This is a genomic window from Silvibacterium dinghuense, from assembly GCF_004123295.1.
Taxonomy (GTDB): Bacteria; Acidobacteriota; Terriglobia; order Terriglobales; family Acidobacteriaceae; genus Silvibacterium; species Silvibacterium dinghuense.
Map to the genome: position 1 here is coordinate 229214 of NZ_SDMK01000005.1, position 115343 is coordinate 344556.

At 60.3% G+C, this 115343-nt stretch carries 82 protein-coding genes, 2 tRNA genes and 1 pseudogene (2 of these 85 running past the window's edge); 39 read left to right on the forward strand and 46 right to left on the reverse strand.

The window, feature by feature from the left end:
- Together ESZ00_RS18805 and ESZ00_RS18810 are read right to left on the reverse strand one after the other, a co-directional pair.
- On the reverse strand, positions 1–3069 hold the 5' portion of the coding sequence (locus tag ESZ00_RS18805) for a CHAT domain-containing protein (protein WP_129209943.1). 465 nt of this gene lie to the left of the window's left edge; the window shows 3069 of its 3534 coding nt (coding positions 1–3069); the start codon lies at positions 3067–3069; the stop codon falls past the left edge of the window.
- Positions 3066–3755 carry an RNA polymerase sigma factor gene (locus tag ESZ00_RS18810; RefSeq protein WP_164981625.1) on the reverse strand — a complete coding sequence of 230 codons (690 nt, stop codon included), beginning with the start codon at positions 3753–3755 and terminating at the stop codon, positions 3066–3068. Before ESZ00_RS18810 ends, ESZ00_RS18805 begins: the two co-directional genes overlap by 4 nt.
- Positions 3756–3989: 234 nt before the next feature.
- Here ESZ00_RS18810 and ESZ00_RS18815 point away from each other — a divergent pair, with 234 nt between their 5' ends.
- On the forward strand, positions 3990–4727 hold the full coding sequence (locus tag ESZ00_RS18815; RefSeq protein WP_129209945.1) for a proteasome-type protease: 738 nt from the start codon (positions 3990–3992) through the stop codon (positions 4725–4727).
- 84 nt (positions 4728–4811) lie between these two features.
- Here the strand turns inward: ESZ00_RS18815 and ESZ00_RS18820 are convergent, their stop codons facing one another.
- The gene (locus ESZ00_RS18820) at positions 4812–5888 is read right to left on the reverse strand and encodes a VWA domain-containing protein (protein WP_129209946.1); all 1077 of its coding nucleotides are present in this window, start codon (positions 5886–5888) and stop codon (positions 4812–4814) included.
- A gap of 338 nt (positions 5889–6226) precedes the next feature.
- On the opposite strand from ESZ00_RS18820, the gene ESZ00_RS18825 reads away from it, so the two are divergent.
- From ESZ00_RS18825 to eutC, 5 genes are all read left to right on the forward strand, one after another.
- Positions 6227–7516: a VWA domain-containing protein gene (locus ESZ00_RS18825; RefSeq protein ID WP_129209947.1), complete on the forward strand. Its 1290-nt coding sequence runs from the start codon at positions 6227–6229 to the stop codon at positions 7514–7516.
- The gene (locus ESZ00_RS18830) at positions 7516–8379 is read left to right on the forward strand and encodes a DMT family transporter (protein ID WP_129209948.1); all 864 of its coding nucleotides are present in this window, start codon (positions 7516–7518) and stop codon (positions 8377–8379) included. Before ESZ00_RS18825 ends, ESZ00_RS18830 begins: the two co-directional genes overlap by 1 nt.
- A 288-nt stretch (positions 8380–8667) precedes the next feature.
- Positions 8668–11421, forward strand: coding sequence for a hypothetical protein (locus tag ESZ00_RS18835; protein WP_129209949.1), 2754 nt, complete (start codon positions 8668–8670; stop codon positions 11419–11421).
- A gap of 63 nt (positions 11422–11484) precedes the next feature.
- The gene (locus ESZ00_RS18840; protein ID WP_129209950.1) at positions 11485–12825 is read left to right on the forward strand and encodes an ethanolamine ammonia-lyase subunit EutB; all 1341 of its coding nucleotides are present in this window, start codon (positions 11485–11487) and stop codon (positions 12823–12825) included.
- Complete coding sequence (eutC, locus tag ESZ00_RS18845) at positions 12822–13697, forward strand: ethanolamine ammonia-lyase subunit EutC (protein ID WP_229741115.1); 876 nt, start codon at positions 12822–12824, stop codon at positions 13695–13697. The genes ESZ00_RS18840 and eutC overlap by 4 nt, the downstream gene beginning before the upstream one ends.
- 108 nt (positions 13698–13805) lie before the next feature.
- On the opposite strand, the gene ESZ00_RS18850 is transcribed toward eutC, so the two are convergent.
- The 4 genes from ESZ00_RS18850 to ESZ00_RS18865 all read right to left on the reverse strand — a co-directional run bounded on the left by ESZ00_RS18850 (position 13806) and on the right by ESZ00_RS18865 (position 21926).
- Positions 13806–15209, reverse strand: a complete 1404-nt coding sequence (locus ESZ00_RS18850) for a glycoside hydrolase family 30 protein (protein WP_229741116.1) — start codon at positions 15207–15209, stop codon at positions 13806–13808.
- Between the two features lie 150 nt (positions 15210–15359).
- Entirely contained in the window at positions 15360–17159 is a 1800-nt protein-coding gene (locus ESZ00_RS18855) for a CRTAC1 family protein (protein ID WP_229741117.1), read from the reverse strand.
- Positions 17137–18360 (reverse strand): tetratricopeptide repeat protein, encoded by a 1224-nt coding sequence (locus tag ESZ00_RS18860; protein ID WP_164981626.1) that lies wholly within the window; start codon positions 18358–18360, stop codon positions 17137–17139. The genes ESZ00_RS18855 and ESZ00_RS18860 overlap by 23 nt, the downstream gene beginning before the upstream one ends.
- A 95-nt stretch (positions 18361–18455) precedes the next feature.
- Positions 18456–21926 (reverse strand): TonB-dependent receptor, encoded by a 3471-nt coding sequence (locus ESZ00_RS18865; RefSeq protein WP_129209952.1) that lies wholly within the window; start codon positions 21924–21926, stop codon positions 18456–18458.
- Between the two features lie 381 nt (positions 21927–22307).
- Between ESZ00_RS18865 and ESZ00_RS18870 the strand changes: the two genes are divergently transcribed.
- A complete protein-coding gene (locus ESZ00_RS18870) occupies positions 22308–23363 on the forward strand; it encodes a LacI family DNA-binding transcriptional regulator (protein ID WP_129209953.1) in 1056 nt (351 codons plus the stop codon).
- Positions 23364–23448: 85 nt separating this feature from the next.
- Here the strand turns inward: ESZ00_RS18870 and ESZ00_RS18875 are convergent, their stop codons facing one another.
- The 5 genes and pseudogenes from ESZ00_RS18875 to ESZ00_RS18890 all read right to left on the reverse strand — a co-directional run bounded on the left by ESZ00_RS18875 (position 23449) and on the right by ESZ00_RS18890 (position 32724).
- Positions 23449–24963: an efflux transporter outer membrane subunit gene (locus ESZ00_RS18875; RefSeq protein ID WP_129209954.1), complete on the reverse strand. Its 1515-nt coding sequence runs from the start codon at positions 24961–24963 to the stop codon at positions 23449–23451.
- The gene (locus tag ESZ00_RS18880; RefSeq protein WP_129209955.1) at positions 24960–28064 is read right to left on the reverse strand and encodes an efflux RND transporter permease subunit; all 3105 of its coding nucleotides are present in this window, start codon (positions 28062–28064) and stop codon (positions 24960–24962) included. Before ESZ00_RS18880 ends, ESZ00_RS18875 begins: the two co-directional genes overlap by 4 nt.
- Complete coding sequence (locus ESZ00_RS20540; protein ID WP_373283915.1) at positions 28061–28936, reverse strand: efflux RND transporter permease subunit; 876 nt, start codon at positions 28934–28936, stop codon at positions 28061–28063. Before ESZ00_RS20540 ends, ESZ00_RS18880 begins: the two co-directional genes overlap by 4 nt.
- Before the next feature lie 147 nt (positions 28937–29083).
- A pseudogene (locus tag ESZ00_RS18885) lies at positions 29084–31492 on the reverse strand (efflux RND transporter permease subunit); the annotation flags it as partial.
- Positions 31489–32724: an efflux RND transporter periplasmic adaptor subunit gene (locus ESZ00_RS18890; RefSeq protein ID WP_229741118.1), complete on the reverse strand. Its 1236-nt coding sequence runs from the start codon at positions 32722–32724 to the stop codon at positions 31489–31491. The pseudogene ESZ00_RS18885 and the gene ESZ00_RS18890, both read right to left, overlap by 4 nt.
- A gap of 178 nt (positions 32725–32902) precedes the next feature.
- Here ESZ00_RS18890 and ESZ00_RS18895 point away from each other — a divergent pair, with 178 nt between their 5' ends.
- From ESZ00_RS18895 to ESZ00_RS18910, 4 genes are all read left to right on the forward strand, one after another.
- Positions 32903–33625: a response regulator transcription factor gene (locus ESZ00_RS18895; RefSeq protein ID WP_129209958.1), complete on the forward strand. Its 723-nt coding sequence runs from the start codon at positions 32903–32905 to the stop codon at positions 33623–33625.
- Positions 33626–33627: 2 nt separating this feature from the next.
- A complete protein-coding gene (locus ESZ00_RS18900) occupies positions 33628–34995 on the forward strand; it encodes a sensor histidine kinase (protein ID WP_129209959.1) in 1368 nt (455 codons plus the stop codon).
- Between the two features lie 82 nt (positions 34996–35077).
- Complete coding sequence (locus ESZ00_RS18905) at positions 35078–35590, forward strand: nuclear transport factor 2 family protein (protein ID WP_229741119.1); 513 nt, start codon at positions 35078–35080, stop codon at positions 35588–35590.
- An 83-nt stretch (positions 35591–35673) separates the two neighbouring features.
- On the forward strand, positions 35674–36654 hold the full coding sequence (locus tag ESZ00_RS18910; RefSeq protein WP_129209960.1) for a prenyltransferase/squalene oxidase repeat-containing protein: 981 nt from the start codon (positions 35674–35676) through the stop codon (positions 36652–36654).
- 45 nt (positions 36655–36699) lie between these two features.
- Here the strand turns inward: ESZ00_RS18910 and ESZ00_RS18915 are convergent.
- Positions 36700–36793, reverse strand: a tRNA-Ser gene (locus ESZ00_RS18915).
- A 372-nt stretch (positions 36794–37165) separates the two neighbouring features.
- Here ESZ00_RS18915 and ESZ00_RS18920 point away from each other — a divergent pair.
- Together ESZ00_RS18920 and ESZ00_RS18925 are read left to right on the forward strand one after the other, a co-directional pair.
- Positions 37166–38458: an APC family permease gene (locus ESZ00_RS18920; RefSeq protein WP_129209961.1), complete on the forward strand. Its 1293-nt coding sequence runs from the start codon at positions 37166–37168 to the stop codon at positions 38456–38458.
- 46 nt (positions 38459–38504) lie between these two features.
- Positions 38505–39335 carry a TIGR03435 family protein gene (locus ESZ00_RS18925; protein ID WP_129209962.1) on the forward strand — a complete coding sequence of 277 codons (831 nt, stop codon included), beginning with the start codon at positions 38505–38507 and terminating at the stop codon, positions 39333–39335.
- Positions 39336–39489: 154 nt separating this feature from the next.
- Here ESZ00_RS18925 and ESZ00_RS18930 read toward each other — a convergent pair whose 3' ends face one another.
- Positions 39490–40017 carry an inorganic diphosphatase gene (locus tag ESZ00_RS18930; protein WP_129209963.1) on the reverse strand — a complete coding sequence of 176 codons (528 nt, stop codon included), beginning with the start codon at positions 40015–40017 and terminating at the stop codon, positions 39490–39492.
- A gap of 107 nt (positions 40018–40124) precedes the next feature.
- On the opposite strand from ESZ00_RS18930, the gene purS reads away from it, so the two are divergent.
- Together purS and glmS are read left to right on the forward strand one after the other, a co-directional pair.
- Complete coding sequence (gene purS / locus ESZ00_RS18935) at positions 40125–40376, forward strand: phosphoribosylformylglycinamidine synthase subunit PurS (RefSeq protein WP_129209964.1); 252 nt, start codon at positions 40125–40127, stop codon at positions 40374–40376.
- Between the two features lie 55 nt (positions 40377–40431).
- Positions 40432–42327, forward strand: a complete 1896-nt coding sequence (gene glmS / locus ESZ00_RS18940) for a glutamine--fructose-6-phosphate transaminase (isomerizing) (RefSeq protein ID WP_129209965.1) — start codon at positions 40432–40434, stop codon at positions 42325–42327.
- Positions 42328–42438: 111 nt separating this feature from the next.
- Here the strand turns inward: glmS and ESZ00_RS18945 are convergent, their stop codons facing one another.
- Positions 42439–46002 carry a carboxypeptidase-like regulatory domain-containing protein gene (locus ESZ00_RS18945; protein ID WP_229741154.1) on the reverse strand — a complete coding sequence of 1188 codons (3564 nt, stop codon included), beginning with the start codon at positions 46000–46002 and terminating at the stop codon, positions 42439–42441.
- A 214-nt stretch (positions 46003–46216) separates the two neighbouring features.
- Here ESZ00_RS18945 and ESZ00_RS18950 point away from each other — a divergent pair, with 214 nt between their 5' ends.
- Positions 46217–47584 carry a hypothetical protein gene (locus tag ESZ00_RS18950; RefSeq protein WP_129209966.1) on the forward strand — a complete coding sequence of 456 codons (1368 nt, stop codon included), beginning with the start codon at positions 46217–46219 and terminating at the stop codon, positions 47582–47584.
- Positions 47585–47977: 393 nt separating this feature from the next.
- The gene (locus ESZ00_RS18955; protein WP_129209967.1) at positions 47978–51334 is read left to right on the forward strand and encodes a TonB-dependent receptor; all 3357 of its coding nucleotides are present in this window, start codon (positions 47978–47980) and stop codon (positions 51332–51334) included.
- 251 nt (positions 51335–51585) lie between these two features.
- On the opposite strand, the gene ESZ00_RS18960 is transcribed toward ESZ00_RS18955, so the two are convergent.
- A complete protein-coding gene (locus tag ESZ00_RS18960) occupies positions 51586–52386 on the reverse strand; it encodes an EAL and HDOD domain-containing protein (RefSeq protein ID WP_164981627.1) in 801 nt (266 codons plus the stop codon).
- Positions 52387–52824: 438 nt separating this feature from the next.
- On the opposite strand from ESZ00_RS18960, the gene ESZ00_RS18965 reads away from it, so the two are divergent.
- Entirely contained in the window at positions 52825–54750 is a 1926-nt protein-coding gene (locus tag ESZ00_RS18965) for a TPR end-of-group domain-containing protein (RefSeq protein WP_129209969.1), read from the forward strand.
- A gap of 227 nt (positions 54751–54977) precedes the next feature.
- Here the strand turns inward: ESZ00_RS18965 and ESZ00_RS18970 are convergent, their stop codons facing one another.
- Positions 54978–58409 (reverse strand): SMP-30/gluconolactonase/LRE family protein, encoded by a 3432-nt coding sequence (locus ESZ00_RS18970; protein WP_129209970.1) that lies wholly within the window; start codon positions 58407–58409, stop codon positions 54978–54980.
- A 282-nt stretch (positions 58410–58691) separates the two neighbouring features.
- On the opposite strand from ESZ00_RS18970, the gene ESZ00_RS20425 reads away from it, so the two are divergent.
- The 3 genes from ESZ00_RS20425 to ESZ00_RS18980 all read left to right on the forward strand — a co-directional run bounded on the left by ESZ00_RS20425 (position 58692) and on the right by ESZ00_RS18980 (position 60623).
- Positions 58692–58826: a hypothetical protein gene (locus tag ESZ00_RS20425; RefSeq protein ID WP_268235286.1), complete on the forward strand. Its 135-nt coding sequence runs from the start codon at positions 58692–58694 to the stop codon at positions 58824–58826.
- 320 nt (positions 58827–59146) lie between these two features.
- Positions 59147–59413: an acyl carrier protein gene (locus ESZ00_RS18975; protein WP_129209971.1), complete on the forward strand. Its 267-nt coding sequence runs from the start codon at positions 59147–59149 to the stop codon at positions 59411–59413.
- A 1-nt stretch (position 59414) separates the two neighbouring features.
- Complete coding sequence (locus ESZ00_RS18980; RefSeq protein WP_129209972.1) at positions 59415–60623, forward strand: beta-ketoacyl-[acyl-carrier-protein] synthase family protein; 1209 nt, start codon at positions 59415–59417, stop codon at positions 60621–60623.
- On the opposite strand, the gene ESZ00_RS18985 is transcribed toward ESZ00_RS18980, so the two are convergent.
- The 5 genes from ESZ00_RS18985 to ESZ00_RS19005 form a co-directional block, all read right to left on the reverse strand.
- Complete coding sequence (locus ESZ00_RS18985; RefSeq protein ID WP_129209973.1) at positions 60620–61612, reverse strand: NAD-dependent epimerase/dehydratase family protein; 993 nt, start codon at positions 61610–61612, stop codon at positions 60620–60622. The genes ESZ00_RS18980 and ESZ00_RS18985 overlap by 4 nt on opposite strands.
- Positions 61613–61615: 3 nt before the next feature.
- Positions 61616–62842, reverse strand: coding sequence for an aminotransferase class I/II-fold pyridoxal phosphate-dependent enzyme (locus ESZ00_RS18990; protein ID WP_229741120.1), 1227 nt, complete (start codon positions 62840–62842; stop codon positions 61616–61618).
- 195 nt (positions 62843–63037) lie between these two features.
- The gene (locus ESZ00_RS18995) at positions 63038–66574 is read right to left on the reverse strand and encodes a choice-of-anchor D domain-containing protein (protein WP_129209975.1); all 3537 of its coding nucleotides are present in this window, start codon (positions 66572–66574) and stop codon (positions 63038–63040) included.
- Positions 66575–66598: 24 nt separating this feature from the next.
- Positions 66599–67408, reverse strand: a complete 810-nt coding sequence (locus ESZ00_RS19000) for a hypothetical protein (protein ID WP_129209976.1) — start codon at positions 67406–67408, stop codon at positions 66599–66601.
- Positions 67405–67635 (reverse strand): hypothetical protein, encoded by a 231-nt coding sequence (locus ESZ00_RS19005; protein ID WP_129209977.1) that lies wholly within the window; start codon positions 67633–67635, stop codon positions 67405–67407. The genes ESZ00_RS19000 and ESZ00_RS19005 overlap by 4 nt, the downstream gene beginning before the upstream one ends.
- 123 nt (positions 67636–67758) lie before the next feature.
- Between ESZ00_RS19005 and ESZ00_RS19010 the strand changes: the two genes are divergently transcribed.
- Positions 67759–70116 (forward strand): winged helix-turn-helix domain-containing protein, encoded by a 2358-nt coding sequence (locus tag ESZ00_RS19010; RefSeq protein ID WP_129209978.1) that lies wholly within the window; start codon positions 67759–67761, stop codon positions 70114–70116.
- 23 nt (positions 70117–70139) lie between these two features.
- Here the strand turns inward: ESZ00_RS19010 and ESZ00_RS19015 are convergent, their stop codons facing one another.
- Entirely contained in the window at positions 70140–70727 is a 588-nt protein-coding gene (locus ESZ00_RS19015; protein WP_129209979.1) for a TetR/AcrR family transcriptional regulator, read from the reverse strand.
- 104 nt (positions 70728–70831) lie between these two features.
- Between ESZ00_RS19015 and ESZ00_RS19020 the strand changes: the two genes are divergently transcribed.
- Together ESZ00_RS19020 and ESZ00_RS19025 are read left to right on the forward strand one after the other, a co-directional pair.
- The gene (locus tag ESZ00_RS19020; RefSeq protein ID WP_129209980.1) at positions 70832–72451 is read left to right on the forward strand and encodes a DHA2 family efflux MFS transporter permease subunit; all 1620 of its coding nucleotides are present in this window, start codon (positions 70832–70834) and stop codon (positions 72449–72451) included.
- A gap of 189 nt (positions 72452–72640) precedes the next feature.
- Positions 72641–73411: a ferredoxin--NADP reductase gene (locus ESZ00_RS19025; protein ID WP_129209981.1), complete on the forward strand. Its 771-nt coding sequence runs from the start codon at positions 72641–72643 to the stop codon at positions 73409–73411.
- A gap of 266 nt (positions 73412–73677) precedes the next feature.
- On the opposite strand, the gene ESZ00_RS19030 is transcribed toward ESZ00_RS19025, so the two are convergent.
- The 5 genes from ESZ00_RS19030 to ESZ00_RS19050 form a co-directional block, all read right to left on the reverse strand.
- Positions 73678–74499 carry a LytR/AlgR family response regulator transcription factor gene (locus ESZ00_RS19030; RefSeq protein ID WP_129209982.1) on the reverse strand — a complete coding sequence of 274 codons (822 nt, stop codon included), beginning with the start codon at positions 74497–74499 and terminating at the stop codon, positions 73678–73680.
- Positions 74500–74699: 200 nt separating this feature from the next.
- On the reverse strand, positions 74700–75254 hold the full coding sequence (locus ESZ00_RS19035; RefSeq protein WP_229741121.1) for a double zinc ribbon domain-containing protein: 555 nt from the start codon (positions 75252–75254) through the stop codon (positions 74700–74702).
- Positions 75255–75285: 31 nt separating this feature from the next.
- A complete protein-coding gene (locus ESZ00_RS19040) occupies positions 75286–75840 on the reverse strand; it encodes a zinc ribbon domain-containing protein (protein WP_229741122.1) in 555 nt (184 codons plus the stop codon).
- A gap of 35 nt (positions 75841–75875) precedes the next feature.
- Positions 75876–76265, reverse strand: coding sequence for a hypothetical protein (locus ESZ00_RS19045; RefSeq protein ID WP_129209983.1), 390 nt, complete (start codon positions 76263–76265; stop codon positions 75876–75878).
- Positions 76262–76975: an RNA polymerase sigma factor gene (locus tag ESZ00_RS19050; protein WP_373283904.1), complete on the reverse strand. Its 714-nt coding sequence runs from the start codon at positions 76973–76975 to the stop codon at positions 76262–76264. The genes ESZ00_RS19045 and ESZ00_RS19050 overlap by 4 nt, the downstream gene beginning before the upstream one ends.
- 184 nt (positions 76976–77159) lie before the next feature.
- On the opposite strand from ESZ00_RS19050, the gene rlmB reads away from it, so the two are divergent.
- On the forward strand, positions 77160–77945 hold the full coding sequence (gene rlmB, locus ESZ00_RS19055) for a 23S rRNA (guanosine(2251)-2'-O)-methyltransferase RlmB (RefSeq protein WP_129209984.1): 786 nt from the start codon (positions 77160–77162) through the stop codon (positions 77943–77945).
- The gene (locus ESZ00_RS19060; protein WP_129209985.1) at positions 77942–79840 is read left to right on the forward strand and encodes a M1 aminopeptidase family protein; all 1899 of its coding nucleotides are present in this window, start codon (positions 77942–77944) and stop codon (positions 79838–79840) included. Before rlmB ends, ESZ00_RS19060 begins: the two co-directional genes overlap by 4 nt.
- A 27-nt stretch (positions 79841–79867) precedes the next feature.
- On the opposite strand, the gene ESZ00_RS19065 is transcribed toward ESZ00_RS19060, so the two are convergent.
- The 7 genes from ESZ00_RS19065 to ESZ00_RS20185 all read right to left on the reverse strand — a co-directional run bounded on the left by ESZ00_RS19065 (position 79868) and on the right by ESZ00_RS20185 (position 88379).
- Positions 79868–80272, reverse strand: a complete 405-nt coding sequence (locus ESZ00_RS19065) for a DUF1801 domain-containing protein (protein ID WP_129209986.1) — start codon at positions 80270–80272, stop codon at positions 79868–79870.
- Positions 80273–80374: 102 nt separating this feature from the next.
- Positions 80375–82948, reverse strand: a complete 2574-nt coding sequence (locus tag ESZ00_RS19070; RefSeq protein ID WP_129209987.1) for an AsmA family protein — start codon at positions 82946–82948, stop codon at positions 80375–80377.
- Between the two features lies 1 nt (position 82949).
- Positions 82950–83741, reverse strand: coding sequence for a signal peptidase I (gene lepB, locus ESZ00_RS19075; protein ID WP_129209988.1), 792 nt, complete (start codon positions 83739–83741; stop codon positions 82950–82952).
- Positions 83742–83767: 26 nt separating this feature from the next.
- Positions 83768–84589 carry a signal peptidase I gene (gene lepB / locus ESZ00_RS19080; protein ID WP_129209989.1) on the reverse strand — a complete coding sequence of 274 codons (822 nt, stop codon included), beginning with the start codon at positions 84587–84589 and terminating at the stop codon, positions 83768–83770.
- 2 nt (positions 84590–84591) lie between these two features.
- Positions 84592–85476: a ribonuclease III gene (gene rnc, locus ESZ00_RS19085; protein ID WP_229741123.1), complete on the reverse strand. Its 885-nt coding sequence runs from the start codon at positions 85474–85476 to the stop codon at positions 84592–84594.
- A gap of 153 nt (positions 85477–85629) precedes the next feature.
- Entirely contained in the window at positions 85630–87477 is a 1848-nt protein-coding gene (locus ESZ00_RS19090) for a tetratricopeptide repeat protein (RefSeq protein ID WP_129209990.1), read from the reverse strand.
- Between the two features lie 317 nt (positions 87478–87794).
- Positions 87795–88379, reverse strand: coding sequence for a DUF2628 domain-containing protein (locus tag ESZ00_RS20185; protein WP_164981628.1), 585 nt, complete (start codon positions 88377–88379; stop codon positions 87795–87797).
- 519 nt (positions 88380–88898) lie between these two features.
- Here ESZ00_RS20185 and ESZ00_RS19100 point away from each other — a divergent pair.
- The 4 genes from ESZ00_RS19100 (at position 88899) to tadA (ending at position 92040) form a co-directional block, all read left to right on the forward strand.
- A complete protein-coding gene (locus ESZ00_RS19100; protein WP_129209992.1) occupies positions 88899–89828 on the forward strand; it encodes a carbon-nitrogen hydrolase in 930 nt (309 codons plus the stop codon).
- Positions 89825–90883, forward strand: a complete 1059-nt coding sequence (locus ESZ00_RS19105; RefSeq protein ID WP_129209993.1) for an agmatine deiminase family protein — start codon at positions 89825–89827, stop codon at positions 90881–90883. Before ESZ00_RS19100 ends, ESZ00_RS19105 begins: the two co-directional genes overlap by 4 nt.
- Positions 90884–91279: 396 nt before the next feature.
- On the forward strand, positions 91280–91579 hold the full coding sequence (locus tag ESZ00_RS19110) for an immunity 53 family protein (protein ID WP_129209994.1): 300 nt from the start codon (positions 91280–91282) through the stop codon (positions 91577–91579).
- Entirely contained in the window at positions 91576–92040 is a 465-nt protein-coding gene (tadA, locus tag ESZ00_RS19115) for a tRNA adenosine(34) deaminase TadA (RefSeq protein ID WP_129209995.1), read from the forward strand. The genes ESZ00_RS19110 and tadA overlap by 4 nt, the downstream gene beginning before the upstream one ends.
- 256 nt (positions 92041–92296) lie before the next feature.
- Here tadA and ESZ00_RS19120 read toward each other — a convergent pair whose 3' ends face one another.
- Positions 92297–92830: a cupin domain-containing protein gene (locus ESZ00_RS19120; RefSeq protein WP_129209996.1), complete on the reverse strand. Its 534-nt coding sequence runs from the start codon at positions 92828–92830 to the stop codon at positions 92297–92299.
- A 217-nt stretch (positions 92831–93047) separates the two neighbouring features.
- On the opposite strand from ESZ00_RS19120, the gene ESZ00_RS19125 reads away from it, so the two are divergent.
- Positions 93048–93770, forward strand: coding sequence for an energy transducer TonB (locus ESZ00_RS19125; RefSeq protein ID WP_129209997.1), 723 nt, complete (start codon positions 93048–93050; stop codon positions 93768–93770).
- Positions 93771–93851: 81 nt separating this feature from the next.
- Positions 93852–94109, forward strand: coding sequence for a glutaredoxin family protein (locus ESZ00_RS19130; protein WP_129209998.1), 258 nt, complete (start codon positions 93852–93854; stop codon positions 94107–94109).
- A gap of 436 nt (positions 94110–94545) precedes the next feature.
- Here ESZ00_RS19130 and ESZ00_RS19135 read toward each other — a convergent pair whose 3' ends face one another.
- The 3 genes from ESZ00_RS19135 to ESZ00_RS19145 form a co-directional block, all read right to left on the reverse strand.
- A complete protein-coding gene (locus tag ESZ00_RS19135) occupies positions 94546–95298 on the reverse strand; it encodes a zf-HC2 domain-containing protein (protein WP_129209999.1) in 753 nt (250 codons plus the stop codon).
- The gene (locus ESZ00_RS19140; protein ID WP_129210000.1) at positions 95295–96005 is read right to left on the reverse strand and encodes a sigma-70 family RNA polymerase sigma factor; all 711 of its coding nucleotides are present in this window, start codon (positions 96003–96005) and stop codon (positions 95295–95297) included. Before ESZ00_RS19140 ends, ESZ00_RS19135 begins: the two co-directional genes overlap by 4 nt.
- Positions 96006–96278: 273 nt before the next feature.
- Positions 96279–97037: a hypothetical protein gene (locus tag ESZ00_RS19145; protein ID WP_129210001.1), complete on the reverse strand. Its 759-nt coding sequence runs from the start codon at positions 97035–97037 to the stop codon at positions 96279–96281.
- 103 nt (positions 97038–97140) lie between these two features.
- Between ESZ00_RS19145 and ESZ00_RS19150 the strand changes: the two genes are divergently transcribed.
- Positions 97141–97216, forward strand: a tRNA-Ala gene (locus ESZ00_RS19150).
- Between the two features lies 1 nt (position 97217).
- Here ESZ00_RS19150 and ESZ00_RS19155 read toward each other — a convergent pair.
- Positions 97218–97796 carry a tyrosine-type recombinase/integrase gene (locus ESZ00_RS19155; protein ID WP_129210002.1) on the reverse strand — a complete coding sequence of 193 codons (579 nt, stop codon included), beginning with the start codon at positions 97794–97796 and terminating at the stop codon, positions 97218–97220.
- 350 nt (positions 97797–98146) lie between these two features.
- Entirely contained in the window at positions 98147–99826 is a 1680-nt protein-coding gene (locus tag ESZ00_RS19160) for a DUF1488 family protein (protein WP_129210003.1), read from the reverse strand.
- 387 nt (positions 99827–100213) lie between these two features.
- Between ESZ00_RS19160 and ESZ00_RS19165 the strand changes: the two genes are divergently transcribed.
- A complete protein-coding gene (locus ESZ00_RS19165; protein WP_164981629.1) occupies positions 100214–103456 on the forward strand; it encodes a DEAD/DEAH box helicase in 3243 nt (1080 codons plus the stop codon).
- Positions 103457–103826: 370 nt separating this feature from the next.
- Here the strand turns inward: ESZ00_RS19165 and ESZ00_RS19170 are convergent, their stop codons facing one another.
- Together ESZ00_RS19170 and ESZ00_RS19175 are read right to left on the reverse strand one after the other, a co-directional pair.
- Positions 103827–105296, reverse strand: a complete 1470-nt coding sequence (locus tag ESZ00_RS19170) for an ATP-binding protein (protein ID WP_129210005.1) — start codon at positions 105294–105296, stop codon at positions 103827–103829.
- Positions 105277–105954 carry a winged helix-turn-helix domain-containing protein gene (locus ESZ00_RS19175; RefSeq protein ID WP_129210006.1) on the reverse strand — a complete coding sequence of 226 codons (678 nt, stop codon included), beginning with the start codon at positions 105952–105954 and terminating at the stop codon, positions 105277–105279. The genes ESZ00_RS19170 and ESZ00_RS19175 overlap by 20 nt, the downstream gene beginning before the upstream one ends.
- Before the next feature lie 272 nt (positions 105955–106226).
- On the opposite strand from ESZ00_RS19175, the gene ESZ00_RS19180 reads away from it, so the two are divergent.
- From ESZ00_RS19180 to ESZ00_RS19190, 3 genes are all read left to right on the forward strand, one after another.
- Positions 106227–107288 (forward strand): type III polyketide synthase, encoded by a 1062-nt coding sequence (locus tag ESZ00_RS19180; protein ID WP_129210007.1) that lies wholly within the window; start codon positions 106227–106229, stop codon positions 107286–107288.
- Positions 107289–107340: 52 nt separating this feature from the next.
- The gene (locus tag ESZ00_RS19185; RefSeq protein WP_229741124.1) at positions 107341–108003 is read left to right on the forward strand and encodes a methyltransferase domain-containing protein; all 663 of its coding nucleotides are present in this window, start codon (positions 107341–107343) and stop codon (positions 108001–108003) included.
- Between the two features lie 97 nt (positions 108004–108100).
- The gene (locus ESZ00_RS19190; protein WP_129210009.1) at positions 108101–108736 is read left to right on the forward strand and encodes a DUF2306 domain-containing protein; all 636 of its coding nucleotides are present in this window, start codon (positions 108101–108103) and stop codon (positions 108734–108736) included.
- Between the two features lie 49 nt (positions 108737–108785).
- Here ESZ00_RS19190 and ESZ00_RS19195 read toward each other — a convergent pair whose 3' ends face one another.
- Positions 108786–109565, reverse strand: coding sequence for a hypothetical protein (locus tag ESZ00_RS19195; protein ID WP_129210010.1), 780 nt, complete (start codon positions 109563–109565; stop codon positions 108786–108788).
- A gap of 166 nt (positions 109566–109731) precedes the next feature.
- Between ESZ00_RS19195 and ESZ00_RS19200 the strand changes: the two genes are divergently transcribed.
- Positions 109732–110865 (forward strand): NAD(P)/FAD-dependent oxidoreductase, encoded by a 1134-nt coding sequence (locus ESZ00_RS19200; RefSeq protein ID WP_129210011.1) that lies wholly within the window; start codon positions 109732–109734, stop codon positions 110863–110865.
- 27 nt (positions 110866–110892) lie between these two features.
- Entirely contained in the window at positions 110893–111459 is a 567-nt protein-coding gene (locus ESZ00_RS19205; RefSeq protein ID WP_129210012.1) for a YceI family protein, read from the forward strand.
- Positions 111460–111801: 342 nt separating this feature from the next.
- Here the strand turns inward: ESZ00_RS19205 and ESZ00_RS19210 are convergent, their stop codons facing one another.
- Complete coding sequence (locus ESZ00_RS19210; RefSeq protein ID WP_129210052.1) at positions 111802–114369, reverse strand: TonB-dependent receptor; 2568 nt, start codon at positions 114367–114369, stop codon at positions 111802–111804.
- Between the two features lie 459 nt (positions 114370–114828).
- Positions 114829–115343, reverse strand: the 3' end of a protein-coding gene (locus ESZ00_RS19215; protein WP_129210013.1) for a carboxypeptidase-like regulatory domain-containing protein. 3226 nt of this gene lie beyond the right edge of the window; 515 of the gene's 3741 nt are visible here — the last part of the coding sequence; the start codon falls outside the window, past its right edge; its stop codon occupies positions 114829–114831.

Genomic DNA, 115343 nt, shown 5'->3' on the forward strand with positions numbered 1-115343 from the left:
GAGAGCCTTTTCCATCGTCTCGGGTGTCGCCTGAGAACCTGTCAGCAATCTGGCATCCGGCAGCATCGCCGCAACCGTAGCCGCTTCCGCCTGCGCCTCCGGAAGGCGCACCAGATCGGCCTGAGCCGGCATCGAAGCACCCACGACAAGGCTCTTTCTCTCGGCATCCTGCGGCGCTGCAACACGCAGCAGCGAGCGCACCTCTTCGACTGGCAACACCAGCCCAAGGTAGCTATCGCGCCAGGGCAGCGCATTGACAGGCAGATACTCCATGCTGTCATCGAGGTCGAAAATCACTTCCTGCGCATGTCCCAGATCGGCGGCGAAGGGCCCCAGGAGCTGTGCAACCAGTTCCGTACCGAGGGCGCGGATGCCGCTCTCCGCGCTGCCGGATGAAGCCACCGACTCGGCAAATGCATGGCAGAGCAGATCGAAGCGGGCCGGATCGAGTGCGACCTCTCGAAAGCGAAGCCCGGAGCCGTTCATCTCCCAGACCAGAAGCGAGCGGTCCAGACGGATCGTTCCAACGACCACGCGCCCGTCGAGATGTTGCATGAATGCTTCGATCGCGGGAGAGAGGCAGGCAGGATGGTCATCCTGGCACCACCGGCGCGGGTTGGCGCCGTTCGAAAACAGGCGGTATCGCTCCCAGAGCGATAGCACCTCCTCCGGAGGCTTTCCTTCGCGTAAGGCCAGTTGAGCCAAAGAGGCGTAGACCGGGCGCACCTTTTCCATCCAGCCTTCCCGGTCTGCGTCATCTACAGCGGAAGCGAGTCCCTGCTCTGCGAACGACCGGGCGCGGGAGAGCTCCTGCTCGGCCGCCTGGTATTGGCCCTGCGCAAGCGCGACCTCTCCCTGTACCAGGGCGTAGCGCATCTCCAGATCTCCGTTGTCACCGAGATCCAGGTTCCCAGGAATCCGATGGAGCATCCCGTCCGCGGAGGCAATATCGCCAGCCCTCTGGTAGGCGGCGGCAAAAGAGATCTCCGTTTCAGCGGTATTCCGATCCCAGCCCCCCTGCTCGTTCGACATGCGAAATCCCGCAGCAAGATCCGCACGCCCCTGCACCTCTTCTCCTGCACGGATCTCCGCCGTGGCCAGCATCATCTGGTTGGCGGCAAGGTTCTGCGGCATCTCCATCGATGCCAGCATATGGGTTGCCTCGCGAAGCAGCTGGGTCTCCGCATGCACCCGTTCCGAGTTGCCTTCGGCATAGACCAGGTTGCCGTAGAACTGCATCTTGCGCATGGCCGGGTAATCGCCGTTCCAATATGTCCGCAGCCCCTCGAGGCTCATCTTCCAGGCCTGGGCGCGATCGCCCTGCGACTCCTCATTGCTGGCCAGAAAGCCCAGCGCGCGCAAGTGCACGATTCCATACCCGGAATGCCCTGAGATCCGTAGCGCACGATCCAAACTGGCATTGGCTGCCGTAAAGTCGTTCTGCTGCAGATGACAGGAAGACTCGTCCGTCCAGAACTGCGCCGCCATCCACGGATAGGAATCGTCCGCATTCCTCGCGGGCAACCCCGCTGCCTCTGTGAGGCAACTGCGGTCATCCAGCAGACGCGCATCATCAAAGACCATCTCGAGACCGGCACGGATGGCTCCGGCCTGATCCCCTATTGCCGTGAATTCCTTCCCTGCTGTTTCCGCATCCCTCAGCCCGTCGGAGAAGCGCGTATGCTGCCCCTCGTCTATCGACGCAGCCAGCTTCTCCACGGCTTCGGCAAAGCCCGGTTTGTCCGCTCCGGACAGAAAATCGTTCAGCCAGCGGTCGTGATGCCGCGCCTCAATCGAAGACGAGACGGCACGGAGCAGCGTCAGGGATGCGCTGCAGACAGCATCGCAAAGCTGTGGAGATTTCGATGTCGGGGAAGGAAGCGGAAAGGCGGATTGCAGCAGGCGGGAAAGGAAAACAGTAGAGAGCTCTTCGTCATGAACGGCCAGCAGATCCGGACTTCGCGCCAGGTGCAGCATGCCCTCGGGGGTTGCGAGATAAGGTGTCAGCTCCGACTGGTTCCGCTGCTCCCGCGCCAGCCGCTTTGTCACAGCATCGAGATGCCGCTGGCCGTCCGCATGCCATTCCGGATCGCGCTCGACCGACAGATACTTCTTCCAGACATCGACGGCCGACAGATACTGATAGACCTGCTCCATCAGCAGCGCTTCGTTGTAGAGCACGACGGGATCCTGCGGAGCCAGACGTGCCGCCTGCTCAATCGCGTCCAGCGCCGCCGCCCGGTCGGTCGCCGTATCCGTGGCCACGGCCCGCTGCTGGTAGGCCGTCGCCAGATCCGTCAGCACCGCAACATCCTTCGGATTCTGCACCTCAAGCCGCCGCAGCGTATCGATGGCCGAGTCGTAATTCTGGTTCAGCAGATCGGCGCGCGCCTCGAGCAGTAACAGCTTCGGGTCTTCCGGCGACTTGAGCAACGCCTGGGTGATCGCCGCCCGCGCCTCGAGCAACGGCACCGGCTCATGCTCTTCCTCGCCTGCGCCGCGGGTGTGCTGTGGCGGAGTCACCGCTGCATACCCGGCCAGAGGAATACGCAGCTCGATGGTGCGATCCTGCGCGTAGGCCTCTGCCAGCAGGTGCTCGGGGGACTTGGCCCGGTTGCTGCCGATGAACAGAAAGAGCAGAGTACCGGCAGCAATCGCTCCGGCCAGACCCAGCATCGAGCCCCATAGCAGCACCCGGCCGCCACGCCGGGGCTGGTCCTGCAGACGCTGTGCCATCCCGGCCTGCCAGCCGGGCTGCATACAGCCCAGGCCATTCAGTGTTTCCCGCTCTTCCGGAGATTCGTCGCTATGCACCGTTCCCGACCAGAACAGGAGCCGCGCGCCGCATCCCCGGCATTCCGCGGCGTGGTGCAGCAGGGCTTCCGCAGACGATGCCGGAAGCTGGCCTGCAAAATATCTCTCCCATTCCGACGCGGAGGGGCAGTCCGGGCCGAATCCATCCGGCCCGATGGCGCGCCAGAATTCAGCTTCGCCGGTCGACGAGCCGTCCAACAGCTTCGCCAGCCATTCGGACGACTGCGCATAACCGCGCTCAGGGGGAATTCTCATATCCACTCACTTTTCTGAACCGCAGGATGCGTGGAAATCCCTTCGTCCGCGTGAAAATTAGCTGTCCGCGCCGGAGACGGCGTCTGCATATTGGCCCGAAGATAGCTCAGCATCCGGTGCAGTGCGCTTTCTACGCCTTTCACGGAAAGTGAAACACCCGGCAGCGCCGCGATGGCATTTGCCGTCATGCCCTGCTGGTAATGGAGCCAGAAGATGGTGCGATGCATGTTGCCGGTCCCGCGGCTATTTGCCGTGAGAGCCCGATCGATCTCACTCAGAAGGATGCTGCGATCCAGCCATTCCACATCGGAAAAGACCGGGGCGTGAAAGACCGGGGCATGGAACTCGGTAAGCTCTTCTTCCGGCCGGCCGTCTCCCCGCTTCTGTGTATTCTTGCGCCGGAAGTGATCATTGGCGACCTGTGCACTGATGACTCTTGCATAAGCAAGAAAGGAGTCGGCAAAACGCGGCTCAAACTCCCGGAGCAGACGCCGGTCATCCTCGCAGAACTTCAGAAAGACATCCTGAACGATGTCATCGACGACCGCGGAAGAGTTCTCTCCCCATTGCCGGGCGACACGAAGTACCGAGCGAGCAATGGGCCGGGTGAAGCGGCGTACAAACTCTTCCCACTCCTCGGCCTTTGCCCCAGCGGCACAGCGCAAAGCCAGGTCGTTCGCAGTCACGGTATCCATACCAAAGCGTTCGAACTTGAACCTACAGACTATCGCAATTTGCGCAATTGCTCAGAGTATTCCCATTCCGGCCCGCTGCCGAAAGGCTTCGTCGGCCCCCAGAAGGATTCGAAAGCAAAGGCTGCCATTTCGTCAGGCAGACGCCCGGGATCGCACCCCTGATTCAATTAGAGTGACAGATGAAGACCCCGGACGCCGGAACGGCAGTCCATCAAGAGGAATGAAGTGACGTACTGCCTCGGGATACTGACCCATCAGGGCCTGGTGATGGCCTCCGACTCTCGCTCCAACGCCGGCTTCGATCAAGTGAATGTCTGCCGCAAGATGCACACCTTCGTGCATCCCGGCGAACGCGCTTTCGCGATCCTCGCCAGCGGCAGCCTGTCTCTCACCCAGTCAGTCATCGCCCTGCTGCGCGACGCCTTCGATGCCGGAGAAGGCCTGGCAAAGGCCGAATCCTTCTATGCCGCGGCCCGCGTTGTCGGCGACTGCATCCGCCGTGTCTCGGAGCTGGATCGGGCGGCGCTCGAGCGCGATGGATTCAGCTTCAACATCAACCTGCTGCTCGGCGGCCAGGTCAAAGGCGAGCGGCCGGCGCTCTCACTCATCTATCCCCAGGGCAATCCCCTGAGTGCTACGCACGATTCGCCTTACCTGCAGATCGGCGAGGTGAAGTATGGCCGGCCGATCCTCGACCGGGGCATCGTCTCCGGCACGACCACGCTCGAGGACGCAGCCAAGTACGCGCTGCTCTCCTTCGACGCCACCATGCGCTCGAATCTGACCGTCGGACCGCCGATCGAGGTTCTTCTCTACGAAAACGACAAGCTGGAATTCGACCGCTACCGCCGCTTCCCGGCCGACGATCCGGAGCTGCAACAGATCCACCGGCAATGGGAGCAGTCCCTGCGCCGCGCTGTTGAAGAGCTGCCCGCGGTGGAGTTCAATTCGTGTTTGCCGTAGCGGCTAGCGCCGAAGGTATAGGGGATTGGGTGTAGGGTATAGCCGGGTGAGCTACACCCTATCCCCTACCCCCTACACCCTGCTTTATTCCGCTCCCAGCGCGTAATAGCCCTTGCGCGCCTGAATCTTCAGCCCATCGCCTTTGCAGCTGATATCCAGCTTGCGATAGCTGCCGTCGAGTCTCGTGTTGGTCGGCGTGTAGCTGGCCAGGTATTGGGTGCGCAGCTCTTCCTCGATCTGGGCAAAGGCGTCTTCGAGCTTCTTGCCGTTGTTGCCCACGTTGATGACGCGGCCGCCGGTCTCCGAAGCCAGCTTCTGCATCTGGGAGTCGCCCGTATAACCGAGATTGAAGCCGCCGCCGGCATAAAAGGGGCGATCGGCAATCAGGATCACGTAAATGATGGCGTTGGCCTTCTGTGCGGCTTCGATCGCCTCGCTCGGCTTGGTCACCGAGCCCTCGTCCTCGCCGTCGGTCAGCAGGATGAGCGCCTTGCGCCCTGTCTCCGAGCGGATCTTGTCGTTCGAGACCTGCGCCACCGCGTCATAAAGCACCGTGCCCTTGGGCGCGCCATGCGTCGGCACCGGCCCCTGGCCAATGCCGGGAACTCCCATGGAGCCGCCGCCGGCGGCGGTGTTGATCTCGGTGTGGTCGATCGCGCGCTCGAGCTGGCTGGTGTTGCTGGTGAAGTCCTGTTCGAGGTTCACGCCTACGTCGAAGCTGACGACGAACGCCTCGTCCTTCTTGCGAATTACGTCCTTGATAAAGGAGTCGGCCGACTGCTGTTCCAGAGGCAATACGCGCTGCTGACTGCCGGACGTATCGATGAGCAGGCCAAGGGTGAGAGGCAGATCGGTTTCCGCGGAGAAGTTCTTGATGGTCTGCGGCTGCTTGTCCTCGAAGATGGAGCAATCGCTCTTGGCCAGCGTGGGAATGAGGCCGTTATGCTTGTCGCGCACGGTGAAGTAGAGGCTGACCAGGTTGACGTTGACCTTGAGCGTGGTCGCGGGCTTGTCCTCAACCTGCTGGTCGGGAAACTCGCTGGCTGCAGGCGGCGCATCGGCCGAAGGGGTCGTCTGAGCCCGCGCCGCGGGCGGCAGGGTCGCAGCCAAACCCGGCAGCAGCACCAGGGCCAGCAGAAGAGTACGTCGGGAATTCAGCATGGCTCTACCTTACGTGACGGAAAGCGCGCTGCGCGCGCGACAGGAAACATCTGTATAGACGCGGGCGGGCGGCGAAAGTTCTGACCGGCGGAGAGACAGCATCCGGGCGGGGCAGCGCCAAAGGCCCCCTGTCGCATCTGGTAGTCTGAGGTTTAGACTTTTTCTGCGACGCTGGCGTGAGAACCGGCTCTGGCGCGTCTAAGTAGTTGCGTGACCGGGGATATTGCGGGAATGATCCCGGCCCGGCCGCGAGACTTCTGTGACCCACGTCAGGCCATCGTCCGGGCAAGTCACGGCAGGCAGTTGGAGGATTACTGGTGACGCAAGGCGCCTTGGTAGTGGCTCTGTCCCTCTTTATGCTGGGGGCAGCACAGCAGCAACAACAGCAGCAAAGCATTCCGGACGCACCTGCGCCCGCGACCACCGGTCTTTCCGACCTGAAGAACCAGGTCACACCGGGTTCCGGCGCTACGGCCGATACCAAGCAGGGCGACCAGAATGCGCAGCAGAACGCGCCCCAGAATCAGAGCTCAGGCCAAAACTCGAACTCCAGCCAGACTCCGCAGCCGAACCAGCAGGACGCCACTCCGCAACAGCCCCCGCCGCAGACCTTCGGCAACCAGCAGGATCAGAGCGCCTTTTTGATCCGCGTTCCGGTCAATTACATTCAGGTTCCGGTCCGCGTCTGGGACAAGCATCACCACCAGGTCGCAGGCCTCGAACCGGAACAGTTCCGCATCTACGAAGACGGCAATCCGCAGAATCTCGCCACCTTCTCGGTAGTTCCTGAACCGCTCTCGGTGGCCTTTGTCATCGACCAGACCCTGCCCTCGGACATCATGAAGAAGGTGAACGACAGCCTGGATGCGATCACCGGCGCCTTCGCGCCCTACGATTCGATGGCCGTCATCACGTACAACACCAGCCCTGAGCTGGTCACCACCTTTACCGGCATGCGCGGCGCCCGTCTGCCCGCGGCCCTCCAGTCCGCCAAGCGTCCCGGCCGCGATATGGGCATGCCCACGGTCAGCGGTCCGATGGCCTCGGGCATGTCGATCAACGGCAATTCGCCCGATCCGAACCTGGCTCCGCAGCGCGGCAACATGTCCGGCTTCCTGGTCGCGCCCAAGGAATCCCATCCGCTCAACGACGCCATCCTCTTCGCCGCCCGCGAGCTGGCCCGCCAGCCGCATGACCGCCGCCGCGTGATCTACGTCATCGGCGACGGCAAGGATCAGCGCAGCAAGGTTACCCAGAAGGAAGTTCTCAAGTTTCTGCTGACCAATAACATCTCGGTCTACGGCACGCTGGTGGGCGATTCCGCCACCTGGGGCGTCGGCTACCTCGACAAGCTGCGCCTGCCGCTGCTGCCGACCGACAACGTGCTGCCCAAGTACGCCACCTTCACCGGCGGTTACCTCAATGCCCAGTTCTCCGAGAACGGCATCCAGCGGAGCTTTGCCGATATCGCCGCCTCGCTCCGCAGCGACTACACGCTGGGCTATTACAGCCATGCGCCTTCTCTGAGCGAGAAGCATCACTCCATCGAAGTCAAGGTGAAGGTGCCTGACGTAGACGTGTCCGCCAAGGAAGGCTATTACCCCTCGCTGGCGAACGTCAGCCAGTAATGCTCCTGCACTCTGCCCCTGCCTGGGGTGGAGGGCCCGTTCTCTTCGGGCTCTCCACCTCGGCGCTCTGGGGCATTTCGGACTTCTCCGGCGGCCTCGCTGCCCGGCGCACCCCGCCCGCGCTGATCGTCTCCTTCGCCCACGCGCTCTCTTTCGTCATCCTGATAGCCATCTGCCTGCTGCGGCACGAGCCCCTCGACGCGGTCTCCATCCGCCTTGGCCTGCTCAGCGGCATCGCCGCCGGCATCGGCATCATCACCCTCTACCGCGCGCTCTCCATGGGTTCGATGGGCATGGCCGCCGCCACCTGCGGCGTGGTCACCACCCTCATCCCCGTCCTCACATCCTGGTTTCTGGAAGGACACGCCGGTACCTTGCAGCTGGCCGGCTTTGCGCTCGCGGCGCTGGCCATCCTGCTCATCAGCCTGTCGCCCTCGGAACACGCTCAGCCCCGCGCCCTCTGGCTAGCCGCAGCAGCCGGAGTCCTGTTCGGCGCCATGCTCATCTGCATGCGCTTCGGCGCAGGGCACTCCGTGCTCTGGACGCTGGCCTGGACGCGTGCGGCGAGCACGGCCATGGGCCTGGGCGCCTCGGCGATGCTCCCGGCCGCGGAGCGCCGCTGGACGGGCGGCGCGGCCGCCCTGATGCTAGCTACGGTCATTGCCCTCGGCGATACGGGTGGCAATCTCTTCTACATGCTGGCCACCCTCGCCGGACGCATGGACAGCGCCACGGTGCTCTCGGCGCTCTATCCGGGTACCACCATGCTGCTGGCGGTGCTGATCCTGCGCGAGCGGGCCAGCCGGACACAGGCAGCGGGCATGGTGCTGGCGCTGGCGGCCGTGGCTCTGATTGCGCTCTGAGACCCATAGCGCCGGGTTGGCACAGCAGATGCACACGCCGGTACCAGTCCAGCCTCAAGATTACCTTCAAATGACTGATTTGAGAGAACTTCTATCCCGTTCACAGCGCGGTTGACGCTGCCCGGCGGCGCGCGTCCAAAATTTGAGCGCCCGCAACCCAGCCACGCCTCCTGTGTTGCTATAAGAAGAGCGTTCCCTGCTCCGCTCCGGCGCGTGCCGGCCCCGCATCCAACTTCACGAGGCCTTAAAAGCCTCCATCGCAGAGATCTGGAGTGACCAGAGTCAGATATGAGCCCAAGCTCCCCACAATTCAGACCCGCACGACTGCGTACTGCCGTTCTTGCCGCTGCTGCTTTTGCGTTCGCATGCTTTTCCGCACGACTGCTCGCCGATCCCGCGCCTTTTGATCTGCAGGGACCGCGACTCGAGATCAAGGTGACCCGTGGCGGCATGTCGCTGCCCATCACGCAGGTGCCGAACCTGGCTGTCGGCGACCGCATCTGGATTCACCCCGACTTTCCGCTGAGCCAGGCCGCGCACTACCTGCTGATCGCCGCCTTTCTGCGCGGGTCGACCAATCCGCCTCCCGAGAACTGGTTTTTCAAGGCGGAAACCTGGGATAAGAAGTTCACCGGCCTGAACATCACCGTGCCCGAGGGCGCGCAGCAGGTGATCGTCTTCCTGGCGCCGGAGACCGGTGGGGACTATAAAACCCTCATCGGCGCCGTCCGCGGCCGCCCCGGCTCCTTTGTCCGTGCCTCGCAGGATCTGAACCAGGCGAGTCTGGACCGCACCCGCCTTGATACCTACCTGGCCGCCGTCCACGAAATCAACAGCACCGATCCCACCAAGCTCAAGGCAGCCACGCCGCTGCTGGCCCGCAGCCTCAGCGTGCAGTTCGACGACAAGTGCCTGCAGGAGCAGCCCGACCTGCAAGCCTCCTGCCTGACGGCCAAGCAGGACAGCCTGATCCTCGACGACGGCCATAGCCAGTCGATCGTCTCCGCGCTGACGACCGGCTCGGTGGGCGACCTGGCGCTCGAAGCCAGCTATACGCCACAGGCCAATTACGGCTACTACAGCCCATATATTTCCTCGGTTGTCGATATCGCGCACATCCTGGACAGCTTCCACACTGCGCAGTACCAGTACATTCCCGGCCTGGCCTCGTTCCGTGACGGCGCATATGAGCTCAAGCTCAACGCCCCACCCTCGTTCCACAATCCGAAGTCAGTGATCGTGGTCGCCCTGCCGCCTGTGGAAGGCTCCCAGCCTCCGCCGCTCCACCCCATCGATGAAAAGCAGGCATTCTGCGCGGAAAAGAAGGACCTGGTGCTGCCGGTAGACGGCGCGCCGCTGGTCTTTTCCACACCTTATGCACACAATCTGAAACTCCACCTGGAGAGCGACGGCAAGAGCTTCGACCTGCCCCTGGTGCCGGATGCAGCCAAGGGCGGTTTCCGCGTGGATACGAAATCGCTTGGCGGCACCGTCCCTGGTCCAAACACCGAGGCTTCGGTCAAGGGTATTTGGGGCTTCTCACCCTTTGACGGTCCGAAGTTCCACCTGCAGGGCGCACGCGAGCAGAAATGGGAACTGGCCTCCACGGACCAGAACGCGCTGGTGGTCGGCCGCGACGATACCATCCACCTTGAGGCCCTCGACGCGAGCTGCGTGGACTCTGTCGAGTTCAAGGACGCAGGCGGCAAAGAGAGCAAGGCCGACTGGAAGCTCTCGAAACCCAACCAGCTCGAGGTCAAACTCGCGCTCAAGGATGCCAAACCCGGTGAGCTGACCCTCATCGTGAAGCAGGCCGGGCTCGAGAAGCCTGAACCGATTCTGACGAAGGCCTACGCCGAAGCCGGCCATCTGGACAGCTTCACCATCCATGCCGGCGACCCCAACGGTCTGCTCAAAGGCAGCCGCCTCGACGAGGTCGCCAGCCTGACGGTCAAGGGCGCGAAGTTCGAGCCCGGCAGCCTCTCGAGCGCGGAAGGCAGCGATGAGCTGCCCATGCTGACAAAAGACACCAAGACCGCCTCGGACTTCACCGCCGGACAATCGCTCGACGCGACGGCAACGCTAAAAGACGGCCGCACGCAGAGTGTCAGCGTCACCGTCGACTCCGCCCGCCCGCGCATCGCGCTCATCGGCAAGAACATCGAGTCCGACAACAGCGCGAACGACAACATCCAGCTCGCCAACCAGGACGAGCTGCCGCAGAACAGCAAGCTGGTCTTCTCCATCAAGGCGCAGTCGCCCAACAGCTTCAAGCGCGAGGACAAGATTGAAGTCGCGACCGAGGACAACTCCTACTCCACCGTGCTCTCGATGGGCGAAGGCACGCTGACCCTGCAGGATGCGAGCACTGCGCTGGCCACGCTCGACCCGGCCAAAGCCTTCGGCGGCTCTGCCTTCGGCCCGCTGCGCTTCCGCATCGTGGACGCGAACGGCGACAAGGGCGACTGGCAGCCGCTGGCCACGCTGGTGCGCCTGCCGCAGTTCAAGACGCTCAACTGCCCCTCGGACACGACACAACCCTGCAAGCTCTCGGGCTCGAACCTGTTCCTCGTCGGCTCCGTGGCCGGCAGCCAGCAGTTCGATCACCCGGTGCAGGTGCCCGATGGCTTCCCCGGCAATGTGCTGCCGGTGCCGCATCCTGCCGGCGGTCAGCTCTTCGTGAAGCTGCGCGACGACCCCTCGGTCGTCAACCAGGTCACGCTGACGGCAGTCGTAGCTCCGGCGCCTGCACCGGCTGCGGCCCCGGCACAGCCGGCGGTAACACCGGTGAACCCGGTGATCGCGCCGGACGGCAAGCCTCGGCCGGACTATACGCGGCCTTCGACACCGAACACGACAACCTCGAACAGCAGCTCGTCTACAGACAACTCGACGAATAGCTCTTCGACAACACAGAGCAACAGCCAGTCCGCACAGCCGCAGGCGTCGAGCACCCATTCGCCGTCTGTGGCTGACCCCTCTTCTTCCAGCAGCGAGACGCCGGCCGCGACCACCACGGCCAGTACCGCTTCGCCGCAATAGCAATTCCCTCCGGCACTCGTGGCGGGTGGGGTAATCTGGACTCCACCGAACACCTCACCTGCCATGAGCTACCGGCACACCATCCGCGGCGTCTCCTACGTGTTTGCCGATCTTCGCGAGCTGCTCGCGAAGGCCACCCCGGCGCGCAGCGGCGATGAGCTGGCAGGCATCGCTGCAACCTCCGCCGCCGAGCGCGTAGCCGCGCAGATGACTCTCGCCGATCTGCCTCTCGCCGAATTTCTCTCGAAACCTCTTATCGAAGAAGACGAGGTCACGCGCCTCATCCACACGCAACAGGATGCCGCGGCCTTTGCGCCGCTGGCGGGCTTTACCGTGGGCGAGCTGCGCGACTGGCTGCTGGGCGATGAGGCCACCGGGGAGCGCCTCGCGTCGCTGCACTGGGCCTTTACGCCGGAGATGGCAGCCGCCGTCTCAAAGCTCATGCGCCTGCAGGACCTGGTCCTCGTCGCGCGCAAGATCGAGGTCGTCACCCGCTTCCGCACCACCATCGGGCTCAAAGGCACGCTCGCCTCGCGCCTGCAGCCGAATCACCCTACCGACGATCCCACCGGCATCGCCGCATCGATCCTCGACGGGCTGCTGCTCGGCGTGGGCGATGCGGTCATCGGCATCAATCCGGTCTCGGATAACATCGCCACCACCACTACGCTGCTCACACTCATCGACCGCGTGCGCGAGCGGTATCGCATCCCGGTGCAAAGCTGCGTGCTGGCGCACATCACCACGCAGATGCAGGCGCTCGCACGCGGAGCGCCGGTCGATCTGCTCTTTCAGTCGATCGCGGGCACGGAGAAAGCGAATGCCTCCTTCGGCGTCTCGCTCTCTCTATTAGATGAAGCGTATGCAGCGGGACTCTCGCTCAAGCGCGGCACGCTCGGCAACAACCTGATGTACTTCGAGACCGGCCAGGGCAGTGCGCTTTCTGCGAATGCACATCATGGCATCGATCAGCAGACATGCGAGGCACGCGCCTATGCCGTCGCACGGCAATACAAGCCGCTGCTGGTGAACACCGTCGTCGGCTTCATCGGGCCTGAATACCTTTACGATGGCAGGCAGATCCTGCGTGCCGCGCTCGAAGATCATTTCTGCGGCAAGCTGCTCGGTCTCCCGATGGGTTGTGATGTCTGCTACACCACGCACGCCGAGGCCAACGACGACGACACCGACGCCATCATGACCATGCTCGGCGTCGCGGGCGTGAACTACATCATGGGCGTGCCCGGAGCCGATGACGTGATGCTCAACTACCAGAGCACTTCGTTCCATGACATCGCCTATCTGCGCACCGCGCTCGGATTAAGACCCGCGCCGGAATTCGAAGCCTGGCTTAACACCGGCCTGCGCGACGATCTATCGCTCGCAGGACTGCTGACCGCATGAGCGAAACGCCAGGCCGCCGCGACCCCGCTGCCCCACTCCTCGAGCCTGCGCGTTCGCGGCCAGCGGGAGCGCGTGCCGAAGGCGATCCGCACTGCGCGCAGCAGATGGGTGCCCCACGTCTCGATGCTGAGACGTGGGAGACAATGCGATCCGCACTGCGCACGCATACGCCCGCGCGTGTCGCCCTGCGCAGCGCCGGGCGCTCGCTCGCGACCAGCGAAATTCTCGACCTGAACTGGTCGCTTGCGCAGGCGCGCGATGCGCTACACACGCCGCTGAGCCTCGCCACGCTTGTGCCATCCTGCATCGCTGCCAAATGGACACCGTTGCGTACGCACAGCGCCGCACGCGATCGCGGAGAGTACCTGCGACGCCCCGATCTCGGACGCCGGCTCAGCGCAGACTCACGGGATGCACTCACGGCTCTCGATGCAAAACCGCAACCGCTGGCCATCATTCTCGCTGACGGCCTCTCACCGCTGGCCATCGAACGGCATGCCGTGCCGCTGCTGCTAGCACTGCGTGCGCTTGTACCGGAGATCGCTGCAGCACCGCTGGTCATCGCCGAGCAAGCGCGAGTAGCCATCGGCGACGAGATCGGCGAGCTGCTCCACGCACAACTTGCCCTACTCATGATTGGCGAACGCCCCGGTCTGAGCTCGCCCGACTCGCTCGGCGCTTACTTAACATGGTCACCAAAAACAGGAAGGACGGATGCCGAGCGCAACTGCATCTCGAACATCCGTCCTGAAGGTCTGCGCTATCCCGAGGCCGCGGAGAAAATCGCCTTCTACCTGCGCGCAGCACGCCAGCTCGGCCGCACCGGCGTCGATCTTAAAGAGGACTCGCTGCTGCCATCGGGAGAGAGATAGAGGAAATGAGGGATAGGGGATAGAAAACCAGGGTGCCCCACGTCTCGCTTCCGAGACGTGGGATAACATCCTAGCGCAGAACGCAAACTACACCCTATACCCTGCCTTTCACCAGACATACGTGGCCACAGCAGCGGCCGGCAGAGAAGTCGTGATCGCTTTGCCGTGATCGCGAATCTCGAATTTCTGCTCTTCCTTCGAGGTATTCGCAACAATCACCACCAGTTTGCCGCCCGGTACCTTGAAGGCCACATTCTCCAGCCCCTCCGGCTCATTCGAGCCGATGCGCACCGAGCCATCCGGCACAAACTTCGAGGCCTGCGCCACGGTGTAATAAGCCACATTGCGCGTGATCGAATCACCGTCAATCGTGATCGCGCCTTCGCACATCGGGCAACCGCCATCGTTGGTGTGCGGGCCGAAAGATGGATCGGCAGCCAGGTTCCACAGCAGCACATTGCGTGCCCAGTTACGCGGAGCAGCGACGATCAGCCGCGAGACAGCGCGGGCCACTGCGAGTTGCGTCTCACCTTTCTCGTCAATGGTCATCTGCTCGGTGAAGTAAAGATTTTTCTTCGGAAATGCATCGTGTACCTGCGTCATCGCGCCGATCTCGCCCTCATAAAGATGAAAAGCCGAGCCGTCGACATACTTTGCCGCAGCAGGGTCTTTGAGGATGGTCAGCGGATAATCCGGACGGTTGCAGTTGTGGTCGTAGACGATGATCTTCGTCTTCAGCTTTGCCTTGCCGAAGGCCGGTCCCAACGCCGTCTCGATGAACTTCGCCTGATCCTCAGCCTGCATCACCATGCTCGGCGTGTTATGCGGATTCAGCGGCTCATTCTGCACCGTGATCGCATCGATGCCAATGCCCTGCGCGCGCATCGCATCGATGTACTTCACGAAATAAGCTGCATACGCACCGTAATACTCCGGCTTCAGGCTTCCGTCTTTCAGCTTGTCATTGGTCTTCATCCACGCCGGAGCCGACCATGGCGAGCCGAGAATCTTGATCTTCGGATTGATGGCCAGAATCTCTTTGAGAACGGGCACCACCGTCGTCGCATCAGGACCGAGATCGAACTTCTCGAGCTTCGGATCGGTCTCACCCGCAGCAAGATCGTCATAGGTGAAGGCATGGTCGTTCATATCGGACGAGCCAATGCTCACGCGGATGTAATTCACGCCGATTTCGTTATCGCCGCGCCCGAAGAGCTCCTGCAGCAACTCATGACGCTGCGGCGCGCTCATCTTCATCATCAGCTGAGCGCTGCCGCCGGTGAGAGCGAAGCCAAAGCCGTCCATCGACTGGAATTTCTGCTTGGTGTCGATCGTGATCACCGGCAGCTTGCCGCCTTCCGCCTTATGAAAGCCGAGGTCCGGCTGCTTCGCCAGCAGCGCGCTCCGGTCCGCCGTGGTCAGCCATTCGGAGGCATCACTCGATCCGGCAAGAGCCAGCGAAGGCAGGGTCAACAGCATCAGGGCAGGCAGTACAGCAGATCGAAATCGCACAGGAGTTCCTCTCAAGTTCGGTCGTGATTCGGTTGCGGATCGGTCGAAGCCCGGCAATACAAAGGCTGCGACCCGCAATCATTAGGCCGCCGCGCGCAGCCGGCTGTCAAGCGGAGAAGGAACAATATCCATGAAAACAATCGATTGCCTTCAATGCAGCGCGAGTTTCGCGGGCGAAGGCTCCGCAGGCTGCGATGCAATCACGCCGGCACCTTCGCGGATCGAGTAGAAGTGTTCACCATCAAGATTGGTGAGCGTTTCTCTTGCACCGTCCGGCCATTGCACTTCCACCTTCTCAGCCCGCGCGTGAGAGCCCAGGCCGAAGTGGAGCTGGAGATCGTTTTGCGAAAGATAACTGCCTCCGCTCAATACCTCTCCGGTCTGCACCAGGTCGCCGCTGGTGACGCGTACACGCGCATTCAGCGCCAGGCGATTGCTCCTCGTCCCCTCGAGCGTGAAGGCGATCCAGTGGTTCTGCGCACCGCCCTCTGGCCGAAGGATCATCGGGCTGCCGGTGAGGTTTTCGACAATCAACTCCTGCCGCCCATCATGGAAGAGATCCGCAACGGCGAGTCCACGACTTACCTGCGGCGTTTCGATGGCAGGACCAGCGTCATGGCTCACATTACGGAATGTGCCGTCGTGCTGATTCCAGAAGAGCAGCTTCGGCTCGCGATAACGTGCCGCGGTGTGTGCGTCGTCCACCTGCGGATAGACGTGACCATTCACCACAAAAAAATCGAGCCAGCCGCTGTTATCGAGATCGACGAGCGCATCGCCCCAACCCACGTAGCCCTTCGTCGCTGCTTCGATCCCGCTTGCCGCGGAAACATCGCTGAAATTCATCTTTCCATCATTCCGATAGACCGCCGCGTATTCGTTGTCGAAATGAGAAAGGATGAGCGCAGCGCGCCCGGTGTGCAGATAGTCGCCATAAGCGATGCCCATGTTCGCCTGCGCGACTCCGTCCTCGCTGGCGGCCACGCCTGCACTGTAGGCGATATCGGTAAACGCACCGTTGCCTCCATTGCGGTAGAGATAGTTCTGCTGGCCATCGTTGGTGACGAAGAGATCGAGATGGCCATCGTCGTCGAAATCCGACCAGATCGCAGTGAGTCCGTAAAGCTGCTGCGCATCCTCAACGCCGGCCTGCACCGAAACATCGCGAAAGGTACCATCGCCGTTATTGCGATAGAGGTTGTCGGGCGATCCCTTCAGTCCGCGAGGTCCGCACTGCACCTCGACGCCGAGATACTTGCACGTCTGGCTCGAGCCAAAGACCGGCAGCGCCTTCAGGTCGAGATCGACATAGTGCGAGACAAAGAGATCGGCATAACCATCGCCGTCGTAATCGCCAAAAGCCGCTCCCGTCGCCCACAGCTTATCTCCGGCAAGACCGGCTGCTTTCGTTACATCGGTAAAGGTGCCGTCCTTGTTATTGCGATAAAGCACTACGCCGCCAAAGCAGGTCACGAGCAGATCCGGCCAGCCGTCATTGTTGTAATCGCCGACCACTGCGCCCATGGCCCAGCAGGGTGTGGCAACACCCGCTTTGTCGGTGACATCCGTAAATGTGCCGTCGTGGTTGTTGTGATAGAGCGCGCTTCGCGCAGGTTTGCCGGCAAGAGCCATCTCCACGCTCTGTGCACCGGTGAAGTAAAGATCGGGCCAGCCGTCATGGTCGTAATCGATGACCGCCACGCCGCCACTCATCGACTCGACGATATAGCGCTGCCCGGGGCTGGAAAGATGCTCCCAGTGAATACCCGTCCGCGAGGTAATATCCACAAGCTGGACGGGAGACGAGCTTTCACGCCTCGCCCCTTCGCGCGCCGGGCTCTCGCGCACAGACTCCTGCGCCCGCACACGGCATGCGCCGCAACACACCGCCATCAGAGCCAGCGCCACGACCTGAAGCTGACGGCCCTTACTGTTTCTGCACTGGCTCATCGTCTTTCGGGTCATCGCGAATCTGGTCCGGCTGAATCTGCAGCTCCTTGTACATCGCCCGCAGCTTGTCCTTCATCTGCCGATATTTTTGAAACTGCTCGAGCTCGGCCCGTGCCTGCTCCGTCCTGCCCTGTTCACGAAAGAGCGTGCTCAGGCGATAGTGCGCGGTCGCATTGGTCGGATCAAGCTGCACCACGCGCTCCAGCAATGGAAGCGCCTTGTCCTTCTGATCTAGTGCGATGTAGGCCTTCGCCAGACCGAAGCTCGCATCCGCGCTATCCGGCCGCAGCGCTACTGCCTTCTCGTAGTCCGTTTTCGCCTGCGGCCAGTCATTCTTCGTTGCGGCGATATCGCCCAGCCGCTCGAGTGATTTCGCATCGCCGGGATTCTGCTGCAGCGCGTTCTGATATTCGGCGATGGCCTCCTGCTTCAGCTTCGGATCAGAGGAAGTATTCAGCAACTCGGCCAACTCGAAATGAACGCCGGGCAGGTGCGGATTCAACGCAATGGCCTTGCGATATTCGGCAATGGCCTCATTCGTCTTGCCCTCGCGAGTCTCCTCGTGAGCCATCACCTGATGCATCTGCGGCGAGTCGGGATCGACCAGCGAGAGGCTTACGATCGACTCCGCAGCCAGATCGGAGTGAATCCGGTAGGCGGCATAAATCACCTCGACATTTTCCGGATCGCTCTTGCGCAACTCGGCCACGATCGCGGCGGCCTTATCCAGCTCTCCGCTCGCGGAATATAACTCCACCATGGCAAGACCAAGCTGCGTTTTGAATTTAGTCTCGGTGATCTGCGGAAAGGCCGCTTCCATGTCCGTGCGTGCCGAGGCCATGTCTCCGGTATTGTGCTCCGCAATGCCGAGCAGCCCCTGGATTTTCACGAGACTCCGCTGCAACATTACAGCCTGCTTCAGGTGAGGCACCGCACCGGCGTAGTCTCCTCGGAAGAAAAGCAGTACGCCGAGATTCGCCTGCACGTCGACATTCTGCGGATCGAGCTTCGCCCATGCTTCGAGCTCAGGGATGGCCAGCTCCGGCTTCTTCTCGCGCAGATACTCCTGCGCCTTGCGAGCATGCGTGGCGATCTCGGATTGACGAGCAGAAGCCGGATCTGTGGATGTCTGGGCAAAGAGCGGCGCAGCGATAAGAAGTGCGCCGTAAAAAAGGAGAGACAGGCGCTGCGGAAATTTCATGACAGACGATGATAGCCTTTGCGCTTTCGATACGCAGTACACAAAAGCGGGGAGACGGCGAACCGTCTCCCCCTGGAGGTACATCGATACAGCGGTTAGAAGTTGATGTGCGCACCTAGCTGTACCGTACGGCCACCGACCGTAGTACCGCTGATCTGCTGTGAAGGAACCAGAGCTCCCGTGTTCTGGTTATACCTGTACCAGCTATAGGCATCGCCAGTCTCTAAAGTTGTCTGCCCTGTTCCTGCAAGTGTCTGAGTTGGCATGCCGAAACTGGCATGGTTAAAGGCATTCGTGGCATCGGCACGGATATTCAGCTTGACATTTTCATAGATCGCAAATGTCTTGCTAGCCGACAGGTTAACCTGATCGATGCCAGGGCCATACAGGGCATTCCGACGCACATTGCCAAAGGTACCATCCGCCGGTTTGACGAATGCCGCCGGGTTATACCATTCGTTTACACAGCCCGAGTATCCAGCTTCGCAACGAGCCGACTGATGAGCTGGCTTGATGTTCTTCACTGCTGGATTCCAGTTCGGCATCATCGAACCAGCCTGCTGGTAGTTGGCCTGTGTGCCATAGACGGTGAAAGGGTTACCAGTAGAGAGCACGATGGTGCCTGACACTTGCCACCCGCCAATCACTTCATCGAGCAGCTGGTTGTGATTCAGGAACGTACGGCCCTTGCCGAAGGGCAACTCATAGAGAGCATAGCCCTTGAAGGCATTGCGGACGTCGAAATTCGAGTTGCTGTAGTTTGCCTTGGGGTTGTTGGCCTGCTGATAGTTCTGCTGACCTTCACGGCTACCCCAACCCGACGAATCCTGATCATCAAGGAAGTGCGACCAGACATAGTTGAAGGCATAGCTAACGCCAGACTTGAGGCGCTGCTGGATCTGGGCCTGTAGCGAGTTGTAATTCGAGATGCCGTTATTTGTGCTACCCGTAATGCTCTGGTAGGCCGAGTACGGACGATAGGCCGTATCGTTCGACGAGAAGTATTGCTCGGGAACTGCATTCAGGTCTGTTGGATAGTTCAGGTTAAAGCCATGGCTGCCTACATAGGATAGCTGCGTCATCGTATTTGCGCCGACCATCTTCTGCAGCGAAACATTGTATTGGTAGATCTTCGGCACCGGGGTATGGAACTCATTGTAAGTTGCAGACTGGCCATTAAAGCGAGTGGGCGAAGTAGATGCTGCGCTGTACGGCAGCGCGGTGCTGGTGCCGTAATAAGTACCGGTACCATCGAGCTGAGTAATCGGCGTAATGCCGTTGGTCTGATCGGAGACGCTGCCCGATGAACTCACTGCCGCTCCCATGCCGCCACCGTAGGTATCGAGACTCCAGTTATAGGAGTAGACACCGAAGCCGCCATTCAGCGTGGTATCTGACTTAGGCTGCCAGGAGAAACCCACACGGGGCAGGATGGTGTTGTAGACGTCGGCCTGTAGCGCGCCACGGCCGTGAGCCTTGGTGCTGCCATACCAGTAGGCGCCATCCTGATTCGTTGCGGTGTTCAGCACTTCGGGATCCCACACGGCTTCGTTGCCATGAATTTCATTCCAGCCATGGTTGATCTGGTAGCGGAGACCGAGATTGATGGTGAGATTCGGGCGCAGCTTCCAGTCATCCTGGATGAAGACCTGCGGACTCTTGAGACGTGCGCCATATTCCGGACTTACACTCGCGTTCCAGTTATTGGCCATGCCAAGCAAAAAGTCAGCATACTCCAGACCAGTAGAGGTATCCGGCGAGGCAACACCGTTCTTATCAAGAGTCCACTGCTCGGTGTACTGACCAGAGAACTGCATAGTACCAGCGTTGTAATTACCCCAGGCTGTCGAATCGTCGCGGTAGATGAGAAATTCGCCGCCAAAGTGCAGGATATGGCGGCCGCGAATCATGGTCACGACATCGGAGGGATCAAAAACGTGCTCTTTATAAACAGCCTGCACCTGAGGCTCGATCCAGGCATAAGGATAGTTACGAGTAAACTGAATCGCGGGGATATCATCAGCCTTGGCAAACTGCCAGCCTAACTGCGAGGCATAGCCCTTATTGAGAGTAAGGTCCTGATAGAAATTACCCTGCCAGGTATAGCCGAGGCGCGCTTCGTTAATGGTCGTTGGGCTGATGTTCCAAACGTCAGTGACTTGCGCGTTGTTGTTGTCGACGTCGCCCATCTGGCAGCCAACGGGGCAGGCAGTGACCTGGCTCGGATAAAGAACCGGCGTATCGCTCTGCGTATCGGACATCGTCAGGCGATTCGTGTGCGTGATATCCCAGTCCAGGCGGCCGAAGTACTTCCGGTAAGGTGTGGACTGTGGCTCCTGAGCATAGAAATTATTTTGTGTTTCTCCATCGGCACCAGTCGATCCAGTAACGAATTTGCCGCCCGAGATGTGATTGGAAGGCGTGGGATAAAATTGCTGGAACTTACTCGCCACTGAGTCGAACATGCTTGCCGGAATTGCATTCGAGCCATACTCCTCCTGGAACGACTTACGTACCGGGTATGGATTACCCTGCGAATCATAGGCAATAGTCTGCGTCGTCGGATCGTAGATAGGAAGCTGCCCAGTGAAATCGCCGCCCATCACCGCCTGAGTTGGAATCGAGTTCGTTCCACTGCTCGAACCATGATCCACAATCTGGTCGTAGTTGAAGTAGAAGAACATCCGCTTCTTGAGGATCGGACCGCCGATCGAACCGCCGAAGTCGTTGTACTTCGAATAAGGTACCGTCGGCTGACTAGCAAAGCCGAAGCTGTTCGCGTTCAGTTTGTCATTCTGAAAGTAGTCATACGCCGTACCGTGGAACTGACTGGTACCGCCCTTCGAAATCTGGTTGAAGACCGCGCCTCCAATGCCGTATTGCGCCGAGAAGGTCGAGGTGTTCACCTGCAGCTCAGCTACGTTTTCGAAGACCTCCGGGTTGGCATTCGAGCTGTGCGAGAGCGTCGTCGAGGCACCGTCAGCGAGCACGTTGCTGTACGGCAGATTGCCATTAATGGCCACTTCCTGGCCGGGATTGTTCGCACCCGCGCTCGAGGCCGGCGTGCCGGTCGCGCCCGGCAGCAGGATCATGAAGTTTTCCCAGTCCTGCGTGGTCTGCGGCAGCTGCGCCATGGACTTCGCATCGAGCGTCGTCTTCTGCTCGCCGGATTCAGTCTGCAGCAACGGGATGTCGGTGTTGACGATCACCTTCTGGCTTACCTCGCCCACCTTGAGGTTGCCGTTGACCGTGCTGTAGCCCACCTGCAGCGTAATGGGGCCGCGGACCAGCTGCTCGAAGCCATCCTTGCTGAAGGTCACCGTGTAATTACCGGTGACGATCGACCCGGTATCGAAAACGCCCGCTCCATCCGAGGTAAAGCTCTTCGACACGCCGGTATCGACATTCAGCACCGTGACCGTCGCACCCGGAATCACTGCCCCGGTCGCGTCCGTGATCGTACCGCGAATATCGCCGGCATTCATGCTCTGCGCAAACAGCGATGTTCCGCCTGCGCCCAGGGCAACGGCCAGAACCGCAGCTCCAAGGCGTCCAAGGTTTTTCATACTGCCTCCTAAAAATTTCGTGCCCATCTGTCTTCTTTTGTGAACCACATGAGGTCTGCTTTCTTCCGCCCACGCTGCAGCGAGGAAGAAGCAGCACTTCCGTGCGCCTATCCCCATATTCACCAGACAATCGCTTGTCTAAACTATGGATAGGAATGCGTGGGAGATTACAGCGTCTTCTGACAACAGTTGTCAAGCAGTACCTGTTTCTTTTTTTGCAAGAAGACAAACGTTTTTCTCTGGAACAGGCCCCCTCCACGCTCCAGCCAGGTGACAGAAGTCACCTGGCCCAGCAATCGTTTGCCTGTTTTCCCAGGGCAATGTCTGCTTTGAGCTGTTTTTTTGCTACACTCCTCAGGACACCATGCAGGTCGAAGGCGAATGGCGGGGAAATCCGAGAGCGGGAAGAAAAACAAGCAGACGCTTCGCGACAAGCCAGTCCGGCTCAAGGAGTTGGCCGAGTATCTTGGTCTGAATCCCTCGACGATTTCTGTCGTGCTCAATGACACCCCGGGCCGCTCCATTCCCGAGGCGACGCGGCAGCGCATCAAGGAAGCGGCCCAGAAGCTCAACTACCAGCCCAACCTGGTTGCCCGCTCCTTCCGCAACCGCCGCACGCTGACCATCGGCATCATGGTGCCGGTCTTGAGCGACGGCTACCATACCGAGATCATGACCGGCGCCGGGGACTGCCTGGTCAATGCCGGATATTTCTACTTCACCGCTCACCACCGCCATCGCCCTGCCCTGGTCGAGCAGTACAGCCGCCAGCTTGTGGCCAAGGGAGCAGAAGGCCTTATCTGCATCGATACGGCTCTCGACCATCCCATGTCGGTGCCCGTGGTTGCCGTCGCCGGACACCGGCATATCCGCAACGTAACCAATGTGGTTCTCGATCATCGCCGCGCCGCCGAACTGGCGATCCAGCATCTCTATACGCTTGGGCACCGCCGGATTGCCTTTATGCACGGCCAGCCCTTCAGCTCCGATTCCAACGATCGCTGGCAGAGCATTGTCGATGTCTGCAACGGGTTGGGACTTCCGATGCATCCCGAGCTGATCATGCAGCTGGATCGCGATATCAGCACGCCGGAGCTTGGCTACCCGGTGGTCGAGCACCTGGTCAGAGGACGGCGCAAGTTCACCGCGCTGGTCTGCTTTAACGACGTTGCTGCTATCGGCGCGATCCGCGGCCTGCGCGACCTGGGCCTGCGCGTGCCGGAGGATGTCTCCGTGATCGGCTTCGACGACATCAAGGCCGCGGCCTTCCTCACTCCGGGCCTTACCACCATCCGCCAGCCACTGGCCGAGATGGGCCGCTTTGCCGCGCAGTACATGGTGAATCGCCTGAATCAGACGGAAGAGTTCCGCGAGCAGGTGGCCTTCGAGCCGGAACTGATCGTGCGCGAATCGACAGCTCCTCCGCGACGCAGCTAGCTTTTTAAAAAAGAAAAAGCCCGGGATGGCTCCCGGGCTCAACGTGCTGCAGTTCTGCCAGTGCGGCCGCTCCCATTGGCCGCAGTTATGGTTTCTTCGTTACCTCGGAAACCGTCGGCAGCTGTGAAGTGTCCCAGCCTCCGCCGAGCGCGGCAATCAGCTCGACGGCGGACACCATCTGATTCATCTGCAAGGTCGCCAGCGACTGGCGATTCGTCAGCAGCGTATTCTGCGCGGTGAGCACGTTCAGGTAAGTATCCACACCCGACTTGTAGCGTGTCGTCGCGATGTCCTGATACCGCTGCGCCGAGTCGACGGCAAGCTGCTGCTTCTGAATCTGCTCGGAGAGCATACGGCAGGAGACCAGGTAGTCTTCCACCTCTTTGAATGCCGTCAGTACCGTTTGCCGATAAGAAGCGACATCGGCGTTGTACTGCGCCTGGTAGTTCTGCACATTCGCCTTGCGCTGCCCCCAGTCGAGCAGTGTCTCCGAAGCCGAAGCGCCGAGCGACCAGAAGCGCGCCGGCCAGCCGAGGAGCTGCGTAATATCGGAGCTCTGCGTGCCGGCACTGCCGCTGAGTGAGATCGTCGGATAATACGCTGCCTTCTGCACGCCGATATACGCGTTGGCTTCGGCCATCGTGCGTTCGGCCGCGGCGATATCCGGCCGCCGCTCGAGCAGCTGCGACGGCACGCCGGTAGGAATATACGGCAGCTTCGCATCGAGCGGCCGCACCGGCATGGAGAAGGAGCTCGCCGGCTTGCCCAGCAGCAGCGCGATGGCGTGCTCATACTGCGCGCGCGTGATGCCCACGGCCACAGCGCTTGCCTCAGCCGAACGCAGATTGGTCTCGGCTTCGGCCACATCTTCATCCGTATCGATGCCGGACTGGCGCAGGGTCTTGGTCAGCTCAAGGTACTGCTTATAGCTCGCAGCTGTGTTGTCATACACCTGCTGCAGCGCGTCCTCTCCGCGCAGCTCGAAATAGTATTGCGCCAGGCTTGACTGCTCGCTCAGCGTCTCGTTGGCCAGGTCCGCAGCGCTCACCTGCGCCGCATTCTGGTCGGCGCGCAGTGTGTTGCGGACACTGCCCCAGAGATCCGGCTCCCAGGATACGGAGCCAGCCAGTTCTGTGCTGGTCGAACCGCTGCTGGACTCGAGTTTCGCCGTGCTGCCGCTGCCTGTGCCCTCCCGCGAGTACGAAGGCCCGGCGGTAAGCGAGGGAAACAGCGAGGCATGCTCCGAGCGCACCACGGCGCGCGCGGCCATGTAGTTCTGGAAATACTGCTTGAGATTCTGGTCGTTAATCAGCAGCGACTCTTCGAGCTGATTGAGCTCGGAATCGCCGAAGATCTCCCACCACTTGCCGCGCAGCATTGTGTCTTGCGGATTGGCCTGCTTCCAGCCGGTGGCCTGCGCCTCGGGCGAGCCGGGCTGGCTTTCCTTGTAGGCCGGCGGCGCGGGCATGCTGGCGCGCTGATACTTGGGACCGACATTGCATCCTGCCAGCGCCACGAGCAGCGCTGCGCCGGCTGCCTTGAACAGCAGCGCCTGGGCGGAATTTCGGACGGAATTCTGTACAGGGGTTCGGGCGTTCATAGAGCCTCCTGGGGCCGTGCCATCGGGATCACGGTGTTGCGGCCTCTCAGGCGCAGCCGCAACCGGTCCAGCACGAGATAAACCACCGGTGTGGTGTAAAGCGTCAGCACCTGGCTCACCACCAGGCCGCCGAGAATGGTAAGTCCGAGCGGCTGGCGCAGCTCGTGTCCGAGACCGGTTCCAAAGGCAAGCGGTACCGCGCCGAAAAAAGCCGCAGCCGTCGTCATCAGAATCGGGCGGAAACGCAGCAGGCAGGCATGGAAGATCGCATCCTCGCTCTTCATTCCCTGTTCCCGCTCGAGCTGCAGCGCAAAATCGATCATCATGATGGCGTTCTTCTTCACAATGCCGATCAGCAGGATGATGCCGATAATCGAGATCACATCCAGCTCGGAATTGAAGAGGATCAGCGTGATCACCGCGCCCAGCGAGGCCGAAGGCAGCGTGGTCAGAATCGTGATGGGATGAATGAAGCTCTCGTAGAGAATGCCCAGCACGATATACACCGCGCCGATGGCAGCGGCAATCAGCACCGGCTCATTGCCCAGCGACTTCTGGAACTGCTGCGCCGTGCCGGTGAAGCTGCCATGGATGCTCTTCGGAATATGCAGCCGGTCTTCGAGTGCGTTCACCTGCTGCGTTGCCTGGTCGAGCGAGACGCCGGGAGCGAGGTTGAACGAGATCGTCGACGACGGATAAAGCCCGGTGTGATTCACCGAGAGCGGCCCGGTACGCGCCTGGTAGCTGCTGATCGCACTGATGGGCACTGCGCCATCCGAGCCCGTCACGTACGTATTGCGCAGCGCATCCGGCCCTGTGCTGAAGTGCGGATCTGCCTCCAGCACGACGTGGTACTGATTCAGCGGCTTGTAAATCGTCGAAGGCTGAGCCTGCGAGTACGAATAATTCAGCACGTTGTCGATGTCGTTCGGCGTGAGCCCCAGCCGCGCCGCGGTCATGCGGTCATAGGTCAGGTAGGACTCCAGTCCCCCTGCCAGCAGATCCGAATCCACGTCCGTAAGCGAAGAGAGCTTCTTCATCTCACGCGTCAGTATCGGCACATACTTCTTCAGATCGTCGGTGGAATCCGCCTGCAGCGTGTACTGGTACTGCGAGTTCGACTGCCGTCCGCCGATGTGCAGATCCTGCGCGGCCATCAGGAAGGTCTGCGCCTCCTTGATCGCCATCAGTTTCGGACGCAGGCGGTTCACGATATCGGTCGCACTCACCTTGCGCTCTTCGAGCGGCTTGAGGGCAACGAACATGAAGCCGCTGTTCGAAGAGCCCATGCCGCCGCCGGTAAACGCGACGACATTCTTCACCCCGGGATCGGCACGCACGATGTTCACCGCCCGTGTCACTGCGGCATGCATCTTGTCGTAGGAGGCATCCTGCGAACCCTGCAGGCCGCCCATGATGACGCCGGTATCTTCCTGCGGAAAGAAGCCTTTCTGTACCCGCGTCAGGTACAAAATATTCAGAGCCATGGTGCAGAAGAACAAGAGCAGCACCAGCCCGGCATGATCGCGGAGCACCCAGCGCAGGCTGCGCTCATAACCACGCACCAGCACGTTGAAGGCCCGTTCCGAGGCGTGATACAGCCGCCCATGCCCTTCCTGCTTCTCCTTCTTCAGCAGCACCGAGCAGAGCATCGGTGTCGTGGTCAGCGAGAGCACCATGGAGATGAGAATCGCCACTGCGAGCGTGACGGAAAACTCGCGGAAGAGCCGCCCCACGACGCCGCCCATCATCAGGATGGGAATGAAGACGGCAATCAGCGAGATGGTGATCGAGAGAACGGTGAAGCCGATCTCCTTCGAGCCGCGCAGCGCGGCAGCCACCGGCGTCATGCCCTCTTCGAGATAGCGCGCGATGTTTTCCATCACCACGATCGCATCGTCGATCACGAAGCCCGTGGAGATGGTCAGCGCCATCAGCGAAAGATTGTCGAGCGAGTAGCCCAGCAGGTACATCGCCGCGAAGGTGCCGATCAGCGACACCGGAACCGCAATGCCCGGAATCAGCGTGGCCCGCCAGTTGCGCAGGAAGACAAAGACGACCACGACCACCAGGCCGATCGAGATGATGAGCGAGCGTTCGACATCGTGCAGCGAGGCGCGAATGGTCGTCGTCTGGTCGAGCGTGAGCGTCAGATGCTGATTCCGCGGGATCGCCGCCTGCAGCGCAGAAAACTCGGCCTTGATCTGATCGACCGTGTTGATCACATTCGCGCCCGGCTGCTTGAAGATGATCAGATCGATGGTCTGCTGGCCGTTCATCATGCCGCCGGCGCGCAGGTTCTCGGTCGAGTCCACCACGTCGGCAACGTCTTCCAGCCGCACCGCCGTGCCGTTGTGCTGCGCAATCACCAGCGGCTTGTAATCCTCGGCCTTCGAGAGCTGGTCGTTGGTATGGAGATAGGTGACCGTCTGCCCGTTGGTCAGCTCGCCGGTGGGCGTGTGCGCATTCTGGTTCGACAGGAAGGTCGCAACCGTCGCCAGACTGATGCCGTAGTGCTGCAGCTGGAGCGGGTTGATCTCGACACGCACCGCCGGCAGCGTGCCGCCGCCAATCTCCACTTCGCCGACGCCGCTGATCTGTAACAGTTTCTGTTCCAGAATCGTTGAGGCCGAATCGTACCGCGCGCCCACGCCTGCTGAATCCGAGGTGATACTGATGATCGCGATCGGCGAATCCGAAGAATTCATCTTGCGATAGGTGGGATTCGAAGGCAGGTTCGTCGGCAGATAGGTGCGCGCAGCGCTGATGGCCGCCTGCACGTCGCGCGCCGCCGCGTTGATATTGCGATTCAGATCGAACTGCAGCGAAATCGAAGCCGAGCCAGTGGAGCTCTGCGAGAGCATCTCCGTAACCCCGGCGATGTGCCCGAACTCGCGTTCGAGCGGCGTCGCCACCGAGGAAGCCATCACCTCCGGGCTTGCGCCGGGCAGCGAGGCGCTCACAGAGATGGTCGGCGAATCGACCTGCGGCAACGGAGCCACCGGCAGCACGATGAAAGCGATGATGCCGGCAATCGCCACCGCCACAGTCAGCAGCGTGGTGGCGATGGGTCGCCGGATCGCGGGAGCGGAGAGGTTCATACTTCTCCTTCCAGCGCCGGATCGAGCTGAACACGCTGACGCACACCGAGCTTCTCGCCCAGCCAGTCAAACCAGAGATAGATGACCGGCGTGGTGTAAAGCGTAAGCAGCTGGCTCAGCAGCAGGCCGCCGACCATCGCAATGCCCAGCGGACGGCGCAGCTCCGCGCCGATGCCATGGCCGAGTGCCAGCGGCAGACCGCCGAAGAGCGCTGCCAGCGTGGTCATCAGAATCGGACGGAAGCGCAGCAGCGAGGCCTCATAGATGGCCTCCTTCGGCGTCTTGCCATGATGCCGCTCCGCTTCAAGCGCAAAGTCGACCATCATGATGCCGTTCTTCTTCACAATGCCAATCAGCAGCACAATGCCGATGATGCCCACGATGCCGAGATCCTGTTTGAAGAGCATCAGCGCCAGCAGCGCTCCAACACCGGCCGAAGGCAGCGTGGAGAGAATCGTCAGCGGATGAATGAAGCTCTCATAAAGCACGCCGAGCACGATGTACACCGTGACCAGCGCCGCGATGACCAGCCATCCTTCATTGCTCAGCGAGTTCTGATACGACGCTGCCGTGCCCTGGAACTTGGCCTGCACGTTGATCGGCAGATGCAGGTCCTTCTGCACCTTCTCGATCGCATCCACGGCCTGGCTCAGGTGATAGCCCGGCGCCAGGTTGAAAGAGAGGGTCACGACCGGGAACTGTCCCTGGTGATTGACGGTCAGCGGCGAGAGCGTCTTCGTCGCCGTGGTGAAGGCCGCGAGCGGAATCGGCTGCGCAGCGCTCGTGCTGGTGGAGGAGCTCGAGCTGCCGCCACTGCTTGCAGCGGTACTCACCGCGGATGTCGTTCCGCTGGTCGAGGCTGTCTGCAGCACCGTGCTGTTTGTCGAAGACGAAGAGAGTGAGCTGGTGGACGAGGAAGTCCCGAGCGTCGTCGAGTTGCTGGTTGTGCCCAGCGTCGTGCTGTTCGAGGTCGTCGATGAAACGCCGGAAGTCGAAGACGCCGTCAGCTGCGAGGTTCCGGTCGAGCTCGACGAAGAGCTTGAGGAGCTGCTCGAAGACGACGAGCCGGAGGAAGACGAACTGGTCGAGCTCGAGCTGGTGCTGCTCGGCAGATAAATCTCTTCCAGGTTCTTCGGGCTCACCTGGAAGCTTGGATCGACCTCCAGAATCACATGGTACTGATTAGTCTGCGTGTAGAGCGTCGTGACCTGCCGCTGCCCAAAGGCATCGTAGAGCGTGTCATCGATGGTCTGCGGCGTAATGCCGAGACGCGACGCGGTCACACGATCGATGCCGATGTCGATCGCATTGCCATTCGGCTGCTGATCGCTGACTACATCCTCGATCTGGGGCAGCGTCTTCATCTTGTCGAGCAGCTTCGCGGTCCAGCTGTTGAGCTCCTCGAGGCTCGGGTCCTCGACCGTGTACTGGTACTGCGTGCGGCTCACACGGTCTTCCACGGTGAGGTCCTGCACCGGCTGCATGTAGGTCTGGATGCCGGTGATCTGCGCGAGCTTCGGTTTCATACGCTCGATTACATCGGTTGCGCTCACGCCGCGCGTCGAAAGCGCCTTCAGGTTGATCTGCATGCGGCCGCTGTTCAGCGTGGTGTTGGTGCCGTCCACGCCGATGAAGGAGGAGAGAGACTCGACCGCCGGATCTTCCAGAATCACGCGCGCCACGGCCTTCTGCCGCGAAGTCATCGCGTCGAAGCTCGTCGCCTCCGGAGCCTGGGTCACGGCCTGAATGATGCCCGTATCCTGGATCGGGAAGAAGCCTTTCGGGATGACGACGTAGAGCAGTACTGCGCCCACCAGCGTAGCGGCGGCGATGACAAGCAGCATCGCCTGGCGTTGCAATACCCAGCCGAGCGTCCGCCCATAGAAGGCGATGATGTCCTTGAACATCTTTTCGGACCAGTGATAGAAGCGGCCCTGCTCGGATTCAGGCGTGTGCTTCAGCAGCTTGGAGCACATCATCGGCGTCAGCGTCAGGGAAACAACCGCCGAGACGATGATGGTCACCGCCAGCGTCACTGCAAATTCGCGGAAGAGCCGCCCGGTGATATCGCCCATAAAGAGCAGCGGGATCAGCACGGCGATCAGCGAGATGGTCAGCGAGAGAATGGTGAAGCCGATCTCGCTTGCGCCCTTGAGTGCGGCCTCGAGCGGCGCCATGCCCTCTTCGAGATAACGGCTGATGTTCTCGATCATCACGATGGCGTCGTCCACGACGAAGCCGGTCGAGATGGTGAGCGCCATCAGCGTGAGGTTGTTCAGGCTGTAGCCCATCGCGTACATCACCGCGAAGGTGCCGACGAGCGAGAGCGGCACGGCCACCGAGGGAATGATGGTCGCGCGCCAGCTGCGTAGGAAGATGAAGATCACCGCGACAACGAGGCCGATGGTCAGCATCAGCTCGAATTCGACGTCATCCACCGAAGCGCGGATGGTCGTCGTGCGGTCGGTGAGCACCGTCACCTTCACCGAGGCCGGCAGCGACTCTTCAAGCTGCGGCAGCAGCGCCTTGATCGAATCGACCACCTGGATGGTGTTCGCATTCGACTGCCGCTGGATATTCACGATGATCGCCGGCGTCTGATTCATCCATGCGGCGAGCTGCGAATTCTCGACGCCGTTGAAGACATTCGCCACATCGCTCAGCATCACCGGCGAGCCGTTCTTGTAGGCGACGACGATGTTCTTGTATTCGCTGGCCGAACGGATCTGGTCGTTCGCATCGAGCGTATACGCCTGCTGGGGGCCGTTAAATGTACCCTTCGAGCCGTTTACGCTGGCATCGCTGATCGCCGTGCGCACATCTTCCAGCCCGATCCCGTAGGCAGAAAGCGCAGCGGGATTCGCCTGGATGCGCACCGCAGGCTTCTGTCCGCCCTGGATCGAAACCAGACCCACGCCGCTGAGCTGCGAGATCTTCGGCGCGAAGCGCGTGTCGGCGAGGTCCTGAATGTCGGAGAGCGCCATCGACTTCGAGGTCAGCGCCAGCGTCAGCACCGGCGCGTCGGCCGGGTTTGTCTTACTGTAGACAGGCGGCACCGGCAGGTCGGTCGGCAGATAGCTGTTGGCCGCGTTGATGGCCGCCTGCACCTCCTGCTCGGCCACGTCGATGTCTTCCTTCAACGTGAACTGCAGCACGATCACCGACGCGCCACCCGAGCTCGTCGAGGTCATCTGCGCCAGGCCGGGGATCTGGCCGAACTGCTTTTCGAGCGGCCCGGTGACGGTCGACGACATCACATCCGCACTCGCGCCCGGATAGAGCGTCTGCACCGAGATGGTCGGATAGTTCACCTCCGGCAGCGCGGAGATCGGCAGCTGAAAATAGGCCACCGCACCCACCAGAAGGATGGCAACCATCATCAGGATGGTCGCCACCGGGCGAAGAATGAATGGGCGGGACAGGCTCATCGCGGTCCGGGACCCGCCGGGCCCGCTGCCGAAGCGACGCTTACCTTGGCTCCATCCTGGAGGCGGTCGAAGTTGCTGGTCACCACCGTCTGGCCATGCGTGATGCCGGTCACCGCGGTCTTGTCTTCGTCCGCATTCACCACCGTGACATTCGTCAGCGCCACGGTCTTGTCGGACTTCTCCACGTACACGAAAGCCTGCTGGCCGTTGTACTGCACGGCCACCGTGGGAATCAGGTTGGCATTCTCGAGCGTGCCCACTTCCAGCTTCGCGTTTACAAACTGATTCGGAAAGAGCGCGTTATTCGCGTTATCGAAAGCCGCGCGCAGCTTCACCGTACCGGTGGTGGTATCCACCTGGTTGTCGAGCGTCAGCAGTTTGCCGGTTGTGAGCTTGTTCAGCTGGGCGCGATCGTAGAGATCCACCTTCAGCGCCGAGTGCTTCACCGCCTGCATCACCTGCGGCACATGATCTTCCGCAATGGCGAAGACCACGGTCATCGGGTTGAGCTGCGTGATGGTCGCAATGGTGCTCGAAGAGCCGGAGAAGATCGTGTTGCCGGGATCGACGAGCCGCAGGCCGATGCGGCCGGAGAGCGGCGCCGTGATATGGCAGTAGGCAAGCTGCACCTTGTCATAGGCCACCGTGCCTTCGTCATTCTCGACCGTGCCTTCGTACTGCTTCACCGTGCCCAGCTGATCGTCGTAGGTCTGCTGGCTGACGGCGTTGCCCTTGAGGGCGATCTCATACTTCTTCAGGTCGTTGCGCGCCGCGTCGAGCGCTGCCTGGTCATGCTTGAGCGTGCCCATCGCCTCCTGCAGCTGCGCCTGATACGGCCGCGGATCGATCTCCACCAGCGACTGGCCCTTGCTCACCATCTGGCCTTCGCGATAGTTCACCGCCAGCACTTCGCCACTCACCTGGCTGTAGACGTTAACCGTATGCTCAGGCGTCACCGTGCCCAGCGCATTCAGGTAGATGTCCATCGATCCCTGTTCCACGGGCGAGACAGTCACGGAAGTGCCTGCATTCGCGCCGCCCATGCCACCGGGACCGCCCGGTCCACCGCCTGGAGGGCCGCCGGGACCACCGGGGCCGCCCGCAGGCATCGCGCGGTGCAGGAGCGGCAGCAGCAGTACGCCGACCACCAGCAGCACCAGCAGCCATGCCAGCCAATGTTTCTTCTTCGATGAGGAGGGAGCTGTGCCTTGCGATGTCTGTTCGTCGTTCATGGTCATCCTTAGGAAGAAACTGTGCGCGGAGCAGTGTGCTCTTTTAGGAGACTGCAGAAATGGGGCGGCGAACGTAATACTGTGTCACGGTTCGTCATCGTATGTAACAGATCGTCACGAACCCTACGCAGCGCGAGAGAACAGGCGCAAACTAAAGAAGGTGAACGCGAACGAAACGATGAGTGCCTCTCCCGGGCCCGCCGAACTCGACACCGTGCTGCTCATCGATGACGACGTCGAGCTGTGCCGCATGCTGCAGGACTATCTCAGCCGCCATGGCTGGAGCGTTTCCATGGCCCATCGCGGCTCCAGCGGCCTTACCGCGGCGCTCGAAATGCGCCACGGCCTCATCGTTCTCGACGTCATGCTGCCCGACTTCGACGGCTTCGAGCTGCTGCGCCGGCTCCGCCACAGCGCCGACGCCGACGTCTACGTGCTGCTGCTCACCGCGCGCGGCGAAGAGATCGACCGCATCGTCGGCCTGGAGCTCGGCGCGGATGATTACCTGCCGAAGCCCTTCAATCCGCGCGAGCTGCTGGCCCGCATGCGCGCCATCGTGCGCCGCGGCGCGCCGCGATCTACTTCCTCCGAAGAGCCCCATGCACCCACGGCCAGCTTCACCATCGACCACGCGGTGCGTACCATCCGCTACGCGGATCAGGCGCTCGAGCTCACCGATCTCGAATTCGATCTGCTGCACCACTTCCTGACTCACCCGTCGGAGGTGCTCAACCGGGAGCAGCTGGTCGAGCGCATCCTCGAACGCCCCTATCGCCCGCTCGACCGCAGCCTGGACATGCTTGTCTCCCGCCTGCGGCGTAAACTCGAAGCGCTGCCCGGTTTCTCCGGCGGCATCAAGGCCGTACGCTCCAACGGCTATCTTTTCTATCTCGAAAGCTGACCATGCGCAGCTTCTTTCTGCAGATATTCCTCTCTTTCTGGATCATCATTGTCGGCATCTTCATTGCCGTTACCGTGCTTACGCCGCAAGACGATCCGGGTACCTGGGACGAGGTTCGGGATGCGTTCGACACATCGGTCGATGCCCTGGCAAACACCGCCATCGCACAATACCGGGCAGACGGCTGCGCAGGCCTGGCCGCACTGGGAAGCGCCATCACCCTGGCGGACAGCAGCGGGCGCGCAATTTGCGCGCCGCCCCTTGAAAAGCCCGTCGCCGATCTGCTCCGCCAGGCCCATGAAGAACCCCATCCCGTTTCCCTGCGTGAGCAGGGCTGGTGGGTGCAGGCGCGCCAGGTCCGCATCAAGAGCGGCGAGTACTACTACTTCATCCAGCGCATCCATGACCCGCAGCGGCCCTGGTGGCCGCATCTACCGGCAGTTGCCCTGCCGATCTCGATCATCGTCACCTTTTTCTTTGCCTACATCCTCACGCGGCCGGTTCGTGCGCTCCGGCGAGCTTTCCGCCGCTTCTCGGCCGGCGACATGGATGTCCGCCTCCCCGTCGCGCCCTCGCGCTGGAAGGATTTCGGCGGCGCCGATGTGCGCACCCTGATGATCGACTTCAACCACATGGCCGACCGCATTCGCGAGCTGGTGGAAGCCCAGAAGCTGCTCATCCGCGATATCTCCCACGAGCTCCGTTCGCCGCTCGCCCGCCTGCAGGTTGCTCTCGAGATTGCCCGGGAAGAATCCCCCGAATCCTCGGCGCTGATGGATCGCGTCTCCGCGGAAGCCGACCGCCTCAATGCGCTGATCGGCGAAACACTGCGGCTCTCGCTGCTCGAATCCCTGCGTCAGCCTCCCAGCGACGAGACCTTTACTCTCGGCGATATCTTCGCCCTGCTGCTGCCGGATATGCGCTTCGAGGCCGAGGCGCGCGGCACCCGCGTCACCTACAGCTCGGCGTGCGATACGCTGCGGCTCCAAGGCCAGTCCGAGCTGCTGCGCCGCGCGCTCGAAAACATCATTCGCAACGCCATCCGTTACACGCCGGCCGGCGGCGTAGTCGAGATCGCTGCAACCTGCCACATGCATCCGGTCACCTCCAGCGCTACCCCGATCTGGATCGAGATCCTCATCGCCGACCGCGGCCCCGGCATCCCTGAGCAGTATCTTTCCGAGATCTTCCGCCCCTTCTATCGCGTCGACATGGCCCGCGAAGGCACGACCGGCGGCTTCGGCGTCGGCCTCGCCATTGCCGAGCGCGCCATCCACCTGCACTCCGGCAGCATCCGCGTAGAAAACCGCCGCGGCGGCGGCCTCACCGTCTTCGTACGCCTGCCCAGCCTTTCGCCTGCTCAGCACTGAAGAAAGAAGCGCATCTTCCGGAACTCCCCGCCGCTGCGCTGCGTAAGCTCAGGCAGGCCGCACCGCGAGGAGAAACATACCCATGAAAGCCGGAAGACTGCTCCATCTGCTCATGCCTGCCGTACTCGCCTTTTCCGGATACACCATGTACGCCCAGACCAGCACCCAGACCGAAGCCCAAACCCGCACACCGCCCGATCCCCTCTTCCAGACCATCCAGTCGCTCGACACGAAGCTGTTTGATGCCTATAACCACTGCGACCTGGAGACGCTGGGCGCCATGGTCTCCGACGATCTGGAGTTCTATCACGATCAGACGGGGCTCTCTGTAGGGAAGGCGCCATTCCTCGCCGCCATCAAGCAAAACATCTGCGGCAAGGTACAGCGGGAACTGCTGAAGGATACGCTCGAGGTCTATCCGCTCAAGAACTACGGCGCCGTAGAGCTGGGCATCCACCGTTTTAGTCACCCCGGACACCCGGAAAACGGTCCGGGAGACGCCCGATTCATCACGCTGTGGCAGAACAAGGACGGCCAGTGGAAGGTCACGCGCGTTATCAGCTACGACCACAACCACGGCCTGCTGGCCAAATAGCCGGCGGCTCCGCTCCTGGGAAATATTCTGGGGGATACTGTGAGCGCGGCAGAGTACACACATAGATTCCGGGAGCATGCTCAATGGTTCACCACGATCAGGAGGTCCTTGCCTGGCTCCTCGATTCCGATCCGGCCATTCGCTGGCAGGTGATGCATGACCTGCTCGAAGCTCCCGACGCGGCATGCGCAGCGGAGCGCGCCAGGATCGAGACCGAGGGCTGGGGCGCCAGGCTGCTTTCCCTGCAGGACGCGGACGGGCAATGGGCCGGCGGCGCTTTCGTGCCTGCCGGTTTCACCCGCGAGGAGTGGAAAACATCCGGCCAGCCCTGGACCGCAACCTGCTATTCGTTAAACATGCTCCGCGAGTTCGGGCTCGACCCGAAAAGCGAAAGCGCGCAGCGCACGATCGCGCTGGTTGGGCAGAACTGTCATTGGGACGAAGGCGGCCAACCCTTCTGGCATGGCGAAACCGAAGAATGCATCAACGGCCGGACGGTCGCCGACGGCGCTTATTTCGGCGCCGACATATCCGGCATCGTCGCCCGCCTGCTCGGAGAACAGCAGCCCGACGGCGGCTGGAACTGCGAGCGGGCCAACGGATCGGCCTGCTCGTCCTTCGCCAGCACCCTCAACGTGCTCGAAGGGCTGCTTGCCTATGAGCAGGCAACAGGCGGCACAGCCGCTGTTTCCGCTGCGCGCCGCTCAGGCGAGGCATATCTTCTCCAGCGGCACCTCTATCGCCGCCTGAGCACGGGGCAGACCGCCGATGAACGCTTTCTTGCGCTGCTCCATCCGAGTCGCTGGCGATACGACATCCTGCGGGCGCTCGATTATTTCCGCGCCGCTTCGCTGTTTTCCGGCTCGGCTCCCGATCCAAGACTCGGCGAGGCCATCGAGCACCTGCGGTCAAAGCGACGGAGCGACGGGAAATGGGCACCCGACTGGAGTCTCCCGGGACGGATATGGTTTCCTCTCGACGACGGCATAGGGCACCCATCCCGCTGGATCACATTGCGGGCAATGCGGGTGCTGCAATGGTGGGACGCCGCGCGGCCATCCTGATCGCTTGTGGAACGATCCCGTAAAAGATTGTTTTGGAAGGGAATCTGGCGGAGAGAGAGGGATTCGAACCCTCGATAGAGCTTTACAACCCTATAACGGTTTAGCAAACCGCCGCCTTCAGCCTCTCGGCCATCTCTCCAGCACGCGATGAATCTCAGTATAGCGGATTTGTCGCCTGTGCCCAGCCCCCGGGACATTTTCCGGGAGAATTTCCTCTCCATGCCGGCATCCGCGATAATCTAGAGCGGAATCTGGACAATCGTACCCACTCGATGTGCATAGAGGTGGACTTTTCCTGAGGAAAAGTCCACGGAAGGCATGTGGCTCCCGAATATACTTCCGGATATATCTGTCCTGATTGCGCTATTTGCCCAACCCGCCCACTCGGGCGTGACACAGGAGCACAGCCAAAGTCATCCGCCCCATCGTCAGCCGTTTTCGTTCCTCTGCCTCTTCGCGGCCCGCGCGCCGCGGTCTCCGGCTGATTCCTCTTGCCGCCGCCACGTATTTCATGGTCTCCGGCGGCCCCTATGGCATTGAAGACATCCTCGGCGGCGCCGGCTATCTCAAGGCGCTGATCATTCTGCTGGTGCTGCCCCTGGTCTGGAGCGTGCCCACGGCGCTGATGATCGGAGAGCTGGCCTCTGCCCTGCCGAATGAGGGCGGCTTCTACGTCTGGGTGCGCCGCGCGCTCGGGCCCTTCTGGGGGTACCAGGAGGCGTGGCTCTCACTCACGGCCAGCATCTTCGACATGGCCATCTACCCGACGATCTTCGTGCTCTACCTGAACCGCCTCTTCCCGGCGTGGACCGCGGGCTCGCGGGGCACATGGTGGGAGCTGGGACTCATCGCGGTCTGCGCACTCTGGAACCTGCGCGGCGCTCCGGCCGTCGGCCATGGATCGATCACCCTGTTCGTCGTCCTGCTGGCGCCCTTCGCAGTGCTGGGCATGGCGGCGCTGCATCACGGATGGCGCCTGCACGCCCATGTTCTCTGGAACTCCGCACCCTCCGGCAGCGACGGGCTTTCGACGGCAATTCTGGTCGCACTGTGGAACTACATGGGCTGGGACAACGCCTCGACCGTAGCGCAGGAGGTCGAGAATCCGCAGCGGAACTACCCACGCGCCATGCTGATCTCAGCCGGGGTCGTGGCGCTGACCTACGTCGTGCCGCTGGCCTCGGTGGCCTTTGCCGGCCTGGCCATCGCGCAATTCACCACCGGCTCGTGGACGGACGCCGCCACGCAGCTCGCCGGCCCATGGCTTGGCCTGGCCATCGTGCTCGGCGGCACCATCTCCGGCCTGGGCATGTTCAATGCCCTGATGATGAGCTACGCCCGCCTGCCGGTGGCCCTGGCCGAAGACGGCATGCTGCCGCCGGTCTTCACCGCGCGCAACGGACGGGATGTGCCCTGGGTGGCGCTGCTGACCTGCGGCATCGCCTGGGCGCTGGCGCTGCAGTTCAGCTTCGAGCGGCTGATCTCGATCGACCTGATCCTCTACGGGGCGAGCCTGATCCTCGAATTCGTGGCGCTGATCGTGCTGCGGCTGCGCGAGCCGAACCTCGAGCGCCCCTTCCGCGCCGGCAACCTGGCCTGCGCCATCGCGCTCGGTGTCATGCCGACGGCGCTGATCGTCTACGCCGCCTTCGCCTCACGCGATGAGAAGATGGGGCACATGCCGGCGCTCGCCTTCGGAGCGCTGATAGCGGCCATCGGACCAGTCTTTTACCTGATCTCACGCAGCCTGTGGGCGGGAAAGCACACGCCGGAGGAGCTGGCATCGGAGACAGCCAGATCCTAGAGCGTATCGCCGTGGTACAAAGACAGCGATCGTCCTAAGCAGGAGGATGGAACGAGTGCGCATCCGCATCAGTGCCGTTCTGTTATTGCTGTGCCTCGCCGGCAAGGGCCACGGCCAGGCTGCATCTCCGCAGGGGATGTCTTTGCGCTATGAAACCGTGTCGATCCGCGAGAACTCCGACGCCAACGCGCGAACCGGCATGCTGGAAAACGCCCCCGACATGACAGCTCTGCGCATGTCTTTGCATGACCTCGTCGCATACGCCTGCCAGGTCCGCTCAGAGCTGGTGTTTGGAGGGCCGGCCTGGTCGAACTCCCGTCATTTCGACATCTCCGCGAAGGTCGCAGCTTCCGACACTCCGGAGCTCCAGAAGATGAAGTGGAGAGAGCGCGGCCCACTGATACTGCCCGCACTGACCGAGCGCTTCGCTCTGAAGATCCATCACGAGACCCGGACGCTGCCCGTCTACGATCTCGTCGTCTCACCAAAGGGCAACAAGCTGAAGCCGACCACAATTGAAAAAGGAGACGACACGTTCAAGTTGAATGGAGGTCTTGTTCCGAGCGGATCCATGGTCTTTTACGCGGATTACATTCGCGGCATCGGCGTCGATATGCCTACCCTGGCTCGCATCCTCAGCGGACAGGTCGATCGGGTCATCGTCGACCATACCGGCCTGACTGGTGTCTTCAACTTTGCGATCAATACAGCAGAAGATCCGGGCAACGATGCGCCGTCCATGGAACGCACATCCGAAAGACCCGAACAGGCGATTGCCATCGCACTCCACGACCAGGCCGGATTGGAGTTGAAACCGGCTCGCGAAGCAGTCGATGTGGTGGTTATCGATTCCGCAACGCCGCCGACGCCAGATTAAGAAACTGCTGCCATGCGAACCGCAGTGGAGAGGCGCATTACGGTGGAGATGACAATCTCTCGGAAATCTGCACACCAACAAAAAGCACCGCCGGCCAAAGCCGACGGCGCCTCCTGATCGCTTTTCCTGAGCCCTGAGCTCTGAGCCCTGAAAACTACTTCTTGTTATCCGTAAAGTTCTGCGCAGCCTTCTGGATGTGCTCCTTGGCGTAATCGGCGCCGTGCCAGCCGTGGATTTCGACGCGCTTGCCCTCAAGATCCTTGTAGATCGAGAAGAAGTGCGTGATCTCGCGCAGGATGTGCGGGTAGATCTCCGAATAGTCGTTGACGCCCTTGTAGCGGGGGTTGTTCTTGCCTACCGCAAGGATCTTCTCATCGAGCACGCCCTGGTCGAGCATCTCGAGCACGCCGATGGGGCGCACCTGCATCACGCAGCCCGGGAAGCTGGGAGCATCGACCAGCACCAGCACGTCCAGCGGATCGCCGTCATCGCTCAGCGTCGAGGGGATAAAGCCGTAGTCGCCCGGATAGTGAACGGGCGAGTACAGGTTGCGATCCAGGCGGAAAACGCCCAGCTGCTTGTCGTACTCGTACTTGTTGATTCCTTCGAGGGGAATCTCGATGACTGCTTCGACGACCTCCGGCATGTCCTTGCCGATGGGAAGTTCCAGATAATTGATCATGTGTTTCCTGTTCCCGTTTCCTCTAAAAATCCTGTGAGTAGTGTAGGGCGTGGAGTTGAACGCGGGCTATGGAGCGCTGACAGCCCAACCATTTATAATCAGACACGATGAAGGCTCATGTCTACGTGACTCTCAAGCAGACGGTCCTCGACCCCCAGGGTCAGGCCATTCACGGTGCACTTAAAAAGATGCAGTACCAGGGAATAGAAGACGTGCGCCAGGGGAAGTATTTTGTGATTCGTCTCAGCGACGCCCTGGATGCAGCCGCGGCCACAGCGGAGGTCGAACGCATCGCGAAGGAAGTGCTCACCAACCCCGTGATCGAGGAGTTCTCCTTCCATCTTGAAGACGCCGACTAACGGCGTCAACCGGAATCGGAATTCCACATCGGCAAAGCTCCGATAGAATCAGCCCATGTGCGGCATCGTCGGCTACGTCGGCAGCAAGTCAGTCGTTCCTCTTATCCTTGAAGGCCTGAGTCGCCTCGAATATCGCGGCTATGACTCGGCCGGCATCGCCGTAGGCGGCGACGGCCCCTCGCTCGAGCTGCGCCGCGCCCCGGGCAAGCTGCGCAACCTGGAAGCCGTGCTGCGCGATCAGCCTCTCAGCGGCACGTGGGGCATCGGCCACACCCGCTGGGCCACGCACGGCCGTCCCACCGAGGAAAACGCTCACCCCCACCGCGACTGCACCGGCCGCCTGGTGGTCGTACACAACGGCATCGTCGAGAACTATCTCGCCCTCAAGCAGGAGCTTGCCGCCGAAGGCCACACATTCGTCACCGAGACGGATACAGAAATCATCGCGCACCTCATCGAGCAGGAGATACGGTCGGCGGCCAGCTCGGGCAAGACCATGGCGCTCGAAGACGCCGTGCGCCGCGCCTGCCGCCGGCTGACCGGAGCCTACGCCATCGGCGTCATCTCCGCCGATGAGCCGGACAAGATCGTGGCCGCGCGCAACGGGCCTCCAGCCGTCATCGGACTGGGCAAGGACAGCCTGGGCGAGGGCGAGTATTTTCTCGCCTCCGACGTACCCGGCATCCTGCACCACACCCGCAATCTCTACTTCCTCGCCGACGGCGATGTGGCCGTGCTCACCCGCGACGGCGTGAAGCTCACCGATCTGCACGGCGAGCCGGTCACGCGGCCCGTGCAACGCATCACCTGGGACCCGATCCAGGCGGAGAAGAGCGGTTACAAGCACTTCATGCTCAAGGAAATCTTCGAGCAGCCGCGCGCCATCCGCGACACGACGCTGGGCCGCATCTCGCTCGAAACCGGCAAGGTCTTCCTCGGCGAAATGAAGATCACAGAGGAAGACTTCCGCCGCGCCACGCGCATCCACATTGCCGCCTGCGGCACCAGCTGGCACGCGGCCATCGTGGGCAAGTTCATGATCGAGCGGCTGGCGCGCGTGCCGGTGGAAGTCGATTACGCGAGCGAATACCGCTACCGCGATCCCATCCCCGATCCGAATGCAATCGGCCTGCTCATCACCCAGTCCGGCGAGACCGCCGACACCCTGGCTGCGCAGCGCGAGATGATCGCCAAGGGTATGAAGACGCTGGCCATCTGCAACGTGGTCGGCGCCATGATCGCCCGCGAGGCGCAGGGCACCCTCTACACCCATGCCGGACCGGAGATCGGCGTCGCCTCGACGAAAGCATTCACCTCGCAGCTCGTCGCGCTGTTTCTCTTCGCGCTGCATCTGGCGCAAACGCGCGGCACGCTCTCGGATGACGAGAGCCGCACCCTCGTCGAGTCACTCAGCCTGCTCCCCGGCAAAGTCGAAGAGATTCTGCGCAGCGCGGACAGCGTCTGCGAGCAGCTGGCAAAGATCTACTCCGGCGCGCGCGATTTCCTCTTTCTCGGGCGCGGCATTCACTATCCGATTGCGCTCGAGGGCGCGCTGAAGCTCAAGGAAATTTCCTACATCCACGCCGAGGGCTATCCCGCCGGCGAGATGAAGCACGGGCCGAATGCGCTCATCGATGAATCGCTGCCGGTGGTCGTGCTGGCTACGCAGGACGAGACCAACCGCGACTCGCACCTGCGCTACGAGAAGACACTCTCGAACATCCAGGAGGTCACGGCGCGCTCCGGCAAGGTGATCGCTGTCGCTATCGAAGGCGATACGCACATCACGCAGCTTGTCGACCACGTGCTCTATGTGCCGCCGGCCTCGGAGCTGCTGCTGCCCGTGCTCGACATCATCCCGCTGCAACTGCTCGCGTATCACATCGCAGTGCGGCGCGGCTGCGATGTGGACCAGCCGCGCAACCTCGCCAAGTCCGTCACCGTGGAGTAATTTCCCGGCTTATAACAGGCGTGCTGGAAACAGAGAACAGCGCGTACCGGAATAGATGTCCGGCACGCGCTGAAGATACACATCGAGAAGATACGGTTATTCGATTCCGCCTTAAAACGTGGCGCGAAGTGCGAACTGTATCTGTCTCGGGGTGTAATTCGGATCGACGTTGGTCAGCTGGCCGAAACTTCCATTGCCCAGCTGCGCGTCGCCCGAGTTGTTATTCGGCATGTAGAGGCTGACCGTGTTCGTAAGATTGAAGAACTCCGCACGAAACTGGAGATCGAGTGCCTCGTGAATGGGGAAATTCTTGAAGAGCGAGATGTCAACGTGCCGGAATGATGGCCCGTAGAGCTGGTTTCTCGCCTGGTTGCTGACGGTACCGATCGTTTGCCCCTCGAATGCGCTGGTATTGAACCACTCGTCCTTGCCCGGGCTATTGCGATGGAAGGGCGCGATGATGTTGGGGCGGTCATTGCCCGGCGACCCGATCTCTGAGCCGCTGTAGGGATGAGCGCAGTTGCCGGTGGTTGCGGCGGCCAGACCATCAGGCACGATGCAGCCCGCGGCGGTAGAGTTCTCCACCGAAAAATCCTTGCCTGACTGGATCGCAAAGATCTCATTGAATTGCCAGCCTGCGGCAAGCTGCTTCTTGAAGCCGGTAAGCTTCTTGCCGAAAGGCAGGAGATAGGTGCTCTGCAGCACGAAGCGGTTGCGGATATCGTTGTCGCCGTTTCCATATTCTGTCTTGCGCAGGTTATGCGGATCGGCGTTGCCGTAGCCCTGGTCGCCTTCTTCGCTCAGTCCGGAGAAGTCGTCGAGTACATGCGACCAGGTGTAGTTCGCATTCAGGGTAAAGCCGTGGCTGAGGCGCTGCTCGAGCGAAGCCTGCAGTGCGTTGTAATTCGAGACGCCTTCGCTGTCGTAGTATCCGACCGTGGCCACGTTCGGCAGCACCGAGGAGAGAAGATAGGTCTGCGACTGCGCCGCGGTGGGTCCGGCCGGGCTGGGAAGATTGATGTTATTCAGCACCTGGGGCTGATGATTCCCCACTTCCCCGACATATCCGAGAGTGGCGACCGCGGCTCCCAGCTGCCGCTCCACCATGAGGTTGTACTGGTAAACCACTCCCTGGCGGAGCTTGGGATTTTCCGCATTGAAGCTCAATCCGGAAAGTGAGGCCAGATCAGGAGACTGTCCAGCCACAAAAGGAGCGCTTGGAACTGGAAGTCCCTGAGAGAGCGTTTGCGTGGACGTGCTGCCCTGCCCTCCTGTTCCGCAGACAGGAGTGGCCGAGACGCCATGGCTGGTGGTGATGTAATAAGCCAGGGTCGATTCGCAGCTTGGCTGATAGGTGGAGACGAAGGGCACATTCTTCAGATCGGCATTCGAGGTGTAGTTGCCGGGGAAGTAGCTCATGCCGAAGCCGCCTCGCAGGACGGTGCCGGGCTGCACGGTCGCTGCAAAGCCGATGCGCGGCGCAAAGTTGGAATAATCCGTGGCAATGCCCGCCGTGCTCGATGCGCCGTTTGCTCCTGCTACCTGGAGAGCAGAATCGATATTGTCGGCCGAGAGCGTCTGGGCCAGCGGCCAGTTGAAGTTCGAAATGTGATTGTGCGCCTCGGTGAACGGAGTGAAGACGTCATATCTTGCGCCATAAATCACCGTAAGATTCGGAGTTACCTTCCAGAAATCCTGCCAGTAGACGCTCGGCTCCCACGAGCGGTAATCCGGAGGTGTCAGGTTGTAGACGCGTCCCGGGCCGGTAAACGCACCGATCAGCATGGATGCAAGCACGTTCGTATTCTGATCGGCAATGGAGTAGCCCGACGTGTCCGTGCTCAGACCAAAGCTGTAATAACCCACGGCAGAGGCACTCTGCACGTTCCGCGCCTGGCGCCGGATGAGGCCCGCGCCCATCTTCATATTGTGCGGACCCACGGTATAGGAGACATTGCCCGCGTACTGGAACGTGTTGTCGATATCCTGCAGCGGAACATACGCGCCATCGCCGAGGTCTTCGAAGTTCGATATCCCAGCGACGGTAAGTCCGCTCGAGTAGGTATTGAAGTTATTCGTGCCCGCCGGGAATCCGAACTCCGTTGCGACATTATTGCCGTAATTGAGTGGCGTGGAGAAGTTATTGATGCGCGTGTAACCGGCCTTCAATTCGAGAACCAGCTGCGAACTGAAGAGGTGCGTGTAGTTGACCTGGTATCCGTAGGCCACATCGGTGGCGTCGCCCGAAAAGTTATACCGGCCCCCGCCGGGGATGACTCCGGCAAGCGCATTCGGACCGGCCACCGGAAGCTGCGCAGGGTTGTAAGTCGAAACATTGTTATAGGTGAAGCGCGCATAGAGCTGATTGCTGCTGTTAAAACTATGATCGACACGTGCATCCACGGTCGTGCTGAACTGTGTTTTGTTGCCGCCGGACACATAGTTATTCGTTACCCCGCTATTGCTGCCTGCGGCGTTCGGCGCAGGAAAGAGCTTCAGATAGTTCAGGGCAATCGGATCCACCGTATAGGTGCCGCCGCTGCCCGGAGCAGGGTTTACGGCAGGCAACGAGCCGTTGGTGATGGCCGCCTGGATCAGATCGTCCGGCGACGAACCTCCGATGCTATTGATACTGTCGAAGTTGGTGAGGTCGGGAACCGTGCTGGTATAGGGGTTCACCGCCTGTACCAGGCGGAAGCCTTCATAAGAACCGAAGAAGAAGGTCTTGTTCCTGATAATCGGACCACCCAGCGAGCCTCCAAACTGATTCTGGCGCAGCTCCGGCTTCTGCGGAATAGATGTGGTCGTGGCGAAATAGGAGCGCGCATCCAGAACATCGTTGCGGAAGAACTCATACAGCGAGCCATGAAAGGCATTGGACCCGGACTTGGTAATGACATTGATGACGCCGCCGGCGGTGCGGCCGATTTCAGGAGCGTAATTATTCGTCTGAACCGATATCTCCTGGATCGAATCGACCGACGGCTTGACGCCGATGCTGCCAATAATGCGTTCGTTGTTGTCGATACCATCGATGATCTCGTTGTTCAGCACGTCGTCCTGACCGTTGACCGACAATCCGTTTGTGGAACGTCGATCATCCGGTCTCTGACCGCTGGTGAGACCGTTTCCAGGACCTTCATTGGCTCCAGGCACAAGCTGCACTTCCTGGATGAAGTTACGTCCATTCAGCGGCAGATCGACTACCGCGCCCGCGGTGACGCTGGAGCTGACAGTGGCATTATCGGCTTGTAACAGAGGCGTCGCCGCTGTGACCTGCACAGTCTCCGACGCCGAGCCAACGATCATATGCGCATCGGCGCGGCCGCGATCACCTGCTTCCACTCCTATGTCACTTACAGTGAAGGCCCGGAAGCCCTGCGCTTCTACGCGGACAGAATAATGTCCTGGAAGCAGAAATGAGAATACATATTCTCCCTGCCCGTTGCTCTGGGCCTGGCGAGACTCTTTCGTGCCCAGGTTGGTTAAGGTCACCGTCGCATGAGGAAGGACGTTTCCCTGCTGGTCTGTCACTAATCCAGTGATATCCGCAGTCGTGAGCTGGGCACGCGCGGACGGCACCATGGATAAGCCAACAGCGGCGATGCAGAGAAGCAGCATCGTAAGACGCTGCAGGATCTGCAATGTGAGATTCTTTGACTGCCTCCGAAACATAGACAAAATCAAGAGATGCCTCCTGTTTGCCCGTCTGATCGATAGAGCCCGGGCTGGGGGCAAACCTTAGGGAGCAGAAATCATCTTCGGCAAGGCTTATACGGTAAAAGTACTTTCATCTTCTCTATGTTGATGAAAACACCCACCTTTCAGAGGAAGGTAAAACCTGTTAAATACCGGTATAATTCGCCGCGTTCAGGAAACAGGTGAGACGATGCCCCCAACATTTGTCGTGCCCGCTGCTACCCGCGATGTAGGCTCCTCTGAACCAGCAGTGATAGGCCATGAAGCAATCATCGAGCAGGTACGCAGGATCATCGGCAGCACATACTTCCGCAATAGCAGACGATATCCGCCCTTCATTCGCTATGTCGTCGAACAGGCCCTGCAACGACCCGGTGAAGTTCTAAAGGAAAGGATGATCGGGATCGAAGTATTTCGGCGTTCGAGCGACTACGATACCGCTACCGATCCCATCGTAAGAGTGACGGCGGGCGAGATACGAAAACGGCTTGCCCAGTACTATCAGGAGCCGGATCATCATAGGGAACTTCGCATTGAATTGCCGCTGGGCTCCTACATGCCTGTTTTTATGGAACCCGCCGCTTCAACAGGCGAAGAGCATGATGGCGGCGAGAGCGAAACCTCTCATCGGTATGTTCTTCCGTCCGATGATCCAGCATTATTGATGCCGGCAGAGAGCAAACAAAAAAATGGCTCTACGGCTCACGCGCTATCGGATATCTCCGATAGCATCATGCTTCGGAAGCATCACTTCCTGCCGCTCCTTTCTATAGGTGGAACCATCTTCCTGCTTCTTTCTGTTGCCTTTGTCATCTTTTCTCATGCTTATATCCGGAAACCTCAAGAAGATACAGGACTCGCCTATGTATGGAATCCATTCTGGAATACAGATAGCTCCACGCTGATTGTGTTGGGAACGCACTCCCTTGATAAGGATGGACATGACTTATCCCCAGGAGAGATACCGGAGATGGGAAAAGACACCACGATGCTCTCTTCGATGATCCGTTCCGACATGGTTCCCATCAGCGACCTGGTCAGTGTCGAAACCCTGGTCCGACCGCTGGCCGATCATCGTCGCAAGTACTCTGTTCGAGCGGCGCATGAAACAACATTCGAACAGATCCAGCAAGGCCCTGTGCTCCTGATCGGAGCGTTTGACAACCCCTGGACACTGCGGCTTACAGAAAATCTTCCTTATGTCTTCAGGGCAGGCAAAAACGGCGTGAATTGGATCGTGGACCGGCAGAGACCACAGAACCAGTGGGGCTTCGACTGGAGTTTCGACAGTGCCCAGCAAGCCCGGGGAAGCTCGCGGGATTATGCCATCGTCGCGGGCTTCTTCGATGCCGACATCCAGCAGCATGTGCTCGTGGCTGCGGGGATCGGCAAGAGTGGAACGGCCGCGGCCGCAGAGTTCCTTTCCACGAATGGATATCTGAAGAGCTGGCTCGCGCATGCTCCTGCGCAGAAGAACAATTTCGAAATAGTTTTGACCACGGAGACGATGGATGCCCAGCAGGGCCCTCCTCGAGTCGTGCAAATGCAGACCTGGTAGTGCATGACAAGCTGCCTTCTCTGCCACAAATAGCACAGCAGTAAATATTCGAGGCTCTCAGCGCTTAAAGAAATCAGGACCATCGCTCTCCTGCCAATGCGCACCAGACGGGCATCGCACCTTGCGATGGCGGTGAAACCCTCCTGCCATTGACATTCTCGCGGAAGTGTTGTCTGCTAAGCTCATGATTCGCCAACTCCATCTGTATCTGTGTTGTCGATAGCCACGCCGGGCAATCCTCTGCCCACCTTTCCTCTTACAACCGAATAGAAGCTCAGCGCGGTCCTGCCGCTCACGCAGCAGCTCGTCCACGCTCATAGACTTCGCCGGCGGAGTCATCTCCGTACCTGTCCGCGTACGCTGCGGCGATTGTTTTTATTTTCTGGAGAAACCATGCGATTCAAATCCGGCAGCCATTGGCTGCTCTCTGCACTGCTGCTTCTTCTGTCTTCTCTTACCCTGCATGCGCAGGTGGATACCGGTTCACTGAGCGGCATCGTCACCGACCCTGCCGGAGCGGTGGTTGCAAATGCAACGGTAACGGTAACAAATACAGGGACCAGCGCAGCACATACCGTGAGCACAAGTAATAACGGCGCCTTCCATCTGGAAAATCTTGAACCGGCGGTCTACACCGTCAGCGTAGAACTGGCGGGATTCGAGACCTGGCGCGCACGCGTGGAAGTTACCGTCGGCGGCCACGCCGCATTGAATGCAAAGCTGGCCGTCGGGTCGAACAAATCGACCGTGGAAGTGGTCGCACTCGGCGGCGTCGAGGTCGACACCTCATCGCAGGAAGTCTCGGAGATCGTGACCCCCGAGCAGGTCAAGCAGCTGCCCAGCCTCACACGCAACATCTATGACTTCGTCGGCCTCTCAGGCAATGTCTCACAGGGCGACGAGGCACAGGGACACACGCAGAACTCGACCAACCTCGGCGTGGGCTATTCGATCAACGGGCAGCGCTCCTCAGGCACGGAAATTCTGCTCGACGGCGTTGAGAACATCGAGCTCTTCGACGACGTCGTGGGCCTGCATGTACCGGTCGACTCCGTGGGCGAGTATCGCGTGCTGACCAGCAACTTCGATCCACAATACGGGCGCGCCTCGGGCGGCGTGGTGAGCGTGGTCACGGCCAGCGGCTCGAACCAGTTTCACGGCACCTTCTCCGAATTCAACCGCGTGGCCGCCTACACCGCAAATACAGTCACGAACGCACAGGGAGGACTCTCGAAAGGCGGCTACACGCGCAACCAGCCGAGCTTCTTCCTCAGCGGCCCCATCGTGCGCAACAAGCTGTTCTTCGCAGCGGGCGCGGAGTGGCTGCGGGTGCGCAGCAATACCATCCAGACAGCCTGGGTGCCCACCTCCGATCTGCTCTCCTATGCGGCCACCACGACGCAGAATTTCGTCAGCAAATATGGGCAGAGCTTCACCTACGCTCAGACCATCACCAACAGCGCCGCCGGCACACCCTTCGCCAGCGTGCCTGCCAGCACTCCGGTCTTTGGGCTGGTGAACTACAGCGTGCCGCAGGATGCAGGCGGCGGCCTGCCGCAGAACACCTACAACTACGTGCTCCGCGGCGACTACCAGTACTCAGACCGCACGCAGTACTTCGGCCGCTTCGTCGGCTGGAAGCTCGATGAGCCGCTGGGCGCTCTCTACTACAGCCCCTACTCGAACTACGACGCAGGCGAGCTGGACAAGGACTACGCAGCACTCGGCGGCTTTACGCATGTCTTCTCGCCTACGCTGGTCACCAGCGGCCGTGTCAGCTTCAGCCGCATCAACCTGAACGAGAACACCACCGAAGCCGGGCTCACAACGCCCGCACTCTACTTCTCGAGCGCGGCGCAGGTAAACGGCTACAGTGTGGATCTGCCAGGTAACGGCCTCGGCCTTCCCTTCGGCGGTCCGCAGAACGTCCTTCAGTGGAACCAGGATGTGGACTGGAACCGCGGCAACCACAACTTCAAGTTCGGCTCGCAGCTTCTCTACATTCAAGCCAACCGCACCTTCGGCGCCTACGCGCAGGCGGAAGAGGCGCTGGCCGGCTCCGTGGAGGGCGACTCCACCGGCTATGCGGGCTTCCTCTCAGGCACCGTGGGAACGTTCTCCACCGCCGTCGATCCTCAGGGGCACTTCCCTGGCCAAACCATCTCCACGCCACTCACGCAACCGAACTTTGCGCGCAGCGACCGCTTCCACGACTGGGCCGTCTACGGGCAGGATGCATGGCGCGCCACGCCGAAGCTTACTGTGAACTACGGCGTGCGCTACGAATACTTCGGCGTGCAGCACAACAACAAGGCAGACCTCGACTCGAACTTCTACTACGGCTCCGGCTCGTCCTACGCCGACCAGATCCGTAGCGGCCAGGTCTTCACGGTGCCGAACAGTCCGATCCATGAATTGTGGGAGCCGAGCTATGGCACGGTGAGTCCGCGCCTGGGATTTGCCTTTGATCCAACCGGTTCGGGCAAGACAGCAGTGCGTGGCGGCTGGGGTATCAGTTACGAGCGCAACTTCGGCAATGTCACTTTTAACGTCATCCAGAATCCCCCGAACTATGCGGTCGTCGTGCAGAACGGCGTAGCTGTCAGCACCTCGAACCTGGGCACTCTTGCCGACGCCGACGGCGAGGTAACACTGCCCTCCACCAGCCTTCGCCACGTCGCACAGAATATCCGCACCGCACAGACGCAGTTCTGGAACCTCACCGTGGAGCACCAGATCGCACCACAGACCGTGGTCAGCGCGACCTATCTCGGCGCGCGCGGCCTGCACCTCTATGACATCAAGAACATCAACGGCGAAGGCTCGGGCAACTACCTGGCCGGCGACGATTACGCCACCGACGGGCTCACGCGGCTGAACTCGACGTACAGCAACATCAACAGCCGCGGCTCCAATGGCGACTCCTACTACGAAGCCGTGAACCTGCGCTTCTCGACACGCAACCTGCTGACCTCCGGTCTCAGCGCAACCGCGAACTACACCTATGGGCACGCCATCGACGACCTGAGCTCAACCTTCTCCGAGACCAACGCCGGCGGCGGCGGTTACAACCTCGGCTATACCAACCCCTTTGATCCAGGCTACGACCGCGGCTCGAGCGATCTCGACATCCGCCAGCGCTTTGTCTTTGCACCCATCTACGAAACGCCGTGGTTCCACAACAGCAAAAGCCTCAAGGGCGAGCTGCTGGGCAACTGGACAGCGACCGGCATCTACACGGTGCGCAGCGGCACATCGTTTACCTACTACGACTCGACCTACAATCTTGGCGACTACTACAACATCGCGCGTTACGTGCCGTCGTCCTCGATCAAGAAGTGGAAGTACACCAAATCGCAGGGCGAAGTACCAGGCGCAGTCAATCAGTATTACCTGGCATCGAGCCTGCCAACGGGTCAGAAGATCGTGAACGATGCGATCGGTGGCTACTCGAACTGGGCCTTCCCCACCTATGCACCGGAGCGGAACTCCTTTGTCGGCCCCGGCGCGTGGAACCTGGACCTGGCGGTAAGCAAGCAGTTTCCGGTGTGGGAGAAGGTGAACGTAGAGCTGCGCGCCGAGGGCTTCGACGTGCTCAACCACCACAACCTCTATGTGCAGGAGACGCTCGCCGACGCGGCAAACTACTATCCCAGCACGCCGGTGATCACCGCCAAGAAAGGCGGCGTAAACGGCTCCGCCAGCGAGGAGCGCCGCTTCGGACAGCTGGCAGTGAAGGTGAACTTCTAACACTCCCGGCAACACTGCCGCGCGATGGCCAGTCCTGCATCTGGATACGTTCAGACGCAGGACTGGCCATTTTTCTTAGATGGGTATGCCGGTCCATGCCGGTGCTGCTTCAGCGAATGCGGGGTAGCCGGTTTTGCAGAAAGGAATGGAAACGGCGATCGGCCATAAAGCGCTCTGGCCTCGACAAGCGCTCGGTTGTGGACTGCGGCAGGCAGACGACGAGCGTCACGATCGAGACAGCATCACTTCCGCTACTGACAGGACGGAACCGGCTTAGCGTTCTTCATCTCCCGGCTGAGTCGATGAGAGCTCCATCTGAATTTGAATAGCCAGTGCATGCGAAGTTGGTTTAACCAGGAGCAGTAGCTTCTTCCTTTCGACAGAAGAATCGGCCGCGCCAGATAGTATCCCTGAAACAGGTCGAACCCTTCCTCGAGCGCGGCCTCGAGCTCTTCGCGCGTCTCAACCTTTTCTGCGATGAACTGGATAGGCCGCTTCTTCAATGTCGACAGCAGCTTTTTTCTGCATTCCTTACCGTCCTGCCGAAAATCGACCTTGATATAGTCGGCGAGCTGAATCAGATCGTGATTGCAGCCGTGGAGCTGAAAGTCATCCAGTGCGATGAGATGACCGAACGCCTTGATCTTCCGGCAGGCGTCCTCGACCCATTCGTCTACTTCTACCGTTTCGAGCACCTCCAGCACGGTCGAGGTCGGGAGCAGGGCAAAAAATTCGAGTAGATCTTCGCGGGTGCAGTTTACGAAGACCGGCTTTCCATCTGTGAGCTTCTCCAGGCCGTCCAGCAGCCAATCTTCGATGACGTGCCTGGTCGCACTACGAGGGTCGCTGGTAAACCCCTTGCTGTTCGTTGTGCGGCACAACGCCTCGTAGCCAAACACCTGCCCTTTTGAGTCGAAGATGGGCTGAAGCGCGATGTAACGCCGTTTCCCGGTGTCGGATACCGCACGCTGCTCGGCGCTGTGCCACGCCCCCACACGGTAATCGCTTCCAATCGGCGCGCATGGCGCCTGCAATGAACTCGAAATACTCAACGAAAACCTCCCTACGATCGGAGCGATCAGAGCGGCAACTTCGGGGCCTGGGGAAATCGTTCTGCCAGAGAGTGAGAAAAGTGTTCCTCCTCGCCGCTCCCGGAGATGTGGTTGCATCCGGGGAAACTGAGCCGTCCATGGAGACAAATACGACGAGGAGGAACGGGGGTTAGAACAGGGCCTATACGGACAAATTCCCACCGGCTCCCTGTAGCTCCCGAGGCTTGACCTGTCTACCTGGATTCCCAGTGGATTGTCTGGAACAAGATCATCACGATGCCTGCGTGCCTGGAATGTTCTGAACTGTTTGTTGTCTTTATGCGCATAAAGCTGTTTACTTTCAGCCACCTACGTTTTCCGGGGGAGACCGTTTGTTCCTTCGCCAGGGGACGTTTGCTCTGTGATAGAGTCGCTCCACAAGCACTGTTCTGAGGAGAAATGCCTACCATCGGTCCATTCTCGATTCCGGAAGAGCTCAGTCCGGAGCAAACGAGGCTGATCCGGGCTCATCTGCACGAAGTCATTTCAAGCCCGGCCTTTGCAGGCAGTAAGCGTGCACAGGATTTCCTGCAGTTGATCGTCGAGCACGCCGTCGCTGGCCGCCTGGATCATTTACGGGAGCGCATGATTGGAGCCGAGATGTTCGGCCGGCCGATCGACTATGACACGGCCAACGATGCCGTCGTCCGGGTAAAAGCGACGGAAGTCCGCAAGAAGCTGTTGCAGTTTTATCAGGAAGCGCCGAAGCCCGCTCCCGTGCGCATTGAGCTGCCGACCGGCTCCTACGTGCCGCGATTCTGCTTTGAAGCACCGGAAGCCGTGGCGGCGCCAGATCCGGTGGCAGCCTCGGCAGACGCAAAGGAGAGCGAGCAGGATACGGATGCGAAGGTCCAGCCGGGCATTGCGCGCAGGCTTCTCCTTGCACTGGCGGCCTTGGCGGTGGCTGCCGCGGCCGGCTATTTCGGATACAGACTCTGGCGAGTTCAGCCCCCCTCCAAGCCGAGCATTCGCGCGATTGCCGTGCTGCCCTTGGAAAACCTCTCCGGGGACCCGAGCCAGGAGTACTTCGCCGACGGAGTGACGGAGGAATTGATCTCCGACCTGGGGCAGGTTTCTGCCTTGCGCGTCATTTCCAGGACTTCGACGATGACGTATCAGCACACCCAAAAAACGTTGCCGGAGATTGCGCGCGAATTAGGCGCCGACGTGATCGTGGAAGGTTCGGTACTGCGCGAAGGCCGTAAAGTCCGCGTCACGGCCCAATTGATAGACGCTCATACGGACGAACATCTATGGGCGCAGAATTACGTCCGTGACCTCACCAGCGTCCTCGCTCTTCAGGGAGAGGTAGCGCAGACCATTGCGGATGAGATCAGCATTCATGTCACGCCGCAGGAGCAGGCGCGCTTAGGACATCTGCGCAATGTGAATAATGAAGAGGCGCAGGACCTCTACCTCCTGGGTCGGTATTCGCTGAATTCAGGCGACCCCAGGCAAGCCATCCGCTACATGCAGCAGGCGATTGACAAAGATCCCAACTATGCTCCAGCGTACGCCGGGCTGGCGAACGGCTATGGCTGGCTTGGCGTAGCCGGCTGGATGCCATACCTGGATGCGTTTTCCCGGCAAAAGGCCGCGGCCATGAAAGCCATCGAGTTGGATGACCTGCTGCCCGAAGGGCATGTCGAGTTGGCGGATGCCGCTCTCAACCTGAACTGGGACTGGGGAACCTGCGAGCGAGAGTTAAAGCACGCATTGCAGCTGAACCCCAGCTCGATCTCGGCCCATTCGACATATGGGTTTTATCTCTTGAGGGTAGGAAGAATCCAGGAAGGTCTGGAGCAGCTGAAGCAGCTGCTGGTGCTTGATCCGGTATCGAGCCGGTCCTTTATGAATGCGGCCTTTGCGTACTACTACGCGAGGCAATATGACGAGGCCTTTGCTCAGATCCAAAGAGCCAACTCCTTTGCGCCAAACCCCGCTGAAACCATATTTCCTCTCGGTGTCATTTATGCCGAGCAGGGACAGTATCAACAGGCCATCGATGAATTAAAGAAACTCGGAGATACGCCGCACGCCCTCGGCCATGCAGGAAATGCCTATGCCCGCATGGGACAACCTGCTCAGGCACGGAAGATGATCGAAAATCTCGAAGCGCATGTGCAGAAAGAGGGAGTGGGAAGATACGAGATCGCGCTGGTCTACGCTGCCCTTGGAGAAAAGGATCAGGCCTTTGCCTGGCTGGAAAAATCGTTGGATGCTCATGACAAAGGGCTGACGTTCCTCAAGGTGGATCCGTGCCTTGACCCGCTGCGCAACGACCCTCGATTTCAGGATCTGGTCCGGCGTGTCGGGTTCCCTTGAGTTGAGTGCGTTCTTATCCGCCTGAAGAGGCAGACGCCATGAAAACAAAATCCACCCGGAATCCCGTCCATAACGAATGAGATTCCAGGTGGCTTCGTGTTGCATGGGCTCGGCTAGAGCATTTCCCCTGAAGAGGTGGAGTACGGCGAGATCGTCCGTCCCGTTTTCTCCCAAGGAAAATGGCATGGCACGCCCGCTGAAGACGCCATAGGATCAGGGGAAATGCTTTAAGGCGTTGTGATGGACACGTTATCGAAGGTCGCCGTGCATAACTCGGAGCTGTTCCGGCTGCTGACGACCAGTCCGATATAGGCTGTGTCCGCCATCGATATGGTCACTGTGCCCTGCTGGGTCCAGGTCACTCCATCCGCTGAAAAGTACCCGGTAAAGGTGCTCCCGCTGCGTACGACGCGAACCCAATAAGGCGCTACGAGGCCGCTGGTTCTGCTGCCGCTCGCACTGCCGCTGGTGGCCGTGCGATAGACCCAGGTGACGCCGTTCGAAGGGGTGACGTTGATATTCGCCATCGTCGAACCGGCATCGAGTGTCTCGCGAATCATGACACCTGCCTGCGCTCCGCTGTTGGTGTTCGTCATGCTGACCACCCGGGCCGTGATGGTATAGTCCGTGCCCGCGGCCTGGTATGCATAGTTGAATTGATCGGCCGTGCCGCTGATGCTGGTCCCGGAACCGTTCACCGTGAACGTGCCATTGGTATCGCTCGCGCTGCCGGCGACACCCACGCTTCCAATGTCCTGATCCGTCCAACCCGACGGCAGACCGCCTCCTGTGGTACTGACGACCAGTGTGACTGTGGCCGAGTGTGACAGGCTGCCGCTGGCGCCGGTGATCGTCAGGGTGTAGGTTCCCGTCGGAGTCGTGCTCGCAGTGGAGACTGTCAGCGTCGCATTCCCCGAACCGGCGACGGACGTGGAGCTAAAGCTTGCCGTCGCATCGGTAGGTAATCCGCTCACACTCAGATCCACCGTGTCGGCGAAACCATTGAGAGCGCCAATCGTTGTGGTGTAAGTAGCGCTGTTCCCCGGCGCCACGTCCAGCGAACTCGGTGTCGCGGAGATGCTGAAGTCCGGTGCCACCACGACCAATGTCACTGTGGCCGAGTGCGTGAGGCTGCCGCTGGTGCCCGTGATCGTCAGGGTGTAGGTTCCTGTCGGAGTCGTGCTCGCGGTGGAGACAGTGAGCGTCGAACTCCCCGAGCCAGCGACGGATGTGGAACTAAAAGTCGCCGTTGCTCCGGTCGGCAATCCGCTGACGCTCAGGTTTACCGCGTCAGAGAAGCCACTGATAGCGCCGATCGTTGTGGTGTAAGCAGCATTGCTGCCCGGTGTCGCTGTCTGCGAGCTCGGACTCGCCGAGAGACTGAAGTCAGGTGGACCTGGCACGATCAAGGTCGCCGTAGTGGTGCGCGATAGAGTGCCGTCGGTGCCCGTAATCGTCAGGGTATAGGTCCCTGCCGGAGTTGTCGTAGCTGTTGAGACCGTGAGTGTCGAGCTCCCCGAGGTGGTAACCGACACTGGACTGAAAGCAGCGGTAGCCCCAGTCGGCAATCCGCTCACACTCAGATTCACCGTGTCGGTGAAGCCGTTCAAAGGACTGATCGTAGTTGTATAGGTCGTGTCGCTCCCTTGTGTCACCGTCTGCGAGCTCGGCGTAGCTGCAATCGTGAAATCCGGCGTCGGAGGACCGACGGTCATCCTGTGAATGATGATCGAGTTGTTGTTGTAATTATCCTTGCTGATCAGATAATCGCCATTGCTCGCCTGATACGCCCGAATGCCATACATCGAATCCACATCGTTGCCCACCGCGACATTGGGATCCGCGCTGGTCATCGTCAGATCATTGGCGCCGGTGGTGAGATTGTAGGCATCGATATCCGGCACCGTATGGACATACGAGATAAACAGATAGTTGCCCGCTGCCGCTCGGCCCTTGGGATTCTGAGAAGTCTTCAGAGTGATGACAGGGTTGGGATTGGTGGTGTTACCTGCCATCCAGCCGTGGTACACCTCGACGCGGCCGCCCAGCGCGGTCCAGTCCGTAGAGGTCGCATTCATCAGGATCATGGTGTCTGTGGAGGGGATGTACTCGATGCCGCCCAGAGGCGCAATGGTCGACGGCGTCGGCGTGGTCGTCGGCGTTCCGTAGATCGGCACACCGTTGGCGTCGAAGCCGGTCAACGGGTAATGAGTGATCTCGTTGGTCTTATCCAACCCGACCCAGATATCTCCGTTCGTGTCGAGGGTAAATCCGTTCCGGACCCGGGCCGTCGTGTTGAAGTAGTTGGTATAACCCGCAGGACTGGTCTGGCCCGGTAAAGTGCCGAACGGAATCGACGCGTATTGGTTGGTTGGGAAATAGGAGAACAGGAAGATATCAGGATTCTGGCCGGTGGAGGCGAGAATGCGATGGCCATTCACGCTGGTCATGATGCCGAAGTCGAATCCCCGGCTGTTGTTGGTCACATCCACGCGCGGGTCCGTCGGATAGTCGAGCGAATCGACGCTGTTGCCCACGTATCCTGCGCCTGCCGAACCGGTGTACACATCCTGACCGCTGTATAAGTAGGCGCCGTCCGTTCCGGGATCGAAGGCAGCATTGCCTTCGAAGTTCAGCCCTTGCAGGGTGTACTGCAACACGCCGGAACTGTTGTAAGCGTGAAGATCGGTCTTCCCGTTTCGCCCTAAATCCCAGGTTCCTCCCCAGGGATTATTGAGTACGTACAGCATTCCGGAGCTATCCTTCCCGATACCCACCACGCGCGTGAAGCGCTGGCTCCCGGTTTGCCCCTTGTTACCCGTAGTGGTGTCGAGATATCCGCCTTGCACGCCGAAGGTACCGACCAGGGACGGACTGCTCGACAGATTTCCGTAGATTTGAATGTTCATGTTCGGCCCCTGGTCGCCGACCATCAACTGGTTATTAGCGCTGTCATAGTACAGCGAGGAAGGCCGCGCGCTGGAGCCCATGTTGATCGAGTTCAACACGCTCCCCGAAGGAGCAAATTCCTGGATCGTACCTTCGCTCAACTGCGCGACCCAGATATTCCCCGATCCGTCGATCGCGATCGCGCCGGGATCCGTGAGGCTCCAGTCCGATTGCCATACCCCCGCGGTCGTGTAGCACCGCACCAGGTTGTCGGGATGATCGCTGACATAAACGAGCGTGCCGGTATCGGCGATTCCCGTGATCACATCCGCGAGCCGCTCCGTCGTATCGGAACTCGCAGACCATGTCAGATCCCGCGTTCCAGTGCTCCGGTTGTATCGGCCGATATAGCCGCTGCCGCCGAGGCTGGTGTTGAATTGCAGCGCGGCGAAAACATCGGTGCTATCGCCGCCGATTGCCCCACCCTGGGTTTCTCCATGAGCACCCATGGAGCCTGTTTTTTGCCCGTTTTGATAGATGTTGATGCTGCCTTCGCTTTCATCCCACATCGACGAGGTATAAACAACGCCTTCTGGCGCCACCCACATGGATCGCATCGCGTTGCCCACATAAGTGGGAGTCGTCGAATAGGTATTGCTTACCCAGGTCGTCGTGTAACTCACCTGTGCATGGCCGATCGTCGCACTTATCCATAGAACGAAAAACCAGGAAATCGCGAAGAAGGCTCGCCAGCCTCGTTTTGAAAACATAGGGGTCTCCTTAGCCTTCTGCTCGCAATGCTCAGGAGGCTTCAGCAGTGTGGTTTTGTAAATTCCACGAGCCTTTTAGTGCGCAGTCCAAAGGCGTGTCAATTTGAATGCGTTATCGAAACGCTCTCACGCCGGGCGTTTCATTTTTACGCCGGCCCGCTTGGCGAATCCCGCTTGCATAACTGGACTAACTCACAGGAAGAACGCGAGTATCCTTCCAGTACGCGGCTTCCGAGACATGCGCCACATGGATGCGTACGGAGCGGCAGTTTGTTTCGTCCCATGAAACTCCTGGTTATCGACAAGACTCTTCCTGTCAGTCCCTATTCGAACTACCTCTCCGGCAGCAGTATCGGAACCAGCCCGCACCACAAACTGGCAGCAGGCAACGGTGCGATAAAAGACCGGCATCTCTAACGAGAGACTCCCGCGATGAGCCCTGTCTCGGGGTGCGACCCGGCAATCCTTCATCCATGAAGTAATCCGAGGCGAATTTCTTCCCATCACGGTTTCGTCAGAGCATCTATTCGGAGCGCCGCACGACTGGCATCCTCTGCAAGCGCAGGTTGCGCCGAACAGACTGGGAGGCGAGGTGAAAATCCGATTTTCTGCGGCGATGCTGTATCCTACTCTCCTTCAGCTTCAATTCAGGCGGGCAGGATAGAATAGGCTGGTACATTTGTTCCCATGGATGTACCTGTCCGCCCAGCGAACTCACCTAAGGACTATTCCAGAAATTGCAGAGTCAAACGATCCAAGATCGAGTTCTGAAAGTCATCGCGACCTCGAAGCGCATTCCAATAGAAACTGTCGGGCCTGACAGCAGCTTCGAGGCCCTCAATATTGATTCGCTCGATCGTCTCAACATCCTTTTTGACCTTGAGAGCGAGTTTGAAATCGAGATCAACGACGAGCAGGCCAAACAGGTCAAGAACGTCCAAGAGATGATCGAAGGCGTCACCCTTCTGGTCAAGGCGAAGGACTCTTCGCCAGCCGCTGAATAACGTGCATCGCGTCGTCATTACCGGAACCGGCGTGGTCAGCGCCCTCGGCAGGAACACGGCCGAATTCTGCCAGTCCCTGTTCTCAGGCACATCCGCCATCCGCGAGCTCCTCAGCGTGGATACCGCGCAGCTCCGCTTCAAGCACGGTGCAGAAATCCGGGACTATACGCCCGAAAAGCACTTCGAGACGAAAGACATCGCATTCATGGACCGCTTCGCGCAGTTTGCGGTCCTTGCTGCCCGCGAGGCGATCTCGCATGCCGGCATCGCATGGAGCCAGGAGCTGCGGGAGACGACAGCTGTCATTACCGGCTCCTGCCTGGGCGGAAAATTTGCAGAGGAAAGCGGCTACTGGGAGCTTTTCCATAATGGCAGGAATCGCGTTCAGCCGTTAACGATCCCGCTCAGCATGAGCAACGCCGGCGCCAGCCATATCGGCATGCAGTTCGGCATCGAAGGCCCCACCTACACCGTTTCCACGGCATGCGCCTCTTCCACCCACGCGATCGGCCAGGCCTTCTGGATGGTCCGCTCCGGTGCTGCTCCCATGGCCATTGCCGGAGGCAGCGAGGCGCCGTTCTTCCTTGGCGGCCTCAAGGCGTGGGAGGCCATGCGCGTCATCAGCAAGGACACCTGCCGTCCCTTTTCAGCCGAACGCAGCGGGATGGTGCTTGGGGAAGGCGCGGCCATGCTCGTGCTCGAAACGCTGGACGCCGCACTCGCTCGCGGAGCTCGCCCAATCGCCGAAATCGTCGGCTTCGGCATGTCCGCGGATGCCAGCCATATCACTCAGCCCCTCGCGACCGGACCCAGCCGCGCCATGCGCCTTGCTCTGCGCGACGGCGGCCTCGCTCCTGAGCAGATTGGCTATATCAATGCTCACGGAACCGCCACCGAGGCGAATGACCGTATCGAAACCGCGGCCATTCGCAGCACATTCGGTTCCCACGCCGACAAGCTGGCGGTCAGCTCGACAAAATCCATGCACGGTCATGCTCTCGGTGCTGCCGGCGCGCTCGAAGCCGTTGCGAGTGCCCTCAGCCTCAAGCACGGCATGCTCCCCCCCACGGCCAACTTCCTCACACCCGACCCTGCCTGCAATCTGGACGTAGTACCTAATGAAGTCCGCGTAGCCTCCGTGGAAGCCTGCCTCTCGAATTCTTTCGCCTTTGGCGGCCTGAATGCCGTGCTGGCCTTCAAAGCGCTCTAGCTCAAGCCCTTCCACCACGCCACCGAACGGGTGATTCCCTCTTCCAGGGACACCCGCGAGGCAAAGCCGAACTCCTCTCGCGCTTTGTCGCTCGGGTACTCCTGATCCCGTCCCAGGAGAAAAACAGCGTGCCGGGTCAGCAGCGGACGCCCCGGTAGCGCCTTCACCCAGTGATAGGGTGCTTCCATTGCGGCAGCCAGCACCATGGCAGTGGCATAGGGCAGGTTGATCCAGGGATGCTTGCAGCCCAGCCCCTCGGCCAGGGCGGTGACGTAGTCTCTCCAGGTCGCCCCGGTTCCATCCGTCAGGTTATAGGCCTTCGCTTCGGTATGCGGGCTCCTCGCTGCGGCAAGCATCGCGTCCACTGCGTTATCGACGTACAGGAATCCACCCGTCGCCCGTCCTCCGCCGATATAAGCCATCTGCCCTTTTCGCAATAAATCCGCGATATCGCTCACAAAGGCTTTCCCGCGAGGACCATAGATGGTTGCCGGACGGATGACCGTTACCGGCAACCCGCTTTCCTGCGCGCGCCAGACGGCCTCTTCCGCCAGAATCTTCGTCCGGTTGTACGGAAGGCCCACATCCTGCAGCGCGCCTGCCTCGGAGCACGGCACCTGCGGATACCCATAGACATCCGTCGTGCTCACATGGACAAACCGTTCGAGCCGGCGCGCTTCGCGCGCCGCGGCCAGCAGCGTCTCCGTGCCCCGGACGTTGCTTTCGAGATAAACCTGCGCGGCAGCCCAGTCCGTCGAGGCCGCCGCGCAGTGAAAGATATGGGTAGCCTCGCGAACGGCCTGCATCACCGGACCGTTGTCCGTCAGCCCTCCCCGCACCACCTGCACCTGGTTTCCCAGGAACGCGGAAAGATGGCGCAGATCGGAATTCGTCCGGGCCAGGACGATCACCTGTTCCCCTTGACGCGCCAGGACCTCCGCCAACCGTCCACCGAGAAAACCGCTCGCCCCGGTTACGAGCGTTGGCATGGGCTATACACTCCGCATCTTCTCGAAAATATCCAGAGCAAACTCGAGATGCTCCGAGGTGTGGGCTGCCGTCACACAGAGCCGCAGGCGTGCCGCTCCCTGCGCCACTGCAGGGAACAGGACCGGCGAAGTCAGAACGCCGAAATCGCGCAGCTTCCGGGCAAAGAGCGCGGTCTGCACATCGTCATGCAACATGATCGGAATGACCGCCGTCTCCGAAAGCCCGGTGTTGTATCCAAGGCTCTTGAGCCCCTCACGCAGAAACTGCGCATTGGCCTGCAGCCGTGCGACCCGCTCCGGCTCCTGCTTCAGGATTTTCAGCGTCTCCAGGACAGCCGCAGCCGCCGGTGCGGCCAATGCTCCGGAAAAAATAAACGGAGCCGCTGCGTGCTGCAGGAAGATCGAGAGCCGGCGCGAAACGGCAACAAATCCGCCATTCGACGGAATCGCCTTCGCCAGCGATCCGGTCCAGATATCGACGTCGTCCGTATGGACGCCGAAATGCTCGTCCGTCCCTCGCCCGTGCTTACCCAAGACACCGCTTGCATGCGACTCATCCATCAGCAGGAAGCAGTCGAACTCCTTCTTGATGGCAATCAGCTCCGGAAGCGGACAGATATCGCCATCCATCGAAAACACGCCGTCGGAGATGATCAGGGTGCGATTCGCCTCCGGACCATTCTCGAGCTCATGCCGGAGCGAAGCCATGTTGTTGTGCTCAAATCTCTGGACCTGAACACCCGCCAGCCGGCAGGCGTCCATGAGGCTGCGGTGCGAAAGCGCGTCGGCGATCACACGATCGGCAGGCCCCAGCAATGCGCTGATGACTGCCAGATTCGCGGCATAGCCTGAAGTGAACGTGATCGCCGTCTCGGTTCCCTTGAACTCCGCAAGGGCCTGCTCCAATTCCCGGTGAAGCTCCAGCGTTCCGGTCAGAAGGCGCACTCCGCCTGTTCCCGTGCCGTACTTCCGGATCGCAGCGATGGCTGCCTCATCGACGCGCGGGTCTCCGATCAGTCCGAGGTAGTCATACGAGGACAGCATCAGCATGCGATGGCCGTTCATCTCTACGATCGGACCGGACCGCGTGCTCAACGGAGCCTGGAATGGATACGCGTCCATCGAACAGGCCAGCGCCGTGTTCTCGAACAGCCTCCTTGCCCGCGCGTCGATGAGATCGCGCTTCTTGTAGCTCTCTTCACGCTCAGACGTAAAGTAGTTCTCAAACATCTGACCTGAGGAGGAGGGGAATGTTTTCTTGGCAGAGGAGGCAGATTCTTCCGGATGCAGGCGAGTACTCATGCATACCCACTATATAGCGGGCGCTAGAGCGCGGAAAGCGAGGCTTGATTGCGTGATCCGAACGCGCCGCCAGATCGCGAACATGTGAAGTTGTGCGGCAGGAACAAGATCGATCGCAGGCCATTACTCCACGGTTAGCTGGAAGCTTGCGCTCTGCACATCCTGTCCGGATGTCGCCGTAACGGTCACCGGATAGGTGTGGGATGTCGTGGTCTGCGAGGCGCCGCATCCATTCAGCACCAGCGCAATCGCCAGGAAGGCCAGCATGGTAAAGCCGGCAAGACGACAGCGCATGCGGCGCGGAAGCAGAAACGGCAGCAGGAGGCCCAATGCGATCCGTGCCGTCATTCCGAAGGAAAACGTATTGGCAGCGCCGAGATTTGCTGTCTGAATCTCCAGTGTGGAGGAAGCTGGATTCGCTCCCGGCGTGATGCTGGATGGAGTAAACGTAGCAACAGCTCCGGAAGGCAGACCGCTCACCGAAAGCTGAATGGCGTTGCTGAATGACCCGCCCACAGGAGAAGCCGTAAGCGTGAGCACGGCCTGGCTGCCTGCCGCCACCTGCATACTTTGCTTCGAAAGCGACACGGAGAACGTCGTGACCGTCTCCGTAAACGCTGTGGACGCGCCGCTGTTGAAGTCCGCATCGCCGGAGTAACTCGCCGTAACGCTGTCCGAGCCGCTGGCCAGCTGGCTGGTTTGCAGGCTCGCCGCGCCATTCGCCAGCGCGGCATTCCCCAGGCTGGTTGTGCCCTGGTAGAACGTGACCGTGCCGGTCGGCGTTCCAGTGGTCGTGGACGCGACCACCGCATTCAGCGTGACCGGCGAGCCGTCACCGGAGATCGATGACGATGCATGCGCCTGCACCTGTACATTCGCCTTGGTCACGGTCAGCGTGCCGTTCGTTGCGCTGAGGGTGTAGTTCTGGATGCCTGTCCCGGTGATTCCCAGTACCAGGATGGGATAGCTTCCCGGTGCGGAGGTAGCTGTAGCCGTTGTTGCGAAGGCCTCCGCGATCTGGTCGCCGTTGACGACGCCGGTAATGGTGCCGGTGAACTGCGGATTCGGCGCGCCATAGGCCCGCGAAGCATTGTTTGCCGTGAGCGTCAGCGGCGCGGCCTTGACCAGAAGCGTCACCGCATCGGTCGCGCTGCGATAGAGGCTTGTGTTCTGGGGAGCGAAAGCGGTCTTCAAGGTTTGACTGCCGGCTCCCAGCACAGTTCCGGCAGGCGGGCTATAGACAAAGGTTCCGGCAACCGGAGCAGCGGCATCGAGCTGCGTGCCACCTAGCGCCGTGCCATAGACAATCGGCAATGGAGTGCTCCAGGCAAGCACCGGCGTCTGCAGCGGAACCAGGCCTGAGATGGCATCGGTGACGTGCACGATCTCATGCACCGCAAGCTGGACGCCCGGCATCATATTGTCCGCATCGGTGACGTGAATCGTCTCGGCAATGTTGAGAACCACGGGCACCATGCCGGTGCCCGACATGCCCGCGGTCAGAGGAGAGCTGGTCATGTTGCCGGCGACGTTGAGGGTCGCGCTGTAGGCGGACGCAGCCTGGGGCGTGAAGCGGACCTCGATGGTGCAATGGCTGCCTGCGGCCAGTGTCGCGCCGCAGGTGCCGGCGCTTCCCAGTGAGAACTCTGCCGGATTGGTCCCCGTGATGGTGATGCCGCTGAGATTGAGCTGGATGGTGCCGGTATTCGTGAGCGTTTCATCCAGCGAGGCCGTGCCGCCCACCTCCGTTGCAGGAAACGCCAGGTCAGGAATGGAAAGCGCCGCGGATGTCGTTCCTGCGCCCACGCCGATACCGCTCAGCTGCGCAACCAGCGGGGATGCCGGATCGTTGCTGGCGAAACTTATCGTGCCGGTCAGGGCGCCGGCAACCTGCGGAGTAAATGCCATGGCAACCGTGCAGGAACTGCCGGCCGCCAACGGCTCCGTGAAGTCGCACGTGCCGCCGCCGATGACGGCAAAGTCTCCGGTCACGCTGTACGGTGTGGTGCTGAAGTCGAGCGCCGCTGCGCCGCTGTTCTGAATCGTCAGATACATCGGGCTGCTCGTCGAGCCCGTGTTTACGTTGCCGAAATTGAGCGCTCCCTGTGCGCCGATCGCCATCACCTGGTTGATGTTCTGCGCGGTAACGATCATCCTGCCGTCGGACAGAAATGTCGCGCCTGCGTTGTAGCCGCCTGCGCCGAACCTTGTCGTGTAGCTCGTCGATGGAAACTGCGCAATGGTGCCGCTGCTGTCGATCTTGTAGATGAGCCCCTGAAAATCGATCGGGTATGCGTTGCCGGAGCCATCGACGGCAATCGCGATCGGCGCGATCACCGCACCGGATGCGGGCAGATCCTGCGCGGCCAGTTGCGCGGAGGTGCCGAGGGCGATGTCGCCGATGCCCGCAACCGTGCTGATGACCTGGGTGGCGGCATTCACCATGCGCAGCCGGTCGCTGCCGGTGTCGGCGATGTAGAGGTTGCCCTTCGCATCGACGGCCAGGCCCTCCGGATACCCCAGCGTCGCGCTGGTCGCCGGGCCGCCATCGCCGGAGTAGCCAAGAAACGGAAGCGGTTCCTTATTCGCATACGCAAGCGGAAAGTTCTGCCCCGCATACGCGGTGATCGTGCCGCTGCTGTCCACCTTGCGCACGTAGCCGAGATCCACATCTGCGATGTAGAGATTGTTCTTCGAGTCGAGCGCAATCGCGCCGACCTGATCGAAGAGCGCGCTGGTCGCGGCTCCGCCGTCGCCGGTGTAGCCCAGCTGATAGCTGACCGGCCCGGCATAGGTGGTAATGATGCCCGTCGCGGCATCCACTCTGCGAATCGCCGTCGGGTAATCGGAGATATAGAGGTTATCCGCGGAATCGATGGCCAGCGAGACCGGCTCCTGCAATACGGCCGAGGTGGCCGCGCCACCCTCACCGCTATACTGCGAGGCCGGATAGCCCTGCTGCGGCGTGCCCGCGTAGATCGAGATGTTGCCCGAGGTGTCGATCCTGCGCACCACGAAGTTCTGGGCATCGGCGACGTAGATATTTCCCTTGCTGTCCGCCACGACACTCGAAGGACGATCGAGCTCGGCGCTGGTGGCCGGGCCGTTGTTGCCGGAGTAGCCCTGCGCGCCTGTCCCGGCAATCACCGAGACCGCTGGCAGGAAAGAAAGATGAGAGCCAGTGGCCGCAGGCAGCGCCAGCACCGTGCCCGAAAGATTGATCGCCCCCGAAACGATGTTGCCTGAAGAATCCTCGTAGCTATAGGTAGCCGTAGCGGTGTAGGTGCCGGGCGAAGCAGGCGCGGAAAAATAAATGGGAGCCTGGCAGTCCAGACCATCGGCAAAGGGTCCGCTCCCGCCGGGGCACTGGTACGCACGCGAGGTATCGACCTGGAAATATGAGGCGCCGGAACCGGTGATGAGCAGCCCCTGCGGATACCCTGCCACCGAGGAGGGGACGCTGACGACGATCACGTTGTCTTCGGTAATCATGCCGGGATAGGCCGTGAACACGGCCGTTCCGTTCGACTGGACATAGGCCGACATGCTGACCTGGGCCGCCGCGGGAGCGGCTGCGCCGAGCACCCATCCCCCCGCACAGATTGCCATCGCCGCCGCGAGCCTGCGAGGCCCTGCCGCATTGTTTCGTAGATTCCGCATGGCTGCAGTCCTCGACTGTTGCGACTAGGAGAAGCTCAGGGTGACGGTGATGCTGAGCACCTGCCCGGCAGCGACGGCCTGCGTAACCGTGGTCCCGGTAAAGGGCAGGGCCAGTACCCCGGTCAGCGACGGCAGGCTGCCCTGGTTCTGGCACTGCGACGGGCTCACCGTGGCCGTCGTCGAAGCCGCGCCGATCGAGGCGAAGCAGGAAACGAAGACCGTCTGCACCCCGTAAACGGTCACCGGCTGCGTGCCGCTGTTGGTGTAATTGCCCGAAAGCACAAGCTGCGTCGGATATTTCGAGCCGCTCGGGGTGGGCGTCGTAAGGGTGAGCCCGGCATCGCAGACCGGCGAGTTCGGGCAGATGACGGTGCCGAAGTAGCCGCTCATCGAGGTCACGATCAGCCCGTCCCAGTAGGAGTTCGCCGCCCCGCTATAGTTCCAGCCGCACCAGGGGCTCGAGGGCGAGGAGGCCGGAAACATGCCCGAGTTCGCCGCGTTGCACAGCACCACCGCCCACTCGCCGATAACCGCCTGGCCGGAGAGCGTGTAGCTCAGCAGCGAGTCCCCCGAGCCCGGGGTGAGCAGCGCGTTCTCGAACTCCTTCGTGCTGGCAATCGATCCATCCGGGTTTTTGACGACAAACTTCCAATGCCCATGGACCTTGATTCCCTCCTCGCCCGGCTTTTGCGGAGCGGCGGGCGCCGTCTTCTCCACCGACGGCCCCTGCGCCACGAGAGGCCCCGGAAGCAGCAGAAACAGCAGGGACAGAAGCAGCGCAATGGGAGTACGTTTCGTCGCAGATGGTTTCAAGTACGGCGGGTTGTGCTTCATGGCTGGACCTCATCTTTCTTTCGGAGTGCGTGGACGGTCTTTGAAAGACTGCGAAACAGGGGATGGGCGGTGATGTCCGCGGGAGGGCTGTCTTCCTGGAAGTGCTGCACGGACACCACGGAGAGCACCTCCCGCTCGACGGTCTGCTCGATGCGGGTCGTGCGGATTTCCGTCCTCTTTTCCCGGCGGCGGTTACCATCTGCCCACTTTTTCCAAAAGGCTTCCATCGGTACACTCTCCGTGCCTGACAATGGGACACCCTGTCCGGCTGCGAGCCACTGGAATCCAAACGCGGCCGAAATGTCTTGAAAAGTCGTCTGAATTGTTTTGAAAACGTTTGAAGGCCTGCTATGCGACCTGTTTTCAATGGCTTGTGCCGCTTTGACGATTTCGAGCTGGACTGCGCCGGCAGGAAGGTACTGCGCAACGGGGAGCGCATCGCGCTCTCTCCCAAGGCATTCGACGTGCTGGTATATCTCGCGTCCAACCCCGGCCGCCTGATCCCGAAAGACGAGCTGATGAAGGCCGTATGGCCGGAGTCTTACGTGGAAGAGAGCAACCTGGCGCAGCAGATCAGCCAGTTGCGCAAGGCCTTCAAGGACAAATCGGACCTGATCGCCACCGTGCCGGGACGGGGCTACCAGTTCACAGCGCAGGTGGTGCCGCTCACCCATCCCCAGGCGGAGCTACCACCGGCTGAGCCGAACCCCGACGTTCTCTTGCTCCAGCATGTCCGTGAACGCACGCACACGGTGCTCGAGCAACGCTCCGAGACCAGGCACGCCTCCCGCAGCCTCCCGTCCTGGGTGGCCTCGTCCTGGATGATCGGGTGCGCCGCTGTGCTCCTGGCACTTTCGGTCATCGGGTATTTCGGCTGGCGGCATTTTGCTCCCCGGCCGCAGCTGCGCAAGGTGGTGATCGCGGACTTCCTGAACCTCACCGGCGATTCCTCCATGGATGCGGCGCTCAAAAGCGCTGTGAGCATCGGCCTGGGGCAGACCCCTTATATCCAGCTCATGAGCGACAGCCTGATTCGCCAGACGCTGGCCAGGATGGAGAAGCCGCCGGATACGCCGCTGCTCGGCGACACGGCGCTCGAAATCTGCCGGCGCGGCGACTACCAGGTGCTGCTTCGCGGACACATTGAACTGACCGATTACCGTTACCAGCTGAGCCTGGAGCCGGTGAACTGCGCGACCGGGAGAAGTCTTGGCGTCTTTCGCGGACAGGCCAATGAAAAAGACACCATCCTCGACACCCTCGACAGCGAGATGCGACGCGTGCGCGCGGTCATCGGCGAGCCGAACGCATCGCTCGCGCAATTCAGCGCGCCGCTGATCGATGCGACGACGTTCTCCTTTGAAGCACTGCAGGACTACAACACCGGCACACGGCTGGGCAACGCCGGCAACTCACAGGCCGCGAAGGCCATGTTCGAAAAGGCCGTGGCCATCGATCCCAAGTTCGCCGAAGGCTGGGATCAGCTCGGTGTGGCATGGTGGGATCTGGGCGACAGCAACAAGGCCGCAGCGATGTTTCAAAAAGCCTACGACCTGAGCTCGAACGTCACCCAGGATGAGAAGTTCAGTATCCGTTATCACTACGACGCCGCCACGCTGGGCGACCTGGTCGCCGGCGCGAAGAACCTGGAGGCATACACGAAGGTCTATCCCGCCGACGACTGGGGATGGGGAGCGCTGGCCGATGCCTACGTCCAGCTCGGCGACTTTCCCCACGCGCTCACAACCGCCGAGCAGGTGCTCAGGCATGGCACCTACCATCTGGAAATGATCGACGAGGTGTGGATCGGCGCGCTCTTCCGCTCCAACCGCTTTGCCGATGCCAAGCGCGCCATCGCGCAGGCGCAGGCCCAGGGCAGGGATGGCCCGCACCTGCACCACATGCTCTATGAAATGGCGCTCATCGAGCAGGATCGCGAAACGCAGCGCAAAGAAGCGGCATGGTCGAAAAATCAGCCCGAGTACAGCAAGATGCTTCGCATCGAGGCCATTGCCAGTGCAGATGCAGGTAAGCTGCAGGAGTTCGAGTCCTCGTTCGAGAAGGATCTCCCTCTGGCGGCGAAGGACATCAGCCCATCGTTTGCCGACAGCATGCTCCTCGATGAAGCGCTGATCGAGATGGAGTTCGGCCGCATGGAGAAAGCTGCTTCCGTTCTCGAGAAAGTGCAGAACAAGTCCGACCTGGATTCCATCCTGATGGACGCCCGCGCCGGAAACTTCACGCCCGCCAAAGCCCTCCTGCGCCAGAAAGAATCCAGGCCCACCGACACCTTTCGCCACTATCTGCAGCTGCCGGAACTGCGCGCGCTCGCAGCCCTGCATAACCACGACCCACTCAGCGCGATTGCCGCATTGGAAGTCTCGCGGCCCTACGAGCTGGCACGCGGCGACATCCTCGAAGTCCGCGCCCAGGCATATCTGACTGCCGGTCAAGCCGATCAGGCTATCGCCGAATACCAGAAGATGCTGGCTCATCCCGCACTGGAAGATCCCATGCTGCCCAGAACCATCCTGGCGCACCTGGGATTGGCCCGCGCCTACGCTCTGCAGCGAGAAACCGCCGCCAGCCGCGCCGAATACGAAAAACTGTTTGAACTTTGGAAGGATGCGGACCCGGGTCTCCCCATTCTCGATCAGGCGCGTCGCGAATACAGGCAGCTCGACTCATCCTCCGGCGTTCACCCCTGAGCGGATGGCTGCCAGAGGAGAAATTACTTTCTGGTGTACACGTCCAGGAGCACGTCCATCGAGTTGCGCGCATGCTGGAGAGCCGTGCCGGTGCCGTCGAGCCTGCTCATCAGCAGCGCGCCCTCGAGCGCGGCAATCAGCGTATCGGCCAGCTCTGCCGGGCGGCAACTCTCCTGAATCTCTCCGTCCCGGATTCCCTTCCGTATGATGGCGGCGATCCGGCTCCGCCAGTCGGTAAAGGCCTGGTGCACCAGGTCGCGCAGGATCGCGTTGCCATCGTCGGAGTCGACGGCCGTATTCATCAGCGGGCATCCACCCTGGATCGAAGAAGGCTCGGAGACAAAGCGGTCCATCAGGTAGCGCAGCTTCTCCAGCGCGCCCGGAATCTTCTGCAGGTCGTCGGTACGCAGCTTCCTGACCGCGCGCTGTGAAAACAGGAAGGCCTCGGCAGCCAGCGCCTCTTTGGACTCGAAATAGCGATAGATTCCACCTTTTTCAAGTCCCGTCGCCTCCATGATGTCGGCCATGGAACAGCCCGCATAACCGCGCTGATTGAACAGCGGAGCGGCCAGCTCGATGATCCGCTGCCGCGTGATCTCTCCCTTTTTCATGCCTCCCCCCTTTGCGCCCGAAAAAAAGACGAATCGGTCTCTTTCTCTCTTTCATCAGATGCAGAACAGGACCGATCGGTCTTTTTCTACCACAACGAGGACGCATGAGCGCTGCGGCAGTCGCGGTTCCATCACAGCCCCATACCTCCCGGCGCGCCATCAACCCATGGGTGATCGCGCTGACAGTCACGCTCGCTACGTTCATGGAGCTGCTCGACACTTCGATCGCCAACGTATCACTGCCCTACATCGCCGGTGGACTCGGCCGCTCCTTCGATGAAGTCACCTGGATTCTGACCAGCTACCTGGTCGCGAATGCCGTTGTGCTGCCCATGTCCGCATGGCTCAGCCGGGTCTTCGGGCGCAAGAACTATTACATGGCCTGCGTAGCGCTCTTCACGATTACTTCGTTCCTGTGCGGCATCGCACCCAGCCTGCCGTTCATGCTGCTGGCGCGCGTGCTGCAGGGCGTAGGAGGAGGCGGCCTCGCGCCCGTGGAGCAGGCCATCCTGGTGGACACCTTTCCGCCTGCGAAACGGGCTTCGGCCTTTGCCCTCTACACCGTTGCGATCGTTACGGCTCCCGCCATCGGGCCGGTGCTCGGCGGATGGATCACCGATAACTACAACTGGCGCTGGGTCTTCCTGATCAATATCCCGATCGGCATCCTGTCCTTATTCCTCACCAACAGATTCGTCCACGATCCGGAGAGCTATGCCGCCGAGCGCTCTACCGTGCGCGGAAACGACGGACGTCTGCGGGTCGACGGCATCGGCATCGCGCTCATCGGCCTGGGATCGGCCGCGCTGGAAGTGCTGCTGGACCGCGGCCAGATCGACGACTGGTTCGGCTCGACGTTCATCTCATGGATGATGGCCGCTGCTGTTCTCTGCCTCTCCTCGGCAGTGATATGGGAACTGCGCCATCCGGACCCGGTCATCGACTTTCGCCTGCTGAAGACGCGGAATTTCTCCATCGCATGCGCTTTTTACTTCCTCTTCGGCGTGGGCCTCTTCGCTTCGACGACGCTCATCCCGCAGATTCTGCAGTCGCTCTATGGATATCGCGCTATCGATGCGGGGCTGGTGCTCGGTCCGGGAGCCTTTGTCATCACGGTGTTGGCGCCGGTGGGCGCGCAACTGGTGCAGCGACGCATCGTGCACCCGCGCATCATGCTAGTGGGCGCGGTCACAGTAGTAGGCATCTCCTTCCTGCATTACAGCCGCTTCACCCTGCAGACCGACTACGCGCATTACGCCTGGGCCCGCGCGCTCCAGGGACTGGGATACGCCTTCTTCTTCGTGCCGCTGACCATGCTTGCCTACTCGGAGCTGCGGCCGGACCAGAACAACCGCGCTTCCAGCCTGACGAACTTCTTCCGCAACTGGGGCGGCTCATTCGGCATTGCCTTCGCAACCACTCTGGCCGAGCGCCGCGAGGACTTCCACCAGAGCAGCGTAGGCAATCACCTGGCCGCTTCCGCGCCTGCGCTGCAGAATACGGTGCAGCAGATGGCAGGTTACCTGCAGGCGCATGGTTTCTCTCCCGCCGATGCGCTGCAGGCGGCCTACGCGCGCGTCTACAGCCAGTTCACGGCGCAGAGCCAGATGCTGGCCTTCATGGACTGCTTCTTCCTGATCGGCGTGATGACACTGGCCGCCGTGCCGCTGCTCCTGCTCACACGGCACTTTCGCGTAGGGGGTGGCGGGGGTGGAGGACACTGATCCAGAGATTGATCTGCGGAGGAAACGGGCAGGCATGAAATGAACAAAGTTGCGCAATCTGGTGGATGGAATGGGATTGCAAAGATCAGATTCGCCTGCAATTACGGATTTGTTGCGCTTCGAGGGATGCAAAGCGACCCTTGAGGCAATAGACTGTTACCACTCCCGTCAAAGGCAGGTAAAACAGTTTTGGCTCGTCAACTCTCCGTCGCACGCCTTGAAAACAAGAAGCTTCTTTCCGAGCGTGCACAGTGCTACCACCTCGAATTTTCTGTTCCCGCAGCTGAATCTTTTCCTTTCATCTCTGGCCAGTTTGTCTCGGTAGTCGCAGAGGATGGCAACGGCAAACAACAGACCCGCGCCTATTCGATCGCCTCCGGTCCCTCGGCCAATCGCTTCGATCTGTGCGTAAACCGCGTCGAAGGCGGCTTCTTCTCCAATCGCCTCTGCGATCTGGAACCCGGCCAGGAAGTGAATTTCCACGGTCCGCACGGCCTCTTTACGCTGCGTAAGCCGTTGACCGACAGCATTTTCATCGCCACCGGCACCGGCATTGCGCCCATGCGCGGCTTTGCCGAGCATCTTTTCCCCGAGTCGGGCGAGGATCGCAGCGAAGGCCGCCACATCTGGCTGGTCTACGGCACGCGCCATGAAAGCGAGCTCTACTTCCAGAAGTATTTCGAGAAGCTTGCCGCCGAGCGCCCCAACTTCCACTACCTCGCCACGCTCAGCCGTCCGCACGAGGGCTGGGAAGGACTGCGCGGCTACGTGCAGGATCACGTTGCCGATGTCGTCACACGCCGCGCCGCCGGCACGCCAGAGATTACCGTGGCCGAGGGTGCGCCCTACGACATCCACGCTTACATCTGCGGCCTGAACGAGATGGTCTCCGGCAACCGCGACCGCCTCACCGGTCTGGGCTGGGATAAGAAGCAGGTCATCTTCGAGCGCTACGACTAGGCAGCTTCTAGCTTCTAGCTTCTAGCTTCTAGCTTCTAGCTTCTAGCTTCTAGCTTCTAGCTTCTAGCTTCTAGCTTCTAGCTTCTAGCTTCTAGCTTCTAGCTAAAGATTGAAAACGGAAGGCCACGCTCGATGCGTGGCCTTTTTGTTATTTTTTGTGCTTGTTTTCCAGGACTTGCTGCCTCTTTCCCCGGACCTAAAAACGCGCAGAGAGAAGGGTGCACTCAGCGGCACGGTCGAGCTAAAAGCTAAGAGCTAGAAGCTGCTTACAGCTTGAACAGCTCGCGCAGGCGGCGTGTCTGTGCGCGGCTCACCGGAATCTCCGTCTGCTTGCGGTCATCCATGCGCAGCTGGTAGCTCGACTTGAACCACGGCACCACTTCCTTGATGTGGTTGATGTTCACCACGAAGGAGCGATGGGCCCGCCAGAAGAGATTCGGGTCCAGCAGTTCCAGCAATTCCTCGAGCGTACGGCACTTCGACTGCCCTTCGAGCGTCGGCGTCACCACCGAGATCACGCCCTCATCGATCGAGGCAAAGCAGATATCTTTCTGGTCCACCAGCAGCAGGCGGCTCTGTGCCTGCAGCACAATCTTGCCGCTGTGCGGACGGGGGCTGGCCTGCTGCTGCTCGATCAGGCGCAGCAGCGTGTCGATGTTCAGATCGCCTGCGGGCTTCGCCGGCTCCGCCTCGCTGCCGTTCATTTCCTGCAGGCGCAGCCGCACGCGGTCGAGCGCCTGCAGCACGCGATTGCGGTCGAAGGGCTTCAGCAGGTAGTCGATGGCATTGACGTCGAAGGCACGCACCGCATACTGGTCGAAAGCCGTCGCGAAGACAATCTGGGGAATCAGGTCGCGATGCTCGATGAGCTGCTTGAGGACGGCAAAGCCATCGAGCCCCGGCATCTGCACGTCGAGAAAAACAACGTCGGGCTGGTATTCGCGGATGAGCTCAACCGCCTCGACACCGTTCGAACCCTGCGCCAGCACCTCGACACTGCCGGCCGTATCGAGCAGATACTTCAGCTCTTCGCGGGCAAGCTGCTCGTCGTCGATAATCAGCGCCGTGATGGGTGCGGTTGATGCCAAGTTTTTAGTATAAAGCGGTTGCCGGTCCCCAGTCCCCAGTTGCCAGTTGCTGGTTGGCGGGTGGCCCACACAAGCCCGGTGTTGGCTTGTGTGGGGAGGCACGAACCCCGGGGTTGAAATCCGTGGCGCATCCAGTCCCCCACCCGGCAACTGGGGACTGGCAACTGAAAACTGACAACTAACAACTGGAAGGCCAGTCCCTAGCCGGGGAAGGCCTGCAGACGGGCCGGGCGATGATCGGAAGCCAGATCGTGTCCGCAGTGCGTGCAGAAAAGATCGGTGATGCTCGTCGTGCGATAGCAGTTTCCGCAGCTTGCCGATACCTGGTAAGCGCATTGCGGACAGAAGTGATAATTCCCCGTGATCCGCGTGCCGCATGAGGGGCAGGAGGTGAGGATCGGCTGGCGCAGCAGGAAGTAGAGCACCGCGCCGATGCCGCCCGGCATCACCACGCAGACCATCCACAGGCGCGCGCTCATGCCGCGCCGCGGAGCGTCATTGCTGATGTAGCCCATCATCAGCATGGAGACGGCGGCCAGCGCTCCCCAGCTGAGCACAAGATAAAAGTGCAGGGCCACCGGCAGCGCGCTGGGATGGTGGTTGTGCATGGGAAGCACAACCAGGAAGTAGTATTCCGTGAGCGCGAAGGCGATCAGCGCGCCGAGCATCGACCAGCGCGGAATCAGATGCAGCTCCTGGCTGATATCGCTGCCCGTCTTCGCCTCATGCAAGGGCGAGTTTCCGCTTTGCCGCATTCCATCCATTGGAAAGAGAGTCCCCTTCGCTTCAGCCCGGGAAGGCCTGCAACCGGGCCGGGCGATGATCGGAAGCCAGATCGTGTCCGCAGTGGGTGCAGAAAAGATCGGTGATGCTCGTCGTGCGATAACAATTCCCGCAGCATGGAGCTATCTGGTAGGCGCAATGCGGACAGAAGTGATCGTTTCCTGTGATCCGCGTGCCGCATGAGGGGCAGGAGGTGAGAATCGGCTGGCGCAGCAGGAAGTAGAGCACCGCGCCGATACCGCCCGGCATCACCACGCAGACCATCCACAGGCGCGCGCTCATGCCGCGCCGCGGAGCGTCATTGCTGATGTAGCCCATCATCAGCACGTAGAGCGCGGCCAGCGCTCCCCAGCTGATCAGCAGGTAGAAGCGCAGGGCCACCGGCAACGGGCTGGGATGGTGGCGGTGCGCGGGCAGCACCACCCAGAAGTAGTATTCGGTCAGAGCAAATGCTGCAAGCGCTCCCACCATGGACCATCGTGGGATCAGTCGAAGCTCTTCGCTGATGTCGCTGCCGATCTTCGCCTCACGCGGCGAAGCAAAACCGTTTTGCCTCAAATCGTTCATGCAACAGGCAAGCCCTTAACAGGAGATCAGTACTTTTCACCGCCACGCGGCTCACCGCCCAGGGACTCGCGTTTGCGCCAGGTAACGATCAGCGCGGCAAAGATGGCCGTCAGAAAGGTAACGACCATGGACACCGCGAGCGTCGGCGGATCCTGGAAATGCTCTCCCTCAAAAAGATCGTCCGCCATCAGCCAGATCGCCGGAGTCAGGAAGATGAGCAGGCCGCCGATAGCCAGCAGCACCATGCCCAGCTGCTTCTGCGCCTGGACCCGGGCCATGCGGCGCTCGTTGGCCGCCACCATCACCGCGCGGCGCGTCCGCTGCACCGCCAGCATGCTGGCATCCGCGTCCAGCCCGGCCAGTGCGCGGATCAGCTGCGGATCGAAGGAAGAAGATGCTGTCGGACGTTCGCTCATCGCACCTCCCTCGCCACCGGCATGGTTTCCATCTTTGCTTCTGCCCGGCTCTCCACCCGCGGCCGCAGCGTCGCCAGGCCGCGATAGAGCCGCGACTTGACCGTCGAAAGCGGAGCCCGCGTCACCTGCGCGATCTCCTCGAGCGAGAGCTCCTCATGGAAGCGCAGGATCAGGACTTCGCGCTGCAGCGGCTCGAGCGTAAGCAGGGCCTCGGCCATGCGGCCGGCATTTTCGCTGCTCTGGTAATGATCGAAAGGATTGGGCTCGTTGCTGGCCACCTCGTAGGGGCGCTCGTCCTCGTCGTTCTCGCTCATCTCTTCGAGGCTGGCCATGGTCCGGCGGCGCCGGAAGTCGATCACCAGGTTGCGCGCAATCGTGAACAGCCAGGTATCGAAGCGGGCCGAGCCGTTGTACTGCGAACCGCGCGTCAGCACCCGCATCCAGGTCTCCTGGAAAAGGTCTTCGGCAATCTCACGATTGCTGGTGAGGTACATCAGATAGCGGAGCAGGCGGTGCTGATACTGCAGGATCAGACGATCCAGCAGTTCGGCGTCGCCACCACGCAATCCCTGGGCGATGGCCAGGTTCTCGGCGCGCGCCTGCTGGGTCAGTGATAGGGCTGCAGTGCTCATCTCAGCTTCAGAGACGGACGAAGCCGGAGCGAAGACGCTCTTTTCGACAAGAATCTCGAGTTTGCGGACGAAACTCATACGCACCCCTTTGTGCGGCCAAAAGGAGGAATGGAAGCGAATCCTCATCGGGGGTGAAGTTTCGTTCGCTAACTTCCCAAGTATGAACGTGATGCCGCAGGCAAAGCAAACGATGCGGGAAATTCCCCCTGAACACAGAGCGGGACTGGCCGTCCAGGCCAGTCCGCAGCAGTAAACTAAAAGTATGGAAATTCTTTACGGCCTCCACCCGGTCGAGGAGGCCTTGCGCTCCGGCAGCCGGCGCTTTGACCACGTATGCGTGGCGCGCGAACGCGGCGACAAGCGGCTACAGAAGGTCATCGACGCCTGCCGCGAGGGCGGCGTCCGCATCCGCTTCGAATCGAAGGAAGAACTGACCCGGATGGCCAAGACCGCCGGACACCAGGGCGTGGTCGCCGTGGTCCGGGAACGCGAATTCCTGGAGATTGAAGACCTGCTTGCATCCCCCTCCGGCCAGTCCCGTCTCATGCTGGCTCTCGACGGCCTGGAAGACCCGCAGAACCTGGGCGCCCTGCTGCGCACCGCCGACGCCTCCGGCGTCGATGGCGTGGTCATGACCGAGCGCCGCGCCGCGCCACTCTCCGCTGTCGCCATCAAGGCCTCGGCCGGAGCCGCCGAGCATGTCCGCATCGCCCGCGTCGTCAACCTGGTCCGCGCGCTCGAGCAGCTCAAGGAGCAGAACATCTGGGTCGTCGGCCTGGACGAGCGCGGCACCCAGGCTTACGACGAGTACGATTTCACGTCGAATACGGTGGTAGTGCTGGGCCGCGAAGGCGACGGCATGCACGACCTGGTCAAGAAGAGCTGCGACCACCTGCTGCGCATTCCCATGGCCGGCAAGGTGTCCTCGCTCAACGTCTCGGCCGCCGGCGCCGTGGTCCTTTTCGAGGCCGCCCGCCAGCGCCGACAGAAAGCCGCACCCGCCGAAGCGGCCAAGCCCCGCAAGGAGAAAAAAGGCCTCGGTTCATGACGCATTGGAAGTTGGCGGCAGCAGCCGTCCTCGGCGCAGCCTGCTGCACGGCAGCCGCTCAGCAAAGCAATACCCAGCAGAATCCCGCCACGCAGGAAAGCCCCGCCCAGCCCGCACCGCATGGCCAGGTTCTCTTTCACCGCTCGACGTCCGACCCCTCGCAGTCGGATCAGCCCGCCGAAGCGGCGCATCCTGCGGCCAAGGTCACGGATGAAGAGCGCGGCGCCGTCACCTACACGCGGTACGATCTCGACGTTCACCTCCTGCCGCAGCAGCAGACCCTCTCAGCGCAGGCACGCATCACGATCCGCAATGACGGCCCGGCGCCGCTCCGCGTGGTGCCGGTCCAGCTCAGCTCCGACCTGAAGTTCGACGGCATCAGCTCCGCAGGCAAGCGGATCACCTACGGCGTAGCCACGCTCAACAGCGATGCCGACCATACCGGCCAGCTCAACGAAGCCGTTCTCGAACTGCCCGAGCCGCTGGCTCCCAAGGCTACGCTCGATCTTGAGATCGCTTACGACGGCACCATCCAGGCCAGCGCCAAACGCCTCGAGCAGATGGGTACGCCGGCCGATGCCGCAGCGCACTCGGACTGGGACGAAATCTCGGCCGATTTCGTCGGTCTGCGCGGCTTCGGCAATGTGGTCTGGTACCCGGTCACCGCGCCGCCCGCGCTGCTCGGCGACGGAGCGAAGCTCTTCCAGGAGATCGCCCGCCAGAAGCAGCGGCAATCTGAAGCCACGATCCGCATCCGCGTGAGCGCGGAGTTTTATGACATTGCCCCGACGCTTGCCGTGCTCAACGGGCATCCCGTTGCAATCGACAAGCCCGAGGCCGCGCCTTCGGAGACAGCACCCGGCGTGGTGACCGCAAGCTATGGACCGGTCCCGATGGGTTTTGCCGTACCATCGCTCTTCCTCACCACAGATAAGGCGAGAACGGAAGACGGCCTGCACATCTATACGCGTACCGAAGACCAGCCCAACGCGCAGAATTACGTCAATGCTGCCGCGGCGGTGCGTCCGCTCGTCGAGCAGTGGCTGGGGCAGAAACAGCGTGAGCCGTTGACCATTCTCGATCTGCCTGAGGCCGGTGACGCAGCCTTCGAGCAGGGCTCGCTGCTGGCGACCAGCGTGGACAATACGCCTTTCGAAAAACTCGAGCCGCAGGTGGCCCACGGACTCGCCCACACGTACTTCACCTCGCCGCGCGAATGGCTCAACGAGGGCGTGCCGAACTTCGTCGAGTCGTTGTGGATCGAGCACACGCAGAGCCGCGACCTGGCCCTCGCCAGCCTCGAGCAGCAGCGCGGAGCGTTGTCCTTTGCCGAGCCGGCCTCACCCGGCGCAGGCGGCGGCGAAAGCCTCCTCGATGCGACCGATCCGGTGTATTTCCGCACCAAGGCGACGTACGTTCTGTGGATGCTGCGCGACAACACCACCGACAAGCAGCTGTCCAACGCGCTGACCGACTATCGCCCCAGCGAAGATACGAGCCCGGAGTATTTTGAAAAGCTGACCGAGCGCTCCGATGGTTTCGACCCGGCGCAGGACCTGCAATGGCTCTTTGCCAACTGGGTGAACGCCGACCGCGGCCTGCCCGATCTCTCCATCGCCGCCGTGCATCCCAGCCCGGTGGCGCAGGCCGGCGGACAGTACCTCGTAGGCATCGATATCCAGAACGACGGCTACACCGAAGCCGAGGTACCGGTGACCGTCATCTCCGCCAAGGGAACACTCACCGAACGCGTCCGCCTGCCCGGCAAGACACTCACCACCCACCGCATGCTCGTCCAGGGCACACCGCAGAAGATTGTCGTGAATGACGGCGCAGTGCCAGAACTGCAAAGCACCGTGCACACGCAGGACCTGACCGGCGCTCCGCAACAGTAGCAGCCCCACACCAAGCTGCCAGCACTCCTACTCCCCGTTTTCTACGCGCGCCTTGATGTCCGCATAGGCCGTCTCAATGAGGATGCGGAGCGCGGCAGCATCGATCGCACGGTCCGGCCTCAGCTTTACGTGACGCATGAACCTGCCGCTCCCCTCCAGGAGCCGGGACGGGTCCGGCAGCGAAGCTCCCTGAAAGAAGCCCACATTCACGTGGGAAGTGAAGGCATGGACATAAGCGAAGGGCACGTCGCCAAAGCAAGCCGTCGGGCAGCCATCATGCAACAGCTCTCGGACCTCATCCCCGCATCGCCGCATTACATCGAACCAGGTGCGCGCGATGGCTCCCAGCGCATTCTCATGTGCCTTCATCCAGGCGTCGATCGCGGGATCGTGTGCGACCGTACCATCGAAGCGCAGCAATCCTGTTCTCATCGTGTCTGCCCTTATCGGGCTCCGCTCGAGCCATCTTAGGCGCTTTGATGCGCAAGAAGAAGGAGCAGCCGAGGCTGCTCCCAACGCCTAGAGCCCATCACGCTACGGCTTGGCCGTCACCAGCGGATGCGCCAGTGTTCCGCCGACGATCTGTCCTTCGGGCCAGCTCAGGCTCAAGCCGCGATCAAAACCAATCTTGCCGGCAACAGCACCGGCTGCCGGCGCAGCATTTCCCAGCACCAGCGCACCGTTGCCGATTGTTCCCGAAGCATTCCACTGCGTAAAGCCCGACGGCGCCATGGCGCCCGCCGCGAGACGTCCAGCCGGAGCTGTCAGCGAGCCGTGGTTCCACTGCCAGTGAAAGCGGCCCTGCGCCGAGGAGAGAAGATCAGCCTCCGTGTAGCCGGAGAGCGTCAGGTCCGCGCCCCCATCGAGCGTTCCCGTTGCAGGCCACTTCTCGGCAAAGAGCGCGGCAACCGGAGCCATGGCCACGCCGCTCCACGTCGTCTTGAGGCTGTAGCGCGGCGCGCCGTGTGAGCCGTCCATTCGCCCCGAAGCATGCAGGCTGCCGTTCAGCGCGCTCGCATCGAGCGACGGAATCGTCCAGCCGCGCCCATCGGCGGCAATCTGCGCACGTACATCGTGCAGCGTCAGCGTGCCCAGCGTGAAGGCTCCCACATGGACCTGTCCTTCAAGCGCAGGCCAGCTCTTCTTCGGCTCGACCTCGGACAAAATCGCCTGCACCAGAGCACCCGGATGCCCGGAGCCGAGCAGCACCGTCTCCAGCGCCGCCGCATCGAGCTGGGGCACATCGAGATTCAGCCGCGCCGGGCACACGCTCTCGCAACGCAGTGCAGCATCCAGCGAGCCGCGCAGCGCAATGCCGTGCAGCGTCGCTGCGACATTCGCCCAGTGCATGCCTGTGTCGTCGAAATTCACCGTAGCGGAAGCCAGCTCTACCGGATCGCTCAGCCAGGGCAGAACGGCCTGCGCCTTTTCGAGACGCAGCCAGCCCTGCACATCCGCATAACGCGGCAGCAGAGAACCATCGGCCGCGATCGCCGGCTCGGCCGTCCACGGACGCGCAAAGGTCAGATCGATATTCGCCGTGCCCTGCGGCGCGACATGCGCCATCAGTGGATGCAGAGATCCAAGCGCCCCGGCCAGCTGGCGCAGGCGCGCCATCGGAGCAGCTCCCACCAGGTGGAACGAGAATCCTGCCTGCGTCATCTCACCGGAGATACCGAAGGGAGCACTGCCCCCCATCTCCATCGTTGCCGGCTCGAGAACGATTCCCTGCGCTGCCGGCGACGCAGCCGGTGTCATTTCTTTTTTATGCTTCCGCCCCGTGGGCTTCGCTGCCACCGGCTCTGCGCCCCGCGCCACAAAGTGCAAGGAGGCAAAGCGGAAGGGCGTGCCATCCCCTGCAAACGAGACTTCGAGCGGAGTTACGGTCGCATCCCCGGTAAGCTCCGGCGCAGCCTCGCTCTCCGTGTCGTAGTGGAAGGTGCCTGCGATCGTGCCCTTCGCCTCGAGGTCCGTGGGCAACTCGGAGCGCAGCAGTCCCAACACGTTGACCGCAAAGGAGGCCGGAACCTGGTTGATCTCAAACGCCAGCTGCGCCTTGCGCGCGGCGATATCCGCAACGTTGCCGGTCAGCAGCAGATGCCCGCTCTCCACCGGCCACAGGCAGGTGAGCCCATCGAGCGCCCGCGCCGCATGCCGATATCCGGCCTGGCAACGGGCATCGATGTCGAAGGCATTCATCGGTGTGAACTCTTCGCGATGCGCATTGCCGACACGCAGGTGCGTCTTGACCTGCAGATTCTCGATCGGGCCGGCCAGATCGGCGTCGGCACGCAGATCGCCGCGCCATCCAGCATCGAAACCAAGCAGCATCTCTCCGGCCTGCCCCAGCTCGGCGTGGTTCCACTCGGCGTGCAGCCTGACCGGCATCTGGTTGAGTGCGGCTGCGCGATCGAGCGAGCCATCCACCTGGATCGTGCCGGTGTCTTCGAGGTCGAGACTCATATCGGTGCGCACCGGCTGCGCCTCGAAGCGCAGCCGCCACTCATTCGCCGATTCAAGCCAGATGGAGAGATCGCTGTTCAGGAAAGAGAATCCGGATTTTTCAACACCGGACTTGAAGTTGAAGCGGGCACCGGAGAACTCGATATAGGGAAAGCGCGGGCTCGCGCCCGAATGCCGCTGCGCGGTAGGCGCGTTCGCGGTGTGCGAGGCCTGCTCGAGCAGCGTGCCGAAATTCCACTGCCCCTGCGCATTGCGCACGAGATTGACGCTCGCCTGGTCGAGATCGATGCGGCTCACCTCGAGCCTGCGCCGCCACAGGGAGCTCAGCCGCAGTGAGACCGTGACTGAAGGCGCACGCAGCATCGGCTCCGCACCGAAGTCCGCATTCTCTTCCACCACAAAATCGGTGATGGCAAGCCCCGGGCGCGGCAGCATCTGCAGCTTTACCGAGCCGATATGCACCGGATGCCCGAGGCTGCGTTCGATCGTATCCGTGATCGTCCGGTGATAACGATTGATATTCACCAGCGGCACGATAAAGGCGGCCACCAGCACAGACACGATCAGCAGCAGGGAGAGGATGCGCAGCGCCTTGTCGTAACGGCGCGCCGGGACGGGCGTCTCGCCCGCATCGGTTCCGGTCATGCTACTTCACCAGATGAAGCGTACGGCTCCACCGCGTTTGATCGAAGAAGTGCAGGAGGATATGTCCGACGGCAGCAATGCGATCGCCCATGCCGGTCTTCTCGTACTGCGTCTCCGGGGTGATGAACGACCAGTAGACGAAGAGCGGGCGGCCGACGATGTTGGCACGCGGCACGAAGCCCCAGTAGCGGCTGTCCAGGCTCACCGTGCGGTTGTCGCCCATGGCGAAATACTTGCCCTCGGGCACGACGAGATCGCCATTCTGGATGTGGTTCGGCAGATCGACCTGCCACTCCGCCGTCACCTCGCTACGCTCGGGTGGAGCGAAGGCCGGGAAATCGTCGCGATAGGGGTAGATCGCATCCGGCGCGGGCTTGCCGGCCTGAGGCTCGTTCTGCGCCACGCCGTTCAAATACACGATGCCGTTCACCAGATGAATATGATCGCCGGGCACACCGACGACACGCTTCACAAGATAAAGGTCCGGCTCACCCGGCTTGAAAAAGACGATGATATCGCCACGCTTTACGTCGCGATGGTGCACGAACGGCGCCCAGTGCGCGGGTGGCGCCAGCGTGATGCGATCCACCATCACGTGGTCGCCTACCAGCAGCGTCTTCTCCATGGAACCAGAGGGAATCGCGAAGTTCTGAAAGACGAAGGCAAACGCGAACAGTCCAAGAACCAGCACGCCGCAGATCGAAGCAAATGCCTCGAACGGAGTTTCGTCCTTTTCCCTGGTGCCTTTGCTTTCGGTCTGCTTGCCGTTCTGGGGCTCGAGCGTCTGCTCCATGGTCTCCGTCGGATCTCCCTGGCGGACTAGCGCACGATGCGCAGCATGCGGCTCCAGCGCGCAAAATCCGCGATCCTGTTGGCTACTTCCTCGTGTCCGAGTTTATCATTCGCCGCCTGGCCGGCCCGGACCTGAGGAAACTCCGGCAGGTCGGTCGTCGAAGGCTGGCGCAGCGAAAAATAGATCAGGAATGGCCGCCCCACAATGTTCTCCCGCGGCACAAAGCCCCAATAGCGGCTGTCGCGGCTGTGGTTACGATTGTCCCCCAGCACAAAGTAGCTGTCCGCCGGAACCACCAGTTCGCCGTTCTGTACCTCCGCGCGCAGGTGCTGGAACCAGTGCGGATCGATACCGGGGTTCGTATAACCGCCTGCCGGAAACTGATCGCGGAAGCTATCCTCCTCGGCGGTCTCATACACGGCATGCGGCTCGGTAAGCGCCTTGCCGTTGCGATACACCACGCCGTTCACGAACCGGATGCGGTCGCCCGGTACGCCGACCACCCGCTTGACCACATGCTCGGGCGGATTCAGGGGGAAATGGAAGACCACGATATCGCCGTCAGCAACATCCTTATAGGGCAGCAGGTGACGCCAGATGCTGGATGTCCCGCCATAAATCGTCTTGTTCACCAGCAGGAAATCGCCAACCAGAAGCGTCCGCTCCATGGATTCGGAGGGAATCCGGAAGGGCTGCAGGATGAACGTCAGCGCAAAGAGCGCGACGACGATGATGGTTAGCAGCGAGCGCACCGCCTCGAACGGCGAGGGGTAGATGACATGCAGCACATGCGGAGGCTTCTGCGCAGCGGATGGCTGCTCTTCGGCCGGAATGGCATTGCCGGGCATGCTCACCGCTGACGCTCCAGCAGAGCTTCCGGCTCCTCATCCCCATCCAGCTCCGGATCATCTCCGGCGAGCCCTTGCGCCTCGCGCTCCAGGCGCAGCAGCGCACGCCGCGCGGCCTCCTGCTCGGCCTTCTTCTTGGTATTGCCCGAGCCGCGCGCCAATGGACGCCCCTGCTCGCCGGCGATACTTACTTCCACAAGAAACTTCTTCCGATGGTCGGGGCCGCTTTCCGCCCGCACCTGGTACTCCGGCTGTCCCAGCTTCTGCGCCTGCACCCGTTCCTGCAATGCTGACTTGTGATCGCCGATGCTGCCGCCGCCCAACAGGCGCCCGCGCAGTTCCTCTACCGACGGAGCAATCACTTCGCGAATCACGAACTGCCGCGTGAATTCCAGCCCCGCGTCGAGATAGAGAGCCGCAATCACCGCCTCCATGCAATTGGCCAGCAGCGCATGCTTCTTCCGCCCTCCGCTGCGCTCTTCTCCCTTGCCCAGCAACATGGAATCGCCCAGCTTGAGACCAATCGCCACTTCGCCCAGATGCCGCCGGCTGACCAGTTCGGCGCGCAGCCGCGTCAGCTGCCCTTCATCCAGACCGGGATAGCGCTGGCACAGCTCCTCCGCGGCGAGAAAGCCTAGCACCGCGTCGCCCAGAAATTCGAGCTGCTCATTGTCCGAGGATGGATCGTGCACAGGCTCCGGCTGGCTGGCCGCGACCTTCCCGGCGGGAGCGACAGCATGAGCCAGATTCTGCTCATACGCGAGCGAGCGGTGGGTCAGAGCGCGAGCCAGCAGCCCGGAGCGCTCGAAGCAATGACCCAGCCGGTGCTCCAGGTCACTAAACTGGCTTCCGGACCGGCCACTGTTTTCCGCATCCTGGCGTGACACGCGCTTCAGAACTGCTCCTTCCGGACTTCCGCCCGATCTCTCTGCCTGAATTCCTTCTCCACACGCGCCGGTTTATCGAGAGCGACGCAAATATCGCTCCCGATCATACGTCCCGGGTATTCAGCACACCAGATACTTCAACGGCTTCCGCGATTAACGCTGCGGCTGGCTGTTTTGTGGCGCGGCCTGGGTGCTGCCGGAATCCGGGGATGCCGTGCCCTGCGGCTTGGCCGGAGCCTTGCCGTCATCCTCCGCATCGCTATCCGACTCCTCATGCTTCGGCAGCGTGAACGGCGCCTTTACGCCCTTTTCCGCGGCAGCCTTGGTATCCGGCTGGCCGTCGCGCACGGTGAGCGCAGCCTTGTACTCGGCCACGGCCTGGTCGCGCTCCTCTTCCACGTCGAGAATGCGGCCGAGGTAGATATGCGACCACGCCGACATGCGCGGATCCTGCGAGAGGCGCACCGTCTCGCGGAAGGCCTTCTCGGCATCGTCCATGTGCCCTTCGACCAGATCGGCCCGGGCAAGGATGAAGTTGGCGCGAGCCGGATCGCCGGTCTTCTGATCCAAAGCCTTCTGCGCCAGCGATGAGGCCGAAGTCGCATCGCCCTTGATCAGGTCCAGCTCCGCCAGGTCGAGACCGCGCGGCTGGCGAGGCGTACGGGCAATCACGTCCGTCGAGCCTTCCTCGACAAAGCGCACGTTCTTCGCCCGGTTGATCTCTTCATCCACCGGCATGCCGTACACCATTTCGCCGATCGCCTCCTGGAAGCTCTCCGGAGACTTCTCGAAGTTGATGAGCTGGTTGTAGAAGTACTGCGTCAGCACAAAACCCAGCGACATGGAATGCGAGACCGACTGCTGGCGGATCTGCGCATCCTTCTGCACCTCGGCATTGTGCTGTTTGAAGATCGCTTCCATGTCCGGGCGCTCGGTATCGGACGGCAGCGCATGGATCACCACACCGGTCTCCATGGTGCGCGCCTCGATGGCACGGATCATGGACTCGATCACCAGCGAAACAATGTCGCTGCGGTAGACGAAGTCGAGGGGCGCATCCTTCACCACCTTCAGGAACGGCAGCAGCCGGTCCATGGCCGTCGACCGCGCGTAGAGCAGCGGCTCCAGCTGGTAATGGAGGTACGTGTGACGCACATCGTCCATCCGGATCGTTCCATTGGCCGGAGAAACCACCACCACATAGTCGGCGCCATAGACACGGGCATTCGTCTCCGCCGGAGACAGCAGCGGCTCGAGCACGACCAGGAAACGGCGGCCGTCATAGGTGCTGGCCGGAATCTTCAGATAGGCGTTCGTGTCCACGATCATCTTGGTCAGCGGATCGTGGAACTGCGAGATCAGCGCGTCATAGGCCGCGTGGTCTTCCACCCAAATCACGTGCAACTGCGCCTTCTGGACGAAATCGCGCAGCAGAGGCCAGATGTTCTCCACCTGCGTGGAGTCCGGCGGCATCTCCTCTTCGTCCACACTCGGCGAGAGCTCAGGCGGAGGATTCAGAAAGAGCGCGAGCGAGACATACTGCGACAGGTCACGGCTGGCTCCGGAGAGCCGGTGCTGATCAATGAACGAGCAGATCTTGTCCCGCGCATCCCGCGCATCGGCCGACTGCTGCGTCATCTCGTTCACCTGCTGGCGAACGCGCAGGCGGATGGGATCGGACTGCTCCAGCCCGGCATCGTAACCGCAGGCATTCAGAGCCACGGCCACGTCAAAGAGCGCTTCGCTGTTCTGCAGGCTGATGGTCGGGCCGGCCGGGTCCATCAGAGCCGGGGAGGACGACTTGGCCTGCGCGGCGGCATGGGCTGCGGCACCGCTGTTCGGGCCGTTACCGGAGTTCTGTACCTTGACGGGAGCCGGCTGCCCGATCGATGAGGACTGCGCTATGGCTGGGGCCACGCCCAGAGAAGCGGCCAAAATCGGAGCCGCCACGCTCACCAGCGAACGCGAAACAGAGAAGATCGAGGGTCGGAAAAACGGCATAGGGAAAGACCGGGAAATCTGCGTAAAGAGAGACAAGTCGGGACCTTAGCCTGAAGGATATGCGCCGCCGGGGGGAAGAATCAAACGGACTGCTGCGCGCAGGGCGAATGGCCCGGCGATCGTGCTTTCTCAAGAGACGCAGGGCAGCCCGGGATGTCAGCACCGCCGGGTAGATGGCTGGTAAAAGCAGATCGGGTATCCCTTACAAACCCGCGGCCATCAACCCTGACGGTGGCCCATGCAAGCCCGGGCTGGCTTGCATGGGCCACAGGAGTCTCTTCAGACTCTGGGTTGCTGATTTCCCACCCAGACAGAGCCTACCGGAATGCGTTGGGGTCCTGACCGGAAAGAACCACCAGCGCGACCATCAGGATCATGAGCCCCACCAGGGCGGCTGCGGAGATGTAGCCCGCCGGCTTCGATACCCCGCCCTCTTTGGCCAGTACGCTGAGATCCGCAACCGGACTCGCTCCGCGCAGCGCAATGATGCGCTTCATCGCATGCTCGACATAGGTGTATTTGCCGGAAATCGCCAGCGCGATGCCGATCGGCAGCCCTATCCGATTTCCTCCGGGAATGGGCAGAAGCGCGAACACGACCACCACACCGAGGATGATAAGCGAGACCATCCACATCTTCCGGTAGAGGAACCACACCGGGCCCAGGAAGAAGGCAGCGGCAACAAAGCCGCGTATGATCTTAGGTTTTTTGCCTCCCGCCGGGGCAACAAGGCGGGCTCTCATGCTGTCGTAGGTGGGCATAAACTTGTCTGCGTTCGGACCGATAAACGCCATCAACTCGGCGCGTCGTGCCTCCTGGTCCTCGTCGAGAAGAAATTGATGGGTGGGTTTTACCGCTTGCATCGTGCTTTGTTTTCTTTCTTCCTGAAAAGTAGGAAACATGTTGTTTCCTCGGGGTGAGATGCATGAACCCGCTGTCATGTTCTGCGTAGCGATGAAATTTAGCTCAGGGCTCAGATAAAAATCCCATGTCTCAACGGCGAGACGTGGGGCACCCGGAGGAGTTTGAGTCTCCCACCCAAGCGGAGCCTGGATGGGGCACCCGCGTACCTCTCCCTGTTCAGGAAGAACAAATCTCAAGCGCGACCAAAGGGAGCGGAGGCCGAAGGCATAAGGCTTGGACGGCCAGTCCCGCCCTGCGCGAAGCAGTCCATGAATCCGGGGGCGGCGGTGCCGTATCATATAAAGACCGGAAAGCAGGGTTCCGGCAAGCGAGAACCGGCTCCGGAATCGGTTTCCAGGCACGCGGCCACGGGCCGCGATTTTCTTGCCTGCAAGCCGGCGTCCCAGCCGATTTACCGTACCGAAACCACCCTGCGATACGCTGGCGATTTCCACGTCCGGCGTCGCCTTGGCGGCAGCCGGCCAGAGTTATGCCCAGAGATGAAGGAGCCAACAGGAATGCCCTCTCAACTGAACTACCGGATCGGCCTCGTGCAGATGTCCTGCAGCCCCGACACCGAAGCCAATCTCGACAAGGCCGCGGACCGCGTCCGCGAGGCCGCCCGTGAAGGCGCCCAGATTGTCTGCCTGCCGGAGCTCTTCCGCGCCCAGTACTTCTGCCAGCGCGAAGACCACGCGCTGTTCGATATCGCCGAGCCCATCCCCGGCCCCTCGACCGAGCGCCTCGGCGCCGTCGCCCGCGAGGAAAAGGTCGTTGTCGTCGCTTCGCTCTTCGAGCGCCGCGCCGCCGGTCTTTATCACAACACCGCCGCCATCCTGAACAAGGACGGCTCGATCAACGGGCTGTATCGCAAGATGCACATCCCCGACGATCCTCTCTACTACGAGAAGTTCTACTTCACGCCCGGCGATCTCGGCTTCAAGGCCTTCGACACCGCCGTCGGCCGCATCGGCACGCTTGTGTGCTGGGACCAGTGGTATCCGGAAGGCGCACGCATCACCGCCATGCACGGCGCGAATGTCCTGTTCTACCCGACCGCTATCGGCTGGCATCCTTCCGAGAAGGAAGAGTTCGGTGTCGCGCAGTATGACGCCTGGCAGACGATCCAGCGCGCACACGCCATCGCCAACGGCCTCTTCGTCGCCTCGGTCAATCGTGTGGGCCATGAGAACGGCGACGTCAACGGCAACCGCGTCGAAGGCCCGGGGCTCGAGTTCTGGGGCGGCAGCTTCATCGCCGATCCCTTCGGCCGACTGATCGCCAAGGCCTCGCATGACAAGGAAGAGATCCTGATCGGCGAAGTCGACCTGAAGCTGCTCGAAGACACGCGCCGCAACTGGCCCTTCCTGCGCGACCGCCGCATCGACGCCTACCAGCCCATCGTCAACCGCTTCCTCGACGGCACGACACCCGGAGACGGCAAATGACGGTAGCCACAGGTACGCCGCGCGAGCACGGCTTCCGCATGCCCGCCGAGTGGGCGCGCCACGAGGCCACATGGCTCGCGTGGCCGCATAACCCCAACGACTGGCCGGGCAAGTTCCAGGCCATTCCCTGGGTCTACGCCGACATCGTCCGCCACCTCTCTCAGGTGGAAGAGGTGCATATCCTCGTCAACCACGAGGCTGCCGAGAAGCGCGCCGAGAGCATCCTCCGGCGCTCCGGGGCGAATCTCGCTCGCGTACACTTCCACCAGGTCGAGACCGACCGCGTGTGGACGCGCGACTCGGGCCCGATCTTCGTCAAGAAGGGCGATGAGCTGGCCATCACCCACTGGCAGTTCAACGGCTGGGCCAAGTATCCCAACCACCTGAACGACGAGAAGATTCCGGCCTACGCCGCCGAGCATCTCGGCATGAAGCGCTGGGTTCCGATGTTTGGGGATCACCGCATAGTCCTCGAAGGCGGGTCGATCGATACCAACGGCGCGGGTGTTTTGCTGACAACCGAGGAGTGCCTGCTGAGTGAAGTGCAGCAGCGTAACCCCGGGCTGAGCCGGACCGATCTCGAAAAGGTATTTCACGACTATCTCGGCATCGACCAGGTGATCTGGCTCAACCGCGGCATCGCCGGCGACGACACGCACGGCCATGTCGATGACATTACCCGCTTCACGGCGGAGAACGTCATCGTCACCGTGGTCGAGCCGAACATTCACGACGAGAACCACCTGCCGCTGGCCGAAAACCTCGAGCGTCTGAAGGCGGCCCGCAATCTCCAGGGCGGGGCGTACGAGATCGTCGAGCTGCCCATGCCCGCGCCCGTCGTCTTCGACGGACAGCGGCTGCCGGCCAGCTACGGCAATTTCTATATCGCGAACGATCTCGTCCTGGTGCCAACCTTCAACGATCCCAACGACCGCAAGGCGCTGGGGATCATCGCCGGGCTCTTTCCCGATCGCGAGATCGCCGGCATCCACTGCGGGGATTTCATCTGGGGCCTCGGCGCGCTGCACTGCATGACCCAGCAGCAGCCGGCCTAAGGCTCAGGGCTCAGGGCTCAGGGCTCAGGGCTCAGATAAGAGCGTAAAGCTTTGGGTGGCCCACTCAAGCCCGCAGTTGGCTTGAGTGGGGTAGCAACGATACGGGTACCCCACGTCTCGCTTTTGAGACGTGGGAAAGCACAAACCCTGACAGTGGCCCACTCGAGCTTCCGTTGCCCCGGGTGGGGGACAGGATTCTCCACGATCGCCGGAATCGGGGTCGTGCTTCCCCACACAAGCCAACTGCAGGCTTGTATGGGCCACCCGGGTTCTTTCTCCTCCTTTGGGCAGGACTGTCCGGAGGCGTTGTTCCCCACCCGATCCCCACAAAAGAGCCATCCCTGATCCGGAGCGCGGGCATTACAGTAGACGACAGCAGACGTTGGAGTGGTGGGGATGCGGCAGAACAATCTCGAATGGCTGGAAGACTGGTACCAAAACCAGTGTGACGGCGACTGGGAGCATCGCCATGGCATGCGTTTCCGCACGCTCGACAACTCCGGCCTGAGCCTGACCATCGAGCTGGCCGGAACCACTGCCGCCCACGTCGGCCCGCAGCGCATCAGCCTCGATACGCCGTGCGGCGAATGGCTCACCTGCTCCATCTCGAATGACCGCTTCGAAGGCTCGGGCGATCCGGAAAAACTCGAACAGATCATCGGCATCTTCCGGCGCTGGGTGGACACCTGCCCATGACTCCGGAAGAAGTGTGGATGCGGGAGGCCATGGCCGAGGCAAAGGCCGCCGCCGATGCCGGAGAAGTCCCCGTCGGCGCAATCATCGTGTTTGAAGGCGAGATCATCGGCCGGGGACAGAACCGCGTCCTGCGCGACCTCGACCCGACGGCTCACGCGGAAGTCATTGCCCTGCGCGAAGCCGCCCGGCACCGCAGCAACTATCGCCTCACCGACTGCGATCTCTACACCACCCTCGAGCCCTGCTCCATGTGCGCCGGGGCGATCATTCATGCCCGCATCCGCCGCGTCGCCTTCGCCGCCGACGATCCCAAGGCAGGCGCAGCCGGGTCTGTCCTCGAGGTGCTCAATCACCCGAAGCTAAATCACCAGCTGGAGATTTCTCGCGGGGTGATGGGCATCGAGGCCGGAGAAATGCTGCGGCAGTTTTTCCGGGATCGGCGGACTGCGGCGCAGGGGTGAGTGCGGAACTGCTGCATTGGCATGCAAGATTAATAACTATTATTGCTCAATAGAACTTATCAGACGAATAGTTTAACCATCCCGAATCTATTGGCAGGCTTATCTTCCGGAGATAAATCTATGTCATCTCGGCCGAAGCAAGATAGCTTCATCCCTCTCTCCGCTGCCCCACTCCAGCGCGCCAGAAGCAGGCGCCCGGAGATCCGGTATGCTCCGGTCTGAATGACAAGTCAAGTGGATGGGAGCGACAGGAGCGTCACTCCCGTGTAAGCGCCAGCAGCAGATCCTCGAATTCTCCGGCCTTCCCTGCCAGACTGGCTCGCGTACCGGACTCATAGTCTGCGTAGTCGAAGCCTGGGCTCACGGTGCAGCCGAGCAGCGCGCACTCTCCGCCCGTGACCAGCCGCGAGCCCTGCCAGGTGTGCTTCGGCACGATCAGCTGGCAATGCTGTCCTTCGGCCAGGTCTGAACCGAGCAGGAAGCGCTCCGCGCGGCCGTCGGGCGCGATCTGCAGCATCTCTACCGGGTCACCGTAATAGAAGTGGAAGATTTCGTCCGAGGCCAGGCGATGCATTTCGGAGAAGGTCCCTGGCTCGAGCAGGTAGTAGATGCAGGTGCCTGCAACCCGCGCAGCGTGCTCCTGCTCCCGCGCTGCGGCATACCGCGGCGGCAGGCTCTCGCCCGCGATCGTCTCGTCCGCCTGCCATATCTGCCGGAACCAGCCACCTTCGCACGGATGCGGCTCAAGGCTTAGCTTCTGCTTCAACTCTTCTGCGCTTAGTCGCGTCATGCTGCCATTCTATGTAGCCACTGCTCGGAGAACCGCAGGTCCCTCCACTCCGCTTCGCCCTTTGGGCTTCGCTCCGGTCGGGATGACATGTCTCGAGTGTGGATGCCGATGCCTTCCCACGTCTCAGAAGCGACGAGACACAGGGCACCCGGGGTTGCGCCCTGGTGTCTAAGGGATCAAGAGGTCTCGCTCTCTCTCGAATCATTCGGGAGGGAAGATGTTCGCAGATAGTCTTGTCGAATCCACCGGCCGGCTGCATACCAGTCGACGCAGCCTTGCTCTCGTTTCCCTGCTGGTCCAGGGGGCAATCCTCGCCGCTCTCGCCATGTGGCCGCTGATCCATCCGGACCGGCTTCCGCCGCGTGCTCTCACCATGCTGATTACCGCGCCACTGCCTCCATCGAGCCCGCCGCAGGCGCCCCACGCCGCTGCCATCAGCCGCGCTGTTCCCGCGCTGCTCAATGCCCTCACCGCGCCAACCCACATCCACCCGATCACCAGCGACTCATCGGCGCCGAACGATACCCCGATCGTCGAAGGGGCGACCATCGGTGACGGTTCGGGGGACACCCGCAACCTCGCTCAGCTCTTCAATGACGGCCCCGGCAGCAAGCCGCCCGACGTAACGCTCGCCAAACCCGCCCATCCCTCCGGACCGGTGCGCATCTCGGAAGGCGTGGCTCTGGGACATCTCCTCAACCCGATCCAGCCTGTCTACCCCGCGATCGCGAAAGCGGCTCGCATCTCCGGTACCGTCGTTGTCGAGGCCACCATCTCGACCAACGGTACCGTCATCCATGCCCATGCCGTGAGCGGCCCCCCGATGCTCGTCGGTGCAGCCGTTGACGCGGTCTCCCGTGCCCGCTACCAGCCCTATCAGCTCAGCGGACAGCCGGTGGAAGTTCAGACCACCGTCAGCGTCGTCTTCCGCCTGGAATAGCTTCTTCGCGGCCGGTTTTTCCCGCCGGCCGCGTCATTTTGCCCTGTTTCAATTTGTAAAAGAGCGGTTAAGATATGCCGCATGGACCTGGTTCTCTACTCCGCTCCCTGGTGCCGCGACTGCCGCGTCGCCAAGCGCTTCCTGGAGAAACACAAGATTCCGTACACGGAGATCAACATCGAGGAGACGCCCGGAGCCGCGGCCGAGGTTCTGCTCCACGTGGGAAAACGGGCCATTCCGCAGTTCGTCATCGATGGAGAGTGGATACAGCCTTACCGCCCCGGCGAAGGCTTCCTCTTCGAAGAAATGGCCGAACGCTTCGGCATCGAAGGCTCCTAGGACGCATCCACATCCAGCTAAGGCAACGCGTTGTCATTTCGACCGGAGCGGGACAGTTATATCGTCCTGCGCAGCAGAGAAACCTGCGGTTCTGCTGCGTGCAGAGCGGGACTGGCCGTCCAGGCCTTTTGCGCTTCGCATCCCCGCTCCCTTTGGTCGCGAGCAAAGACCGGCTGTGGCCCATTCAAGCCTGCGGTTGGCTTGAGTGGGAGCCGCAGGTCCCTCCACTTCGCTCGCCTTTGGCTCGCTTCGGTCGGGATGACAACATAAGAAGAAGAGTGCTCCGAGAGGGATGAGAAGCCACTGGTCAACCTTTCATCTTCCATGCACCCATATGTGGACATGGCCCAGCGTCCCAACGACAAACAGTCGAGTCCAGACAGCAAAAGAGCGCCCGATCGGGCGCTCTTTTGCTGTTCTATCCTCTACACCCTCGCTAGCCCTGCACCGACACGCCGGTCAGCGTCATCACAGCCACGCCCGGTACCGGCTCTCCAAAGACCCGCGCCGGCTCGAAGACACTGAACAGCAGCAGGGTTTCCACGGCCGCCCGCGCCTGGGAGTCTGTCGGCCCGGAGACGATCCGGTAGTCGTAGGCTCTTCCCTCGCTGTTCACGAAGGCCTCGAAGACAACCGGGTTGGAGGTATCGGTCGTCACCACCACGGAAGCCTTGCCGTGCTCATGCAGCGGCTGCGTTCCGATCGGAGCTGCCGTGTCGCCGCTGAACCCCGCGCTGTTCGACTCGGTCATCGAGTAAAGAAAATGCGCGCTGATCGCACCATCGTCCGAGTCCGCACTCGCCTCGACAGGGTCCGGCGAGGTAAACGCGCCGATCAGCAAAGCCGCCGTGCCGATCAGCAGCACCGCGCTGGCAAAGCCAGCCGAGGCCCGCAGCAGAAACGGCGCAAAGGTATTCGACCACTGCACCTGAAAGCGCGCCAGACTCTGCTTCGGCGTCTTTGCCTTCTCCTGGGAGAGAGCCACCCGCAGGCGCAGCGCGAGATCAGCCGGAGCCTTGGCAGGACCCAGATCCGCAAGCTCCTGCTGCATCGACCGCCAGGACGAAAACTCTTCCGCACACTCCGCACAGCCATCCAGATGCGCAGCAACCTCCTGCATGGCGACTCCGGTCAGCGCTCCATCCAGGTACTCGGAAAAGCGGTCCTTTGTGCTCTTGCAGTGGCTCATCGTGCCTCCTCGGCGGTGAAGGATGCCGCCAGGACACCGGCCCGCCCTACGGCTGCCGGACGCTTCCGCACCGACTCCGCCAGGGGCGCAAGCCGCGCCTTCAGGTTGGCCCGTCCGCGCAGCAGGCGGGACTTCACGGTGCCGAGGTTGACATTGAGGATCTCGGCAATCTCCTCGTAGGCAAATCCTTCCAGGTCACGCAGCACAACCACGGTGCGGAACGGCTCCGGCACCTCGCGCAGAATTGCCTCGACCCGCGCGCGCATCTCCGAGCGCTCAGCGCACTCAAAAGGAGATTCACCCGGGTCCATGAGCGTGTCCTTGATGCACAGCGCCTGTCCGTCGTTCGATTCGCCGGTTTCCGCTTCAATCGTGACTTCCTGACGGCGATGGCGCGACCACCAGCGGCGCTGGTTCGACGCCTCGTGCAGGGCGATGCGGTAGATCCAGGTCTTCAGGCTGGCATCGCCGTGAAAACCCGAAATCCCCCGGTAGATTTTGACGAAGACTTCCTGCGTCAGGTCGGCGGCGTCAGCGGAAAGCGGAATGGTGCGGGCAAGCAGGCTGTAGACCGGCTGATGATAGGTGGAGATCAGCCACGCGAACGCTTCCTCTGAGCCAGCCTGTAACTGGGCAACAATGGCAGATTCTTCCTGCCGTACTCCGATAGCGCTGGCAAGGTTTCCCACGGCAATTCCCACTTGCATCTGGAAGCTCCTCCTACAGTAGCAGGAAGACAAAGCCTCCTGCGAGTAAGCGCGGGAATTTGCCGCCGGCGGCCGAGTGTCTCGCTCACTCTACCTGCTTAGACACCAACAAGGTAGGGCTAGGTTCCCATCCAGAAAAAAACCTGGAAATAGAGGTTGCGCACCCCTGTCCCGCACCTGGTCAGGAGAGGTCTCAGGCCAATTTTTTGCGCTTCACTCCGCCCAAAGCACACGGCACTCGATCTGACTTCGAGCGGCGCCGGATAGAGCTCTTCAGTTGGAGGGCGTGGATGGCGGAGCGGGGGCAGTCTGCGCCGGAGTCTGCGTTGCCGGCTTTTTCCTCTTCTTCGGCCGGGAAGCAGGCGCAGCCGGACCATCGTCGACCACCGATGTCTTCGATGACGCCGACGCGCTCGATGCCGGAGCTCCTGGATGCACGGCTTCCACACGCAGACGGGCCAGATCCCTCTCCTGATTCTGTGTCCATGTCGCGATCCCGTCTCCCAGCTGCCGCCGGCTCGACTCAAGACGCGCAAGCGCCGAAGAAACAGCCGAGGTCTCCCGGTCGGACGCTGCCAGCTCCGCCGTCTGCTCCACACGCAGCAGCACATCGTAGAGCGCATCCACGTTGCGATAGACCGCGAAGGCCGCCGCGGCCGAACCAGGCGCTGCATCCGTCTTCGCCAGCAACCCCGGCAGCGTGTCCGAAAGGTCGCGCTGAATCGAAGCCACGTTCCGGTCTGTCTCCTCGCGCACCTCGCCAGGAGCCTTCCAGTGGCCGGTGTCGAGCGTGCCGATCATCTGCCCGACCGCATCGAGCGCGGGCTGCAACATCACGCGCACGGCACCGGCGGGCGGTACGCCAGGAGCGGAATTGCCTGCCGGCTGTCCACTGGCCTGCTGCTGGCCGCCTGGAGACGAAAGCGCAAACGCTCCGGCCGGAACTGCCATCAGCAAGGCAAGAAGACAGACCGTATTCCTGGTAGAGCGCGAGACAAAAGGGGCGGGACGATACAGATTGCGAAAAGACATTACTTCATTCCCGATGCCAGTGATAGAAGAAGGGTTGCTGCTTCTCCCCATATTTGACGGATGGCATCCTCCTCAAGCAGAATAAGAAAGTCCTTCCTTATGTGGGCCTGTGGCGCAGCTGGGAGCGCGCTTCCATGGCATGGAAGAGGTCATCGGTTCGATCCCGATCAGGTCCACCAATTATTTCAAGCATTTAGCTGCTCCTCCCTTCCGCGACTTTGTCGCAAATTCCAAAACCACGCCGCGGACACGCGGTGGATTTGCTGCTCTGCTTTCTCTAGCGGCGTCATCCATTCTGCGTCCCGCACCGTCCTTGCCCAAGGTTCCCGTGTCCATTAGCTCGTTGTAAATCGAGTTAACAGTAGAGCGTACGCCCTCGTGCAATGACTGCATGTAGACATCGGTCGTGGTGGCCACTCGCGAGTGACGCATCATTTCCTGAATGTCCTTGATGTGCCCCTTGTCCTTGGCCAATGTGGCGATCGTCCGCCGGATGACCTGGAAGGTGAGCTTGGGAAAGCCGAGCCTCTCCGCCAGTTTGCGCAGGACACGGTTGCGATAGTTCCCCGTATCTATGAACGAACCGCGTGGAATCGGGAAGAGAAACGCCTGCGGGTCTGAAGGCGGCAAACCACGCTTGCGCTTTTTCTTGTCGTACTGCTCCTGGCTGATCCGGCGCCATGCTGCAAGTTCATCCGCCAGATCCTCGGCGATCGGAATGACCGTAAGGCTTCCTTTCGTCTTACCGAAGGGACGGATCTTACCCTTTCAGAGGGTCTCTTTGATTTCGAGCGTGTACTACGCCTCGTACTCAAAGCAGAGCCAGCGGAAAGCGAATCATTCGCTCGGCCGCAGAGCGTTAGTCATGTCGAGCATCATCAGAATCCGGTCGCGAAGATCAAGCGCCAAGAATACAGAACGCAACTGGTTCTACGTCGGCACTGTCTTATCGATCTCGCGTAGATTGGCCGGCATTTTCAGTTTGCGCGCTGGCTCCTTCGCAAGGAAGCCGACTGCGTCATGTGCTGGAACATGGATGAGGCGTGTTCTTTATCACTGCATAGTTATGCTAGATCTCGTCTGACCACCTCATTAGCGTGTATTTCTTCTCAGTAGGGGATATCTGCTGTGCCTATCAGGACAGTTCCGTCCGTTTCGATGCGACCGGAGAGATATTTTTGTCGCGCGAGATTCTCTATGGCCTCACGGTTTTCTCGAAACACTTGAATTTGGTTTTTCCTGTCACCCTGAAAATGATCATGTAGCGCTTCTTCGCTGATCACACACCGTATCCGCTCTGTTCGGTCTTGGCCCCAGAACACGACTGCATCCCGATTGAAGTCGTATCGTTCTTCCGGAGCCGTGAAGACCAATTCCTTGTGTTCCCACGCGGTCTGCCACACAGCGAATTCACTGGGGCGAACCTGAAGACGAGCAAAATTTCCCTCATGCAGGTTGAGAAGATCAGACTCTGCCGTTTCCCTGAATCTGCCTCGCTGGTCCGCGGAAATATTGTCCTGCACCCACTGCGCGATATAGGAAGCTGCCTCTTTCCTATCCATATGTCGCCGCACCACATCGCCCACCAGTTGACGCAGTGCTTCGCGATGTCTCTGCCTGAATGGATCGGGATCGCCCAGGGATTGCCGCACCGCTGCGTAGCGCTCAGCTGAGCGCTCGTAGGTCCAGATGAAGACATCTTTGAGCAGGTCTACTTTGTTCAACTCATAGACTCCCAAAATGGCTTCCGTGTAGGTCGAGCGCGGAATGTCAGTGAACGACAACGACGATAGATTCTCCTTGATGAAGGGAATATTCGCAGCCAGACGGGATACGTGTTTATTCACGTCGTCGAAGGGTTGAAGGTACGGCAGTTGCACCATGGCGAAGAAGGATTGTTCGAACGGATCACGAATCGCTTGCGCGGTTGCCAGCACCTGATGGAAGCACTCCTCGATCAACTGCGGGACTTCGAGAGGATGAAAGGCGGACTTTTCAATGCCGACCGCAATGCGGCGCAGGCGTCCAGGAGCTGCCTCGTCCGGTAAGAGATTCTGCGCCAAAATCCCATGCAGGTTCAGAATCGTATAGCGGTTAAAACCTATCTCATCGGCTGCGCTCACAAGAAATGCAATGGCATCCTTGTGATTGAGAATCATCTGAGCTTCCAGCCTGTTCTGCCCTTCTGCCTCTTCACCAAATTCAATCAAACGGCGAGTATCGAGCAAAGAATAGGTATTGCCTTCGAGTCGGCTGGAGTTCCACGACAAATCAATGAGCAGGCGATTGAGAATCTGCTTGGCATACGTCCCGGCCGCTTCGATCTCAGTTGTCGTCTTGCCTACTTGTGCCAGGTGCTCCCGCTCTTTGGGAGTGAGATAAAAACTTGTATTGGGACGGTAGCTGTCAAGAAACTGACGGTTGTACCCAACCGCTTTTCTGGCAGAGAAAGGCTGCCGTAGATACTTATGCATCCTTTCACTTTCGGCGGAGAGAGGCACGACCGCCTCTTCTGACTTTACCTGTTCTATCTGCGCTTGCCGACGGGGGGTGGCTTCTAGTTCCTCTAGCCCCTTAGGAAGCCGGTATCGCGCGGCCCTCCCTTTGCCATCTTGGGTTAGCTTTCCTTCCTCCACGAGGCGTTTCAGCCAACGCTGTAGAGTTCGCTGAGGGATCTCCTTCAGAGCGTCGGCAATTTGACCACTCTGTGCGCCATCTGCGCTTTGCCGTATGAAGTCCACGACAGCCGCGAGGTTCTCTGCAATCTCATCCCCACGGCGGTTCGCCATATTCATCTCTCGCTTAATTGGCGCGAATTACATTATCGCGCCAATTAGAGCACGAATCGCGCCAATTGCAAAAATCGTGCCAATTAAAGTGGTTAGCGTGGCGTGATTTGGTCGATTACCAGGTAGCCAATCGGAGTGATATCGATTTGTGCAGTCTCTGCGGAGAACCGTTGTCCACCCCTCGCTAGGCGCAAGGCATTATCCGCCAGTGCGGTTAGTCTGTCGGGAAGTGTTCGAAAGAGAGGACACCCACTTCGTAACCCGTTTCTCGGCATTAGGCGAAAATGAGGAGGTAATCAGACCCTCAGAGGGGGCAACGGATTGGACATGGGCTCAGGGCTTCGTCGCGCGCGCCCCACGTCACCGTCACCAGCATCTTCGTCGACTGTGACTGGCAACACCAAAAACGAACCAACGGCCATCCTCAATACATGGACGGCGCTCGAAGCCCTCTCGCCTGCAACCTACAACGCGTCGCACGATCTTGTGTACGGTGATCGGAACCGGGTAGTCCGCTTTGAGGATGGGTCACTGCCCTGGACCACATCCACAAAGCCTCCGCCAGGAAAGCAGGTCTTCTATAGCGTCATCCTCGGTTCGATGCTGATGGATCCAGCCACTGAGGCTCTCATCAGGGTCTTCGGCGATGACGAGGCAAGAGTCCGCTCCTCGAAGAAGAAGGCGGTCGCTGCGGAAGTTTTGCTGAACAGGGATGGCATTGTGCTTGCCGAGAAGGCAATCACGGTTTCCAGCTTTCCATGGGCGCTTCCTCTTGCGCTTCAGCTTAAGTTGAAGGAGCTTGGAAGCTGGCCGGAAGTAGAGGAGGAGTTGCAGCGCGGGTTGGATGCGATCGTCCATAGAGTGGATTCCGACGGGAAACCCATTCCACTCGATATCGAGACGATGGAGCGGGCATATCAATGGCTGGTCGAGAAGTGCCAGGTTCCAGATGGGCTGATCGAACGCCCGACCTTTGTGTTGCGCCACCATTTTCCGGCCGGGTCGAAGACTCAGCCGGAGGCTCTGCTTCTCAACTCATTCTTCCTCCACGATCTGGCTCGCGTTGCGCGTCATATCGAGAGCGGGACGGCTCCGACCAATGTCCTGCGGTATCTTGGCGCGGTATCGGAGAGCAATCCGCTGGATGTGCTCAAGGACCATGCTCTTTTGGAAGGGGCGGTTGCTCCAGCGAAGATTCCCGCTGCCAAGTGGCCTGCCGGAGAAGGCAGATCACTCGTCATGCTGCAACAGGCTGCGGTGAACTTGATCGGGCAAGAACTGAACGGCAAGGAAGGGCTTCTTGCGGTGAATGGGCCCCCTGGCACAGGAAAGACCACGCTCCTACGGGACGTTGTCGCCATGTGTGTTCTTGAGCGAGCTGTTGCCATGAGCACCTTCGATGACCCCAGAGAAGCCTTCACGAAGACCGAGGAGCGCGTCGAAGCGGGAAAGGCTTCCTTCAACATTTACCAGCTCGATGACGCCCTAAAGGGGCATGAGATGTTGGTTGCCTCCAGCAATAACAAGGCGGTCGAGAATGTGAGCAAGGAGTTGCCCGCCGAAGGCGCAGTGGCGCACTCACGTGAGCAATTGAGTTATTTCAAGTCGATCAGCGACCTCGTCCACGGCCCGCGCAAGCAAGAGGAAGAAGCGACAGAGGAAAGTCTTGCGCCGGAGCCAGTGAAGACATGGGGGTTGATCGCAGCCGTCCTCGGCAATAAAGGCAATCGATCGGCTTTCTGGAAGGCGTTCTGGTGGAACGAGGACCGCGGTTTCAGAACCTATCTCAAGACTGCAATGGGGCATTCCGTTCTGATCGAAAATCGAGATCCGGCTACGGGCGTCGTCGAGAAGCGAACTCCCGAAGTTGTGCTTAGGGAGCATCCGCCCTCTCCGCAACAAGCGAAGGAAAATTGGTCAAAGGCACGAACACGATTTCTCACTCTCAAGTCAGAGATAGACGCTGAATTGCAGGCGCTTGAAGAGGTGCGCCTTCTTTGCCTTGCGCTGGGAGAGTCCAGGTGTCAGTTAGCTGGCAAAGAAAGGGAACTTGAGAGCCTGCAAGCAGAACGTGACGAGTTTGTCGCAAGAGTGGAGACACTTCGTGAAGAGCGTGATCAAGCCTCTGCACGCCATACGCAAGCTTCAGCAGCTTGGAATCGGCACAAGAGCTTGCGCCCTGGGTTGTTTGCACGTCTGGCACGTACAGACGAAGCAAAGGCCTGGGCAGAGGAAGCTGCTGTTTGGCGAAGACCGTTGGACTCGGCAACAAGGGAGTTAACCGCATTAGAAGATGACCTCAAGAAAGCAGACCGTGCCCGTTCGCTTGCTGCTGCGAAAGCACAAGTTCTTGAAACGGATCTCGAGAGAGAACGGGGGCAACTCGCTGCAAGGTCACAACTCATCTCCGAGCACCGCACCCGGCTTGGTGACCGAATGATTGATGAAGAGAAGTTTCAGGAGGGACACGTAAGCTGGAATCAATCAACGCCCTGGGTTACGGAAGCGGTGAACGCCAAGCGTGAAAATCTCTTTATTGCCGCTCTGGCCCTCCACCGTGCCTTCATCGATGCCGCAGCTTCCAGGATTCTCCACAACCTTGGTGCACTTCAGGCATCAAGTACGGGGATGCAGAAGAACGAAGAGCGGCGCAGATTACTTGGCAATCTCTGGTCCACACTCTTCCTTGTTGTGCCGGTACTCTCGACGACATTCGCCTCGGTTGAACGAATGCTCGGTGCCCTACCTCCGAATACTCTGGGATGGCTACTGATTGATGAAGCTGGTCAGGCTACACCGCAAGCTGCTGTCGGCGCAATTTTACGAGCAAAGCGCACTATCGCTGTAGGCGATCCTCTGCAAATACAGCCCGTGGTCTCGCTGCCGGAGCGTCTGAACGCAGACATCTGTGACTTCTTCAAAGTGAATGAACTGGATTGGACGGCTCCAGCGGCCTCGACGCAGACGCTTACGGATCGTGCCTCACGCTATCAATCAAGCTTCGAAGCCATTGCGGAAGAGAGGCGCGTAGGTCTCCCATTGCTTGTGCATCGCCGCTGCCAGAATCCGATGTTCTCAATCTCGAACAAGATCGCTTATGCCGGCCAGATGGTGCAGGTGGTTGGTCCCAGGAAACTGGATGTTGAGGCTGTGCTTGGAGCATCAACATGGATCGATGTAGAGGGAGAAGCTGATTCGAAATGGTCTCCGGCGGAAGGCAGAGCTGTGATCGATCTGCTTACCAGGTTGGCATCGGTGACAAGAAACCCAGATGTCTTCGTAATCTCGCCTTTCCGCATCGTTGTGCATGAGATGGCTCGTTCTTTAGGGAGCCGGCCGGATCTTCTACGCATGTTAAGCCGTGATGGCACACAGTGGCTGAAAGATCATGTGGGTACGATTCATACATTTCAAGGGCGCGAGGCCGACACCGTTATATTGCTGCTAGGGGCGCCTGCCGAATCTCAGAATGGTGCTCGAGAGTGGGCTGCGGGGACACCGAACATCTTAAACGTCGCCGTCTCTCGAGCCAGGCAGAACCTTTACGTCGTGGGTTCTTGGAAAACATGGAGTTCTGTTGGTCTAGCCAGTCACATGAGTAGCGAGTTTCCTATTCGAATTCGGTCCTGATGGGTTGGACTTATTGAAAGAGAAAAGAAAACACCGTAAGGAAAGTTCACCCCGATATCGGTGGCTCCTCTCTAAAATAGTTATCATTTGGGAATTTTCGGTAGTGGGTCAGTTTGAAATTCAATAAATGGCATAACCGATTATCGGTAGAGACGTTCCTCAAATTCCATCCAGCAGATCAGAGAGAGTCTTTTCAAAGGCATCGGCGATTCTCTTGAGAGCTTCCAGACCGATTTCAAACTGACCCACCACGGGATATTTCAAACATGGTGAGAGTGCCGATTTGTCGGATATCTTTGGTTTCTTTAATGATGGCCGGTTATTCGCATAGTTCCATATCAGTGAGACCGACGCAGTAGGCGAGGAGCTTTTATCGATTGGCGACCGTCAGAGAGTGAGGCGCTTCGATCTTCACTCCAGCCTCACGAGGCCAGGAAATCGACAGTAATGCCCCTCCCTCCGGACGATTCGACGCCGCTACCTTTCCTCCGTGCGCACGTACTACCGCGTCAACAAAAGCAAGTCCCAGGCCATGCCCTTTGGAACCTCTTCCTTTTACTCTCTGCTCGAACATATGCGGGCCTATCTCCGAAGCAAATCCTGGGCCATCATCCTCCACAATCAGGGTCGCAGCATTTTCACCTGCACCAAGTGTTATGGAAACCGTGCATGAGGCGGGCAAATGGTTAAGCTCATTATCGAGAAGATTTGCGATCACTCGATGCAGAAGAGCTGCGTCTGCCAATACGGGGACAGGACCAGAGCTGCGCAAATTCATTCGAAGCCCCTTCTCTGACATGCAAGGCTCGTACAGATCAATCATGACTCGAATGAGTTCATCAAGGTTGACTTCTGTGAGAGAAAGCCTAAGCGCGTCCGCTTTCGCTTCAGCAACATCAAGCGAAGTATCCAGAAACTCCGTAAGTCGATCTAATTCATCAATGGCCGAAACGATTGGCTCGCTTTGCTCGATCTTTAAATCGCCTGACAGGGCGATCTCCAGCTTTCCCCGGATTGCCGTCAAGGGACTACGAAGATCGTGGGTAACTGCCCCAGTCATGGTGTGCAGTTGATGCATCGAGTTTTCTATCCGGTCCAGCATGCGGTTGAGCGTCTGTGCCAGGTGCCCTACTTCGTCGTTCCGATTGCTGGCCGGAACCCTGCTGCTCAAATCAGCTTGCCCAATCCTGGATGCAGCTTCAGTGATCCTGCGAACATGACCCAGCATACGTCTGGTCACGCAGAAGACAATCGCGGAACCGAACAGCACGATAAGCAGCCAGAGGCAGAAAAAACGGTAGCTGAGGCTCCTCAGCACACGCAATTCATCTCGCTCCGAAAGCCCGAGATAAATATGGCTCCCATCATCGAGCCGTGCCGATGCTACTCGAAAGGGATGATTGAATCCTCTGACATTCAAGTCATAGGGAGCATCGGAAATAAGCTTGCGTGCGCGAATCGCGGCCAGGTTTGGCAGCCCGTCACCGGCGCCTACCCAAAGCTTTAAAGCGCCGTCGTCTCCAGCCTGGAGAAAAAAAACGGAGTCGTTCTCATTCCCGTTAGAGGGAAGTTTATCCGGTACTTCTCTGCTCGCAAGTTCTGCTACTTCTCTCACGACCCTACTGTAGAGGTGGTCCTTTGGCGTTCTAGCGGCAACATCACCGAGGACCGCAACCTCTCCGGAGAGCCAAGCGTCACTTCTCCGCTGAATGTCGCTGGCGACGAAGCGGTGAAGCATCACAAAGACCAGCATAGTTCCAAAAGCAAATGCCAGCGTTGCCCAGAGAGAGATACGCCATGCGGCGCTATGCATGACTGGATTAGCGGTCTTTGAGGACATAGCCAATACCTCGTAAGGTCTTGATCAGCGGCTCACGACCTTCTGTATCCACCTTGCCGCGCAGGCGGTAGACATGCACATCAACGACATTCGTGTTAGGTTGAATCCGCATTCCCCAGACTTCGGAGAGAAGCATTGATCGAGTAACAACACGCCCGGCATGTCGACATAGATATGCCAAAAGTGCAAATTCTTGCGGGCTTAGATTTAAAACTTCTCCACCGCGAGATGCCCTACGGCTGATGAAATCCAACTCCAGGTCCAGTACGCGGAGGCGGGTCGACTCATCGCCTGCGGCAAGATTGCGTCGCAAAAGGTTACGCAGTCTTGCCAGCAATTCTGCGAGTGCGAATGGCTTTGTCAGGTAATCGTCCCCACCTTGTTCCAGCCCCTTGACCCTGTCGTCGACCGATCTCCTGGCTGAAAGTATCAATACGGGGCTGCTCATACCATTGCGTCGAAGTTGAAGAATCAGGTCGATACCATCCTGATCCGGAAGCCCTAAGTCAACAATGAGGCCATGGTAGGCGTACTTTGACGCCAACTGAGCTGCAGCGTTCGCGTCTTCCGCCGTATGCACTTCGTATCCAGCCTCAAGCAAAGACTGCTTCACGAAGCTCTGAATCTCGGGTTCATCCTCGACCAGAAGAAGTCGCATGAGTCATCGTAAGACATCTTGATCTGCAACTCGCATGCCCCAGAAGGCTGCAGCGTCCTCCATGAACGAATCGTCATCCTGTTCCCTTCCAGCAAAGTGCTATCAAAAGAACAAGGGTCCCGTCTTAACAAGCAACTGTTGTCTATGAGAACCAGGAATCTGTTCTATCCAATAGTCGACTGTCGCTGGGTCGCCGCCTCATCGTGGTCCGGCCTACCAAGAGACACACGCGACATCGAATCTCTACTATCGGGGCTGAGGACCCATTGTGCATGACTGCGGCTTATCTGAATCGCATCGCCACCGCAGTACCAGAGCACGACGTGCATGATACCTTCGTCGTCTTCGCCGAGAAAATGCTTGCCGACTCACGGCTACGTACGGTTTTCCGCCGCATGGTGAGCCGCGCCGACATTGCACATCGCTATTCGTTCCTCGATCCGCAGAAAGGTTCCGGCCAATCCTCATCTCATGATGCGCATGAATTTTATCGGCGAGGGAACTTTCCCAACACGGCGCGACGGATGGAGTTGTTTGAACAGAGCGCTCCGGCGCTGATGAGAAAAACCGTAGACCGGCTTGCGCTCAATGAGAAGGAACGCTCTGGCATCACACACGTGTTAGTGACCTGCTGCACAGGGCTCTATGCGCCAGGGCTGGATTTTGAAATCATCGATCATCTCGGGCTTTCGACCGATGTGGAACGCACGATGGTCGGCTTCATGGGATGCTATGCCGCGATCAATGCACTGAAGCTGGCGCGCCACATTGTACGCTCAGACCCGCAAGCAAGTGTGCTCATGGTGAATCTGGAACTGTGTACGTTACATTTTCAGGAGACGCAGGATTTGGAGCAGGTGCTCTCATTTCTCGTGTTCGCCGATGGTGCGGCGGCGAGCCTGATTACCGCCCACGAGCAGGGGCTCGCGCTAGACAGCTTCAAGGCGGTGATGGTGCCTGAGACTCGTGGGTTGATTACGTGGAAAATTCGCGGGCTCGGTTTCGACATGCTGCTCTCCGGGCAGGTGCCGGGCGAACTGGCGCGCGCGCTGCACGAGGGAGAACTGATGGCGGATCGCGACGGCATTGATCTGTGGGCCGTGCATCCTGGCGGACGATCGATTCTGGATGCGGTAGAGAAGGGACTGGAGCTGCCGACAGATGCACTGGCAGCGTCACGCGAGGTGCTATCGTGCTTCGGCAACATGTCATCGGCGACGGTGATGTTTGTGTTGCAGCGAATCATGCAACAGGCACGCTCCGGGCAGCATGGCTGTGCCATGTCGTTTGGGCCAGGCCTGACGGCGGAGACAATGCGCTTCCATGCGGTCTAGTGCAAAAATCGACTTCAGCCAGCGGGTTTCTCCGCGTGAATTGCCGGAACTGATGGATGGCGACTGCAGCTATGAAGATTTCCGTGACTGCCTGCGCAGCCTGGAAAAGGTGAATCGCTGGCTGCTGGGTTATCGGCCGACGCTGGCCTGGCTGGATCGGTTGCCACATGGTCCGCCAGATCCAATACACATCGTGGATGTAGGCTGTGGCAGCGGCGATCTATTGCGGCAGATTGCAGGCTGGGCGCGAATACGGAGTATTGCTGTGCAGTTAACCGGGATCGACCTGAATCCTTATGCTGTGCATGCAGCAACGGAGTTCACACCAAAAGAACTTGGCATCACATGGGTGACCGGCAATGCGATGGCGTATCGACCGGAGAAGCAGATAGACATCGTTGTAAGTTCGCTGATGGCGCATCATCTGGAGGATGAGGAGATTGTCGCACTGTTGAGATGGATGGAAGCGAACGCGCGGGCAGGCTGGTTTATCAACGATCTGGAGAGGTCGGAGCAAGCTTGCCGGACATTCGCATGGCTGGCTGGTGTGGTGAGATGGCACCGATTTGTGCGGCATGATGGACCTGTGTCTTTTCGGCGGGCCTTCCAGAAGGAAGACTGGATACGCCTATTGGATGCGGCGGAAGTCCCGCGAGAGGCGGTCACTGTGGAGCAATGGCGTCCGGGACGGTTGTGCGTAGGGCGGTGGCAGTGAAGTTGTTGCCTCTCGCAGTGTCTCGTCCGGCTAAGGCAGAAAGCCTCTTTAGCTTATGGTGCACCTCATCACGTCTAGCTTTCTGAGATAGCGAATTATGCAAATTTCCACCCTGCCAGCTCCGCGTCCCGAGGGTTCCAGATTCAAGACGATTCTCTGGGTCTCGCTCGGTCTCACCGTACTCTTCGTCTTCATTACCTCAGAGCTGCTCCTCATCACTGACTACCCGATGTACCATGCCTACCGTCTGCAGGTTATCGCCGACCGCCATCTCCTCATCCCGCATACACTCGCTGGAATCTTCGCTCTTCTGATCGGTCCTATCAACTTCTCTTCGCGGGTCCGTCAGCGCTATATCCAACTCCATCGCATGCTCGGCCGCATCTATGTTGTCTCTGTGTTCATTGGATCCTTTACGGGGATCGCTCTCGCCGCCGGACGCCCGGGGCTTCCCGGAACCTCCATGCAGGCAGCCGCCTGGATGATCTGCACCACCGCCGCCTTTATCACTGCGCGCAACCGCCAGATCACACAGCACCGCCAATGGATGGCACGCTCCTATGCGGTTACATTTACCTTTGTCTCCAGCCGCGTGCTGAATCTCTGGCCGCGCTACTGGAGCCACCTAGGCGACGTCCTATCCGCAGTCGGCGTAATTGCCTTCACTCTTGCCTCGCTGCTCATCGTGGACCTTGGCCTAAACTGGCACGAACTCACCACACGTCGTGACTGATTACCGACCGGTAGTTATAAGAACTTAGGATGCAGGTTCGCAAAGAACCTTATTTCCCGAAGCTGCTCCCCACTAGCTCCGAGCTAACCATAGGCCCGTAACCACCGAGTTGACCAACAATGACCGCGACCGCAGGATCCTCACCCTCCAGGACCCACACCATCACATCTTTCGGCTGAAGGCCGAGGAGCCGTGCAATCACCCTTACGATACCGCCCAGTTCAGGATGAATGCGAAACACTGTCGCCTCAAGGGTCTGTCCGGCCAGGTGAACTGTTTGCTCTTCCGCTGGCGAGATCAGAAGCCGAATCAACCGTCCGCCGCCAACCGGAGCCAGCATCCCCACCCGAAAAGGGATCGCATTGTCCGGCACATTCAGCAGCAGTGTTCCAACAATGCCATTCGCCAGGTCATCCGGCAGGTCCATGTGCTTGCTTTCCACGTGTATCCTGCCATGCTTATCTATTGTTTGGCTGGTCACCATGCCGGTAGCAGCCTCTATCGTCAAATCAATGGGTTTGGTAAAAAACGGCCCTTTCTGTATGTGGTGGTTGCGCACTAACTGAAACGTACCCTTCTGCGTGTACGTCGTCGCCTCATCATCGACTGATCCATCGAGAAAGTGATAGGTCAGGCGCATCGTTACTTCATTGCCCTGCACGACCTGCGAAAACTCACCACTGGCAATGGTTTTCCCATCCTCGGAGCGAGCCACCATAAACCGGTGCATTGGCCGTTGTATATGCCTCACTGGAATCGATTCAGCACGCGCTGCGGCACCCATCGTCGCTGCGCACAAAACGACGATCAAAAAATCGTTTCGCCTCATCGAATACCTCGTTCTAACACCTTAGACGTCTTTCATGCAGCGGCCTACCGACATCAAGATGACGATTTGTACAGGATGACGTATCGAACTGTTTTTTGGACGTCTACTAAAAAGATGAAGTCCGCTACCCATAGATGGCATGTCCGGTGAGTATGGAGGGAATGCTTTGCAAGATGAAGTCCTGATTCTTGGTGGTGGAGTGGCCGGCTGTGCGGCCTCGATCGCGCTCGCTCGAAAGGGACGAAGCGTTACGCTGATCGAACGCGAGCTCATGCCACGTCATAAAGTCTGCGGAGAGTTTCTAAGCGGTGAAGCGCTTGAAGACCTGCATGCACTTGGCATCGACGTAGCAGTGCTTGGCGCAGTGCCCATTCCCTACGTTCGCCTCGCCGCCGCCAGGCGTGCAGCGGAGGCGCCCTTGCCCTTTCCCGCAGCCTCGCTCACGCGCAAAACGCTTGATACCGCACTCATCGCCGAAGCCATTGCCGCGGGGGTTCGCGTTGAGCGCGGGCGCAGTGTTCAGGCACTCAGCCGCACCACAACCGGCATGTGGCAAGCGACGCTCGATGACGGCATCTCCTGCGAAGCTCCAACGGTCTTTCTCTCCACAGGCAAGCACGATCTTCGCGGCCATCCACGTCCGAAAGATCCGCAGCGATGGGTCGCCTTCAAGATGTATTACCGGCTTGCGCCAGCGCAGGCCGCTGAGCTGGCAAGCGCCTCTGAGCTGATGCTTTATCCCGGTGGCTATGGTGGTATCCAGCCGGTGGAAGGCGGCATTGCGAACCTCTGCTGTGTGGTGCAGCAACGGTATCTTGCACGAGCAGGTCATCGCTGGGACGGCCTGCTCGCGAAGATGCAGCAGGACTGTCCGCACCTCGCCATGCGACTTGCCGGTGCTGAGCCCTTACTCAACAAGCCGATCGCGATCACCCATATTCCCTATGGCCACATCCGGCGCACAACTCAAAATGGGCTCTATTGCATCGGCGACCAGGCGGCTGTCATCCCCTCCTTCACCGGCGATGGCATATCAATCGCCCTGCATACTGCTCGTTGCGCTGCTGCGGCATTTCTTGCAGACGAGCCGGCGCCGCTCTTCCAGGCTCGCCTGCGCTCTGCATTGCTGCCCCAGATGCGCCTCGCCGAATTTGCAGCCAATGGCTTGAACAACGCACTCGCACGTGCGGTATTACCGTTTTGCCTCAGAGTCTGGCCCGGCGTCATGCGCATAACAGCGCAGCTCACACGCGTCGCCACCCAACACTCAGATGTTGCTCCCCAGGCAATCGCCGGCTAAATCAATTCGCAACAGAAGAGAGATGCAATGAAATCTTTCGCACTCCTCGCCCTCACCGTCATACTCACTCCAGCTGCTGCGCGCGCCCAGCAGCAGACCTTCGTCCTCAATCCCGATGCCAGCGAAGTCAGGATGACGCTTAACACGACCCACGAGATCGTCAAGGGCACGTTTCACATTCAGTCTGGATCGATTGAGTTTGACCGCAGCAGCACTAAGATGTCGGGCTCAGTAGTTGTACAGGCTGGCAGCGGGAAAACCGGAAACGACAGCCGAGACAAGAAGATGGATAAGGATATTCTCAAGGTGGACCAATATACGACCATCTCCTTTACGCCCAAAACCTACACCGGGACGATCGCGCCCTCCGGCGATTCCGCGATTCAGGTAAGTGGCGTATTTACCCTGCTCGGCAATCCTCACGACCTGACGATTCCCATTCAGATTCATATCGAGGGATTGAAGGCAACGGCAAAGGCTCAATTTGTCGTTCCCTACGTCCAGTGGGGTCTCAAGAACCCGAGCTTCATGTTCTGGAAGGCCGAGAACGACGTTGCGATTGATCTTAATCTCACTGGCCAGCTTTCCAACTAATTGACCATCCTGCTTGCAAGCTCCAACGGGCTATTCCATCCTAACTGCACTCGCTTTTCATTGAACCCGCTCGGAGATGCAAAAGCTATGTTCAATTCAGCGTCTCGCTGAGCGCTGACATCCAGATATTTGCTCAACCGTCTGGAATGGCGATTAGCTTCCTCCCATTGTTCGTTACGTCCCGCGAAAATGGCGCAGAAGAGCTCTTCGACTTAATGCATCAGACAGTCCAAATTGAGCGGGCACTCGGCTTGCTGGACGAACATCGTGCTAACCCGGATCCGGCACATGTGTCTCTTCAATGGAGAAACACATGTGCCGGATCTGTCTTGGAAATTGCGGCTACTTATTGCGGTTGGGGAAGATTCCCATCTTAAAGGTGACCATAAAACTCCGCCCCGCGGTCAGGTTGATCTGGTCCAGCGGTGACGGAGTAGTCGTCGCGTAGTATGCCGACGTGCCAACGGGAGTCGGGGAGTTGTAGGGGAAAACATCCGTGATATTTTCGCTATTCCATAGGTTATTGATGCTGAAGCTGATCTTTGATTGGTTAAAGATTGAGTCTTCTTTGCGGAAAGTGTAGTTCAGGAAGAGATTGACGTTATTATACGGAGCGACATACACCTGATTATGGTAAGAACCGTTGTCGTCGTAATAGTCTCCGACTCGCTTCTCGATCACGCCTAGATCCATGCCATGCCCCTGGTAGGTCAGGCCCAGTCCCTGGGTATATGAAGGCGTGTCCGTCACGTTAAGGCCAGAGGGAACGCCGGTCCCTGTATAGGTGGCCTTCCCTACCGTTCCATTGGCGTAGAGATTGAAGCCGTGCGTAAGCGAGGCATTGATCTCGCCTTCAAATCCCTGGGTGATTGAATCTGGACCAAGATAATATTCGTTGAGATCGTAGGCCGGGTTATTGGGATTGGTCACGGCATACGAGATGTAGTTGTTCTGAAACTTTACGACGTAATAATCGGCATCGAAAGTGAAGCGATTCAGCTTGACGACCGTCCCTCCCTGATACGCGGACGTTGTCTGCGGGCTGGGCAGTTTACTCACTTCCTGGCCACCGCCCGTGACATCAAAGACGCTGGTTGGAGGAATCTCATCGCCTTTACCGAACTGTCCATAGATAGACCAATTCGTGGTCAACCGATAGTTCGCCGATGCAGAAGGCAAGTTAGAGCCGAATCCGCCGGAAGATGTTGTGTAGGGTGCGCCCCCAAGGTTGCCTACGACTTTTCCGTTGTCTGCATACTGCTTAAAGTCCAGCGTGTAGTACGCATACTTGTCGCCAGCAATAAGAGTGAGTTTCTTCGTGGCATGCCACTCGTACTCGACGTACGGGTTATAAGAGTTCGTCCAGTAATTCTCGTGAAAATTGGGCACTGCGTCGTCCTGGTTGGTCAGCGGGTCCGATGGAATCTGATAGCGATTGCTGGTTGCCCACTCGTACCACATGCCTGCGCGGAAGACGCCGTACTTCGAAGTCTGACTGATCGTCGAGGTTTCGCCATACTTGCGATAGCTATTCAGCTTGTCGACTGCGCAGGGAGGAATGACGCCATTCGCATCATTCGCAGCGATGGAGCAGTTGGCTTCGGTAATCCATCCGGTTGAACTATCAGGGCCTGTAGCCAGGCCGGTCGTATCGTTCGGATTGTCGTTCGGATAGTACTGCGCGTTGTTATAGCTGTAGGTATAGGGCGTTACATCCAGAAGCCAGCCGTGCTTCAACGAAGAGCGAATCGCGCCGTATTCGAAGTCCGTGGGTACGAGGTTTCTATTGTATGACTGATAGAACGCGCTGGTAGGATCGTTATTCTGCATCATGTAATTCCAGCCGTACGCGTTGATTTGGGCACGATAGGGAGAGTTATTGGGCGCGTTGGCAAAAAGATGCACAACTCCGCTATATCCGGTGATCGTAGTGTTCGGCGACGCGTTGTACAGAACTTTGATTTCGCCGGCATTGCGCTCGATGTAGTTCAGAGTTTCGAACCCATCGCTGGTCATGCGATGAACGTCGAGAGAGAAACCGATATTTTTGTGCGCACCCAGCATGCCGCTGTTGTATCGCCCATCGAGCAGCAGGGTATTAAACGATCCATAGGAGACCTGCGGCTGAATAGATTGTTCTGATGGCACTTCCGGTGAAAGCAGATTGATCGATCCACCATAGGTGGCTTGGCCGATCGTGGACGCGGTGCCTGGACTGCGATCAAAGTCCACACTCCCGACCCAAAGCCCGGGGAAAAATACCCAGGAGTGATGCGTAGGGTTATTGCTGTCATTGAAGGGAATGCCATCCCAGGTTATGTTGAAATCGCCGTCCTGGAATCCGCGGAAATAGATCGTCCCTTGTCCAAGCCCTACACCATTCGGGTTGTAGCTGATCGTCCCCGGAGCGATGTTAATGATTTCGGAATAGTCGGTCGTGGCAGGTGCGAAATTCTTGATGTATTCGCTGCTGATTTCCGATTTAGGTTCCACCGTGTCGAGCGAGTTCTGCGAGAGTGCATGCTGGCCAGCGATAGAATTGCCTGCGATTGCTTCCACCCTTACACTCTGCTGCAGTGAACCGACTTTGAGCTGAACAGGAACACTCTGCGCCTGGCCCGCAGAGAGCCTCAGATTGGTTTCTCCTGTTTCTCTGAATCCTGCCGCCGTGATCGTCAAGTCATAGCTTCCAGCAGTGAGCCCCGTAAAGGAGTAATGCCCCTGATCATCGGTAGCACTGTGCTGCACTAATCCCGTAGTGTGATTCTTGAGCGTCACGGTCGCTGCCTGTACTGCATGACCCGAGGAATCAGTTATGGTTCCACTTATAGACGCCGCGCCCGACTCCTGTGCCGCTATTTGCGTGGGCAGCACTGAATAGAGTAAAGCTGTAACACTTAAAACCAGCATGACATAGCGATGTACACGATGTAATCTCACTCCTGCCTCCTGAATAAGCCTGCAAATGCAGCGATCTTCGGAGACCCTAGCGACGCTGCGTGAATGTCTGGTTACACGTGAAAGTCCGCACGATAAGCCGCTCTTAGTCTTATCAAGTTAGGCTTTGAGTGAGCACATGCAGTCACAACGTAGGCCGCTTAAGAAACTTGTTTTAAAAGCTTTAAACCTGCATCCGATCTTTGACGGATTGCGGAGAGGCACTTATTTCTACTGCTTTGCCGGAGACAGGGCGGCGGCTCCATCCTTGCTGCATTTCAGGTTTTATTCAGGTTGGCCTCCATTCCCGCAAAGCAGCTACCGGATTGCGGCTGCATTTCTACCTACAAAGAACAGAGCAATCGCCCCTGAACGCAAAAAGACCGCGAGGCGCTGACGCCTCGCGGTCTGCAATGAACTGCCGGAGTTTTGTTAGAAGTTGTACTTGAGCGAGAGCTCGAAGATACGGGCGTAGGCCGCTCCCGAGTAAGGCGTCTTCTGGTTCTGCACGCCCCAGGTGTTCTCCGCAATGCCGAGCAGTGAGTTGTTGGTGTAGAAGCTCTTCGCCCCATCCTGCGTGCCGTACTTCAGCGTGATCAGGTTCGTGCCGCTCAATCCCCACAGCGAGTGGTTCATGAAGTCGAAGGCCGAAGCGCGGAATTGCACGTTCTGCCGTCCGGTAATGGGGAAGGTCTTATACAGGGTCAGGTCCGAGTCCGTGTAGATCGGGCCGCTCAGGTAAGGATGGAGCTGCCGCTCGCCCAGCTGACCCAGCGACGGAGCACTGAAGCAGCCGAGGTTCACCAGCTGATGCGAAGCGAGGTTGCTCTTCGGATTGCATGTGGTGATCGGCATGATCTCGTTCGCGTCGGTGCCGTAGTAGGTGCGCGAGGTGATCGCCTCCACGTTGTTGCCTGAGGCATCCTGCTTCTCGATGCTCAGCCCCA

Coding starts and splice junctions, on each gene's coding strand:
- ESZ00_RS19185 (WP_229741124.1), top strand. CDS start 107,341: ATGGATGGCGACTGCAGCTATGAAGATTTCCGTGACTGCCTGCGCAGC.
- ESZ00_RS19135 (WP_129209999.1), bottom strand. CDS start 95,298: ATGAGCCACTGCAAGAGCACAAAGGACCGCTTTTCCGAGTACCTGGAT.
- ESZ00_RS18860 (WP_164981626.1), bottom strand. CDS start 18,360: ATGAAATTTCCGCAGCGCCTGTCTCTCCTTTTTTACGGCGCACTTCTT.
- ESZ00_RS19015 (WP_129209979.1), bottom strand. CDS start 70,727: ATGAAAAAGGGAGAGATCACGCGGCAGCGGATCATCGAGCTGGCCGCT.
- ESZ00_RS18965 (WP_129209969.1), top strand. CDS start 52,825: ATGCCTACCATCGGTCCATTCTCGATTCCGGAAGAGCTCAGTCCGGAG.
- ESZ00_RS18875 (WP_129209954.1), bottom strand. CDS start 24,963: ATGAACGCCCGAACCCCTGTACAGAATTCCGTCCGAAATTCCGCCCAG.
- ESZ00_RS18945 (WP_229741154.1), bottom strand. CDS start 46,002: ATGTTTCGGAGGCAGTCAAAGAATCTCACATTGCAGATCCTGCAGCGT.
- ESZ00_RS19175 (WP_129210006.1), bottom strand. CDS start 105,954: ATGCGACTTCTTCTGGTCGAGGATGAACCCGAGATTCAGAGCTTCGTG.
- tadA (WP_129209995.1), top strand. CDS start 91,576: ATGACTCCGGAAGAAGTGTGGATGCGGGAGGCCATGGCCGAGGCAAAG.
- ESZ00_RS19120 (WP_129209996.1), bottom strand. CDS start 92,830: ATGACGCGACTAAGCGCAGAAGAGTTGAAGCAGAAGCTAAGCCTTGAG.
- ESZ00_RS19045 (WP_129209983.1), bottom strand. CDS start 76,265: ATGAGCGAACGTCCGACAGCATCTTCTTCCTTCGATCCGCAGCTGATC.
- lepB (WP_129209989.1), bottom strand. CDS start 84,589: ATGCCCGGCAATGCCATTCCGGCCGAAGAGCAGCCATCCGCTGCGCAG.
- ESZ00_RS18870 (WP_129209953.1), top strand. CDS start 22,308: ATGGCGGGGAAATCCGAGAGCGGGAAGAAAAACAAGCAGACGCTTCGC.
- ESZ00_RS18855 (WP_229741117.1), bottom strand. CDS start 17,159: ATGAGCCAGTGCAGAAACAGTAAGGGCCGTCAGCTTCAGGTCGTGGCG.
- ESZ00_RS18990 (WP_229741120.1), bottom strand. CDS start 62,842: ATGTTTGAGAACTACTTTACGTCTGAGCGTGAAGAGAGCTACAAGAAG.
- ESZ00_RS18835 (WP_129209949.1), top strand. CDS start 8,668: ATGAGCCCAAGCTCCCCACAATTCAGACCCGCACGACTGCGTACTGCC.
- ESZ00_RS19020 (WP_129209980.1), top strand. CDS start 70,832: ATGAGCGCTGCGGCAGTCGCGGTTCCATCACAGCCCCATACCTCCCGG.
- ESZ00_RS19070 (WP_129209987.1), bottom strand. CDS start 82,948: ATGACCGGAACCGATGCGGGCGAGACGCCCGTCCCGGCGCGCCGTTAC.
- eutC (WP_229741115.1), top strand. CDS start 12,822: ATGAGCGAAACGCCAGGCCGCCGCGACCCCGCTGCCCCACTCCTCGAG.
- ESZ00_RS19010 (WP_129209978.1), top strand. CDS start 67,759: ATGCGACCTGTTTTCAATGGCTTGTGCCGCTTTGACGATTTCGAGCTG.
- ESZ00_RS18895 (WP_129209958.1), top strand. CDS start 32,903: ATGAGTGCCTCTCCCGGGCCCGCCGAACTCGACACCGTGCTGCTCATC.
- ESZ00_RS18900 (WP_129209959.1), top strand. CDS start 33,628: ATGCGCAGCTTCTTTCTGCAGATATTCCTCTCTTTCTGGATCATCATT.
- purS (WP_129209964.1), top strand. CDS start 40,125: ATGAAGGCTCATGTCTACGTGACTCTCAAGCAGACGGTCCTCGACCCC.
- ESZ00_RS18955 (WP_129209967.1), top strand. CDS start 47,978: ATGCGATTCAAATCCGGCAGCCATTGGCTGCTCTCTGCACTGCTGCTT.
- ESZ00_RS18830 (WP_129209948.1), top strand. CDS start 7,516: ATGCTCCTGCACTCTGCCCCTGCCTGGGGTGGAGGGCCCGTTCTCTTC.
- ESZ00_RS19145 (WP_129210001.1), bottom strand. CDS start 97,037: ATGTCTTTTCGCAATCTGTATCGTCCCGCCCCTTTTGTCTCGCGCTCT.
- ESZ00_RS18970 (WP_129209970.1), bottom strand. CDS start 58,409: ATGTTTTCAAAACGAGGCTGGCGAGCCTTCTTCGCGATTTCCTGGTTT.
- ESZ00_RS19180 (WP_129210007.1), top strand. CDS start 106,227: ATGACTGCGGCTTATCTGAATCGCATCGCCACCGCAGTACCAGAGCAC.
- ESZ00_RS19210 (WP_129210052.1), bottom strand. CDS start 114,369: ATGCTGGTTTTAAGTGTTACAGCTTTACTCTATTCAGTGCTGCCCACG.
- ESZ00_RS19000 (WP_129209976.1), bottom strand. CDS start 67,408: ATGAAGCACAACCCGCCGTACTTGAAACCATCTGCGACGAAACGTACT.
- ESZ00_RS19105 (WP_129209993.1), top strand. CDS start 89,825: ATGACGGTAGCCACAGGTACGCCGCGCGAGCACGGCTTCCGCATGCCC.
- ESZ00_RS18865 (WP_129209952.1), bottom strand. CDS start 21,926: ATGAAAAACCTTGGACGCCTTGGAGCTGCGGTTCTGGCCGTTGCCCTG.
- ESZ00_RS18840 (WP_129209950.1), top strand. CDS start 11,485: ATGAGCTACCGGCACACCATCCGCGGCGTCTCCTACGTGTTTGCCGAT.
- ESZ00_RS19140 (WP_129210000.1), bottom strand. CDS start 96,005: ATGCAAGTGGGAATTGCCGTGGGAAACCTTGCCAGCGCTATCGGAGTA.
- ESZ00_RS18925 (WP_129209962.1), top strand. CDS start 38,505: ATGGAACGAGTGCGCATCCGCATCAGTGCCGTTCTGTTATTGCTGTGC.
- ESZ00_RS18820 (WP_129209946.1), bottom strand. CDS start 5,888: ATGCTGAATTCCCGACGTACTCTTCTGCTGGCCCTGGTGCTGCTGCCG.
- ESZ00_RS18910 (WP_129209960.1), top strand. CDS start 35,674: ATGGTTCACCACGATCAGGAGGTCCTTGCCTGGCTCCTCGATTCCGAT.
- ESZ00_RS19110 (WP_129209994.1), top strand. CDS start 91,280: ATGCGGCAGAACAATCTCGAATGGCTGGAAGACTGGTACCAAAACCAG.
- ESZ00_RS19170 (WP_129210005.1), bottom strand. CDS start 105,296: ATGTCCTCAAAGACCGCTAATCCAGTCATGCATAGCGCCGCATGGCGT.
- ESZ00_RS19100 (WP_129209992.1), top strand. CDS start 88,899: ATGCCCTCTCAACTGAACTACCGGATCGGCCTCGTGCAGATGTCCTGC.
- ESZ00_RS18890 (WP_229741118.1), bottom strand. CDS start 32,724: ATGAACGACGAACAGACATCGCAAGGCACAGCTCCCTCCTCATCGAAG.
- ESZ00_RS18930 (WP_129209963.1), bottom strand. CDS start 40,017: ATGATCAATTATCTGGAACTTCCCATCGGCAAGGACATGCCGGAGGTC.
- ESZ00_RS20425 (WP_268235286.1), top strand. CDS start 58,692: ATGAAACTCCTGGTTATCGACAAGACTCTTCCTGTCAGTCCCTATTCG.
- ESZ00_RS18950 (WP_129209966.1), top strand. CDS start 46,217: ATGCCCCCAACATTTGTCGTGCCCGCTGCTACCCGCGATGTAGGCTCC.
- rlmB (WP_129209984.1), top strand. CDS start 77,160: ATGGAAATTCTTTACGGCCTCCACCCGGTCGAGGAGGCCTTGCGCTCC.
- ESZ00_RS20185 (WP_164981628.1), bottom strand. CDS start 88,379: ATGTTTCCTACTTTTCAGGAAGAAAGAAAACAAAGCACGATGCAAGCG.
- ESZ00_RS19190 (WP_129210009.1), top strand. CDS start 108,101: ATGCAAATTTCCACCCTGCCAGCTCCGCGTCCCGAGGGTTCCAGATTC.
- ESZ00_RS18905 (WP_229741119.1), top strand. CDS start 35,078: ATGAAAGCCGGAAGACTGCTCCATCTGCTCATGCCTGCCGTACTCGCC.
- ESZ00_RS18985 (WP_129209973.1), bottom strand. CDS start 61,612: ATGCCAACGCTCGTAACCGGGGCGAGCGGTTTTCTCGGTGGACGGTTG.
- ESZ00_RS19005 (WP_129209977.1), bottom strand. CDS start 67,635: ATGGAAGCCTTTTGGAAAAAGTGGGCAGATGGTAACCGCCGCCGGGAA.
- ESZ00_RS19125 (WP_129209997.1), top strand. CDS start 93,048: ATGTTCGCAGATAGTCTTGTCGAATCCACCGGCCGGCTGCATACCAGT.
- ESZ00_RS19130 (WP_129209998.1), top strand. CDS start 93,852: ATGGACCTGGTTCTCTACTCCGCTCCCTGGTGCCGCGACTGCCGCGTC.
- ESZ00_RS19065 (WP_129209986.1), bottom strand. CDS start 80,272: ATGAGAACAGGATTGCTGCGCTTCGATGGTACGGTCGCACACGATCCC.
- ESZ00_RS18995 (WP_129209975.1), bottom strand. CDS start 66,574: ATGCGGAATCTACGAAACAATGCGGCAGGGCCTCGCAGGCTCGCGGCG.
- lepB (WP_129209988.1), bottom strand. CDS start 83,741: ATGGAGCAGACGCTCGAGCCCCAGAACGGCAAGCAGACCGAAAGCAAA.
- ESZ00_RS19090 (WP_129209990.1), bottom strand. CDS start 87,477: ATGCCGTTTTTCCGACCCTCGATCTTCTCTGTTTCGCGTTCGCTGGTG.
- glmS (WP_129209965.1), top strand. CDS start 40,432: ATGTGCGGCATCGTCGGCTACGTCGGCAGCAAGTCAGTCGTTCCTCTT.
- ESZ00_RS19050 (WP_373283904.1), bottom strand. CDS start 76,975: ATGAGTTTCGTCCGCAAACTCGAGATTCTTGTCGAAAAGAGCGTCTTC.
- ESZ00_RS18920 (WP_129209961.1), top strand. CDS start 37,166: ATGGTCTCCGGCGGCCCCTATGGCATTGAAGACATCCTCGGCGGCGCC.
- ESZ00_RS19205 (WP_129210012.1), top strand. CDS start 110,893: ATGAAATCTTTCGCACTCCTCGCCCTCACCGTCATACTCACTCCAGCT.
- ESZ00_RS18880 (WP_129209955.1), bottom strand. CDS start 28,064: ATGAACCTCTCCGCTCCCGCGATCCGGCGACCCATCGCCACCACGCTG.
- ESZ00_RS19060 (WP_129209985.1), top strand. CDS start 77,942: ATGACGCATTGGAAGTTGGCGGCAGCAGCCGTCCTCGGCGCAGCCTGC.
- ESZ00_RS19195 (WP_129210010.1), bottom strand. CDS start 109,565: ATGAGGCGAAACGATTTTTTGATCGTCGTTTTGTGCGCAGCGACGATG.
- ESZ00_RS19160 (WP_129210003.1), bottom strand. CDS start 99,826: ATGGCGAACCGCCGTGGGGATGAGATTGCAGAGAACCTCGCGGCTGTC.
- ESZ00_RS19035 (WP_229741121.1), bottom strand. CDS start 75,254: ATGCGGCAAAGCGGAAACTCGCCCTTGCATGAGGCGAAGACGGGCAGC.